The following is a 115,343-nucleotide window of genomic DNA, read 5'->3' as shown; positions in this document are numbered from 1 at the left end:
TTGATTCAGAAAAATGTGCTCGAATGGAACAACTTCTGGGATATCGCCAAAAAGTATAGTATTCCTATGAGGGATGGCAGGGAAACAAAAGACACCACCATAACAGTATATACCTACGACAAAAAGTATAACTATGTAGCACGGCAACCTATATTGTTTTACTTGCAAATGGACGAACCCGCAGATGCACTTTCTACGGAGAATGTGCTGACTGCCACCACCACTTCCGGCAGTGATAGCGAGGAGATCTCCAACATATTCACTTACGATAATGATTACTATCCAACTACCGTAATGACCACTACGAAAGAATTACATAATGGCGTTGTAGTCAGTACCAGGCAAAAAAGCCATAAGTGGACTTATGTAAGGTTATGATTTTCCAGTTGATATAACCTCTTTATTCGCTAAGCAGCTTCGGTTTCAGTATGGGATGCCGGCCGTGCCTCTCTGGAACGCTATTTGGCATAGTCAGGCGAACAGGAGGCAGGTATTATCTTTTCAGTACTTTTTCCACCTCATAAAGGCGTCTTCTTAATTCGGTGAGTTCCTCTTCCAGCAGGTCTACTTTTTCACTCAGCAGGTACTGGTGGTAATCGGGAATAATAGAAAGTTCACGCAGTTTAGGGAAGAGATCATGCTTAAAAAATGTGAGCCCGGTTTCTTCACCATGAAATTCGTGCGCGGTTTTTGTAAGATGATTGTACAGGCAGTAGCGAAGTCCGTCAGAGTTGAATGTCCAGGGACTGATATACAGCAGTTCCCAGTTGCCGATCCTGAGCAGTTCCAGTTCTCCTTTGGCATTTACAAACTGATAGATAGTAGATTCAACATAACCATTGGGCTTATAGGTATCTGTTGTCATGAGAATGTAGGAGTACTCGGGTAAAATGGATATTGATTCAAGACTGTGTAATGGGCTATGACTTCCATCTCTGAATATTGCGTAGTATCTGACCATAAAAATGCTATCTGTTTGAATATTCGTATCACATAACTGACAAGGTAGTGACAATAAGATTAGGCTGAAAATAATATAATTAATATGAAAATCACGTATTAAATATAGAAAATGGGTAATAATCTGTAAACAGGAATTGTAAGGGTGGCTGGGACACTTGTGGCAGATAGACTCAGTTTAAATAAATGCACTTATCTTTATGGATTAATAAACATGAATTTATGAAGTACTTTTCATTATTAACCGTTGCCGGGGTATTATTGTTTTCGGCTTGTAAGAATGGCAATAATGCTCCGAAAACCGCAAAGGAAATATTGGAGCAGGCAGCGCCAAACATGAACGCAGGCGCGGGTAAATTCACTATTGAGGGGCCGAAGGAATGGAAGCGGATAGATACGACGCTGAATGGCGTTAAGACGACAATAATACTGGCGCCGGAAGAGGTAAATGATTTCCGGGCGAATATAAACGTGGTGTCAGAGAACATGGGTAGTGAATCTCTGCAGACATATTTTGACAAGACGGTGAGCTCTATGGAAAAATACCTGGAGAAATTTACGGTAGCAGATAAAGGTGACAAGGATATTAACGGTATTGCTTCGAAATGGCTGAAATATACGGCTGTGCAGGGAGGTAAAGACATAGCAGCTGTATTGTATATCGTGCCGAAGAATGGGATTGCTTATGGTATTACAGGTATAACAAAAGCTGGTGAGGCAGGTAAATATTTCGGCGTATTTGAGCAGACTGCTGCTACTTTTAAGGTGATGGAATAGTTGATAGTTATTATAGCAATGTAAAGGAGGTTGTATCAATTGATATAACCTCTTTTTATTTTATAATTTATTACTCTATTAATTTAGTAGGTTTTTATAAATTTAGTGTTGTTACGTCAATCTATTTAAGTTGATCAATACATTTTATGAGTAATAAAATCTGGATGGCAATCCTGACAGGTAGCGCTATGCTGGCGGGTATAATGGCTGAAGGGCAGACCCGCAAGCCCAATATTATTTTTATTATAGCGGATGATCTGGGATATGGAAACCTTAGTTGTTATAATCCTGCGAGTCCTGTCAAAACACCTAACATTGACAATCTGGGAAAGGAGGGGATCCGGTTTACTGATTTCTATTCAGGTAATACCGTATGTGCTCCATCGCGTTGTGCCTTGCTAACAGGGAAGCATATGGGGCATGCTTATATCCGCGGTAACAGTCGTTTGCCATTGCGGACGCAGGACAGTACACTGGCTCAGCTGCTGCAACAGAATGGCTACCGTACGGGTATGTTTGGAAAGTGGGGTTTGGGAGAAGAAGGTACTACCGGATCTCCGGAGGTAAAAGGTTTTGATGAATTCTTCGGATATCTGAATCAGCAACATGCACATAACTATTACAGTAATTACCTGTTTGAAGTGAAGAATGGCAGGATGAGCAGGGTGGAGCATGACACGACCGTATACACGCAGGATGAGATCATGGCGCATGCGGTTTCTTTTATCAGGGATAATAAGGACCGGCCTTTCTTCCTCTATCTTCCTTTTACCTTACCTCATGCCGAGCTGGCGCCACCTCTTGCTGATATGCAGGCATTTCTGAACGCTGATGGCAGTAGTAAATCAGGGCCGGAAACGCCGTATGAGCGAAATGGCGGTACGTATCGCAGTCAATCGCAGCCGCATGCGGCCCTGGCGGCTATGATTGCAAAGCTGGACCGGAATGTCGGGGAGATTGCGGCCCTGGTAAAACAGCTGGGGCTTGATGACAATACCTATATCTTTTTTACCAGCGATAATGGTCCTCATAAAGAAGGAGGGGCTGATCCGGAGTATTTTAACAGTAATGGTCCGTTGAGAGGTATCAAGCGTGATCTGTATGAAGGAGGAATACGGGTGCCTATGCTCGTCAGGGCGCCGGGTAAAGTGTCTGCCGGACAGGTTAGCAATATTCAATGGGCTTTCTGGGATGTATTACCTACGCTGACCGATCTTACACATTCCACTACTTTATCCGGAATAGATGGATTATCTTACAGCAAAGCATTGAATGGAAATACGCCCGGACGACGGCATGATCACTTTTACTGGCAGTTCAATGAAGGAGGATTGCAGGAAGCAGTGCTGAAGGGCGACTGGAAACTGATCCGCTTTAAACGCCAGGGAATGCCTGCCCGCTTTGAGCTGTACCATTTGTCGGCGGATATTGGCGAAGTACACGATCTGGCAGCCAGATATCCCCGGAGGGTAAAAGAACTTTCCAGGTTGATGCTACAATCAAAGACGCAAGCCGAACATCCGGAATTTGACTGGTCGGCGGTAGAACAATAAATGACGTTATGAAAACTGTAATCCTACGAAACAGCTGGCTGCTATTAACGGGCCTTTCCTTATTGTTTGTATGGCCTGTAAATGCACAGCAGGGACCCTGGCCAGCAGTGAAGAAAGAAACAAAACCATGGACCCGCTGGTGGTGGATCGGCAGTGCTGTGAATGAAAAGAACCTGGCTTCTTCATTGGATGTATTGCAGCAGGCTGGTTTTGGTGGTGTAGAGATTGCGCCTATTTACGGGGCGATGGGTTATGAGCCGCAATATGTTAGTTTTCTTTCACCACGCTGGACGGAATTACTACGATATACAGTGGCTTCGGCAGGGGAGCGGCAGATGGGAGTTGACCTAACTACCGGTACAGGCTGGCCCTTTGGCGGTCCGCAGATCACAAAGGCTTATGCCGCTTCTAAGACTATCATACAACAATACCATCTCTCCGGCGGAAAATCACTCACACAACCGATACGTGTAAACGATGAAAAACAGAAGGGGGCAGCATTGCAGGCGCTGACGGCTTACAGCGGTAATCAGATTATTTCGCTGATGGATAAGGTAGGTAAAGATGGACGTTTACATTGGTCGCCCGCCAGCGGTGAATGGGAACTCTATGCCCTCTTTGATGGCAGGACCTTACAGCAGGTGAAGCGTGCGGCGCCGGGCGCGGAAGGATATACGCTTGACCATTTATCGGCCAAAGGGCTGCAGGTTTACCTGCATCGTTTTGATACGGCGTTTAAGTACAAGGCGCCGGGAGTGCGGTCTTTTTACAATGATAGTTATGAGGTATATAATGCAGACTGGACGCCTGCATTCCTGACTGCATTTAAGCAGAAGAGAGGGTATGATCTGTCGAAGTATCTGCGGGAGCTGGCAAGCAATGACAGTACAGACCTGGTGGCGAGGGTGAAGTCCGATTATCGCGAGACAATGTCTGAATTGCTGCTGGAGAATTTTACCCGTCCCTGGACAAAGTGGGCGCATGGTTATAAGAGCTTGTCGAAGAACCAGGCGCACGGATCACCGGCCAATCTGCTGGACCTTTATGCGGCGGTAGATATTCCCGAATGTGAAACCTATGGCTCGACCTATTTTCCGATTCCCGGTTTACGCCGGGACAGTGCGGATATCCGTAATGTGGACCCTGATCCGGTGATGCTGAAGTTCGCTTCCTCTGCGGGCCATCTGGAAGGGCGTCCTTTAATATCGTGTGAGACTTTTACCTGGCTGACGGAGCATTTCAAGACCTCGTTGTCGCAATGCAAGCCGGAGGTAGAACAGGCTTTTCTGGCAGGTGTAAACCACGTGTTCTATCATGGCAATACTTTTTCTCCGCCGGAGGTGCCCTGGCCGGGATGGTTGTTTTATGCGTCTGTGAATTTTGTACCGACAAATAGTTTCTGGCCGCATCTGCCGGGACTGAATGAATACATTACCCGTGTGCAGTCAGTGTTGCAGTCAGGCTTCCCAGACAATGAGCTGCTGGTATACTGGCCGGTATACGATACCTGGCATCGGGCGAAGGGCCATGATATGCCCCTGATGGTGCATTCCATTGATGAATGGTTGCATCCTACTGCATTCTATAAGCAGGTGAAGGCACTGCAACAGGCGGGATATTCCCTGGACTTTGCTTCGGACCGGCAATTAGCCAAGGTCGTTGCGCATATCGGGAAGGACAGTGCAGACATGAAACGATCCACGTATAAAGTAGTGGTGATCCCAAAGACCAGACTGATGCCGGTAACTACGATGCAGCACATTATGCGGCTGGCGCGCGAGGGCGCCATTGTTATGATGGAATCCCTGCCGGAAGACGTACCTGGACTTACATCGCTGGATAAACGCAGAAAAGCCCTGAAGACCATCTTGGACTCATTGCAGTTTAAGCGTTATGGATATGGGATACAGTTTATGAAGTATGGAAAAGGATCACTAATGCTTTGCGACGACGTTAAAAGCGCATTGATAGGGACAGGAGTGCTGGGTGAGACGCTGACGGGGAAGGGCCTGAAATTTATCCGCAGAAAAGATAAAAATACGACCTGGTACTATATCGTAAATCATACGCCACAAAAGATAGATGAGTATCTGCCATTGAATAAAGCTGAAGGTGCGGTGATACTGCTGGACCCGCAAACCGGCAGGACGGGTGTCGCGCAGCACAGGCAGGACGGGGGGCGGACCGTTGTTAAACTGCAATTATTACCCGGAGAAGCGATGATCGTTCATACAGACGCAGGCGTACAGGAGCAGGGGCTACCCGACTGGAAATACCTGGAAACGCCGGAGGCGCCCATCACATTATCCGGTAGCTGGCAACTGACCTTTACCAATGGGGGACCTTTTATACCGGCTGCACGTCGGCTGGATAAACTGATGCCCTGGACCGCGCTGGAAGATACGGCTGCCAATGCTTACTGCGGATCGGGGGTATATACCACCACATTTACTCTGCCCGAAAAGAAGACAGGGGAATATGTATTGGATATCGGGCAGGTGCATGAGAGTGCCCATGTATGGGTGAACGGGCAGGATGCAGGTATTCTCTGGGCAATCCCTTTCAGGGCCAGGATCGGTCAATATCTGAAGGCTGGCAGCAATGAGATCCGGATAGAAGTGGCCAACCTGATGGCGAACAGGATCAGGTATATGGATCAGCACCAGGTACAATGGCGGCGATATCATGAGATCAATTTTGTGAACATTAACTATACTCCTTTCAATGCGGCTGGCTGGCCGGTACAGGTTTCGGGGTTGACCGGGCCGGTTACCATCACCCGGTACGAGTAATTTGTTTGAATTTTGTAACTTCGCGGTATGGCAACAACACAAACACTGGAGGAGTTCTATCAGCAGAAGTTTAACTGGTTACCCGAAAATCTGCAGCAGGATATCGGGCATTTCAATGTATTCAGGCTGGAAGACAGCCTGAAGGCGGCTAATACCAACCCTAACGCATTCAGGTATAGTCGCCGTGACTTTTACAAGATTAACCTGGTCCGCGGGAAAACCCTGTACCACTACGCAGACAAAAGTATTGAACTTGACGGTACTGCCTTGATGTTCTTCAATCCACATGTGCCCTATACCTTCGAGCCATTGTCGGAAGAGCGAACAGGCTTTTTCTGCATATTTAAGGAGGGATTCTTCACTGAGCGGATGAGGGGGAACATCAACGAACTGCCGATGTTTTCGCCGGGAGGGAAGCCGTCCTATCTGCTCACCAAAGAGCAGGACGAGCATGTGAGTCAGATCTTTACGAAGATGCTGGATGAGATCGGGTCGGACTATAAATATAAGTATGACCTGCTGATGAACTATGTGACCGAAATTATCCATTACGCGCTGAAAATGGCGCCTATGGAGACCTTATATAAGCATCCGGATGCCAAATCGAGGATCACGTCTGTATTTACAGAGCTGCTGGAGCGGCAATTCCCTATAGAGTCCACTTCCCAACGCTTTACCCTGCGATCCGCCAAGGACTTCGCTGACCACCTGTCAGTGCATGTGAACCATCTGAACCGCGCTATCAAGGAAACTACGGGCAAAACGACTACCGAGCATATCGCGGAAAGGCTGGTGGGTGAAGCGAAAGCCTTGCTGAAACATACCGACTGGAATATTTCAGAGATCAGTTATTGCCTGGGGTTCGAGGAACCTGCCCATTTTAACAACTTTTTCAAGAAGCAGACCAGCGTCACTCCTTCTTCTTTTAGGACTGTTTGAATTTTGTAATCATTGCTTTGATTGGTATAAGACCTGGTGATACTACCTGTAGTAGTTTTGTATCATTAAAATCACGAACGATGAGCGACAAAAAAGTATGGTTTGTAACAGGTGCATCGAAAGGACTGGGGCTTAGTCTGGTGAAGCAATTACTGGCAACGGGTCAGCTGGTGGCTGCTACTTCCAGGAAAAAGGCAGATCTGATCAATGCTATAGGTATTGAGTCTGAACAATTTCTTCCCTTAGAGACAGATTTAACGCAAGAAGCAAGCGTTGCTGACGCTGTAGATAAAACAATTGCCACATTTGACAGGATTGACGTGGTGGTGAATAATGCTGGCTATGGCATTGGCGGAAGCATCGAAGAGCTGAGCGATGATGAGACGCGGGATAGCTTTGATGTGAATGTTTTCGGTACGCTGAATGTGATCCGTAAGGCAATGCCGTACCTTAGGGCACAGCGCTCAGGGCATATCATTAACATCTCTTCTATTGCGGGTATTGCGCCGGCTACCGGATGGGCAGTATATGGTGCGGCGAAGCACGCGGTGATTGGATTGTCTGAGGTGCTGGCGGAAGATGTGAAGGAGTTTGGTATTAAAGTGACAGTAGTAGCACCGGGGGCGTTCAGGACCAGTTTTCTTACGGAGGAATCGCTGGTGATTGCGAAAGAGCCTATTCCGGAGTATACAGCTATCCGGAATTCTCATGAGCGATATAAGAATATGGATGGTACGCAGGTCGGGAGTCCGGAGAAGGCGGCGAATGCGCTGATCGCTATTGTGAATGAGCAGAAGCCGCCGGTGTATCTTTTGTTGGGGTCTGATGCATATGCGAGGGGATTGGCGAAGCTGGAGTTATTGAAGAATGCTTTTAAGGAACAGGAGGAGTTGACGATGTCTACGGATTATTGATTATAAACAGTTGATGTTTATATGAGAGGTTGTATCAAATTGCTTTTGGTACAACCTCTTTTTATTTTATGCGAAGTAGTGTTGGCGTTTAGATTGTTCTGGCTTCGTTTTACGCTAAGTAGTTTTGGGTTTCAGTACCGCCTGCTACTTCCGCTGTCTTTATGATGAGATATGTGGGGCCGGTATTCGGGAGTTGGTTGCAGCACGATGTCCCATAGACAGACGTTCTGTGCTGAAAGCGAAGCTACTTAATGTATAAGACAATGATTATTTTATCACAGACAACGTTATTCTGATAATATCGTCAAATACTTTTTTGTCAGCGCCTGATTTGGAATGTACACTCAAGCCCCAGAGATTATTCATAATAAATCTTGCAAGCGAGCGGGGAGGATTATCTTTAGACAGCTGCCCCTTTTCCTGCCCTCTTTTAATAGCTGCCGTGAAAGCATTTTCCAACGCCTCCCTGTTCTCTTTTACGATAGCCGCTACTTCCTCGTCGTGAGGAGCAAGTTCTACTTTGGAGTTGACCATGAAGCAACCTCTCTTTTCTTCTCCTACGAAACATTGCGCCTTTGTGCGCTGAAACAGCGTTTTTAGTGCTTCGGGAATATTTTCAGCTGATGCCAGGAATTCGATGATCTCTACAGTGACACTGCTCCTGTAGCGTTTCAGGGCGCTGATAAAGAGACTTCTTTTATCGCCATAGGTGTCATAGAGACTGGAACGGCTCAGTTTCAGTTCATCCAGTATTTCCTGGGGAGAAGTGCCATTGTATCCTTTATGCCAGAAAAACAACATGGCGTTGTTCAGCATTACCTCTTCGTCGAATTGTTTTGTCCTTGCCATTATGATACTGTTATTATACAAAGATACAAAAACGGAATTATAATTCCGGAATAGAAAATATTATTAGGAACTTTTGTTCCGTTAATTATATATTTGCGGAACAAAAGTTCCGTTATATTAACAATTCAATGAGCAGATCATGAAGAAAACAGTATTTATTACAGGGACCAGCGATGGTTTAGGGAAATTAAGCGCAAAGTATTTTGCAGGACAGGGATGGAATGTAGCGGCTACTATGCGTACGCCGGAGAAGGAGACAGAACTGATGCAGTATGAGAATATCCGCATTTTTAAGTTGGATGTGACTGATGTTGATCAGGTGCAGGTAGCTGTCAGAGATGCGGTTGCTGCATTCGGAAAGATAGATGTGGTAGTGAACAATGCCGGTGTGGGAAGTTATGGTGCATTAGAGGCTGCAGATGAATCGGTGATAGACTGGCAGTTTAATACGAATGTACGTGGGCCAATTAACGTCATCCGTGGCGTATTGCCTCACTTCCGGGAAAACAAGGGAGGGATGTTCATCAATATCAGCTCCTTTATGGGTGTCACAACGGCAGTGCCAGTGGGGTCATTGTACAATATGTCCAAGTTTGCGCTGGAAGGGCTGACAGAAGGGCTTTATTATGAGCTGAAACCATTGAATATTGAGCTGCGCCTGGTAGAGCAGGGTGGATCATCCGGGAATAATTTCAGGAGCCGTATTCTATGGAATGAAAATCCGGAGATCCGTGATTATGATGACATCACCAATAAGGTGAAGTCAATGATGGCAAATGTAGATCCTTCATTGCTGGATGATCCGCAGACGATTGTTGATGTGATCTATGATCTGGCAACGGGTAAGAGTCAGCAGTTCAGGACATTGGTGGGAGCACAGGGCAGGCAGCTGATGGCCATGCGTAATTCCATGCCCATTGAGAACTACCTGGAGACGATAGCAGGGCTGTATAAGTAGTTATAGCACTGACAAATTAGTACTAGTAGTGTTGTCAGGCTGGACTGAATGCTCATGCAGATCGAAGTTCGGATAAACATAGGTTTGCTTCCGGTTGTTGTGGCAGTAGCCAACCTGCAGAAAGCCGGCGTTAATGCAGGCGACTCATTTCCCTTTTGAATACCAGGGTTTCAGATGTGATATGCTGAATGACATTTTCGGGCATTTGCTTGTCAGGTTGTTCAAGCATTTCCGGAAAATCGGCATCTTTGCCGAATTCATTGTAAGTGGTATAGCCTAGCAATAATATCAGCTGATTAAGATCACCTCCATCTACTATTTTGTAAAGATACAGGCAGGAGCTATGTAGTTGCTCTTTTAATTTTCCGGTGATCGTAATGGCATCCTTAGTGTTGGTGACAGATAAAGTTATCATGCGTAGTAAGCGTGATTGTAGTCCTGTATTGTTACCACAGCTGATTACCTTTTGCAGCTTCATGACAGCCCGGAGATCTGCAAAGGGATAGACGTGCAGCTTGTTGTCCGCACCATCTTCTGCAGGCTTCAGCGGGGTATCAAAATCCTGCCAGGTATGATCTACAGTGGCGTCCATAAACTGTCCGCTGCGAGGACCGGATATGAAGTACCAGCCGTACCAGTCCCAGGGATCGTTGTTGGTTGCATGCCATTGCAGATGTTGCTGGTAGCCGGTTTCGAAAGTTTGCGCCTGTCCTGCTTTAGGTTCCCATATTACAAATTGCGCCACATTCTTTTCCTGTGCTGATGCTATGGAAGAAAGCAGCAGCATCGTTATCAGCAATGGTTTCATGTTTTTGACACAAAACTACTGCTATGGCACAGGCGGAAATTGTAAAAAAGTGAATTGAAAGATGTTGATAAAAATGTCATTGATGCGGGTATTGCTAAGGATGTAAGCTGTCAGATGTTGACAAAAACGTCATCGATCCGGGTATTGCTATGGAAGTGAACTGTCAGGTGTTGACAAAAACGTCATCGATCCGGGTATTGTTATGGAAGTGAACTGTCAGATGTTGACAAAAACGTCATCGATCCGGGTATTGCTATGGAAGTGAACTGTCAGATGTTGACAAAAACGTTATTGATCCAGGTCTCGCTGTTGAAATATGCTTTAGGAGATTGTTGGGTATACTGCCGGAATGTGCGGATCAGGTGAGATTGATCGTAATAGCCCGTTTCATAGCCACCAGCGGTATAGTTTTCTTCCGGATGCGCCTTTTGCCAGGAAACGAAGTGATTGAAGCGAATGATATTACTGACAGCTTTAGGCGTTAATCCCACCTGCTTTTTAAACAGGGAGTCGAGATATTTTGCGGATACGCCGGTGCGGTGCAGCAATTGATCTACAGAAATATTTCCCTTGTGCAACATTATTTCGCGTACTGCGGCATGTACATAGTCGTAGGTACCGGAGGGCGGTTGTAGTCCGGCGATCATACCCGTGAGTAGTCTTTCGAAGTGGCGGAAAGTCGTCTGTGGATGATCTGTGATACAATCCATAAAATTGCCGGCGGGAAGGATATCACTCAAAGGTGTGATGCCTGAAAGTGGATCAGGAACCGGCATTTTTAGAAAGGCAGCCAGTGTATGCGGATAGAAACGAATACCATATAAACGCGCGCCGGGCATGAGTTCCAGTGTGTAGCTGGTGAGTGTTTGTCCGGCGATAAATGCAGCAGGCTCTTCGATCCATTCTGTGTCACTGAATTTTCGTTTGCCTGTATACGGGGGTAGATGGAAGATGATCTCGTGATGCCCGTCTGGCAGGATATCTTCGTAGTAGGGCTGCGACAGGTGTGCAGGGACTTCGAGGTACCAGCAGTTTTTGACCAGATGGGTCAGGTGTTGCGCGATATAGGTTTCAATCCGTATCATAAAATCACACGAAAGTTATCACTAAAATTGACAAACATGGACAGCTTATTTCTGATAAAATGCGTAATTTCATAACTCACTAAAGAAAAGGAGGTATTCATGCAATCTACAGAATATTCATGGAAACCTTCGGTTGGTATCGCCTAACCGGGTTGCTCCATAAAAAATATCTGGGACGCGGACGCGTCGAGGTCCTTCCGGTTGTACCGGGAGGACTTTTTTTTTCTCATATACAATATTTGTTTATCCCGTTCGTCCTCTTATCAAACGCATAAACCCAAGGGCCCTTATACCTGCGTATTATAAAGCGCTTAATTTTCATTTAAATTGGTCTTGTGCAGTAAATAGGTCTGCCGCCTGCCATATATTTGTTATTGATATGAAGAAGACAAACACACCTGTTGCCACGACAGGGAAAGGAAACTCAGGATTGATGTCTTTGTTGCGCCCCTACAGAGGACAACTATTCTTACTGATCCTCATGGCTTTATGTAGCAATGGACTGAGCCTGGTCCTGCCTGCGCTGACTGCCAAGGGTATCGATGCCTATTCTAAAGGAACACTTGTGATCAGGGAACTGGTTATCGAGTTCATCGCTGCTGCGGTTGCTATTTTTATTTTCACCTACCTGCAAAGTATCATTCAGACATATATGGCTGAAAAGGTGGGACGGAGTTTACGAACTTCTCTTGCTGACAGGGTCTCCCGGCAGGACTATTCGTATATACAGCGGGTAAATCCCTCGAGACTACTGACGAATCTTACCGGCGATGTAGACAGTATTAAAGTCTTCATCTCCCAGGCGATTATTTCCATTGCCTCTTCCGCCTTTATGATCATCGGTTGTTGTGTACTGCTGCTGAGCAGGGACTGGAAGCTGGGCCTGGTGATACTTTCTATCATTCCTTTTATTGCGATCGCATTCTGGACGGTACTGAAAAAAGTGCGGTCAATGTTCCGCATCAGCAGAGAGGTGGTAGACAAATTGAATAAGACGATCAATGAGAGTATTACCGGTGCTGCCCTGATCAGGGTAGTGAATGCGCAGCAACTGGAATACGACCGTTTTATTGCGCCGAACGGCGAGTCAAAGACACTAGGCATTGCGATCGTCCGCATGTTTGCAGGCCTGGTGCCCGTTATCAGTTTCCTGGCGGGAATGTCAATACTGGCAACGCTTCTGCTGGGAGGACATTTTGTGATAAAAGGGGAGATGTCGCTCGGGGATATTGCCGCTTTTAACAGCTATATAGCGCTCTTAATCTTCCCGATCATCGTGATAGGGTTTATGAGTAATCTTATTGCCCAGGCATCTACTGCTTTCCAGCGTATCAGCGAGGTATTATATGCACCGGATGTACAGGATAAAGGCACGGTGAAGACGCAGCTGAATGGTGATGTGGCGGTAGAGAATATCGTTCTGTCAATGGACGGAAAGCCAGTGCTGAAAGACGTTTCGTTCTCGGTGAAAGCCGGTACCCGCACCGCTATTATTGGTCCGACGGCAGCCGGTAAAACACAGCTGCTGAATGTGATCGTAGGATTGCTGAAACCGGAAAGCGGGCGTGTGTTCTACGACAACACCGAGCTGGAGGAATATGACAAGGCGGCCCTGTTACAACAGGTAGGGCTGGTATTCCAGGACAGTATTGTGTTTAACATGAGTGTGCGGGAAAATATTGCCTTTAATGAAACGGTAAGCGAGGCCACCATGCAGCAGGCGATTGCCACGGCAGAGCTGAAAGAATTTATAGCAGGCTTGCCGGAAGGATTGGAAACGGTGGTGTCTGAGAGAGGCGCCAGCCTTTCCGGCGGACAAAAGCAACGTATCATGCTGGCAAGGGCCCTGGCTATTAATCCGCGTATCCTGCTGCTGGACGACTTTACCGCGAGAGTAGATGCCAATACTGAGCAGCGGATCCTTGAAAACGTCCAGGAAAATTATCCGCACCTGACATTGATTTCCGTTACACAAAAGATAGCATCTGTAGAACATTTTGACCAGATCATTCTCCTGATGGATGGAGAGGTAATCGCCGCAGGCACCCATCAGGAGCTGATGCAGACATGTCCTGAATACGTACAGATCTTTAATTCCCAACGTAGTACCAGCAATTATGAATTACAACCTGAATAATATAGACAAAACGGAACAGAAAAGTACTTCGGGGAAACGTCTCCTGAAATTACTGGCATATATTAAAACAGAGCACAAAGACCTGATCAAGGCATTCTTTATCATGATGGTCAGCCAGTCGCTGACGCTGACGGCGCCCTTTGTGATTGGTTATACGATCGACAACTATGTACAGACGAAGGACTTCTTCGGCATTCTTTTGTGCTCGGGCATCCTGCTGGGTATGTACCTGGTCAACTTTGGGTTTTCCTACTGGCAGAGCAGGATGATGGGAGGAGTAGGCCAGCGTATGTTGTATAACCTCCGGAATGCAGTGTTTGTGAAGTTGCAGGAGTTGCCTATTGCATTCTTCAACCAGAACAAAACAGGCGACCTCATTTCCCGTATCAACAACGATACGGACAAGATGAACCAGTTCTTTTCACAATCCCTTGTGCAGTTTGCCAGCGGTATTATGTCCATGACGGGAGCGGGTATTTTCCTCCTGTGTATCAACGTCAAACTGGGAGTAGCTACCTTGCTGCCGGGGCTTATGTTACTGGTTTTCACCCGGCTGATCTCACCGCTGGTGAAGAGTAAGAATGCCGCCAATATGAAGAGTACCGGAGGATTGAGTGCAGAGATACAGGAAAGCCTGAGCAATTTTAAGGTGATCATCGCTTTCAATCGCCGCGACTATTTCCGCAAACGTTTTGACCAGGCCAACCAGCAGAGTTATCGCACCGCAGTATCGGCAGGTTTGTTCAACAATATTTTCACGCCGGTCTTTTCCTTCTGTTCGCAGATGGCCATGCTGGCGGTATTGGTGTATGGTATCTACCTGATCTCTGTAGGACAGTTTACAGTGGGATTGCTGATCAGTTATTTGTCTTATTCTAACCACTTTTATAACCCTATCCGTCAGCTGGCGGCACTGTGGACCAACTTCCAGATGGCCATGGCTGGATGGGACAGGATCTCGCAGATCCTGGAGCTGGAATCTGACCTGAAGGTGATACCGGCAGGACCAGCGAAGGAGAATGCTCCGCTGATCAGTTTCAACAATGTGAATTTCCGTTACCCGGGCAGCAAAGACATTCTGCGGAATGTGAGCTTCAATATGGAAAAAGGAAAGACCTATGCACTGGTAGGGCCTACCGGTGGAGGAAAAACGACCACAGCATCCCTGATAGCTCGCCTGTACGATCCTACGGCAGGAGAGATATTGCTGAATGGACGGGATATCCGTTCTTATACACCGGAAGAAAGGGCACAGCAGATCGGTTTTATCTTACAGGAGCCTTTCCTTTTCTCTGGCACCATCCAGGAGAATATCGTGTATGGGAACGCGCGATACGCTGAATACAGCACCGCTCAGCTGGAAGAAGTCATTGCGAAGGCAGGATTGGATACTTTGCTGGAACGGTTCGAGGAAGGACTGGCAACCAGGGTCGTAGCAGGCAATGACGGTATCAGCCTGGGACAGAAGCAGCTCATTGCTTTTATGCGGGCGGTACTCCGTGATCCGGATCTGCTGGTGCTGGACGAGGCCACTGCAAATATCGATACGGTGACTGAACAACAGCTGGAAGCGGTATTGCAAAAGCTGCCGGCTCATACCACCCGTGTGATCATCGCGCACAGGCTGAATACCATTGAGAATGCGGATGAGATCTTCTTTGTAAATAATGGAGAGATCGCCCGCGCAGGTTCCTTCAGTCATGCCATGAATATGTTGTTGCATCACGAGCGTAGCTCGTGATGCCATCAGCCTCCCAGTCCGCTGAAGATGCTGAATGTAATAACGCTCAAAACGATCAGTGTGATCACTACGTACAGCCTGTCTTTTTCCATGGCGAAAGCCAGTACAGAAAAAGCGATACGGGTGATAGGAGTAGCCAGTAATACCACTACGCCTAATTGTATAATAGCTCTGCCATCCCATCGTAAGACCCCCTGGAGGATGCCTGGCAGGTGTCGTACATATTCCGGTGCGCCTGTGAATTGTGTGTATGAGGGCGTGGCGGTACCATGATTGATCAGGTAGATAATACCTCCGATGAAGGCAATGATACTGGAGGTGATCACGCCCCAGCGTAACTGCTGACCAATGAACATTTCAACGTCCCTTTCCTGCCAGAATGATTTCGAAAATAGCCTTTTCATTTGCTTATAATTTGCCTGTAAAACCGTTATAGATCATTTCCAGCGCCAGTGCGCTGATCACCACACAAAAGAGGATCCTGAGCTTGCGTGTATTGAGTTTCATCAACAACTTTGATCCGCCGAATGCTCCTGCCAATACACCCAGCACCACCGGCATGGCAATACCCGGATCAATATATCCGCGTTGCAGATAGATCACTGCACTGGCCGCGGCTGTTACACCGATCATAAAGTTGCTGGTGGTAGTAGATACCTTGAAAGGAATGCGCATGACGCCATCCATTGCCAGTACCTTCAGCGCACCGGAGCCAATACCCAGCAGACCTGATACCACACCTGCCACTGTCATCAGGGCATAGCCGCCCGCTACTCCGTTTACTTTATAAGGCACCTCCTGACCATTTACCGGATAGGAACTATTGAGCCGCATGATGCTGGCTAATTTGCTGTTACTGTCGTTGCTTCCATGCTCATTTTTCTTTCTGAGGGTCATCGCAGCAGAAAATAACAGCACAAAGCCGAAGAGGATGGCCACCAGGTGGGTAGGCGTGTATACTGCCAGTATAGCGCCGACTATTGCGCCGGTGGTGGTGGCTATTTCCAGGAACATCCCTATGCGGACATTCGTAATGCCTTCCTTGATATACGCTGCTGCTGCTCCGGAGGAGTTAGCAATGGAGGCTACCAGCGAGGCGCCAACGGCATAGCGGATATCGACATGAAAGATGAGCGTGAGGAGGGGAATGATTACAACGCCTCCTCCGAGACCTGTGAGAGAGCCCAGCATGCCAGCAATGAAGGCGCCTGCCAGGAGAATTAATGTGAATACCAGAATAGACATGACAATTTATTTAGAAATTATTTTCAAGGATGGCTTTTACTGTTTCAATGGCCTTGCCAGATTGTTGCTGCACGATAGCATTGGCGAGCTGTACGTGCAGCTCATGCGTGCGCTGGAATTGTGAAACATGCGGTTTTTCCCTTTGCTGGAAGCCATCCATGATCACGTTGGTGAATGTCTGGTAGAGATCTGCCAGCACACTGTTGTGCGAGGCGGTAGCCACGGCCCTGTGAAAGCGTATATCGGCGTCTGCACAGGCATTATAGTCATCCGCAGTAATTGCCTGCCATCTTTCTTCCAGCAGCGCATTCATCGCGTCCAGGTCGGCTTGCTGCCGGTGCTGTACGGCCAGTTGTACTATTTCCACTTCCAGCAGCTGCCGTACGTGGTTTACTTCCTGCATAGCGGCTCTTCTGAGTCTTTGATCAAGCGGCTCCGTCGTTGTTTTGAGGTCGCAAACGAAGGTGCCTGCACCTTGTTGTACTTTCAGGATGCCGGCGTTGGAGAGGGTCTTAATCGCCTCCCGGATAGTGGATCTCCCTACGCCGAACTGCTCCATAAGGACCGGTTCTGGTGGGATGAGGTCTCCTGGTTTGTATTTCCCCAGGGAGATGTCCTTTTGCAGGCTATATATGACCTGATCGGCCAGTTTGATTGCTTTTGCCATGATTAAACGTCTGATGTTTCACAAAGGTATGATGTTTAGATGAAACGTCTGATGTTTAAATCAAAGATTTGTTTGTAAAAAATAGGGATAGTTTCCGGTACCAATAGGCTGGCACTATAGTACCTATTCGGTGGGAGCTATAACCTACAGGCTCTCTACTCCTACATTACCCCTATCGTTGTATAGCGAACGCTATACAACGATAGGGGTAATGTAGGAGTAGAGAGCCTGTAGGTTACAAGTGGTAGTACAGTCGCAGCGAATCCTTACGCTTAAGGTCTGGGAGGGCTCGTGAAAGGAAAAACAGGGTACAAGAAGGGGACGTTATAAAACAACTGAGGCTCAGTGTATTACACACCGAGCCTCCCTATTTAAATAAGATGAATGATTTTATCTGTTCGCATCCACCAGTTTCCTGTTAGCTGCTTTTACCTCTGCTTTAGCTTCTTCAGTAAGCAGATTACTAGTTTTCACTTTTTCAGGAACACCCCTGATATCCCATACGATGCCAAAGAAGCCCAGTGTACGGAGGATATAGTAGGTGATATCGATCTCCCACCAGAAGAAGCCCTGACGGGTAGCACTCTGGTAGTAGTGGTGGTTATTATGCCATCCCTCACCCAGGGTTACGAGCGCCAGGATCAGGCTGTTTTTGGAGAAATCGCCTGTGTTATATCTTGGTTTGCCCCATTTGTGCATCAGGGAGTTGATGGTAAAGGTACCATGATACAGGAAGATGGTGCTCAGGAAGAAACCGATCAGCAGGGTAGAGAGACCGGCGCTCCAGTCGAACCAGCCTGCACCGTTTACTTTGTTACCTACAAAGTATACCGCTACAGCCAATACCAGTCCGGGTACAAAGTGATATTTATTCAGCCAGAACAGTTCTGGTTGTTTGAAGTCTTTTACCAGGTCGTAACGGGTTGGTTTATATTCAGGTCCCATGATCCAGCCCATGTGAGCGTACCAGAAACCGTATATGTTAGCAGAGTGCGGATCCTCAGGAGTATCGCTGTGTTTGTGATGGATACGGTGATTAGCTCCCCACCATAACACACCTTTCTGTAAACTGCTCTGTGCACCTCCAGCCAGGATGAACTGGAATACACGGGAGGTCTTGAACGTGCGATGGGAAAAATAACGGTGATACCCGCCTGTTACGAAGAACATGCGAGCTACATACAATGCGGCACATAAAATCCAGTCAAATGCTGTCACGTGCGTGAATATTGCCAGAATCGGCAGCAGGTGCATCCCCAAAAAGTCAAATTGACGCAACCAGTTAGGTCCTTTCCTCTGTTGTTTTTCGAAATTCATGGTGCAAAAATATCCCTATTCCGGACAATAAACAATGATCATGATCAGGGATCGGATTTTTTACCAGCTACTGCCGGCGCCGCCACCTCCTGAACTGCCGCCACCCCAGCCACCAGACGAGCCTGAGGAACCGGATGAGCCTGAAGAAGAACCAGAAGATCCTCCGGAAGATAACTTAGCAATAACATATGTTTCGTCCCGGGTATAATTACAGTGTTTGCACAGGTAATGCTGAATACCTTCTCCCTCACGACTTGTCGTAGCCCGCCTTATCACTTTCCTGCTACCAGCTACCAGGGTAAGCGCATTGCAGGAAGGACAGGTGCTTGCACTGGTCCGGAGATTCCGGTAGCCCAGTACCTTTTTGTCATCACAATGTTTACAATACCAAACATCATAAATGACAGACCCTACCTTATCTTCTGCCGCCTGTACCGGTTCCAGCAGTTCTTTCCTTTTTCCTTTTTTAAGTAATTGCATCGGGTGATGGCATGTTTCACAATCGTAGGGATCATAGCGCAGTTTATTCATCCGCGCAATATGCCACCTTGAATAGGCCAGAAGAGGAAGGGGAAAGGTAATGGCAGACAACCAGCTGTTGGCGTGAGCCAGATTGAGTGTTTCGTATTGCACATGGCGGTCGAAGCCCTGCAGTAAAACCCCCGCTTTTTTATTGATAGCGAAAGCGCGGTAAGCCAGATAGGCCATCAGGTTAAAATACATAATAAGTGGTAGTATCAACCAGTGGTAAACGTCCGGAATACCTATCAATATGACTAACAGCACCAATGGCAATGCATACACCCAGAGCTTGTGCCATACATTTGCTTTGAATAACTGAGGGAGATCCTTATTCTTTTTGACGATACCGGGTTGCACTAAGAAGAACGTTGCGAATATTGCGTAGAGCACGTACAGGATGGCCGAACCAAGGCCAGGCCTGTCGTGGGGGGCCTGCTCCACAGTAACGTCTGACTGAGAATAAGGTTCCGCTGTATTATCTCCTACGTCTCCTATTTTCATTACAGCAGCATTACTGGTGTCAGCAGATGCGGTACTATCCGTCACCGCTGCAACACTGCTATCCGTTTGCGATTGCAAGACATTTATAACTGCTGTCATGCCTTTCAGCATGCCTTCGTCGATATTGTTTTGTTTAAAGGAAGGCAGCATTTCGGATTGTTGTATCCGGAAACAGATCACGTCCGGCAGATCGCCTTCCAGGCCATAACCGGTTTCAAATTCTATCCTGTGCTGATCGTTTACCAGCAATACCATGAGACCATTATCCTTTCCTTTCTGTCCGGGGTGCCACAGTCTGAAAAGGTCGTGTGCTACGTCTTTCGGCACTTTATCGCCAATAGTATTCAGCAGTACAATAACTACCTGGGCGCGGCCTGACTGGTCGAGCTGCCGCATCTGTTCATTGAGCGCAGTTTCAGTTTGCTGGCTGATAAGGTGGTCGGGATTACTTACATAACCACCATGCTGCATGGGATCGGGGATCTTTTCTATTGTAAAGCCTGTGTCTTTCTTTTCTCCACAGGCCAGGGCAAACAGCAACAGCAGCAAATACAGGGGGTGTTTTTTTATATGAACCATAGAATTGTACATATTCTTTTCAAAAATAATAAACAGTATCTGCAAATGCTATCATACTTGTACAGGTTGGGTAAAATATTACCCATCCAGGCAGGAAGTTATTGCTGTTTCTGCCTGAAAATCATCGTTTCCTGCCATGGCATGAAAATTCTATCTCCTTATATCAGGGATGATCATTTCCACTTCCCGTATCAATTGACCTAATGCTTACTGTTATGGCCAGCGCACTTACATCAGCTTTTAATAAATACATGGAAATGCTTGGAGACCAGGTTGTTTTCACCGGCCAGTTTGCCCGTAATATTTTCCGTGATGGATTTGAGTGGGGAGAGTTTCTCCGTCAGTGTTATATTGTTGGTTACCGCTCCATTGGCCTTGTGGCTATCAATGGCTTTATCATCGGTTTTGTACTCACGCTGCAAACGCATCCTACGCTGAAAGATTTTGGTGCAGAGAGTTATGTGCCTGGTATGGTGGCCATTTCTATTGTCCGCGAGATCGGCCCTGTTATCATTGCATTGATCTGTACAGGTAAAATAGCCTCCAGTATAGGCGCCGAACTGGGAAGTATGAAAGTGACGGAACAGATAGCGGCCATGGAAGTATCCAGTGCCAACCCGGTACAGTACCTGGTGGTAACACGTATTCTGGCCTGTACCATTATGGTGCCTTTACTAACGATCATGGCTGATGCACTGGCCCTGGTGGGTGGCTGGGTCGGTGTAAATATACAGGAGCATGTCAGTGCTGCACTGTTCTTCCGGAAGTCTTTCCATGCATTGGAATTCAGCGACCTGATACCTGCGGTGGTCAAGTCATTTTTCTTCGGATATGCGATCGGTTTTGTGGGATGCTTTAAAGGTTATCATGCGTCCCGGGGTACAGAGAGCGTGGGCCGCGCCGCTAACTCCGCCGTGGTAAGCGCTTCTATATGGATCATATTTATAGATGCTATTGCAGTGCAGATCACGAACCTGGTCTATTATTAAATGTTTAAGCCACAAGTATGAACGATACACTTGTACAGGAAAAAGCAAAACAGCCGGCTGCGGAAGATGATGTTGTCATACGTATTGAACATCTGAAAAAAGCATTCGGCGACAATGAAGTACTGAAGGATATTAACCTTGAACTTCATCGGGGAGAGAATATTGTAGTACTGGGACGTTCCGGTCAGGGTAAATCCGTCACCATTCAATGTGTGGCCGGACTACTGGAGCCAGACGACGGCAATTTACAGGTACTGGGCAAAGAAATAAAAGAGCTCCCCGAAGAAGAACTGAAGGAACTGAGAAGTAAACTCGGTTTTCTTTTTCAGAGTGGCGCCTTGTACGACTCAATGACCGTGCGTGACAATCTGTTGTTTCCCCTTACCCGTGTACTGAAAATGAAAGATGAGGCCGAGATGGAAAAACGGGTGCAGGAAGCACTGGAAAGTGTTGGCCTGGAAGAAGCGATCGATAAATATCCTGCTGATTTATCGGGTGGTATGCGTAAGAGAGTAGGACTGGCGCGTACGCTGATACTCCGGCCTGAGATCATACTGTATGACGAGCCGACAACGGGACTCGATCCTATCACCTCCCGGGAGATCAGTGAACTGATTGTGAAGCTCCAGGAGAAATATAAAACATCATCTATTATCATTACGCATGATATGGCCTGCGCCCGTATAGTGGCGGATCGTATTGTGGTGATGAATGATGGCGAATTTATTGCGACAGGTACGTACGACGAACTGACTAAATCGCCGGATGAACTCATTAATAACTTTTTTAAATAGTAAAGTATGCAGCAGAAAACACAACAAAAGATCAAGGTAGGCATCTTTGCTACGGTTATGCTGGGGTTATTATTAGTGGGTATTTTCCTGATCGGGAGAAATAAAAGCCTGTTTCAAAGGACTTTTGTGCTTTACGGGACCTTTAAGAATGTGGGAGGCCTGCAGGTAGGTAATAATGTCCGTTTCGTTGGTATTGATGTAGGCACTGTGGAAAGCATTGATATATTATCCGATACAACGGCCCGTGTTGCCCTGCGTATCAAAGAGAAGGTGAAGCCGTTTATAAAAAAAGGTTCGGTGGCTGGTATCAGCACGGATGGACTGATGGGAGATAAGCTGATCACTATCAGTTCTGGCACGGAAAATGACACTCCGGTTAAAGACAAAGATGTGATTAAAACGGTGGATCCGATGAACTACGACAGGGTGTTGGACAGGCTTTCCGGCGTAGCTGAAAATGCAGAGGTGATCACTGAACAGCTGGCAGGTATTGCCACACAGATCAACCAGGGAAAGGGAAGTATCGGCAGGTTATTGTATAGTGACAGCCTGGCTACCAGCCTGGAGGGCACTGTGACAGAAGCGAAGAAAACAGTCAAGTCCATACGGAGAGGTTCGGATGGATTTAGCGAGAATATGGAGGCTTTAAAACATAATTTCCTGTTGAGAGGTTATTTTAATAAAAAAGAGAAAGCGGCCAAAAAGGAAGCGAAGGAGCAGAAGAAGGCAGCAGAACGTAAGAAAAAGGCTGATAAAGATTCATCCAGTCTCAAAGTACCAAAGGAATAAATCATACAGATCGGTTTTTGCATATGATAGCCGTCCGGTTTTTATACCGGGCGGTTAATTTTTTATTACTATTTTAGTCCGGTACAATAAGAACACTTTATGAAGATACTCACCTGTACCACACCCGGTAAGTTTGACTATGGAGAAACGGATATGCCTGTACTCACTGCTGATCATGCTATTATCAGGATCAAAAGAATAGGTATTTGTGGTACCGATCTGCATGCTTTTGAAGGAACGCAACCTTACTTTTCCTATCCCCGGATTCTGGGTCATGAGCTGGCGGGGGAACTGGTCTCTTACGACAATGCGCCGGGGTTTAATGCCGGTGAGCCGGTGACTTTTATTCCCTATTTTAATTGTGGTACCTGTGTGGCTTGTCGTAATGGGAAGCCCAATTGCTGTACAAATATCAAAGTATGTGGCGTACATGTGGATGGGGGTATGGTGGAATATCTGTCTGTGCCATCTGCATCGCTGGTGCATGGGGAAGGCTTGAGCATGGATGCGCTGGCCCTGGTAGAGCCATTGGCTATTGGCGCTCATGGGGTGCGCCGTGCCGGTGTTACGCCGGGAGAATTTGTGCTGGTAATAGGAGCGGGCCCTATAGGACTGGGCATTATGGAATTTGCGCGGATTGCCGGTGCAAAGGTGATTGCCATGGATATTAACCAGTCCCGTCTTGATTTCTGCAAGCAAAAGCTGAAAGTAGCGCATACTGTTAATGCGAAAACGGAGGATGTTATGGCCACTTTAATGCAGATTACGGGAAATGATATGCCAACAGTGGTGATCGACGCTACAGGGAGCCAGCAGGCTATCAATAATGGCTTTGCCTATATGGCGCATGGAGCCCGTTATGTATTGGTAGGACTTCAGAAAGGGGAGATTGCTGTCAGTCATCCGGAATTCCATAAAAGAGAAGCTACCCTGATGAGCAGCCGGAATGCCACCCGGGAAGATTTTGAGCATGTGATCCGCTGTATGAAAAGCGGTGAGGTAGATCCTACTACTTACATTACCCACCGGGTTAATTTCGGAGAGGTAAAAGATGAATTTGAAAGCTGGCTGAATCCGGCCAACGGAGTTATTAAAGCAATCGTAAATATGGATTGATCTTTTTATAAGATGCGCTTTTTCAATAACTTGTATTATATTGTCAGGTAAATTTCACATTGAATGGAAGAATTAACTGCCGGTAAGGGATCAAGGGTACAGCACGCACGTTATGGCCCCGGAGTGATCATCGGTGTAAAGTATGCCCAGTATGTTGTCACGTTTATGGATCAGGGCATTATCGAGGTAGATAAAACAGATCCTCTTTTTGAAATATTACATGTGGAAAATCAGAGCATTGAACTGGAAACAGTATCATCTGTTGAGACATCCCTGTTGAAAATATTACGTCTCTGGGGAGGTCTGACAGAGGTTGTTCCGCTGGGTGAAAGATGGGAGGGAGGTGTGATGACACTGCAACCTAAAGATCCTTCATTGAAGCCCAAGGAGATACCCATTGAAGCGTTTTTTCATAAAATAGTAATGGTCCGCGACCGCCTTCGTGTGTTGGAGCAACAGATCAATAGTCACAAGCAATTAAGCGATGAGGATAAAATAAATATGCAGCAGTATATTACCAGAATATACGGGTCACTTACTACCTTTAATGTACTGTTTAAGCAGAAAGAGCACTGGTTTACAGGAGAAAAGGGGGCAAAAGAAGACTAAGGGACAATGAAATCTTTTTGCAACCACATGGCCTTAATTTTGTTATATTTAGATTACATACAACTGTTCTTCCTAAACAAAATGCCGTATGAAAGATTTTACATTAGATTTTGATTTGAAAGGAGACAACTATGTAGTTGTTGTACAACCTCACGAATCAAGAGGGATAGAGCACTATAAAGCTGTACTCGACGAGGATCACTCTATCGATTATCTGTTACAGGGCAATGGTGACCTGCAGCCGAATGCAGACTATGCAGCGGATCCCCAGTTAGTGAATGCAATTGCCACACGTATACTCCAGGTGGTACATGTGGAAGATCGTGGAAATGGCGCCACATCATACCCCTGAGCATGTTTAAGGCATTTTGATACTGTAGCTAATTGAGTATCTTTATGTCTATGTGGAAAAATGCCAGTATCAGATCTGTATTTGTCGCACTAATTGTACTTCTTGCGCCCGCTTTATTGAGCGGACAGTCGAAACGACCAAATATCATCTTCATTCTTTCAGATGATCACACTTCCCAGGCTATCAGCGCCTACGGTAACAGATATGTGCAAACGCCGAATATAGACCGGATTGCCCGCGAAGGGATTTTGTTCAATCATGCGATGGTCACAAACTCCATTTGTGGTCCCAGCAGAGCTACCCTACTGACAGGTAAATACAGTCATAAGAATGGCTACCCGTTGAATGAAAAGCAGTTTGACAACACCCAACGGACCTTCCCCGGTATTTTGCAGCAAAACGGTTACCAGACGGCCTGGATAGGCAAAATGCATCTTGGGACATTGCCCAGAGGTTTTGACTATTTCAATATCCTGCCGGGACAAGGCAAATACTATAATCCGGATTTCATTGCTACACCGAATGATACGGTGCAGATGAACGGATATGTCACTAACATTATTACGGACCTGTCAGTATCCTGGCTGGATCGCCGGGATACTACCCGTCCTTTTATGCTGATTGTAGGTGAAAAAGCCACCCACCGGGAATGGCTGCCCGATATCCCCGATCTGGGCGCTTATGACAGTATTAATTTCCCCCTGCCCGCAACTTTCAGCGATAAATACCAGAACAGACAGGCTGCTGAACAACAGGACATGACCGTTGCTAAAACAATGCGTCTGAAAGAAGATCTCAAAGTCCATCTCAACTATGGTAAAAGCGGTTATGGTGAATACAGCCGTTTCACGCCCGAACAGTATACAGCCTTCCATCACTATTATGAGAATAAAGTAAGCCGTGAGTTTGACTCCCTGCACCTCAGTGGAGAGGCTTTGGTCAATTGGAAATACCAGCGTTATATCAGGGACTACCTGGCTACCGCCCGGTCCCTCGACAGGAATATAGGCCGTTTGTTACGATACCTGGACAGCACCGGACTTGCAGAAAATACTGTCGTGATCTATGGCTCTGACCAGGGATTCTATATGGGAGAACATGGCTGGTTTGACAAACGTTTCATATACGAAGAATCTCTCCATACACCTTTCGTGATGCGTTATCCGGGTGTTATTACTCCGGGCTCCGTTACCAATGGCTTTATGCTGAATATTGACTGGGCGCCTACCTTACTGGATATTGCCGGCATCAGGGCGCCTGCGGATATGCAGGGAACATCTTTTATGCCCCTGGTGAATGGTAAAGGGGATACGCTGAACTGGCGAAAGGACATGTATTACCACTACTACGAATATCCGGATCCTCACCATGTGTCGCCGCATTTCGGAATCCGCACACAACGCTACAAACTCGTAAGATTTTATGGCCCGGCAGATTACTGGGAGTTATATGATCTGCAGAAAGATCCACAGGAACTAAATAATATCTATGGAGAGAAGTCCCAGGCACGGAACATAGCCGAGCTGAAAAAGCGCTTAAAGGCACTCATTTTACAATATGAGGATAAGGAGGCCTTACAGCTTTTTGGGGAGGGGGAATAAGCGTTATAACGTTAATGCCGCTATAGCAGTGTAAAGGGAAGGTCTATATTAAAAACGGTACCCTGGTTTTCCCGGGAGCTAACGTAAATATTGCCGCCATGTTCCTGTACCAGTTGTCTGCAGATATGCAACCCCAGACCATTGGAAGGTTCATTGTTTAATCCCGGCCGGCTGGAAGTAGTGAACTGGTCGAACAGAGTAGGGAGCAATTCCTCGGGAATACCAATTCCTGTATCCTTAATGGATATACGTACGCCTCCTCTGAGCTGCTGCATACCTAAAGTAATATCACCCTCTGCGGGCGTAAATTTCGCGGCATTGTGCAGCAGATTATCCACCACCCTTTGCATCTTACCCGTATGGATACGCGCTTTCAGTTCCTGTGAGGGTAATTCCAGTCCGATATCCCTGTTAAAGTTCGATTTCTGTAACCAGTTGTCACGTACATGTTTCAGCCACTCATTAAGCGATACATAATCTGTTTGCAGCAGGTCTGTTTCGCGTTGTTTTGCCGCCATCAGTAATTCTTCAATAATCTGGTCGGCCGTTTTACAGGCATCCGTAATCCAGTACAGGTATTTTTCCTCCTGCTCTTTCGTATAGGGGTACTCCTGCATCAGGTGTGTAACAGATCGTATCCCCGAAATAGGATTTCGTAGATCGTGCGCCACAATCGCCAGTATTTTGTTCTTCAACTGGTTGGCTTTCTCAATTTCCCTGTTCTTGTCCTCAATAGTTTTAATCTTGATAAAGTAGTTGGCATGATATGAATATATGAGGCGGGAAATAAGCAGAAAGCAGATGATAATCAGCCAGAACACCACATAATTAAGGGAACGTGTATCTGCAGACACCTGGAACATATGGAAGAATAACATAAATATAACAATGGTAGAACCAGCAATCAGCAAGAGATTGCGGATGGAGAAAACCAGCAGCACACCTATACTGATCATACCTAAAAGCAACATTGTCATTGTGTTTTTCGGATTATGCTGCGCCACAAAAGTGAGGGCCATGCAGGTACCGAGAAATGCAAGCGAATAGAGGATGCTGATAAAATGGTATCGATTTTGCTGTTTTGGACCGGACTTCTTCCAGATGAAAAAAAGCAGGCCAGCAAAAAAGAGGGAAGTGCTGACGGTATAGTTGTTAATGATCCGGTATTCGTTAAACTGCTTTGATGAAACCATTGCCTGGTAAGGGACAAACCAGGATATGACACGTACCGTTGTTGACACAATGGCAACAGTGAGTGCAATAAATGCCGCAACTTTTATGTTTTGCAGCATCGTATGGTGATTGAATTCCTCCCGGTATTTTTTTTCAATGGGAGAGAATAGGTATAGTTTCATTAGCGTTTACATAATGGAAGGTGTTCACCCAAAGATACCTGTTTAGAACTGAAATTGTATCGTTGAGCCCGAGGTCCTTTTCCCCCAACTCCCTGTGAATCGGTTGTTAACATTATATATTTTTTTATTGAAAGAACCTTTTTAGGAGTTAAACCTAAGCCATCATCATGCAAGAATACACAACTCTGGAGAATCCGACGGAAGTAGTCCGTCACTTAACCAATGCCCTGGGACGAAATAGAATCAGAGAAATCAGATTTGGTTACAGGCTTGATAATGAAGAACCTGCTATTAAATTCAAGATCTGGTTACGTTTCCCCTACAATTTGTTTGGCCGCAAGAAAGTAACAGAAAAGGTGGAACATGAAATGTCTCACATCCGTTTGTCGGCTGATTCCTCCAAATTAATATTCCAGGTGGAGTAAACATTTGACAGTTTTGGGTAATTTAATGCACTAAATCTATCCCATGGCAGTTAAATTATCCACCATCAGACAGGCCTTTCACTTGCTAAAGAGCATTGATTTTGAACAATTAGGACGTTTATCAGAGAAGATAGATCTGCCTAAGGTAATGGCAACAGTTGGTAAGATGAATGACCAGCAGTTGTCGGGTTTAATGAGGATGCTGCAAAGCAGTGGCGGGGGACAAAAAAAGGAGTTGCCACCCGTAAACGGAGATTTCTATGACCTCAGTAGTATGTTATCCCCTGAGGATAAGGCACTCCAGTTACGGGTAAGGGAATTTATGGAACAGGAAATCCAGCCGGTAGTCAATGAATACTGGATGAAGGCAGAATTTCCTTTTGAGCTGCTACCCAAAATGGCAGCCCTGAATATCTGCGGTTCCACCTATGAAGGATACGGGGGACCTAACAAGTCGTTCCTGATGGAAGGTATTGTTACCATGGAAATAGCCCGCGTTGACTGCTCTATGGCCACTTTCTTCGGCGTGCAGAGTGGATTGGCAATGGGTTCCATTTACCTGCTGGGGTCAGAGGCCCAGAAAAAGGAATGGCTGCCGGATATGCAGCAGATGAAGAAGATCGGAGCCTTTGGTCTGACTGAACCGGAAGTAGGTTCCGGGGCAGCCGGAGGACTCACCACCACCGTAAAACGGGTAGGGGATGCCTGGGTATTGAATGGTCAGAAAAAATGGATCGGGAACGCCACCTTCGCGGACGTACTGGTGATCTGGGCGAGGGATGTGGACGATAACCAGGTAAAAGGTTTCCTGTTACGGAAAGGCACGCCTGGTTTTACTGTGGAGAAGATGCATGGTAAAATGGCGCTCCGTATTGTGCAAAATGGACTGATTACCTTGAAAGACTGTGTAGTGGAAGAGAAAGACCGTCTGGAACATGCGAATTCCTTTAAAGATACTGCAAAGGTATTACGTATGACCCGCGCAGGTGTGGCCTGGCTGGCAGTAGGATGCGCCCGTGGTGCATATGAAAATGCGCTGGCATATACGCTGAAAAGGAAGCAGTTTGGTAAGCTGATCGCTTCTTTCCAGCTTATACAGAACCACCTGGTGGAAATGTTGTCCAACCTGACGGCTATGCAGACCATGGTATACCGCTTATCTGAACTGCAGGACCAGGGACTGCTGGCCGATGAACATGCGTCTATTGCGAAGGTATTCTGTTCTCTCAGAACACGCGATGTAGTAAGAGGAGCGAGGGAAGTAATGGGTGGTAATGGAATATTGCTGGAGTATAACGTCGCCCGTTTTGTAGCGGATGCAGAAGCGATCTATTCTTACGAGGGTACAAAGGAGATCAATACCCTGATTGTTGGTCGTGCTATTACCGGATTCAGCTCATTTGTATAACAACAGCTATTCACAGGTATAAAAAAAACGCTCCGTCAGGGGCGTTTTCTTTATAACGTATCTGTGAACAGCTTAGATTGATTTGCCGAAGAATGGTTTCAGTGCAAACCATCCGAGCGCCGGGAAGAAGTGCATAGGCACTGTCAGTCCGGGGAATAATTCAGGCGATTCCTGTTCCAGCGGTAATTTGAAACCTATTGGTCCCAGGATACTTGCAAAGGAAAGGATCACAAACAGTATGTTAAACACCATATCTGTTTTGCCTTTCAGAACGAGGCTGAGGAGGAAGTAACCAATGGCGGCTACCAATGTACCTACTATACAGCCCAGCATGATATTCTTTACGCTGGCGATATCAATAAACCCTTCACCCACAGTTTCAATGTACACTTTCTGGTAAACAACACCAGCTATGCCTGACAGAACACCTACCAGTACTGCAAGCAGTACGAGCAGCGATATTTTTTTACCCATAAATGCTATTTGATAATTAGGCTTTAACAACAGGAACAGCTACTGTAACATCGATCACATCGGGAACATCGCCGCCTGGTTTACCAATATGGAAATCGTTGCGGTTTACTTTGAATGTGCCATTGAAAGTAGCGCTGTTGCCAGCTTTCTTAAAGGTGAAAGGAATGGTGAATTCCTTCTTAACGCCGTGGATCTCCAGATCACCGGTTACCTGGTAACCAGCACCTGCTTTCACGATCTTTTTGGAAGTGTATTTGATCTCCGGGTATTTGGCAGCATCAAACCATTCGTCGCTTTTAGCGTGTTTGTTCTGCAGGGCGTTACCAGTATTGATAGAGGCAACATCTACAGTAACGTTGAAATTGGAAGCTGCCAGATTCTGTTCGTCGAACGCAATGGTACCTTTGAAGGTTTTGAAAATACCGCCTGCAGCGCTGCTGGAGAAGCTGATATTGTATTTACCACTGATGTTCCAAGCCTGCGCTACAACTGCGTAGGCAAACACTGCTGCTGTGAGCAGCAGTGTTGATGAAAATATAATTAATCTTTTCATTGCCTTCTTTATTGTTTACCAAATTCACCACTAGCTCTCAGGTTGATAGTCTCACCCAGCATAGCTGCAGGCATTGCACTTGCAAAACCGAAGTCAGCGCGTTTGATAGCACCGGTTATAGTGAAACCAGCAACTGGTTTTTTGCTCATTGGGTTCTCAACTGTACCGTTGTAAACAGCAGTTAAAGTAACTGGTTTAGTTACGCCGTGCAGGGTCAGGTCGCCAGTCAGTTTGTACTGTTTACCGCTTACTTTCTTGAAAGAAGTACTCTTGAAAGTGATGGTAGGGAATTTCTCAGCATCGAAGAAGTCTGCGCTCTTCAGGTGCTTGTCACGCATTTCGTTTTCAGTAGAGATGGTGTTTACATCGATAGATACTTCGAAAGAAGCGTCAGAGAAATCATCTTTAGTAGTGGTGATCTTCACATCGTAACCTTTAAAGTTACCTTCCTGCTCGGAGATGGTCATGTGAGAAACGCTGTAACCAAGTCTTGAGTGAGCTTTGTCTACAGTCCAGGTAGTCTGTGCAAATGTAGTTGCTGAAAGGGCCAATAAAGAGGCGATGATTGTGATTTTTTTCATGTTTGCTCTTGTTTAGAATTCAAAAGTATATCTTTTTTTAGATAATAGATGTTTCAACATATATCGTGACAGAAATCTTAAACTAGGTTAATGTTTCTCATTGTTCACGTTTTCTCATTATCTTAAATATTTGTGATAATTTTACTCCCAATAGAGAGTTACTTTCTTTTAGAAAGCCAAAGGTATGGGGAGTGTTATTGTAAAACAAGAACCTTTCGCCGTAGCAACTTACTAACCTTTTAGTAACAATCGTAGAAATCAATGAGTTATGAGTAGAAAAAGTGGCGAAAAGATCTGGAAGGGAGATTGTTGTCCTATCCGGCAGGTGTTGGACAGGTTTGGCGATAAATGGTCTATTTTGATCATAGAGCTCCTGTCCCACGAGGGAAAGCTCCGTTTTAGCGAGATAGCACATACCATCGGAGATATCTCCCAGAAGATGCTGACAGTTACATTGCGTTCCCTTGAATCGGACGGACTGATTATAAGGCAGTTCTATCCCGAGATACCTCCCCGGGTGGAATATGAGCTCTCTGAGCTGGGTAAGAGCCTTGTACCACATATTCAGCAACTGGCTGCCTGGGGCCATACCCATATGATGACCATCCTGGAGAACAGGAAGCGGTTTGAAGAGAAACAGCAGAAGCAAAGTAAGACGGCGTATTGATGTAAAGAAAAATGACGGACCAGGAGATCCGCCATTATCAGAATAATATCGTTTCGGGTTATTTAAGAATAACACCTGCCAGACGCTGATAGAGTAAGGTAGGACTATTCTCATGCTTCGGCTCATATTTACCGGCAATGATCGGCACGTAGATAACTCTTCTGCGGCTTTCTTCGCCAATAACAGAGGACTTCGCAACACGGTGCCATAATCTTCCGTCATGTACCGTCAGGTCTCCCGCTTTAGGCGTAATAGCCAGTTCATTTTTATCAGGTTTATGACCGATGAAATATCTCTTGCGGAACAACATGCTGAAGATACCCTGTTTATGCGTGCCCGGTATAATACGGAGGCCGCCATTTTCAGGACGTAAGGTGCTGAGGTGTATGCCCACATTCAGCATCGGATTCAGTTTACCTCCCAGGAAAACATCGCGTAAGCCGTCTGTATGCCATCCCATTTTAGTGAAGGTGCTTTCAGGACCATTCACATAGTGGTTCAATACCATACCATCTTTTTCATTCTCCCCGATACGGGCGCCCGGCCCTATCAATTGCAGCAAGGCATTCATCCGCTGATCTTTCAGAAGATCAGAAAGTACTTTTGTTTGTTGGTTTAAAAATGCGAAACGCTGTACGATAGTCCGGCCATCAAGGTCTTTCCCATATTTCACCGGAACCCCATTTACTTTTTCTACGTTGTTGGTAATCCATTTCTCCTGTACTTCTTCGGAAGCGTTAACGATCTCCTGTACTTCATCCGGCGATAAAAATCCGGAGAAGTGTATATATCCATGTTCTTCGAAAAATGCTTTTTGTTCATCTGTAAGCGTATTACCGAGCGTAAACGTGTGATAAGCTGCTGACATAGTGTACTAAGTTTAAAATAATTGTAGGCTGTTAATTGAATATAAGTAAGCGACAGTGTATAGAATTCTCTATATAGAGAACCAATAGATCAGCAACAACAATAAGGACATTCCTTGCTGACAGGGAAGAAGGAAGTGGAGAAATGAAGTGTAAATGATGTAGTGCTCATTATTAGTCTACTAGTTTTGTAGGATAAAGATAAATAAATTATTCACACAAAAAAAATATTACTCTTTATCTCTCGGTTTTATACAGATCAGCAGCAATCTTTTCTACTAATGACTTGGGAACCAGTCGGGTAAGGAAGGCAGAAACAATATTTAAGGCCCCGGGGATGATCTCAGATTTCTTTCTGAACATTCCCTTAATAGCAATGGCAGCTACTGCATCGGGCATCATACCATATTTATCGGCTGTAGCCTGTATGGCCTGCATGCCTGCGCGGTTGATAAAATTGGTCTTTACAGGCCCGGGACACAGACAGGTTACTGAGACATTGGAAGATTTCAATTCGTGCCGTAATGCGCGGGAAAACAGCAATAGAAATGATTTGCTGGCAGCATACAGGGACATTGTGGGAACTGCCTGGTAAGCAGCGGTACTGGACACATTAAGGATATAAGACTGTGGCTGTTGCTGCAGGATGGGCAGCATATAATGACACAGCGCTACGGGGGTGTCTGCATTCACCCGCACCATCTGCTGATGTTCCTCCAGCCTGCGCGAGGCAAAATTGCCCCATACGGCATAACCGGCATTGTTGATCAGCACTGACACTGCATAATTACCTGCCTTACACCAGTCATATACTTTCGCTGCTGCATCAGGAAGGGAAAGATCAAGCGCCAGGTATTCGGCCTTTACCTGCCATCGGGAAGATAATTCGCCGGCAACCTTTGCCAGTTCTTCTTTGGATCTGGCCACGAGCAACAGATTATACTTCCGGGAAGCGAGAGCGTGTGCCATAGAGAGACCAATTCCTTTACTGGCTCCTGTTATAAGTGCATATGTCATCCTGAATTATGATATAGGATGGTAAATATAAACAATATAAAATGGAAGGGCGATATGTAGTGAGTATAAACAGGAAGGGCGGTAAGAATACCGCCCTTAATTTTTTAACCATATCCTATGAAAAACCTGTACCAAAGATAATAGAGACAATCGACCTTGCTTTCTCATTTTGGTAAAGGGTATATTTTTTCTGGTTAACGTATGAAATAGCCACCCGTTAACCAAAAATTAACATCCGTGTAATCGTTTGATCCTTCTTGTTGCCTGCCAGCATTGCAATGCGTCGTTTTTACACCTGTTCATACAAGTAGTTTCAATATGGAAGTTACTATTGCATAAAGTAGTTAGCGAAGAAGAAATATGCAATCCTAATGCGGTAGTTTATCTCTTAACAAGCCATACACCCACGTACCAAGAATCGCACTTACCAGCGTTGCCAGTGTAACGGTAAACCCTGCGCCTATCTGTGCAAATAAGGGTCCCGGACAAGCACCCGTAAGTGCCCAGCCAAAACCGAACAGCAATCCTCCGAAGATCTGTCCTTTGTTGAAAGCCCTCGATTGAAAAGTGATAGGCTCTCCATAAAAAGTTTTTGCGCCTGTCTTTTTAATGATCATCACTGAGATAATTCCCGTGAACACCGCAGACCCGATCACACCGTACATATGGAAGGACTGCAGGCGGAACATCTCCTGAATCCTGAACCAGGAAACCACTTCAGACTTGATCAGGATGATGCCGAAAATGATGCCTGCAGCCAGGTATTGCAACTGACGCCACCATGGTGCTTTTTTTGCAGTAGTATTAGTGACTTCGGATATATCAGGGCTATCTACCTCAAAATCAGTATTGGAAGGTAATGACATGAGAAATTGGATTTAAAGATGAAGAATAAGCGGCAATACCAGGTTAGCCATAACAAAGCCTCCTGCCATAAAGCAGCAGGTAGCCACCAGGGAAGGCCACTGTAAGGTGGAAAGGCCCATAATGGCGTGTCCTGAGGTACAGCCGCCCGCATAGCGGGTGCCAAAGCCTACGAGGAATCCGCCCGCAATCATCAGCAGGAAGCCTTTCAGCGTAAAAAGGGCCGGCCAGTTAAATAATTCAGCAGGGAGGGGAGCATGCGCATATGTAACGCCATATCCCGCCATTTCTGCCGCTAATTGAGGATGTATAGATGATGAGGGTTCTTTGTCGGCCAGTAAAGCACTGGCTATCAGACCGCCAATGACAATGCCGCCGGCAAAAAAGAGGTTCCACGATTCCTTCTTCCAGTTGTACGAGAAGAAAGGAATTTTCCCCGGCAGGCAGGCTGCACAGATATGCCGGAGATTGGAAGAGATCCCAAAGTGACGGTTGCCCAGCAGCAATAACAGCGGGACCATCAGGCCAATCAGCAGACCAGCAATATACCAGGGCCAGGGGCTGGTTAAAATACTTATAAACATATTTCGCAGGTTATTTAATAAAGGTCAGGGGTTGAGGCAAGACAGATAAGATGCTTTACAAATATAACAATAGCATATATTTTAAATATCCACAGGCTGTTAAAAGAATACATTAACGCAAATATGTTGCAACACGCATATTTATTTATCTTTGATGTATGAGAATCGAACAAGCTATTAATCAGCGCAAGTTCAAGGACGACTATCACAAGATCGTAGTGAACCTGTTATACACGGGTAACTGGTTGCGTGACGCCCTTGGAGCGAACCTGAAAGAACATGGATTGTTACCGCAACATTACAATGCGTTGCGGATCATAAAGGGAAGGCATCCGGAGCCGGTATCTGCCGGCGACATCAAAGATGTCATGCTGGACAAGGCGAGCGACGTAACCCGGCTGCTGGACAAGTTAGAGAAGCTGGAATATGTACAACGCCGGCTCTGTCCGCATAACAGGCGGAAAATGGATATCAGTATCACCCCACAGGGACTGAAACTCCTTTCAGACGTGGATATACTGATGGACAGCTTTTATGAAGATCTGGCAGAAAGGATTACAGAGGAAGAAGCCGCTACGCTGAGCGATCTGCTCGACAAAATCCGGGGATAAAGAAATATCTTTGCCCCCTATGCGGAGTCTTTTTAATCTGTGCCTGCTGATCATGTTGTTTTGCTGCGGACGAAATGTCAATGCAGCAGTAACAGGATGCAACAAAGCCAGCACAGCGTCTTCCGCCAACCGGCCATTCCTGCAATTACTGTCATGTGACAGGGAGCTGAGGCGTCATGGATGGCCTCCCTCCCCGGAAACCATCATCTCTACTCCACAGCGATTAACCATCGCATCCGTTAAAACAGATTCACGCGACGGAGCAGACGCTGCCAGGGCACATTTCCTGGCAGGAATTAATTTATTTTCCTGTAAGGTACAGGCAGTGCGCCTATTGCCCGATCTGCAGGCAATTATCCGATCGCTTATTTTTCCCCAGCACATTTTTTGGTGAGTGACAGAGCACAAGCTTGCGTTGTTCCGGGCGCTACGATTTAACATCCGTAGACGCTTGTCTGTTATTATTACTATTCACTCATTCAAACTGGAAATACCAGATGATACATTTACCACCTTTGATTGCCGACCTGGCTTTGATATTAATTGCGGCAGCTATTACAACATTGATCTTCAAGAAATTGAAGCAGCCACTGGTGCTGGGATATATTGTGGCCGGCCTCCTGGTGGGACAACATGTGTCCCTGTTCCCGACAGTTTCCGATGAAGCCAATATCAGGGTATGGTCTGAAATAGGCGTCATCTTCCTTTTATTCAGCCTCGGACTGGAATTCAGCTTTAAAAAGCTGATTAAAGTCGGAGGCTCTTCTTCCATTACAGCTATCGTGGAAGTCGTATTCATGCTGTCGTTAGGTTATCTCATCGGACAACTCATGGGATGGTCTTCTATGGACAGCATCTTCCTGGGCGGCATTTTATCTATTTCTTCCACCACTATCATTATCCGTGCATTCGAGGAACTGGGCATCAAAGGACAGCAGTTTGCCGGATTGGTGTTTGGTATCCTTGTAGTGGAAGACCTGGTAGCCATTGTACTGCTCGTACTCTTGTCTACACTGGCTGTCAGCCAGCAGTTTGCTGGTGGTGAGATGCTGGGCTCCGTTATCAAACTTGTCTTCTTTCTCATTGCCTGGTTTGTAACAGGTATCTTCTTTATTCCCACACTATTGCGGAAAACAAAGAAACTGATGAATGAAGAAACCTTACTGGTAACTGCAATAGGCCTTTGTCTGCTGATGGTCGTACTGGCTACCCAGGCGGGATTCTCGCCGGCATTGGGTGCTTTCATTATGGGATCTATACTGGCAGAAACCACACAGGCAGAGAAGATAGAACACCTCGTAAAGCCCGTAAAAGAGCTGTTTGGCGCCGTATTCTTCATCTCTGTAGGCATGTTGATCGATCCTGCCATGCTGGTAAAATATGCCGGCCCTGTGGCGATTATTACATTAGTTACACTGGCAGGTAAAACGATCAGTACCTGTACCGGTGCATTACTCTCCGGCCAGCCACTGAAGACTTCCGTGCAGGCAGGGATGAGCCTTGCCCAGATAGGGGAGTTCTCTTTCATTATCGCACAGCTGGGGCTTTCACTAAAAGTGACAAGTGATTTTCTCTATCCTGTTGCTGTTGCAGTATCAGCTGTCACCACCTTTACAACGCCTTATATGATCCGCCTGTCTGCGCCTTTTTATGAGAAGATTGCAGCTGTATTACCTCATCGCTGGAAAACAGCATTAAACAGGTATAGCGCTGCGGCACAGACAATTTCGGTAGTAAGCGACTGGAAGCAGTTACTAAGATCATACGTCGTAAACATGACCATCTATTCAGTGGTGATACTCGCGATCACACTGTTGTCTTATTACTATCTGCTGCCACTGATCACTGTCCGGATCAATGGTTATAACTGGGGGCGTGTAGCCAGTGCGGTGATCACACTGGTACTGCTGATGCCTTTCCTCTGGGCCCTCGCCTTCAGAAATATCAGCAGCCAGGCATCTTCCAATATATGGGAACAGAAGAAGTATCGGGGTCCCTTGTTATTAGTACGTTTGTCCAGAATAGTGCTGGCGGTATTCCTGATCGGCTTCTTCATAGACAGGTTCTTTTCTCCATCTGTCGCATTGATAGTTACATTGGCCATCGTCCTGCTGATCTTTGCATTGCGGCATAGGATACGGACCTTCTATACTACCATAGAGGAAAGGTTCTTCTCTAATTTCAATGCCCGTGATGCAAAAGTAGGAGGGCTTAATAAGTCTGTACTTGCCCCCTGGGATGCACATCTGGCTGTTGCGGAGATACGTCCCTTGTCGCCCGTGTCAGGTAAAACTTTGTTGGAATTAGCACTACGCGAAAACTTCGGGATTAATATTGCGTTAATCAACAGAAGCGGACAGAAGATCTATGCACCTGATAAAAATGAACGACTGTTTCCTGGTGATGTTATCACGGGAATTGGGACCGATGAACAACTGGAAAAGTTCAACCGTTTCCTCGAACCAATGGCTGCAGATACTGACCCACAGCCGCCGGATACAGATCCGATTGCTTTAAAACAATTCCTTATTGGCAGGCATTCACACCTGTCTAACAAGACTATACGGGAGCTGGGCATACGGGAACGCACCCGCGGAATCGTGCTGGGCGTGGAAAGGAAGGGAAGAAGGATCTTAAATCCTGAGTCAAATATGCAGCTGGAAGAAGGCGATATTGTATGGGTAGCCGGTAGCGGCAAAAAAATAAATGCATTTATTAAAGCGCAGCAGGGTGCTAATTAACAGCTGCTGATGCCGCAACATATTTGCAGCAGGACAAGTCTCAAAAGCTTGTCCTGTCTTGTTTTAAGAGGGGTGGCTATAGTAACAATTACGTTTAGCAGTGATAGTAATAATTTGTTTTTGCATTATTTTTTTATTGTAAATTCATCTACACTTGTCAGAGCTCTTTTTTTTACCCTCAAAATAAAAACCCGTTTGTATGAAAACCAAGTCAATCTATGTGCGTCAAATTCATTTCCTTTTCCTTGGCCTGTCAATGTTTCTGTTTGCCTGTAGCAAAGACAATGTAACTGCAGATGTCAAATCGGAAGACAACACTGAAAAACTGGTAAATTACCTGGAAACACAGGGCTTTAAAAAGGACAAGATCGTCCTGAAAGGAGATAACTTCATCCTGGATGGTGACGTGATCATTTCAAAAGAAGAAGTTGAAAAACGTGTTGCCAACGATGCTAATCCAGATCGTATCCCATCAGGAGAACATTGGAGAGGCGCTTACCTGGTGAGCAACACCTACAACAACAATGTAAGACTTTACATTGATCCTGCAGTACCTACTGCCTGGAGAACGGCTATTCAGGGTGCAGTAAACAACTGGAATGCGGTTAACGGTACAAGACTGGGTATGTCTATCACTACCTCTGCAACAGGTGTATACACCAGGGTATTTATGGGCTTTGAATCTGCCAACTGGATCGCCCGCGCTTATCTGCCTACTTCCAACGGCAGACCAGGTGTAAGCGTTGAGATCAACAGTAATTTCAACAGCCTTCCTGCCAGTCAGAAACTCTTCGCTATTACCCACGAACTGGGCCATACGATCGGTTTCTATCACACTAACCAGACACAGGGTATATTCATCACCGGTACACCAACTGTAGATGCTAACTCTGTGATGAATTCATTCGTACTGAACTGGGCCGGCTTTACTGCTGGTGACGTACTCGCTACACAGATCCTCTATCCACAATAAGGAAAAAGGAGAACAGTAAACGCTGAAAAAAGAATACGTGACTCCCGCGGTCAGTTATATGATCATATTGATGGCAAGCAATATCAATCTATCACATAACTGGCTCCGCAGGAGTCACGTATTTCCAGCACAATATGTTCAATATAATGACCGGTTTTGTTAATCCCACTCCAGATCTGTCACCACCATTTCATCATTCACAGCATACCGGGTAATGATCCGTGAAGGATATCTCTCCGCATTGTAGGCGTATGTATAATGTTTTACGATGCTGTTATTAGTCACAGCGCTCGTGATGGTTTCAGTTACTATATTATTTGCAGACATGTTCTCTGCAGTAATGTCTGTCAGATAGCACAAAGAAGGTATACCCTGCTGTGCATTAGGATGATCGTCGTACGTATAAGTAGCTGTAGAACTTAACGTGAACGGCAGTTTCCTGTTCACACGTCCCATATTCTCTATCCTGACTATATTGCCCTTATTGTCCCATCTGAATAACTGACAACTGTTGTTCTCGAAAGCTATTCCATCCTGTGTATCGTTAAAGAAATAACGTGCAACGATCAGACCATTATTGTTATAAGCCAGGGAGTCATACCCGTGTACTGCTCCATCCAGGTAATAGATGATCCTCCTGATCTTTCCCTTCGCAGAATACTCAAAAGAAGAGAACAGTACCGGCGCCTGTGAAGACTCCTCATCTGTCACAAATATTTTGATAAGCCTGCCATCTTTATAAACAGGGATACGGGTGGTACTATAACCGCCTTCTGCTGTCTGGTAAATGGTAAGCAGTTCCGCAATAGTTTTGTCCGCATGATAGGTAATCACTGTTTTATTGGTAGCAGAACTGATACCCCGCAAACGCATTTTGCCTTTGTCGTTATTGACCGGGTGAAAAGCGCTGGTAACTACCACTGCCAGCAGCAGAGCCGTGCAAATCCGGCTTTTAGTACTAAAGAGTGGCATAAACTGGCATTGGCTAGGTACGGAATAAATGCTTAAAAAAATGCTTACGAATCTTCTGACAAGGTTTACGTTAAAGATAGGAACAATGGTGAAAATGTACGTACTATTTACGTTGGATTTTAACTGCTGAGCTGCTATTGGCACTACGTTTGACGTTATGCCGCAATATTAGGGCAGATTGATATGTGATATTGAAATGCCGGAAAACTTTGCGAACTTACATCTGCAAAACAGCACGAACACGCAATGAAGGATCACCTGCGCCATTTGAAGGATGAGGACGTCTTACTATTGTTAAATGACTTACTGGAGCAATATGGATATGATTTTACGGACTATTCATTCGCATCTGTGAAGCGCAGGTTGCAGCGTGTGTATATAGCGGACCGTTTTCCCAGTTTTGCAGAGTTCAGGTATCGGGTTAAAACAGACCCCGGCTACCTGGTTCATCTGATGGAACAGATTACGGTAAATGTGACGGAAATGTTCCGGGACCCCGGCTTCTTCCAGGAATTGCGCAGGCAAGTCCTGCCGATACTGGCCACTTATCCGCTGATCCGTATATGGCACGCCGGCTGTTCGAGTGGTGAGGAAGCCTATTCTGTGGCTATCCTGCTGCATGAACTGAACCTCCTGCATAAATCCATCATCTACGCCACGGATATTAATGAAAGTGTGCTGGAAACCGCCCGTAAAGGGATCTTTCCCCTGCAGTATATGCAGCAGTATTCACAGAATTACCTGTTATCGGGCGGAAAGGAGGAGTTTTCCAGGTATTATGCGGCTAATTATGAGCACGCCAAGTTTTCAGATACATTAAGAGAGAAGATCATCTTTGCTGTACATAACCTGGTTACTGATCGTTCGTTCAATGAATTCCAGCTGATCATTTGCCGGAATGTACTAATTTACTTCAACAAGGATCTGCAGGACAAGGTCCTGCATCTGTTCAGCGACAGCCTGGAACAATTGGGCTTCCTGGCCCTGGGCGCGAAAGAAACACTGCGATTTACGACTGTAGCACCTTTATTCAAACCTGTCGCTCAAAAAGAGAAGATCTGGAGAAAAATGACACAATGAAATCTCTCCCTACACTGCTGGTCATCGGCGGCTCTGCGGGCAGCCTGGAGGTACTGATGCAACTGTTACCTGAACTGAAGATGGATTGGCCGCTGGCCATGATCATAGTACTGCACCGCAAGGCAGACAGTGAAACGCTGTTGTCCGATCTTTTGTCTACCAAAACATGCCTTTGTGTAAAGGAGGCTGAAGAGAAAGATATATTGTTAGCGGGTTGTATCTATGTAGCGCCGGCAGATTATCACCTGTTAATAGAGCCGGATGGCTCACTCACCCTGGATGCTTCCGAGAAGGTGCATTACAGCCGCCCCAGTATTGATGTGACTTTTATATCTGCCGCCGAAGCGTGCGGCGACCGCCTATATTGTCTGTTGCTGTCAGGAGCGAATATGGATGGGGCAGAGGGCCTGCAGATTGTCCATGAACTAGGCGGTTTTACTGCTGTGCAGGATCCTGAAACCGCAGAAGCTTCTTTTATGCCCAAATGCGCTATTAGTACGGCAAAGGTGGATAAAGTACTTAATATCCGGGAGATGATTGATTTTGTAAGAGATCTGAAAGAATGATTGTTAGTTTCCTGCAGGCTTCGGCTGTTCAATAGGCAGTACCATGATAAAAGTAGCGCCCTCATTCTCCCTGCTGGTGGCTCCGATAATTCCCTGATGCCGCTCTACTACTTTCTTGGCGATGGCCAGTCCGATACCCGTTCCGTCATATACCTCTGTACTATGCAGTCGTTGAAACAAGGTAAAGATCTTCGGTAGGTACGCTTCATTAAACCCAATCCCATTATCATTGATAGTGATCCGGCAATAAGGCCCTTCTTCGGCTGTCGGACTATGGAATTCCTTTTCAAGCACCCGCTCCGCATGAATATTGATGCAGGGCGTCACGCCCGGACGCGTGAACTTCAACGCATTACTGATGATATTCTGCAATGCCTGCCTGATCTGGCCGGGAATAGCTTCCACGATAGGGAACGCGCTTGTGGTAATCTCTGCACAGGCATCCCGGACAGAGAGCTCAAGGTCGGCCAGTATCTCCCGGATGATAGCATTGATGTCCACTTCCTCAAAAGGAACATCTGCGGATAATCTGGAGTACTGCAGCAGGTCATTGATCAGGCGGGTCATACGTTCCGATGAGCTGACAATGCGCTGCATATATTGCAGTGCTTCCGTATTGGAGCCGAGATGGCGATCCCGCAGAATAGTACCGAACAACTGGATCTTGCGCAGCGGCTCCTTCAGATCATGCGATGCCACAGAGGCGAACTGTTGCAACTCGTGGTTACTGGCTTCCAGTGCCTGGTTCATTTCCTGCAGTTCGCGTGTACGTTCCACCACTCTTTGTTCCAGTATTTCATTGGCCTGTTTCTGATGAGCAATATCTGTAAAGGTGCCTACCCATTTTACAATACGTCCGCCTTCCTCCAGGGGAATAGCCCTTAGCAGGTGGCAACGGTAATGATTATGCTGGCGGTGATGAAGATAGACTTCCTTTTCCAGCGGTAATCCTGCCTTCATAGCTTTTTCCCACACCGGCGTTTGTTGATGTTCGTGATCGTAAGTAACAGGAAACTGCGCAAGCGAAGGGGAGTAGTGGAACCAGTGACGGTTTGCATATTCAATAGCGCCGTCTCCACTGGCGGTAAAGGCTACCTGCGGCAGTGATTCAAGTATGGAATGCTGTTCCTGCACTTTGACATTCAATGCCGCCTGCGCATTTTTACGTACTTCCACCTCTTTCTGCAGGGAGGCATGCATCTCCTGCAGCTGTCTGTTTTGTTCATAAAGCCTGATAAAGGTCTTCACCTTCATCAGCAGGATATCCGGATCAACGGGTTTGGTGATGTAGTCCAGCCCCCCGGAAGCATATCCTTTTGCAATGAATTTTTTATCTGTATTAACAGCCGACAAAAAAAGGATGGGTACATCTTTCGCTTTGCTGTAGCCTGAAATTGTCTCTGCTACCTCAAAACCGTCCATACTGGGCATTTGTACATCCAGGATGATCAGCGCATAGTTGTTCCGTAGTATCTTCTTCAGGGCTTCCTCGCCGGAAGATGCGGTATCAACTTCTAAATCGTGCAGCTCTAAAATCTTCCTGAGGGATAAAATGTTCTCCGGTTTATCATCTACGATTAAAATCATTCTTGTCTAATGTAATTGGCCATAGCATACCTCAAAAATCATTCCGCCCGGACTTTTTTTGCATAAAAATACGGATGCGGGGATGTACGAATACTTGTGCCGTTATTCGTATATCCCTGCATCCGTACGACAGTAACTGTACGATGAGCAGAAGTTATCGCTGCCCCCCACCCAGTGCACGATATAAGGTAATAGTGCCCAGGAAAAGGTCCTTTTTGTTGCCTGCCAGCGCCAGCTCAGCCTCCAGTACACTTTTCTGGGCGGTGATCACTTCCAGGTAATTGGCATATCCGGTAGCGTAAAGATCATTGGCAGTAGACACACCGTCCTTCAGCATCTGTACCTCTGCCGATTTTAAATCATAGGCCTCCTGACCGTTCTTCAGTTGTCCCAGGGCTGTAATCACTTCCTGGTATCCGTTGATGATCATCTGACGGTATTGATAGAAAGCAGACATGCCGGCGGCTGTTGTGACATTGTACTGCGACTGCAGCTGTTTTTTATTGAGCAGGGGAGCAGTGATCCCTCCTAATACACCATAAGCGACAGAGGCAGGTGTATTGAACAGCAGACCGGCATTAAAGGAATTAAATCCCACATACGGCGTAATATTCAACGAGGGGAGGAACGCCGCACGTGCCGCCTTTACATCTGCTTTGGCAGCCGCCAGTTCCAGGGCCGCCTGCTGAACGTCAGGCCTGCGGGATAACATGGCGGCCGGCACACCCGTTTGCGCAAAAGGAGGCAGTGCTGCATCCAGCAGTGAGGTATCCCGCCTGATAGGCTGAGGGAAACGCCCCAGCAGTGCGTTCAGCTGATTCTCCAGTTCCAGCGATTGCTGTTTAAGTCCCAACGCCATACTTCGTGTATTCAGCAACTGGGCGGAGAACTGCTGAACGGCCAGCAGTGTAGCCCTGCCGGCTTCCTGTTGTATCTGCACAGTAGCCAGCGCCGTTTCCTGCAGTCCGATGTTACGTTGTATCACCTCCTGCTCATAATCCAGCACCATCAGCTGGTAGTACATGCCCGCCACCTGCGATACCAGTTGTGTGGTAACCAGCCGGCGTCCCTGTTCACTCGACAGGAAACGCATATAGGCAGCCTGTTTGCGGCTGCGCAGTTTTCCCCAGAGATCAATTTCCCAGGAACTGCGCAGCCCCGCGAAGTAATCAGGTGTAGGTCCAGGTATGCGTTGTTTATCACTGATATTGGGAGATAGATTCGTATCGTAATTACCCACGCCGTTCAATGTATAGTCGCCCCAGCGATCCACGCCTGCGCTGACAGCAACATTCACCTCCGGCAGCCATGCACGGCTGGCCGCCATCAGTTGTGCACGGGCGGTCTCCATCCGCTGGGTAGCCAGCAGCATGTCCGTATTATGCATCAGGGCAGTGTCCAGCAATTGCAGGAGCAGGGTGTCTGTAAAGAACTGTTTGTAAGACAATACCCCGATACCACTACTGTCTGATCCATTTTTACTGATAGTATTACTGTCGGTAGCATTGCCTCCGCTTATTCGTGATGTATCGCCAAATGTAGCAGGTGTTTCCGGCACCTCAGGCAAGGTGAGTTTTGCAGGCGAATAACAACCCTGTAGCCCCATTGTCAATAATCCTATGGCCACCAGCACCGTCAGCGCACTTACCGCCTGGTGTTTAGGAGGCTTCGCCTTTACTTTCTTCTTACCCACTGACGCAAACAGCACATACAGTCCCGGGATGATCAGCACTCCAAACAGGGTACCTATCAGCATCCCGCCTGCAGCAGCCGTACCGATAGAGCGGTTACCCATGGCGCCTGCGCCACTGGCTACGCAAAGCGGTATAAGGCCTGCAATGAAGGCAAAAGACGTCATCAGGATAGGCCGCAAACGTGACACCGCACCTTCTTTGGCTGCTTCCAGTACAGACAGTCCCTGTTTATTTCGTTGTATCGCAAACTCTACGATCAGGATGGCGTTCTTACCCAGCAATCCTATCAACATCACCAAAGCCACCTGCGCATAGATATTGTTTTCCAGTCCGGCCAGTTTCAGGGTCAGGAATGCACCAAATATCCCTGCAGGTAAGGAGAGGATCACCGGCAGCGGCAGCAGGAAACTTTCATACTGTGCAGCCAGCAGCAGGTACACAAACAGGAGACAGAGACCGAAAATATAAATGGCCTGATTGCCTGACAGAATTTGTTCCCGGGTCATCCCACTCCACTCAAAACTATACCCACGGGGTAAAGACGTTTTCGCCACTTCATTGATGGCATTGATAGCGTCCCCACTACTGAAGCCAGATGCCGCATCCCCATTGATCATAGCTGCGGTGTACATGTTGTAACGCGTCAGCTGTTCGGGCCCGTATACACGTTCCATCCTAATGAAGTTGGAAAAGGGCACCATTTCCCCCGCATCATTCTTCACATATAAATGCATCACATCTTCCGGTTTCGTGCGATAACGGGGAGATGCCTGCACCATCACTTTATACATCTGTCCAAAACGAATGAAATTAGACGCATAGAAGCTGCCGAGCAGCGTCTGAAGGGTCGACATTGCATTGTCGATACTAACGCCTTTCTGGGCAGCCATAGCCTGATCTACGTGGATCATATACTGAGGGAACTCAGGATCGAAACTGGTAAAGGCGCTTCCTATCTCCGGACGTTGTTTCAGGGCGTTGATAAATTTATTCGTTACATCTGCAGTCTGCTGCAGGTCGCCAGCGCCGGTTTTATCCAGCACACGCAATTCAAACCCGCTGGAGTTACCAAAGCCAGGCACCGTAGGAGGAGGGAAGAATTCAATACTGGCATCAGCAATGATCTTACAGTCCTTCTCCAGCGCAGCAATGATCTCCTTTACAGAACGTTTTCTTTCCTCCCATGGTTTCAGGTTGATCATCCCCATACCGTAAGACGCCCCCGCCACATCATTCACAAGACTAAAGCCCGCCAGTGTAGATACTGACTCAGCCTCATCCAGTTGTGCCGCTATCTTCTGCACTTCATCCAGCACTGCTTCTGTACGTGCAACCGTGGCGCCCGCAGGCGTAGTCACATTTACATAGATCATCCCCTGATCCTCAGAAGGAATGAAACCTCCCGGCAACACGGCACTGGCGCCCCAGGTGGCGATAAAGAAAATGATAAGCATAAGGATCGTAACCATCCGTCTGCCGGCTATATACCCGATCAGGCGCTGATAACCGCGCTCTGTCTTATTATACCTGTAGTTGAATTTATCAAAGAAACGCTGCAACATATTCCGGGGCTTGCCGGCATCATGCGTATGGCGCAGCATAATGGCACAAAGTGCAGGAGTGAGTGTCACCGCATTGATACCCGATATCACAATCGCTATGGCCAGCGTCAGGGAGAACTGCCGGTAAAATACGCCCACCGGACCAGAAAGGAATGCCACCGGTACAAACACCGCCGACATCACCAGGGTGATAGCCACAATTGCCCCACTGATCTCTTTCATAGCCGCCAGTGTAGCTTGTAGTGGTGGTAGATGCGTCTCCTGCATTTTTACATGGACAGCCTCCACCACCACAATCGCATTATCGACGACTATACCAATGGCCAGCACCAGGGCGAATAGTGTCAGCAGGTTTATAGAGAAGCCCAGCAGTTGCATAAAACACAAGGTTCCTATCAGGGCCACAGGCACTGCCAGCGCAGGTATCAGTGTTGATCTGAAATCCTGCAGGAAGAGGAACACCACGATAAACACCAGTATAAAAGCTTCCACGAGCGTTCTCAATACCTCATGAATAGAGGCATCCAGGAAGCGTGACACGTCATAGTTGAAGTTATAACTCATCCCCGGTGGAAAAGAGGAAGCTTTTAACTCTGCCATCCGCTTTTTCACGTTCGTAATTACCTCCTGGGCATTGGAACCAGGTCGCTGCTTCAGCATGATGGATGCGGAAGGTTTTCCATCCGTCTTGGATACCATGCCATAACTCAGCGAGCCGAAAGTCACATCCGCCACATCTTTCAATCTCAGCACAGAGCCATCCGGATTAGCCCTGAGGATGATATTTTCATATTGTGATGGTTCAAAGAACTTACCCGTGTACCGCAATACATATTGCAATACCTGCGGATCATTATCCGCGCTTTCTCCTGTCTTACCGGGAGCCGCCTCAATATTCTGTTTGCGGATACCGTTGATCACTTCATCGGCCGACAGCTGATACGCCAGCATACGATCGGGCTTCAGCCATACACGCATAGCGTATTCCTTGGCGCCCATGATCTCAGCAAAGCCCACGCCATCAATCCTTTTCAGCTCCTGTAATACGTTGATGTCGGCAAAGTTGTAGATGAACTGTTCATTCAGTGTGCTGTCTTCACTCATGATGTTGAGGTATAACAACATACTGTTCACCTCTTTTTCAGTGGTCACACCAGCTTTGATCACCTCTTCGGGTAATTCGTCGATGATAGTCGCCACACGGTTCTGTACGTTCACTGCCGCCTGATCGGGATCTGTACCCACCTGGAAGAACACCTGTATCAGTGTCATACCGTTATTACTGGATACAGACGACATATACGTCATGCCGGGTACACCGTTGATAGCGCGTTCCAGCGGAGTAGCCACTGCTTTAGCGCACACTTCTGCGTTGGCGCCGGTATATTTGGCCGTCACCGTTACAGAAGGAGGAACGATGTCGGGAAATTGTGTAACAGGTAAGGTAAATAAAGCCAGCAATCCAAGCAGCACAATGATCAATGAGATGACCAGCGACAACACCGGTCGCTTTATAAAAGTATCGAACATAAAAATGTAATAAATGATGAAAAAAGGGGTCAGCAAGCCTGTAAAAACACAGGCCGCATTCCCGGGCACTATAAACCGGCAGACCTCCGGCCCCCTCCTGTAATCAATCCCTACAGCCCTTTAATGCTATCGAGCGTAACAGGAGCCGGAATAATCTTCATACCATCGCGCAGGTTGCGTACACCTTCGTATACCACCCTGTCGCCGGCATTCAGACCTGACTCTACCACATAACAGTTGGCCAGGCGTGCACCGGGCTTGAAGTTTCTCATCTTTACCTGGTTAGATGCATCCAGGATAAATACATAATTCTTATCCTGCATTTCGAAAACAGCTTTCTGCGGGAGCAGCATGGCATCCTGCAGATCATTGCTCAGCTGTACTTTTCCGCTGGCCCCATGTTTCAGTAAGCCTTTCGGATTTGGGAACCTTGCTCTGAAAGCGATAGAGCCGGTTGTTTCCTCAAATTCACTTTCAATGGTTTCTACCTTTCCGGGGTAGGGATAATCTGTACCATCTGCCAGTACCAGGTGTACCTCCGGATGTTCTTTGGTGGCATTTGCTTTTTTATGCTGGAGATATTCGGTTTCAGAAACATTAAAATAGGCATACACCTCCTTGATATCTGACACAGAGGTCAGGAGGGCGCCTTCTCCGATGAGGCTTCCGGCCTTTGAAGGGATCCTGTCGATATAACCATCGAAGGGAGCGCGGATCACAGTATAAGACAACCTGGTAGCCGCATTGCTCTCATTTGACCTTGCCTCGTCGATCCTGGCTTCTGCAGCAGCCAGTCTGGCTTTGGCCACTTCCAGCTCACTTTTTGCGATCACCTTTTTCTCTACCAGCAGCTGTACGCGGGCGAGTTCCAGTTGAGCACCTTTTGCCTCAGCAATAGCGCTGCTCAGCGTGGCTTTCGCCTTTGCCAGTTCGGAGCGGTATTCTTCATCATTGAGCGTAAAAAGCAATTGCCCCTGCTGTACGTGTTGTCCTTCGTCCACATAGATCTTATTCAGGAATCCGTTCACACGGGCACGGATCTCTACGTTGCGTACGGCTTCTATATCCGCTACATAATTCCTGTGCAGCACGGTATCGCAAAGGGAGAGCTGCACAACAGGAAATGTTTGTAATTCGTTCTGATCGCTGATTTTTTCTCCCCGGGTAATACATCCGCTCAGGGCAAGGCTTAGTGCCGATGTAATTGCCAGTATAATTGCCTGTATATTAGTCTTTGAAAACGTTCGCATGATAGGAGTGAATAGTTTAACAGGGCCGTTTATATAGGTTTATATACGGTCCTTTTTGTTAAATACATGCAACAGCGGCCGACAGACAATAAAAAAGCCGTCAGCGTTGCTGCTACATGTGTATAGTAAAAAAACGGGTGTCTGTACAAGGCTTAAATAGCCGATACTCAACTATTCAGAAGGGCGTATACCTCGACAGGAAACTATAGTAGGCCGGCAGAAACGCATGTTGCTGCGTATACACGCCGGTCTTGTTTTCTCTGACAGGTATATAAAACTCGTGGTTATATTGAAACTGTAGAAAGCGGGTAGTGTAACTGGAAGATTGATAGGTACTATTGATATAATACCGTTTTTTACGCGGTACTTTCTTGGTAGCCAGAACAAGCTGCAGCTCATTCTCTTCTTCTACCGAACCACCATTGTCAATATACGGTATATGAATCTTTTCATGATCGAAGAGGCGTTCAACACAAACGGTTTTACCCGCCTTCAACGGCGATCTGGCTAGTAGAATAGATGATTGGCCCGTCATCAGGCCGGCTATCAGCATGATGTACAGTAAAAACCTGCGGAATATTTGCTTCTCTGTTTTTACCATAATAAGGCGCACTCTCCAAGTTGGAATCGCAAAGATAAAAAACGATACTTGCTAAATCAAACATCGATTGGACGAACGGTAAAAATTTATCATCTGTTTAACATCAGACACTATCATACCGCTGTAGATACCTCCATATGCCTCGTACATCCCAGTGCCACCCCCATATACTCCATACGCCTCGTACATCTCCGTGCCACTCCCATATATCTTCATACGCCTCGTACATCTCCGTGCCACTCCCATATATCTTCATACGCCTCGTACATCTCCGTGCCACCCCATATACCTTCATACGCCTGGTACATCTCCGTGCCACCCCATATACCTCCATACGTCTCGTACATCTTTGTGCTACCCCATATACCTCCATACGCCTCGTACTTCTCCATACATCCCCATACACCAACATATACATTCATACCTCATCTTTTTGTTCGGCATGTTCCTTGTTCCGCATTAACAGGCAAACGTTATGAGATATCTAAGATTCATTCTGAGAAAATTTAAAAAGAGAAAGTATGAGACCCATCATTTGTTTCCTGCTGTTTTTTGGCATCGCGTGCAATTCGCCCTTAAAAAGTAAAAAGGACCTGGCAGACTCTTCCCGTAGCACACAGGAAGATGCATCACAGAGTGCAGCGGCCAATCCCAGCCAGAACGCCGCTGGAGGTACTGCCAATGCTGGCTCCGCGCCTGCACCTGGTGAAGAGGAGTCGAATGTAAGGAAGGGAGGAAATGAGCCGGTCTCCAACATGATCCGGTTTAAGAATTACAAATATGCCATTGTCTCCAAAGGCGATGGATCACTCCGCACCATCACAATAGCGGCTACTAATCTTAAAGGAGATTCTTCAAAAGCGGATAGTACTGTGATCAGGGATGTGAAAGGAATGCTACAGAAAGCCACAGTAGAAGATCTCAATAACGACAGGAATCCTGAAGTTTACCTTTTCACCTCTGCGAGTGGCACCGATGCTACAGGCAGCGTCTATGGCATCACTTATATCAACAACAAGCCCGTCAGGATCTTTTCCGGCGATTTCGACAACCCTGACAAGGAAGGCTACCGTGGCAGGGACTCCTTCTATATTCAGCAACATCAGATCGTGCGTGTTTACCCCCTCTATAAGGACGGCGACCTTGATAGCAAGCCCTCCGGCGGAAAGCGTACCATCAAATATGCCTTACAGAAGCAAGCGAACGGCTTCATCCTACGGGAAGCAAAGTAATTGCAAGTAGTTACAAAGTAATTGCAATGTATTGTAAAGCATTATAAAGTAACCGTATCGAAGTAAGACAGTGAGAGGATGAAGGGAACGAAGGGAATGAAGGTACGATGGGGTACAATGGGAGTGAAGGGTACGAAGGGTGCTGCTATACTTGCACCTACATACTTCTTGTATAGAAGTAAAACAGTAAGGCTGAAAAAACGGATCTCGCTCCTTACACTTTATACTCCTAAGTAGCGGAAGGTTTCAGAAGGAGACGAAGGGCCTTAGCCCTTTGAGAGTCCTATACGATTGACAGGGGTTTAATATTGTTCTTATGTCCATACGCTTGATAAAGCTCAATATCAAGTCTCGAAAAGGGGTACAGCCCGTAGTCCCTTACTGAAACCGAATCGCACTCTCCTCCGCAACCACCAATTCGCTACGATCATCCGCAAAAAGCCATTCGCACAAAAAAAGGCGAACAGCTCACGCCATTCGCCCTTCAAAAAGATCAAAGTATCATTCAACCGGCCGGAGATACTGCGAATGCGCATACCCCTCTTCGCCATCCTTAGTCCGTATCAACCACCACTGATCACTATGCTTACTGATCAGCGTAACCATCTCCGCATGCGCCGCCTTACCAACAACCGGCTGATCAATCCCCGGTCCCTTCCGCACATTGAGATTCGACGATTGAGTCACTACTTCCAGTTTTGCCCCTTCAACAGCCGTCGCCACTTTAATATCCATGACAACATCGCCACTGAGGAAATTAGGATCAATCTTTCCGTAGATATTCCACAGATTGTCCTTCACCGCACCACTAGGCGCTTCGCCACTAATGTGTAACACGCCTTCCTGTTCATTCACCTGGAGATTACTTGTACCGGCAGATTTAGCGGTATCTATCAGTTCCTTGTATTTGTCCTGTAATGACATAAACAGTGATTTAGAAGGTTATTTTACAGTGAGACCAGAAGCATCTACTTTCTTCGGATGCAGGGCATCCAAAGCCTGTTTCAGCGTCTTCCATTTAGCAGCAGAGAGTTCACCCGTAACCGTAATAACACCTGCGTCGACTTTAATATCCGCACCGGGGAAATCTTTGGAGATGTTCGTAACACCGGTACGAAGCGTATCATCAGCAGTATTAGTCGCGGTGGTAGCAGGCGGCTCAGGTGGCGCGGCAGGCGTCACCATAATGTTGTTAACGACACTCTTTACACCTTCGGTGGATTTTACCGTCGCTTCAGCAGAAGCTTTGGTAGCATCATCGGCGACGTTACCCGCAAGTGTTACCACACCGTCTTTGACGTCAGCCGTCACTTCCGGCATTGTGCTGAGTTGTTCCGAAACTTTTGCCTGGATCTGCGTATCAGTGGGTTTCGCCTTACAGGCTACCATGGCCGCAAATGCCATGCAGAGGATAGCAGTGCTCAATTGTTTGTTACTCATAATTATTGGTTGGAATGGTGAGAAAATTCCATCTGATAATTACCTGAACATTTTTGTAATATCGTTCAGATCAACATCACCGTCTCCGTCTTTGTCCAGTCCCAGTTTACCACCAATACTATTGATAGAACTCTGGATATTACCGCTGCCAAAACCACTGTTACCACCCAGGGAAGATAAAATGTCCTGGATGTTGAGACCACCGGTAGCACCGGATGTACCGCCACCACCTTTGATAGCATTCAGAACAGTAGGGATTAAGGTTGCAGCAATGCTTGTAGCAGTAGCACTATTGATGCCAAACTTTTCCATGATGTTGCCGGCAAAGTTCTGTTGGATATTCTGCGTAACCGGATGATCCGCAGATGCAAGCGCTTCATTTACCTGTTGTGTTTCACCATTGGCATTCAGCTGACCAAAAGTGGAGAGGATAGAGTTTTGTGCTTCGGCGATCACAGCGTCATTGTGCTCGTTAGGTACTTCGGGATTGTTGATGACAGATTGCAGACCGCTCTGCTGAATGAGTTGTGTTAATTGTTCAAACATAACTGAGTTTTAAAAAGGTAATAAGATGACAAAGGTAAAGGTAGCGAAACCTTATAACAACCTGACCAGTTCGAATGTTTAGCAGAAAGGTGAAAATAGGAGCTGGCTGAATGGAAATAAGCTGTTGGATGAGGGGAGAGAACCGCGAACAGTCAAGAGAAACAAACAGTTACAGGGGAAAGGAGGACTTGTATGAAGAAATAGTTACGGGCGAAAGTTACCGAACAACAATGATAGCTGATAGCAGAATAACAAAAGCCGGTGCTGTATTAACAACACCGGCTTTTAAGAATTTTCCTGTACTGATTACATGAAGCCCAGTTCCAGCTTGGCTTCCTCGCTCATCATATCTTTATTCCATGGCGGATCGAAAGTCAGGGTCACATCCACATCAGATACACCCTCAATATCCCTCACTTTCTCATCTACTTCACGTATGATATCGCCTGCTACCGGACAACCTGGTGCTGTCAGCGTCATCGTGATGGCAACGCGGTTATTATCGCCTATCCTGATTTCATATACAAGGCCCAGCTCAAAGATATTCACCGGTATCTCCGGATCAAATACCGTGCGCAGTACCTCTTCAATCCTGTCGCGTAGTGTCGTTGTATTTTCGCTCATAGCTCTTTGCCGTTTTTTTGTGATTGAGATTTTGCCTCATAGGCAACTGCATATAATTTGATCTGCTTGAGCATACTCAGTAACCCATTGGAACGGGTAGGAGAGAGATGACTGCTCAAACCGATCGCGTCGATAAAGTATATTTCAGATTCTGCGATCTCTTTGGGCGTATGTCCTGAGAATACGGTGATCATCAGACTTACCAGCCCTTTGGTGATCACAGCGTCACTGTCGGCGGTGAAGATCAGTTTACCGTCCTGCATGTCGGTATGCAGCCATACCTGCGACTGGCACCCTTTAATGAGATGATCAGGCGTTTTATATTTTTCGTCTATCAGCGGCAGTTCCTTACCCAGTTGAATAATGTGCTCGTATTTATCCATCCAGTTCTCCATGAAAGAGAAATCTGATATCAGCTCGTCCTGTTTTTCTTTGATAGTCATAATCCTGTTATCTTAACATAGCAGCGGCTTTTTTAATGCCCGCTACTAATCTGTCTATATCTTCGAAAGTTGTATATACTGCAAACGATGCACGTACGGTACCAGGGATGCAGAAGAAGCCCATTACAGGTTCGGCACAGTGGTGGCCGGTACGGATAGCAATACCCTGCTTATCCAGCAGTTCACCGAGGTCATAAGGATGAATGTCGTCTACCAGGAAGGAGATAGCGCCGGAGCGATGTTTTGCATTACCAATGAAACGCAGACCTTCGATCTGCTGTAACTGTTGTACAGCATAATCTACCAGCTGTTCTTCCCATGCCTGGATATTTTCAACACCTATCTGTTGTACGTATTTAATAGCAGCTTCCAGCGCAATGGCGCCGCTGATATCGGGAGTACCCGCTTCAAACTTGTACGGCAGTACGTTGTAGATGGTTTTGGCGAAGGTCACCGTCTTGATCATATCACCACCACCCTGGTAAGGAGGCAGTCTGTCCAGCCATTCTTCCTTGCCATATAGTACACCGGTACCGGTAGGACCGTATATCTTATGACCGGAGAATACGAGGAAGTCTACGTCCAGTTCCTGTACATCCACAGGCATATGCTGTACCGCCTGTGCCGCATCGAGCAATACAGGAATATTGCGGGCATGTGCCTGGGCTATAATATCGCGTACGGGATTAACAGTACCAAGGGAATTGGATACGTATGTTACCGCAATGATCTTCACTTTATCGGTCAGCAGGGCAGAGAACTCTGACATGATCAGTTCTCCGTTTTCATCCATCGGGATGACTTTCATTTCAGCGCCCCTGTCTTCGCACATCATCTGCCAGGGAACGATGTTGGAGTGGTGTTCCATAGCGGATACCAGTACCACATCGCCGGGCTTGATCTCACCGCGACCGAAGGAATAGGCTATCAGGTTGATACTGTCGGTAGTACCCTTGGTAAAGATGATCTCTTCCGGTTTACGTGCATTGAGGAAGGAGGCAACGGTCTTACGGGAGTTCTCGTAAGCAGCAGTTGCTTCCTGGCTGAGATGGTGTACACCGCGGTGTACGTTGCTGTTGAGATGGATATAGTAGTGCATTAACGTATCCAGCACGATCTGCGGCTTCTGGGTAGTAGCAGCATTATCGAGATATACGAGTGGTAATCCATATACTTTTTCCTGTAACAGCGGGAAATCCTTTCTGATCTTTTCTATATCTATTGCCGGAACAGTGATGTCTGGTACGTTTTGCATAATACTCTAAATGTTTATCATTCTTCTCTGAAGCATCAGAGGTCATCCGGGATGAACCTGGATGACCTCGTGCAAAGATCGGAATTTCTGATCGAATTAATTATTGATAGCGCCGGCTACATACTGGCGAATCTTTTCTGCGAGGAAATCCTGTAAAGCCGGGATATGTACCTGGTCGGTAATATCAAATGCAAAAGCATTTACCAGCAGTGATTTAGCGGCTTCCGCACCAATACCACGGGAGCGCAGGTAGAACAGTGCTTCATCGCTGAAGCGGCCTACCGTAAATCCATGGCTGCACTTCACATCATCTGCAAATATTTCCAGCTGAGGTTGTGAATTGATGTTCGCCTTTTCGCTCATCAGCAGGTTGTTGTTCTGCTGGAAAGCATTTGTTTTCTGCGCATCTACATTTACATGGATCCTGCCGGTGAATACGCCATTGGCGTCGTCCAGCAATACTCCTTTGTACAGCTCATTACTGTTACAGTTCGGCACGAGGTGATCCACAAAAGTGTGGTTGTCTACGTGCTGGGTACCTGTAGCCAGGTAGAGGCCGTGCAGATTGGTTTCCGTATTGCTGCCTGTCAGCGCTACGCTGAGGTTATTACGGGTCAGTTCTGCAGATGGCAGGGTAAAGTTAAAATGATGATAGCGGCTGTCAGCTTTCTGGGTAGCAGAAGTATTATGGATATGACGGCTGTTTTTAACGGTGTTCTGGATATTATAATGCCAGAGTTCAGCGTTTTCTTCCAGTACAACTTCTGTTACGGCATTTACGAAAGTGATGGCATTATCATTGATGCCTACAGCGCTTTCAATAACTTCCAGTGTAGCGCTTTTATGCAGTACCACCAGGTGGCGGGGCTGAATGAACGCGTTGGTGGAAGCAGTATACACGTGAATGATGTGCAGTGGTTTGTCCAGGGTAGCGTTTGTACCTGCTTCGATGAACAGGCCATCGGCAAACAGGGCAGCGTTGAGCGCTGCGAAAGGCTGCGACTGCAGGTGAGGGTGTTTATCAAACCATGCCTGCAGCTGTGGATTGCCGGCAGCGTCGCTCAGTTTGGAGACGGTGATCTTACCTCCGGAAGGCAGTACGGAGAGGTCGGCCTGCAGGCGTCCGTTCACGAGTACAGCACGGTAGCTGTCCAGGTGAGGGATGCTGGCAGCTTTCAGTTGCTCTGCCGTTACAGTACCTTGTTCTTCCTGTGCCAGGGTAAAGGCGTCTTTGAGATAACGCTGGATGTTAGTATAGCGCCACTCTTCGGTTTTGATCGTAGGCAGACCCAGTTCCTTGAAGCGGCTAAATGCCAGCTTGCGGGCAGGAAGAATAGCGTTGTCGGCATCTACTTTCTGCTCGGGACCAGGTACCCCGTTGGATATAAATTCGTAAAATGATTTATCGCTCGTCATGGTTCTTTTTGCGTTATACAGATTCTTTCTGGTGTACCTCTTCTTTCAGCCAGTCGTAGCCTTTTTCTTCCAGCTCAAGTGCCAGTTCTTTGGTGCCGGTCTTAACGATCTGACCATTGTACAGCACGTGCACGAAATCAGGCACGATGTATTCCAGCAAACGCTGGTAGTGGGTAATAACCATAAAAGCCTTATCTGCACTGCGCAGTTTATTCACGCCGGCAGCTACAATGCGGAGGGCGTCAATATCGAGGCCGGAATCAGTTTCATCCAGGATGGCTAATTTCGGATCGAGCATTGCCAGCTGAAACACTTCATTCCTCTTTTTCTCACCGCCGGAGAAACCTTCGTTCAGAGAACGGTTCATCAGGTTAGCATTAAAATCTACCAGCTGCTGTTTTTCTTTGGTCAGCTTCAGGAATTCTTTGGATTCCATCGCAGGCAGACCATGGTAAGTCCTGATCTCATTTAATGCGGTCTTGAGGAAATGCAGGTTGGATACACCCGGAATTTCAACGGGATACTGGAACGCCATGAAGAGGCCTTCGCGTGCACGGTCTTCGGGAGACATGTCCAGCAGGTTCTTCCCTTCGAAGATCACTTCACCTTGTGTTACAGTATAATTTTCACGACCCGCCAGCACAGAAGACAGTGAGCTTTTTCCGGAGCCGTTAGGACCCATGATAGCATGCATTTCTCCTTTCCTGATTTCCAGGTTGATTCCCTTCAGGATTTGTTTACCGTCTACTTCTGCGTGCAGATTTTTAATCGTCAGCATGATTGTATGTTTCTCTGTTGTTTTTGCTTTTGTAAATTGTTTTATTATCCTACGCTTCCTTCCAGTGTGATAGAAAGCAGCTTACGGGCTTCCACCGCAAACTCCATCGGGAGTTGGTTCAGCACTTCCTGTGCATAACCATTTACGATCAGTGCTACTGCTTTTTCTGTATCGATACCACGCTGGTTCAGATAGAAGATCTGGTCCTCACCGATCTTGGAAGTAGTTGCTTCGTGTTCTACGGTAGCAGTACTATTCCTGGATTCGATGTAAGGGAAGGTGTGTGCACCACAGCGGTCGCCTATCAGGAGGGAGTCACACTGGGTGAAGTTACGTGCGTTGGCCGCACGCGGACCTACCTGTACAAGACCACGATAAGTATTATCGCTATGACCTGCAGAGATACCTTTTGAAATGATACGGCTGCGGGTATTACGACCCAGGTGATAGATCTTGGTACCGGTGTCAGCGATCTGCTTGTTGCGGGTTACCGCTACTGAGTAGAATTCGCCTTCAGCATCGTCGCCCTGCAGTATCACGCTAGGATATTTCCAGGTGATAGCAGAACCGGTTTCTACCTGTGTCCAGGATATCTTGCTGCTGTTTCCTTTGCAGATACCGCGTTTGGTCACGAAGTTGTAGATACCGCCGTTACCGTCCTTGTCACCAGGATACCAGTTCTGTACAGTGGAGTATTTGATCTCCGAATGGTCCATTGCGATCAGTTCCACTACTGCAGCATGCAGTTGGTTCTCATCACGTTTGGGAGCTGTACAGCCTTCCAGGTAACTTACGTAGGAATTGTCGTCGGCAATGATCAGGGTACGCTCGAACTGGCCGGTATTTTCCGCATTGATACGGAAGTAGGTACTCAGTTCCATTGGGCAGCGTACGCCTTTCGGAATGTATACGAAAGAGCCGTCGGAGAATACCGCAGCATTCAGGGCGGCAAATATATTATCGGAGTGAGGTACTACAGTACCCAGGTATTTCTTAACCAGGTCAGGATGTGTCCTTACTGCTTCACCGAATGAGCAGAAGATGATGCCCAGTTCGTTTAATTTTTCCTTGAAAGTAGTGGCAACGGAAACGCTGTCAAAAACAACGTCTACAGCAACGCCGGCCAGTGCTTTCTGTTCGTTGATGGGAATACCCAGCTTTTCGAAAGTAGCCAGCAGCTCAGGATCTACTTCGTCCAGGCTGTTGAGTTGTTTCTTTTTCTTAGGTGCTGCGTAGTAAGAAAGTTTCTGAAGGTCCAGTTCAGGCATTTCAAAATGCTGCCATTTAGGGAACTGCATCTTTTTAAAGGCCTGGTAGCCTTTCAGGCGCCATTCCAGCATCCATTCTGGTTCTTCCTTTTTAGCAGAGATAAAGCGGATGGTGTCTTCGTTAAGACCCACCGGCGCCATCTCCATCTCGATGTCGGTAGTAAAGCCAAACTCGTATTCCCGGTTGGCTATATCATCTATTATTTCGTTGCTGTTTCTCATTTTCCGAGTTAATTAAGTAATGCAGAAGTCCGGGGATAAAGGATTATACCGCGAAGCTTTCCCCACAGCTACAGGTACGTGTAGCGTTAGGGTTGTTAAAGTAGAGTCCTTTACCATTGAGACCATCTGAATAGTCCAGCTCTGTGCCGTACAGGTACAGGAGGCTCTTCATCTGCACCACGATCTTTACACCTTTATCTTCGAAGGTCTGGTCACCTTCCTGATGGTCGGTTGCTTCAAATTTCAACACATATTCCAGTCCTGAGCAACCGCCGCCTTTTACGCCAACGCGTACGAAAGTACCGGGAGCATGATTCTCCTTGACCATGAGCGCCTTTATATATTCGCCTGCTTTTTCTGATACTGTTATCATAATTGCTTCCTTTTATACGAAATCACCTTAGTATTATTATTCTGACCGGATAGCTGAGGTGTCTTGTCACCGGTTTCTTCCAATCCTGTCTGCGGATCCGGGAGTTCCGGTTGTATATTCCCTCATTATTCCGATCCTGGAGAATGTTAGTGGTGTCTGTCACCCGCCTTATCTCCATTTCTCTTATGATCAGAGATTGCCGGTAGTATCTTTCACCTGCTTTTATCCCCGATCCTGGAGCATGTTGGTGGTGCTTGTCACCGACCTTGTCTCCAATTTTCTCTTAAGATCAGAGATTGCCGGTAGTATCTTTCACCTGCTTTTTATCTCCGATCCTGGAGTCTCCCAGAAGGGAGATCATCCTATCGAATTTATTTTTATAAGATGCTGTAAATGTTTTAGTTTCAGCATCATACAAGTGTTCTTTCATGATTGGCACTGAAAAAGGTAGTACCCATGCCCGAAGGGCTTTCGCTACCGAATCCATTGCGTTGATGCCCTGCATGGCGTGGGAACCATCTCCCCAGCATACCAAAGCTACAACCTTTCCCGTTAAATAAGGATTACTGAGCTTGCTGGTCATCTCCAGCCAGTCCAGTGTATTCTTCATGACACCAGTCATACTCCCGTGATAAAGGGGGGTAAGCCATACGTGGACATCCGCTTTCAGGAATACATCACACATATGTTTAACGGAATCGGGCATGTCGCCCTTAGGATATGCAAAGAACGGAATATGGCCGTCAACAGGGCTGAACACTTCCGTAGAAAATCCCTTGTGCCGGAACTGTTCTGCGAAATAGCCCGTTAACTGGTTTGCAGTGGTATAGGGGCTACTGTCCATTGTGCCGTTGAAGATCAATACGTTCATTTAGTGTTTCTCTGTTTTAAGCTGTTGTTCTGGCAACAAATTTTTTTAACTCCTACAAAATTACGACATTTGAGAATAAAACAAGTAAGAACTTGGAAAATTATAGACCCATCACAAAAGCAACTGCCGACAAATTTTTGCAGTTACTGAAGACGAAGGGGCCTCAATCGGCCGCTATGCTGGCAGCCGCATTACGTATGACAGGAGAGGGCGCCCGCCTGCAGCTGCTGAAGCTGGCAGAGGAGGGGCTTGTGGTGTCGGCTACAACATCCAGAGGAGTAGGCCGGCCTGTTCAAATCTGGGACCTTACACCGCTGGGCCATGCTCACTTTCCGGATACGCATGTGGAGCTGACGCTGCAAATAATAGAAACCATCCGCAAGGAACTGGGAGAAGAGGCACTCGTAAAAGTTGTGGCTGCCCGTGAATTCCAGCAGCAGGAAAAATATATGAAGGCATTGTCAGGTATTACCGGCCTGGCAGAGCGACTGGCGCAGTTTGCTACCATCCGTAGTTCCGAAGGTTATCTGGCGGAATGGCGCGAGGAAGAGGACGGGTTCATCTTTATAGAGAACCATTGTCCTATTTGTTGTGCGGCTACGCAATGTGCTAACATCTGTACTTCAGAGTTGAATACCTTCCAGGCGATTATGGGGGATGGTGCAGAAGTGAAGCGGGTTGATCATATTATTGCCGGGGATAGGCGGTGTGTGTATGAGATTAAGAAGGTGAAGGAATTGGTTATCAGTAGGTAAAGGGTAGTAAGTGAATATATTTTAAGAGGTGCGTCTTGAGGGATGCACCTCTTTTTTTGTGGTATTTGGAGTTTGGGTTATAAAGTTTTGCGCTGGACGGTATTTCTAGACTAACGGTACAACAATCACATCGTTCCAATGCTTTAGGTCCACATATAAGGCATGTATACAGCATAGATAAGCCATGTCAAAAGCATCAAAGGCAGGGAGAAAATGTACTTAACTCCTCCGGGGCCGCGGCAAGTACGCTCCTGTATATAGACGCCTTACTAAAACTTTGAGGCCGTAAACAGGCGAGCGGGCAGGTGGGAATCACTGGCCTTAGTTATTTGAAGTGCTCACGTGTTGCACCAGGGGTTTAATAATTATCCCAGGGCCAACCCGCCTTCCCGAAGCCTGATAGGAAGGAACTTCAAAGAACTACAGCCAGTGATCCCAGCCTGCGCCGTGAGCAGTAAGGCCAACGCAACAATCATTGTCGCCCAGGGCTTAATAATTATCCCCCTCCTTCCCGAAGCCTGATAGTAAGGAACTTCAAAGAACTACAGCCAGTGATCCCAGCCTGCACCGTGAGCAGTAAGGCCAGCGCAACAATCATTGTCGCCCAGGGCTTAATAATTATCCCCCGCCTTCCCGAAGCCTGATAGTAAGGAACTTCAAAGAACTATAGCCAGTGATCCCAGCCTGCGCTGAGCAGTAAGGCCAACGCAACAATACGACCGTCCGCTGAATCAGTGACCGTAACAACATGTAATAAAAAAGAAAAATTCGAAAATTACACCTTCATTTGGCTGATAATCAATAATATATTATGCCCGATTATCTAATTAAAATCTATCTCATTTACCAAATCTAACTGCCTTTCCAGACAATCTGATCTGCAAAGAACAGCTTAATGGAAGCCTCCTATAAAATGATCCCACTCCTGTACCACTTTATTTCCTCCCTGAAATAACTCCCCAAATCCCCCTTTTTCCCCTTCCGAACTCGCTCTGGTATTAATCAGAGTTCGTTACTTCCATATCACTTTACCGTCATTTCCATATCATTTCACCGGCATCTCTATATCGAAAGGATATACATATGCCGGTAAAGTGATATCCAGATGACGGTATAGCGATATGGAGATATAGAAATCAGAACGAAGAATGAGCGAAAACAAAAGGGAAAGGTGATGGCAAGAGTGTGATAATTGAACAGACCAGGTTCTTAGCACGACTCGACAACAGGCGTAGAAACAGAAGGGATTAAGCGGAAGAGATACAGAGAGGCTAAATCTTCCCCGAAGGGAAAAAAATCCGCAGCGAGTAAGGACTACGCACTACGGATTGTTATAAAGAGTTAAATTTTTGATTACGTCAACTATTTGCAATATACTTTTACTCAATATCTTGTGTATATGGATGGGATTGCCATATTTGTACCCAACTTTGAGTCATTGACAAGGTCAAATGTTACAAAATCAATACCAGTGTGCCTGAAATGATCAGTATTGCACCGATCGCTGTCTTGATAGTCAGCGCTTCACCAAGGAACACGACGGATAAGATAATAGTGAGTGCAACGCTTAGCTTGTCAACCGGGGCGACCTGTGATACCTTACCCATCTGTAATGCCTTGAAGTAAAAGATCCAGGACAGACCAGTCGCCATACCCGATAATATCAGGAAGATCAGGCTGAACTTTGAGAGGTGCTGAAGGCCTTTATTTTCGCCCCGGAAAAATACGATGCCCCAGGCCATGATCAGTATGATGATCGTCCGGATAGCGGTTGCCAGGTCGGAGTTCACGTTTGATACCCCGATCTTGGCAAAGATAGCCGTCAGGGAAGCGAATACAGCAGAGAGTAGAGCGTATAACCACCACATATAATGCGAATTAGTAAATCCGTTTGCCGAGAATATTCAGGCTCCTTTCCACACCGTCCAGTACGGCAATGTTTGGCAGGTGGGCCCATTCCTTAAATCCCAGTTGTTCAAATAAACGCAGGCTGGGAAGATTGTGTGCGAAGATGAACCCCAGCAGGGTGTGTACCCCGATAGACGGACATTGTTCCATGGCATAACGCAGGATGGCTTTGCCATATCCCTTGCCACGTTGATCCTCATGCAGGTAAATACTGATCTCACATGTTCCGTCATATGCCGGCCGGCCATAGAAGGATTGAAAACTGGCCCATCCTACAGTGCCCCCATTGTCTTCTACCATCCATAAAGGACGTTTTTCAGGAGAGTGTACATTGAACCAGTGAATACGGCTTTCAACGGTAACGGGTTCAGTATCAGCGGTTACCATACGGCCCGCAATAGTAGTGTTGTAAATAGCGACGATTTCTGGCAGGTCTTCCAGTGTTGCGTTCCGGTAAGTCATTGTATGGAGAATAATTATAAGGTTACAAACGTAGTGAAAACCGATAATAAAGAAGTTATAAAATAAACAGGAGGCCGGCTTTGGAGATGAGCGGCCTCCTGTCTGTTATGTTGTGCGGCTATGGCTGCAACCAGATGACTTTTGTGTTCTTTCCTCTTATTCCATTTTCGACTTGCATAGTAACATAGATATTATTGGCCTGGTCGTAATCCGAAATGGTGAAAGCGGCGAGTTTAAAGGTCCTTTTATCTTTTTCGTTTCCAAACACATATTGACGGTCGGGAAGTGTATTTCTGCCATCTATAGGGTAATAGAACGCATCGCAGGCGCCAACTGCCATAATAGTGATCATGCTACCTGATTTCAACTCGTCAATGTTACGTTCCGTATCATTCAGCAGTATATAATTCTTATTGCCAGTGTTGAGATATGCAAATGATTTGAATTGCTGACCGTGGAGCAACGGATTTCCGGTATTGTCTCTCCTTGAGTGATAAAAAGGCTCCAGCCAGGATGGATACATTCGTTGTTCCTTAGGAACCAGTGCCGACGTTTGCATAATACCCTCTCTGTTAAAAGTTGACACTGCGATATCGCCAAGATGCACAGTATGCAGAAAGATATTGCTGCCAACTGGTATATAGGTGACGAGGTGTTCATATACTATCGAAAATCCTCCGTCGGCATTGAGGAACAGGTTTTGTGGCATACCGGAAAATGCTTTTTTGTCTTTGAACAGCTTTTTCCTTCGTTCGCTGGCCGCTGCCGGAAAGACGTCGAATACTTTTTCAATGCTCATTGTAGCCGGGTTCGCAAATGCGGCAAAGGCAATGTATTTCTTTTCTGTATTACCTTCTGTTATGATTTCCGGTCTCGGTGTGACTTTCTTTTTTGTTTCTTTTTCTGTGTCATCGTCCATTAAGGCGCAACCCAGGAGGATCAGCTTGCCGGTCACAGGATTATACCTGATGATGCCTCCATCGATCTGGGAGCCTTTCATGAGATCGGGCATTGACAGCTTTAATGTATGCTCATTTTTTTCAAGTTTTAACAATACAAGATTTCCCTCCCTGCGTTTCAATACATCATTATAACTATATGCGTAACCTAGCAGACCGACAGTTTCTCCGTTATATACTACAAGGTCGTGTAGTTGTAACAACCCGTACTTATTATCAGAAAGGGCATAATCAGCTCTGCTGATCTCCTCATGGCGGCCATTGTAAAGCATTACTTCAACCTGTTCATCAGTGGGAGCTTCTTCTCTGTCATGTGAAATAGCCACCGCATAATAATCACTTAACGGATCTTTCCGGACCAGGAAAGGATTAAATAGTGGGTTCTCCTCGTCGATCAGATGTTTTCCTGTCTCAGCGATCTTTTTCATTGTTTTCAGATCGCCTGTAGCAGCATTAAGGACGATGCGAAATAAAGTAGGCTTCTTTTCGATGATGGCCGTTATAAGTATGGCTACATCTCCGTTGATCTCAAAAATACCATTAACGGATTCTGTAGCATAATCTCCACCGGGGCGTGCTTTGATATGCTTTTTTAGCGTTTCAACGTGTTCCTTATTATAGATCCGCATTTCAATGCCATCTTTTTGTTCACGGTGGATCTGTATCAGCACCGTATTACCGTTCTTTAATAATAGCAGCCTGCCAAATCCTTCCTCCGGTTCTTCGAACGCAGGACTTTCAGCCAATATTTTAAATTGTGCGGATGCTAACTGTTGAAATGAAAACAGCAATATTATAAGTGGTATAATTCTCTTCATTAAAGGGATCAATTTTCAGGTGCCAGGGATTTAAGCACTGTGCTGTCGGTGTTCCCGGCTCTATTTACCGTACTGTCGGCTTTGATCGGTTTATAATATTGTTTGTTATAGATCTCCAGGGATTGCTCCAGATGTTTCTTGGCTTTTGCGGTGTGGTATCGGTTAAGTGCAAAGCCAGCGTAAGCAACAGCCAGACCGGGCAGCACTTTGGCGATAGTTTGTAGCAGGGACGCTGAATACTTGGAATCTTCATCATCGCTTTTAGTGACCGCGGAATACAATCCAACTGCTGTAGCGACTGTGCCAATGCCTACCAATGTCCAGCCTTGAACCGCTCCACGTCTTCGCTGTTGGTTCATTAATGTTAGCTGTTCGTTTGCCAAAGGGGCCTTTGTATAATATGGTCTGAGCATGTTCGCACGTTTATCCAACCGTCTGAGTTCACCCCCATTAACACGGATATAAGGTGCATTAACATTAGAGTAGGTTGGCGATTGGTATCCCGGTAGACCGGGATTTGCCCCTGCAAGACGGAAACCCGCGCCGCTATAGCTTGCTCCGGTAGTCTTCACAGTTTCTTTTTGATATACCAGCTCCAGCTTGGTAAAATTGATCGGCTTCTTTGGTTTGGAGAAGATAGTCTTAGTGGTTGATGAATCTGTTTGTCCCTGAACAGATAAACTGAGTGACATGCATAGCATTGCCATCAGAATGTTACGAATCTGCATAAATTAATAGGTTAGGTATAAGGATCGCCGAAGATAATACTCAGTTTAGATATTTTAAAGGATTATATTATATGAGGTTGGTTTATATAGTATTTTATCTCGTTTTTATCATGATAAGTAGATCACTCAAAATTGCATATCATACCTGTAATCCTTCTGCAACAGACTATAAAAAAACGCATCCACAAACTTTCCCTTCTGAAAAAACGCCTGCCTCACTTTCCCTTCCTGCTCAAATCCCAGTCTCCGCAGCAGCTTACGTGAATGGGCATTGGCAGGATCAACGAACGCTTCAATCCTGTTCATCTGCAGCTCCTCAAATCCATATTGCATGAGACGGTATATGCTGTTGGTCATAATACCTTTGCCCCAATAGGAAGGCAACAGGTCATAACCCAGTTCCATTTTATAATGTGTCCTGTTAATATGATGAAAGCCACAGGTGCCAATCAGCTCATTATGCCCGTTGATGGTGACTGCCCAACGCATGCCTTCTCCACTGGCCAGCTTGTCGCGGAAGAAAGCGATCAGTTGTACAGCCTCCGAGACATTGACAAAACGTTCAATATCCATAAAGCGCACCACTTTCTCATGCGAGAACAGGCTGAATAGTGCGGCAATATCCCTCTCATCTATGGCCCGGAGACTAATGTTACCGGTCGTAAGCGTGGGTATTTCCATCCATTACGTTTTATTCACTGACAGTATCCGGCCCCTTGCGGATCACCGGCTTAGCTTTCCTTTTCATGGTTACATCACCCAGCAAAATAGCCCAGGGCTGCATATATTCTATATGTTCAAAAATGATCTTCAGAATGGCGATAAAAGGAATAGCGAGGAACATGCCGGGAACACCCCAAATGAGATTACCTGCCACTACGCCAAGAATGGTGACCAGTGCATTGATCTTTACTTTAGAACCCATAATACGGGGCAGGAGGATGTTACTATCCAGGAAATGTACGATCAGGAGACCCGCGCCCACCTGAATAGTGGTAGCCAGTGTACTGTTGGTCAGCGTCAGTACCATACAGATCACAGTAGCAATATAGATACCCAGGTAGGGAATGAGATTGAACAGCGCAGCCATAATACCCAGCAGCGTAGCGTATTTAATGCCCAGTATCCAGAACATGGTGCAGTTCACAATAGCTACAACGATCGTTTCAATCATTAACCCTGTTACATATCCTTTGATGATATACCGGGTCTGCATGATTACATTGAGCAATTTATCACGGTGTTTTCCCCTGAACACCTTTATCAGGAAAGTAACGATCAGGGAGCGGTAAAGCAGCAGGAAAAAGGAATATAACAGTACAAAGATGATGAAAATCAGCAGAGAAGATAAAGACAGCAAGGTGCTGCTAACGAAAGAGGTAGCAGAACCCAGTGTGCCAATGGCCATTTGTTCCAGGTAATCCATCTGCTGAGTGGAATCAATATGAAATTGAACGTTTATCCATGTCTGTAATGAATTGAGCTGGAATAACAACTGCTTCTGCAATTGCGGGAAATCCGACACAAAAGCGCCCATCTGAGTGCCCAGTAACATGAATACACCTACCAGCACGAACACAAAAAGCAGCACTACGGTAAAGGCGGCTGTTCCGCGTGAAAAACGCCATTGTTCCAGCTGACTGGCAATAGGCAGCAGCATGATAGCAACGAGTGTGGCAAAGGCAAGAGGAATGATCAGCGTATGGCCCAGGCGGGCAATATATATGATCAGTATGATACATAGTAGGGTATATGCCAGTCTGGCATTGAATGGCAATTTCACTTCATTCATGGACAGTCGTATTTCCCTCAAATATATATTTTAAAGAGGGAAATGGAGATGGGAATTACAACAACTGCCTGAGATGAGGAATATAGATCACGCATGAATTAGGCGCCACCAGTGATATAAAGAAGTGGGTACCGCTCATTTTAAACACACCTTCTTTCACGTACCTGTCAATAAATTCATACATCGGTATACCAGCGGTCGCAAAATCTGTCGGCACAGGCAGTGTAATATAATGTCCTCCCGGAACGCGTTTGGTCATGAGTTTCTCTGCAATCGCCATTTGCAGGAAGAGTGTGGTAATATCCTTATTAGGGATCAGGATACCAACATACATGCTCATTCGTTCATAGTCTGTTACGGGCACAGAATCCAGTGTACTGGTAATGACCTTCGCATTGGGCAGGTTCAGGGCCGAAAGAATATTCCGCAAACGCTGTTCTTCCCTGGTCATTTTCATGATCATCTGGGCAATAGGATCCTGTCCGCGGGATAAGAGGATATAGAACAGTGTGCTGTCCGATAACTGATCCGTCTCAGTCATATCAAAGCTGAACAAAGGGGTGATAGCCTCTCCCTTTTTGTCGAAGGCCTGTACAATAAGATCTGCCATTTCGAGCGTCCGTTTTTCATTAGGCAGGATGTCGATCTTCCTGAAACTACGGGGACTCCTGTTGAAATATTGGGTGAACGCCTTAGTGTAGGCAGCAACGGTAGCATAACCGGTACGGTCGCCGATCTCACTGATGTTATAGCCGCTATGTCTGAGCAGGCCTGCTGATAATTCCAGGCGGTGACGTTTCACATACTGCCAGTAGGGTTCTCCCGTTACTGTAGTAAAGCTGTGGTAGAAATAAGAGTAGGAGATCCCAAGCCACTCTGAAACATCCTTCATTTCGAACGATTCAGATATATGGTCGTCTGCGAAACCGAGCGCTTTAATCGCCATGAGCTCCATTTCGTGGGCTGCAGGGTTATGGTTCATAAGTGATTTCAGTTTGAGGTGTTAAGAGGTTTACGAGGTTTTCCTGACGTTTCTGTAAGCTGTATTACTTTATTAATAATTCACATATTAAATAATTAATTAAGTGATAGTTATCGAATTTAAGATTTTGGTGGTAGATAATGAAAAAACCTTTTGAGGTCTAACGCTTTATTGAGTACATTTTGTGTAGAAGACAGGAAAAGTATTAGTTTTGCGACCGCCCGTTTTAGAGAATATTTAACAATTTTTATCTACTTCCGGCGTTAGAGTTATAATTAGTATAATTATTGCGATTATTTCCCCTGTTTACCCCTTATGCCTGCCGAAATACTCCGGAATATGTTCCGGTGAATAAACATTGATCTTTAATCAATCCCCTTAATTGATGCCAAATCTAAAATTATTGAAAAATTGCCTGCCTTGTGCTGTATGGAAGAGAGTAGTTGTTGTTTTATTGATCTGTGCCCCTTTTAAAGGCTTTAGCCAATACTGGCAGGCCGGAGGTTTTCTTGGTATCTCCAACTATAGCGGCGACCTTGTACAGCAGCGGGTTGACCTGAAGTATACCCGGTATTCCATCGGCGCTCATGTAAAGCGGGATGTAAACCGTTACCTCACTTTCCGGGCGGGATTAACCTATGGAAGGATTGCCGGTGCTGACAGCACCAATACTGATACCATGCTGCTAAGACGTAACCTCAGTTTCCGTTCACCCATCCTGGAGGCGCAGTTAGGTGCAGAGTTCAACTTCCTGGATCTAGATGAGAAACGTATCACACCATATGTCTTCGCTAGTGTAGCGCTTTTCAGTTTTTATCCGACTACCAAAGATGCACAGGGCAATACAGTTAAACTCCGTGCGCTTAGTACAGAAGGGCAGGGGCTGGCGCAATATCCCACCCGTAAACAATACAATCTCCGGCAGATCTCCATCCCATTTGGCGCTGGTGTCAAAGTATTGCTTACCGATAACTGGATCGCAGGTTTTGAGATTGGTTTCCGTAAAACATTTACCGACTACCTGGATGATGTGAGTCTTACTTATGTAGACAGGAATACCTTGTTAAGATCACGCGGCTCTAAGGCTGTAAATTATGCTTATCGGGGTGATGAAGTTACCGGCGGACATGTTACACCAGGTACATATCCCGCTGACGGTACCCAGCGTGGATCAGCTAAGTATAACGACTGGTATGTGTTTACCGGCTTTACACTCAGCTACCGTTTTGGTGGCGGAGGCGGTGGATATGGACCTAATCGCTGGAGGAAGCAGAAGGTTTCTAATTGTCCAAGGTTCTGATTTATGTATAATATAATAATAGAAAAGGTGTATCAAAGTACGATACACCCTTTTCTATTCGGATATCTGATAGCGTCAGGTAGTCATTTAAGAGATTTTCAGGACATTCATCTATCTGGTCAATCCTTTTTTTGCTGTCTTTCTCAGATTGATCTGAAAAAATACTCAGCCAACTACTTAATACACACCCCTCTAAAACATAAAACCATTTTTTGGCATACTTCTTGAATTTTATTCACCAGACAGAACAAAACAACTGTCAGAACCGAATCCAGATACTATACATTAAAAAATACCGTTAATAAAAGAAAGCGAACCGAACACCATCATCTTTATTCATCAAATTATTATTTCTTAACAGAGAGAACTATTCCAATCTTTATTTTTTCCAACAATTAAACGACAACAGTATGAAACAGATAGTATTATTATTACTGCTGATAGGGGGAGGTATACTCAGTGCGCAGGCTCAGGGAAAAAGAGGTCATGGTCATTACCGTGATTACGACGACTGTCGCGGAAGAAACTACAGAGTACATCATGGCCGTTGGGATGATTGCAGCCGGGATTACAGGGGCGCTTACTACAGCTGCCGTCCTGCACCAGCACCGGTAGTTTATGTGGAACCAGCACCTGTGGTATATGTACCAGCTCCGCCTCCACCACCACGTCCAAGAGTAGTATATCAACGCTCTCCGAGAGTGGTAATCGCTACTGGTCCTATTGTAGTCGGTCTATAAACATTCCAGACGCCGGAACCCGTGATCAGGTGTATTTTTACCAGCGCCGGTTTCCTGCAGGAAAGCAGCTAACTGCCGTAGTAAACAAAACAGTGGCCCGGGAAAGCCAGTTTCCCGGCACCGGATAAATCCTCCGGTCAGCACCGGCCAGCGGAATTACGAATGACGAATTATGATTGTGTGTATCTTTGCACCGATTGTAATTCGTCATTCGCATTTATCGCAATTAGAAATATGGCATATAAGCACCTGAAACACTTTATAGATACATTAGAAAAGGCAGGAGAGCTGATAAGGATCAAAACTTATGTAGATCCCAGGCTGGAAATAGCAGAGATCACCGACAGGGTGAGCAAATCGCCCAACGGAGGGAAAGCGCTGCTGTTTGAAAATACAGGATACGATTTTCCCGTACTGATCAATTCCATGGGTAGCTACAAACGCATGTGCATGGCGCTGGGTGTACAGGAGCTGGATGACGTGGCGAATGAGATCGAGGCACTGGTGAAATTATTGTCAAAACCCAAAGAAGGCCTGCTGGATAAGCTGGCCATGCTGCCCAAACTGGGACAGTTCGCTTCCTGGATGCCGAAAGTAGTGAGCGGCAAAGGCGCCTGCCAGGAAGTGATCATGGCAGACCCCGACCTGACCAAACTCCCCGTAATGCAATGCTGGCCCAAAGATGGCGGCCCGTTCATTACACTTCCCGTAATTCATACGAAAGACCCGAATACAGGTACCCGTAATGTGGGTATGTACCGTATGCAGGTATTCGATAAAACCATGACAGGCATGCACTGGCACAAACATAAGGTGTCTGCCAGGCACTTCATGGAATATAAAAAGCTGAAGAAACGCATGCCGGTAGCGGTGATCCTGGGAGGTGACCCGGCATATACCTATTCCGCTACAGCACCACTACCGGAAAATGTAGACGAATACATGCTGGCCGGCTTCCTGCGGAAGCAGAAAGTGGAACTGGTAAAATGTATCACACAGCCGGAGATAGAAGTCCCTGCTGATGCCGACTTTGTAATCGAAGGTTATGTAGATCCGGAGGAAGAACTGATCTGGGAAGGACCTTTCGGCGATCATACCGGTTACTATTCACTGGCCGACTGGTACCCACGCTTCCACGTGACAGCCATCACTCACCGTAAAGATGCAGTTTATCCTTCCACGATAGTTGGTATTCCGCCACAGGAAGACGCCTGGATCGGAAAGGCGACGGAGAGGATCTTCCTGGCGCCTATCAAAATGACCATGGTGCCCGAGATCATTGATATGGAAATGCCGGTGGAAGGTGTATTCCATAACCTGGTGATCGCACAGATCAAAAAAGATTACTCCGGACAGGCACAGAAAGTAATGAATGCCATGTGGGGCGCCGGACAAATGATGTTTAACAAGATCCTGGCAGTAGCCGACGAAGGAACGAACATTCAGGACTATAAAGCGCTGGCCCGGTATATGTTCAAACACCTTAACCCCGCAACTGATATTTATTTCAGCCAGGGCCCTATGGATGTGCTGGATCACTCCTGCTCCAAAATGGGCTTCGGCGGTAAGATGTGTATCGACGGTACCCGTAAATATGAAGAGGAGATAGCAGGTAACGGTGAACAGCAGCCTGTCGGCAACCATCCGTTCGACAAGCACGAAATCCTGAAACGTTTCCCTGAAGTAAAAGGCATCAATGACTCCCTGCTGAAGGAAGACATCCCCTGTATCCTGGTGGCTGTACAGAAATCCCGCCCGCTGCATATCAAAGAACTGAATGAACAGATATATTGCCTGCCGGAAATGACCGCTGTGAAGATGGTATTGTACGTTGAACACACCGTCGACGTCAATGATCTGCCTTCCGCATTATGGCGTTTCTGTAATAACCTGGATCCGCGTCGTGACAGCTTCGTTGTTCGTCCGCCATTACCAGGTCATCCCGACAAAATGGGCGCCGGCATCGGTATGGATGGCACATTAAAAACACGCTTGCTGGATAATTTTGAACGTGACTGGCCTAATATCATCGTTGCAGACGATGCTACCATCAAAAAAATAGATGAGAAATGGGAATCCCTGAACGTTGGCCCATTCATAGCTTCTCCATCCCATAAGTATAAATCACAGATGTATGGAGAAGAAGCCGTGGTTCCGCAATAGCCTCTTACTGATATGTTGCCTGTGCGCCTGCCATATCGCAGGCGCGCAGGTACAGCTGACCGATTTTCATTACCTCGACCGCATGGAAGGTTACTGGACAATGAAGACCCGGTTGGGTGTCTATGCTGAGAAATGGAAACGTGTCGATGATAACACCTGGAAGGGGAGAACGATGCGTATTCAAGGAAGTGACAGCACGAAACTGGATGATATGTTCCTGTTCCGCGATGGCGATGCCATTTATTTTACCATCGCAGCAGTGAAGGATAAACAAACAGGCGAACCCGTTAGGTTTAGACTACGTGTACTGAAAGCCATCGGATTTGTAGCTGAGAACCTCCAGAGCCCTTACCCTCAGAAGATCATATACCGCTGGAAAGATGAAGAGCATATGGATGCCCATTTTGAAGGCAAGGAGGAGAAAACTACCCGGGAGATAATCTTGCAATACACTAAACGATAGTCGATCATGCTGTGTCATTAACAAAGCATAATGGGACTCCGGTAGGAGTCTCAGTGTTTGTAGCGCGGGGTGACAACCCCGGGAACGTATTCATCGTGCCGGGGTTTTCAACCCCGGGAACGTGTTCATTGCGCGGGTTTTTAACCCCGGGGAACGTGTTCGTTATACCAGGTAACAACCCGGGAATGTGTTCATTGCGACGGTTAACAACCCCGGGGAACGTATTCGTCGCGCCGGATAACAACCCCGGAGATTAGACGTCGCGGTACAACCCGCGGAACAACGCGTGATTGTAAACCCCAACCAACGGCTGTGGATGCAAACGCCCCCGGAACCAACACATCATGGCACGCAACGATAACAAAACCGAAATCAATTTGATTCCCAATTGCGTAAATCAATTTCCCGATTGTATAAATGAATAACGCAAAGCTAACCTAGCTTTGCGTTATTGTTTTACATACATAAGGACAGTCTGCAATTGTACTTCGATTTGAGTTGGTCGTACAATTCTAAAATACGCCACCCCTGATCCCAGGATGTGGCTTTTTTATTTATGAATTTCTGATGTAAAGTGAAACTGGATATCCGGATTATTGGTACGTTCTGTATTCAGGTACCATTCTGACTGTGCCAGATACACAAGATGTCCGTCTTTATCTTCCACAATATTTGCTTGCTTGAAACGGATAAACTCTTCTACTTTCTGTTTTTCTCCTGTGATCCAGCAGGCTTTATAGAAAGGCAGGGTATTAAACTGGCAGGAGGCGCCATATTCCTGTAACAGACGGTATTGTATCACTTCAAACTGGAGGTCACCCACGCAGCCAATGATCTTGCGGTTACCGCCGTGTTGTGTGAACAGCTGGGCAACACCCTCATCTGTCAGCTGACGTAATCCTTTTTCCAGCTGTTTTGTTTTCATCGGATCCTTATTCACCACTTCCTTAAACAGTTCCGGAGAAAAGCTTGGGATACCAGTGAAATAGAATTTCTCGCCTTCAGTAAGGGTATCGCCGATCTTGAAGTTGCCGGTATCGAACAGACCTACCACGTCGCCGGGATAGGCATCGTCCACAATATTCTTTTCACGCGCCAGGAAGCTGTATGGGTTGCTGAAACGCATGTCCTTATCCAGGCGTACGTGTTTATAGAATTTATTACGTTCAAAACGGCCGGAACATACACGGAGGAAGGCAATACGGTCACGGTGACGAGGATCCAGGTTAGCATGTATCTTGAAGATGAAACCACTGAATTTATCGTCGCTTACCTTTATCTCACGGGTGCTGGACTCACGATCGCGGGGAACAGGAGCGATTTCAACGAAGGTATCCAACAGGTCTTTTACACCGAAGTTGTTTACCGCACTACCGAAAAACACAGGAGCCATTTTACCTTGCAGGTAATCTGTATTGTCAAAAGGATCATATACCCCCTCAATCAGTTCCACATCATTACGCAGCTGGGCTGCGTCCTGGGGACTGAAATGTTCATCGATATAGCTGCTGCTCAGGTCACTCAGTTCCACGATGTCATCGTCAGTAGCCTTTTTATTGGGAGCGAATGATACAAAGCTTTTATTGTAGAGGTTATATACCCCTTTGAAGTCTGAACCCATGTTGATGGGCCAGCTCAACGGGCGTACGCGTATATTGAGTTTTTCTTCCAGTTCATCAAGCAGGTCAAAGGGATTTTTACCATCACGGTCCAGCTTGTTCACAAAGATGATCACCGGGGTATCGCGCATGCGGCATACATCCATCAGTTTACCAGTTTGTTCTTCCACCCCTTTTACGCAGTCAATCACGAGTACTACGCTGTCCACCGCCGTTAGAGTACGGTAGGTGTCTTCAGCAAAGTCCTTGTGACCAGGAGTATCCAGGAGGTTGATCAACATATCACGGTACTCAAAAGTCATTACGGAAGTCGCAACGGAGATACCACGCTGCCGCTCTATCTCCATAAAGTCGGAGGTAGTATGTTTTTTGATCTTGTTGGACTTTACCGCTCCAGCTGTCTGGATAGCGCCACCAAACAGGAGGAACTTTTCCGTCAGGGTTGTTTTACCGGCATCCGGGTGGGCGATAATGGCAAATGTCTTCCTTTTATTGATCTCGCTTGCGTACTTCATATTACTTTATAACCAAAAATGTGTGCAAAGGTACGGAATTGTCACGTTTAATCTTTAATTTACATGTATCTATGATTGCCACGATCAAAATTTTGTGGAATAGCCTCAGAATGGCTATCCTCGAGCTGCGGGTCAATAAACTCCGCACCTTCTTATCCCTCCTGGGTATAACCATTGGTATATTCTGTATTATCGCTGTGTTGACCGCTACCAACAGCCTGGAAAAGAACGTCCGCAGCGAGGTGGAATCCCTGGGAAGCGACGTGATCTACATCCAGAAATGGCCCTGGGATGGTGGTCCTGATTTCCCCTGGTGGAAGTTTGTGAACCGTCCGCTGCCCAAATTTCAGGAACTGGAGCCGATTAAGGAAAAGGTCCATAGCGCCGGATTGTCTGCCTTCGCTTTTTCTTCCGGCGGTAAGCGGGTGGAATATAAGGACGATTACATGGAAGGTACTGAATTGTTTGCCGTAAGCGGCGACTATGAAAAAATTCAGGCCATGAAGTTTGTCAGCGGTCGTTTCTTCGCCGGCAAGGAAAATGAAAATGGTTCCAATGTGGCTATTCTGGGAGCCAATATCTGGGAAGGACTGTTCGGCACTTCGGAAAAGGCCCTGGGAAAAACGGTTAGTATCTCCGGCCGTCCATGCCGTGTTATCGGCACCCTGAAAAAGAAGGGAGCCAGCCTGGTGGACGGCATCAACTACGATAATAGTGTTGTCGTTCCTTATTTCTACGGTCGTACCATTGTGGACGAGCGTCGCTTTGCAGATCCATTCCTGATTATAAAAGCTGCTCCGGGAGCTACATTGCTGCAACTGAAAGATGAACTGAGAGGGGTAATGAGAAGTGTGCACCGCCTGAGACCCAAGGAAGAAGATGATTTCTCCCTGAATGAGATCACCGCTGTAAGCGGAGACCTCAACAAGATGTTCGGTATGGTGAACCTGGGAGGAGGTTTTATCGCCTTTTTCGCCCTGGTGGTAGGTGGCTTCGGAATTGCCAATATCATGTTCGTGACTGTAAAGGAGCGTACGAATATCATCGGACTGAAAAAAGCGATCGGCGCCCGTAAGAAAGTGATCCTCATGGAGTTTCTGCTGGAATCCATCATCCTTTGCCTGATGGGTGGATTACTGGGGCTCTTCTTCGTATACATCATCACGGTCATTGTCAACAGCCTTGACTTCTTCGAATTTACACTCACCTTAAACAATGTCATTTTAGGGCTTTCCATCTCATCGATCGTCGGTGTCATCGCAGGATTTATCCCTGCTTACCTGGCATCTAAGCTGGATCCGGTTGTAGCTATCAGGAGCAACTGATAAAGGCTATAATTTCCTACCTTTGCGGGCATGTCTGTAAAAATACTGGCCATAGAGTCTTCGTGCGATGAAACGAGCGCTTCCGTGCTGGCCGACGGGGAGATCCTGTCTAATTTTATTGCCAATCAAACTATTCATGAGCAATACGGTGGGGTAGTGCCGGAGCTGGCATCCCGCGCTCACCAGGAAAATATCGTTCCCGTGGTGGACCAGGCCCTCAAAGTGGCCGGCGTTTGTAAGGAGGAACTGAATGCCATTGCCTTCACACAGGCTCCCGGCCTGATAGGTTCTCTGCTGGTAGGTAGTTGTTTTGCCAAATCCATGGCGCTGGCACTGGATATCCCACTGATTGCGGTACATCATATGCAGGCGCACGTACTGGCCAACTTCATTGGTAAAGAGAAACCTTCTTTCCCTTTCCTTTGTCTGACTGTTTCCGGTGGTCATACCCAGATTGTACGCTGTGAGGGGCCGCTCAGCATGAAGGTCATCGGTGAGACACTGGACGACGCTGCAGGGGAGGCCTTTGACAAAAGTGCCAAATTACTGGGCTTGCCTTATCCCGGAGGCCCTCTTATCGACAAATACGCCCGGCAGGGTGATCCTAACAGGTTCAAATTTCCCGAGCCCCAGATCCCGGGGCTGGACTTTAGCTTTAGTGGCTTAAAAACATCCATCCTTTACTTCCTGCAGGAACAACAGCAGAAAGATCCTCAGTTCGCAGAGAACAATATGGCGGATATCTGTGCGTCCATCCAGCATCGTATTGTCAGCATCCTGATGAACAAACTGGCGAAAGCCTCCAAAGAAACCGGCATTAAACAGATCGGTATCGCCGGTGGGGTAAGTGCTAATTCCGGTCTCCGGACAGCCCTGCAACAGTATGGTGAAAAGTATGGCTGGCAGACCTACATTCCCAAATTCGAATATTGTACAGATAATGCCGCCATGATTGCAATGACAGCATGGTATAAATATCAGGCAGGAGAATTTGTCGGATTGGATGCAGTACCCGGAGCAAGAGCAGGTTTTGATCATTAGTAAAGACGATGGCGAATCACTATTTCCGTTTTAAACAGTTCACCGTATACCAGGACGCCTGCGCCATGAAGGTATGTACAGATGCCTGTCTGCAGGGTGCCAGTACAGCCGCTTACCTGCAGGTAAATAAACCCGGTATACGGCGGATACTCGATATCGGTACCGGTACCGGCTTGTTGTCCCTCATGCTGGCGCAGCAACTACCTTCAACTTCCATTACTGCTATAGAACTGGATACTGCCGCTGCTGGTCAGGCGAGGGCTAATTTCACAGCTTCTCCCTGGAACGAACGATTGCAGGTCATAGAAACGGATGCCCGGGAAATGGCAGCCGACATACAATATGATTTCATCATCACCAATCCTCCTTTTTACGAGTCAGACCTGAAAAGCAATAATCATCTGCGTAATCAGGCGATGCATGCCACTACATTGGATTATAATGATCTGTTGAAAGTAATTGACAGGCAATTAAATCCAGTAGGAGGGTTCTCCATTTTATTGCCTTATCGTCCCTTTGGCGATTTTGTGTCGATGGCCGGCGCAGCTGGATTTTATCTGAAAGAAGTAGTACATGTGAAACAGAGTGAACGACATGAGTACTTTCGCAGTATAGGAATCTTTCGCAGGGAACCAAGCGAACCCAAAGTGGTATCAATGGCGATCAGGGAAGAAGACCAGCAGGTTTATACTCCGGCATTTATTTCATTGCTGCAGCCCTATTATCTATACCTGTAGTTGACTTCGAGCGTCTATAATCCTTCAAAGACTAGTATTCCGTTAGCGCCGCTCATTCTTCTGCATAATCCCTAAAACAGCCTCCTCTCTTCAACATGCTCCATTAGCGCTCTGCTCATTCTTCTACATAATCCTTCAAAGACTAGTATTCCGTTAGCGCCGCTCATTCTTCTGCATAATCCCTAAAACAGCCTTCACTCCTCAACATGTTCTATTAGCGCGTTGCTCTATTCCTCTACATAATCCCTCAGATACTCAAATCTCTCTGTCAACGCACCATTATGTGCAATAGTAGCATTGTAAACAACCGTACTATCAGGCCGCTGCAGTTCATCAAACACATACTTCATCAGTTGGTCACCAAAATACTGCGACGCATCACGGGGAAGTTCATTGGGAAGATTGCTGACACACATCATATCCAGTGTATCGGGCAGATAAGGAGATGTCCGCTGTCTTGTATGCCTGTCTACGCCATACACCGGATCATCAATGCTGGAATCTCCCAGATTGGAAGGGATTGAGCCGTTTGTGTCATCTGTAATATCCGCAATGACCTTAATACGGAAGTTGTCCTTTGCCAGGTCATTCCAGGTGAACAGTGGCGGAATACGTTGATCCCAGTAAATACCGTTCATGAGAATATCCGTAGCCGTCACAAATGGCAGGAAGCGGCAATCATACTGCTCGGGATGGAGATGAAAATCCTCCCTGCTATACGTTTTATCTGTTTTCCGCAGGTACAACTCTCCCGCCTTAAGCTGGGTATATACCGGGTAAGCATACGTATTAATCAGGAATTCCTCCGGCGGAATATATTTTATACCCAATAATCCCATTACTTCAAGCGTGCCTGCCGCCACGCGGCCTGAGCCTGTAATGACAATCTTTAACGAAGGTAGCTTCGCCCCGAAATAATGATTGATCAGCTCCTTGAAATCATGGCATCTGTGTACCGGTACCAGGTTATACAGGCCGGTCTTTTTCCCATAGGTCAGCAGACCGTTATGTGCGCCCACCACACCGGCAAAGAACCCGAATCCGAGTATCCGCTGACCGTCTTCATGCACCAGGCATTCATAATCGATCAGCGTAATATTCCGTTGCAGAATGGTCTGCAGCATATGCTTGTTATGCGGTTGCTTTTTACGTGTATGGGAAAAGAACAGGTATTTCTTACCGGCTAACAATTTTTCCGCAGGTACTTCCTTTATTCCTAACAATACCTCACAATGGGAGAGGTCTTCAGAAAGAGGAATACCGGCAGCTGTATATTCATCATCGGTAAAACATCGCCAGGCAGATGGCTGAACAGTAATACTTACCTGCGGGTTGTGTTTGATGATCCACTGGCATTGCTGTGGCGTAAATGCTACCCTGTTATCGTGTGGCTGTTTCTCCTCTCTTATAAGACCGATGTGTAACATATCCGGGTTTTGGTGTTACCAAATATAATACTTATTCGTTTTCGATCTTACTGACTGCTGCGAAGCAGCATTGAAAGAAATCTGCCACGCAGGCCTACGCAGGTCCTGCCGTTGCTACAGCAGGTTGTTCTTTTTTTGTTCTCCCCACCACATAACCACTGCCGCCACTCAAAAGCGCAGTAACCACTATTTCCATCACCCGCATTACTATTTCTTTATTACCACTATAAAGGCAATAGACAAAGAAAGAGACCATAATAAGTAAGACAGCGATGATCAGAAAAAAGATCAGCAACCGGTTTCTGAATACATATTTTGGCGTATTCCTCATGTGTTCAATATGTATATCAATGTTTCTCATGGAAAGCTCGTGTGCCATACTGATTTCTTTGAGCCGGATTGACAATTCCTGTTGTCTGCATTTGATCTCTTCTTTATGACTGGCAGCCATCTCCCGTAATAATCCGGCATCGGGTGGATTACGGCGATCATTTGGATTATTATCATGGATAGGGATATTAGAATCAGACATTTTGAACTGGTTTAAATGGTAGTATATCGGTACCCCGGTTTAAACTTAACCCGTACATGCCCAAGGATCTGGTTGCTGCCCAATGGAGGCGGCACAAACTTAGCAGTTAAAATAGCGTCCATATTGGTTTTTACGAGTTTATCAAACTGGTAAGGACTCAGTATTCTCTCTTCGTCGAATTTGGGTATAAATTCGACAGGTTTAAATTTGGGTACTACAGGTTCGAATAAGAACATATTTTTGTGTTGTTTACAAGTTTGTCAATAATTTTAATTTTACAATAATTAAATAATGCAGGAGCATCATAAATGCCAGCATTAATGGGTCTGTAAAATGGTGTGAACGTAAAACAACAACAATAACTCGTGTAGAAAGGATAACTCTTCAACACTCCAAATATACATCATCCCTCCCGGGATTTCGTTAACTCCAAGTTAAAAAAATCAATTTTCCCCCTCCTAACTATAACGAATATATAAAACGGAGGTAGCCCCTGACTGCATTCCACATGCTGTCAGAGGCTACCCTTTCCCTTTGAACCGTCGCTTATTTCAGATAAATCTTCAATTCATTTCCTGCCTGCAACATAGCTGAACGTGTAGTCGGAGTGTTTGCGATAGGATTCAGCAGACCATAATCATGGATGGCGCCATTGTATCTTACCATAGTAACCTTCACACCTGCAGCATCCATTTTGCGGGCATATGCTTCGCCTTCATCACGCAATACATCATTCTCTGCAGTCTGCACCAGTGCCGGAGGTAAGCCTTTCAGCTGTTCCAGTGTTGCCTGTAACGGTGAAGCATAAATCTCTTTTCTTGCTGCCTGATCTGTCGTATAATTATCCCAGAACCATTTCATCATATTTTTTGTCAGGAAGCGCTGTTCTGCAAACTGGTTATAAGAACCGGTCTCAAAGTTAGCGTCTGTAACAGGCCATAAAAGTATCTGCAATTTAATGGCCGGACCATTTTTGTCTTTCGCCATCAACGCTACCACAGCTGCCATATTACCACCCACACTGTTACCAACTACTGCCAGACGTTTTCCATCTACATTAATTTCTTTGCCGTTAGCCGCTACCCATTTGGTGGCTGCATAAGCCTGATTGATAGCCACCGGATAATGTGCTTCAGGAGAAGGTGTATAGTCAACAAATACTGCGGCAGCTCCGGATGTTACTACCAGGTCGCGTACCAGGCGCTGGTGAGTAGGGAAATCACCTAATACCCATCCACCACCATGGAAGAACATAAATACCGGCAATACACCTTTAGCACCTTCCGGGCGAACGATATGCAGCTTTACAGTCTGTCCGTCCTGTGTAATCGTCTTTTCACTTACTGTAATACCGGAAATATCCACTTTCACGCTCGATTGTGCGCCAACTAATACCGCACGGGCATCTTTAGGAGATAATGTTTCCAGAGGAGCGCCACCGCTGTTGTTTAAAGCATGCAGGAACGCTTTGGTATGACTGTCAATGTTGGGATCATTGTCTGGATTTACATTCTGTGCTATTGCGCCTATACTTAATAAGGTTGAAGCTACGAGTGAAAGTACTTGCTTTTTCATTTTGTGTGTTGTTGATGTGATTGTTTTAATTTGATAACACAAAACTACTACAGCTGGCAAAGGGGAACAATGCACGAATGACGACAGTTATTGTACTTTTTCCCCCTCTGTGTATTTTTTTCGGAAAAGGAGGGGAGAGGTATCCACCTGATTGGTAAAAAGACGTACAAAATAAGAAGGATCTTCATATCCCAGCTTGTAACCGATCTCTTTTACACTGAGATCTGTATGTATCAGCAGCCTTTTCGCTTCCAGGATAATACGTTCCTTGATAATATCATTAGGGCTTTTCGGACTATGCCTCGAAATCCTTTTACTCAGCGCTTTCGGGGTGATATTTAGCAGGTTGGCATAGTCGGCTACGTTATGATGAGTTGTATAATGAGCTTCCACCAACTGACTGAATTTCCTTATGAACTCCACTTCCTGCGCTACACTGCTGTCTGCCAGGTCATGTGCTTTCTTCCACATGCGGGTGGAACGTATAATGAGTTGCTTCAGGAAAATACGGATCATTTCTTCCATATTGCTCTCCTCATTGAGCGCTTCATGTTTTATTTCCAGTATCAGCTGCCTGGCCTGCCGGGAAGCTTCCGCATCCAGGAATACCACGGGTATTTCATACACATTATTATATAGGAGTCCATCACAGGCTACTTCCTTATCATGGATCTGTACACAGTAGAAATCACGGTTATAATATAATAAGGTTCCCTTACCGGAGAATTTATACCACTGACCATCCTTTATAAAGAACAGTGCGTCCTGTTCCAGTGTATATTCCCGGAAATCCACCATTACCTCGGCGCCCGCTTCAATGAAGAGTATCTTAATAAAGGAATTATAATCTTCATACCTGATATCGTTGGCCGTGCTGGTGTCGAAATCCAGGCATCCTATCGTCTTCGAAAAGAAATGTTTCAGCAGATGTTCCATGCTGCAAATTTATGGCCTTTTTATATCTCAGCTAAATTGCCATAATAGTCTTTAAGGATCAATTTAAACAAATTAATATTTTTAAAATTGCATACATATGCTAACTTCAGTAGGAAGGACCTGCCATAACAAAGTTCAGTCTGACGGTATGATCTTTCATAACCCTTATCTTCGCTGCGGAAGCAAATACGCAATTGAACCAAGACAATTATTATGAAGATAGCTACTTATAATGTCAATGGCGTCAACGGACGCTTACCTGTCTTACTCCGCTGGCTGGAAGAAAAACAGCCGGATGTTGTCTGTCTGCAGGAGCTGAAAGCTCCGCAGGAGAAATTTCCAGAAGCGGCTATAAAAGATGCTGGTTACAATGCCATCTGGCACGGACAGAAAAGCTGGAATGGGGTGGCGATTTTAAGCCGCAATGCACAGGTGGAAGAGGTGAGACGTGCACTGCCCGGCGATGAGGAGGATACCCATAGCCGGTATATAGAAGCTGTCATCAACGGCGACTTCCTGCTGGGATGTCTGTATCTGCCGAATGGTAATCCTGCACCAGGTCTCAAATTTGATTATAAGCTGAATTGGTTCAACCGCCTGATCGCCCACTCAAAAGAATTGCTGTCGAAAGATTTCCCGGTAATACTCACAGGCGATTATAACGTCATTCCCACAGAACAGGACGTTTATAAACCAGAACGCTGGGTCGACGATGCCCTCTTCAGGCCGGAAACGCGGGCAGCTTTCCAGGAGTTGATGTCACAGGGCTGGACAGATGCTATCCGCAAACTATACCCTGATCAAAAGATCTATACTTTCTGGGATTATTTCAGGAACGCCTACGGCCGTGATGCCGGTTTGCGTATTGACCACTTCCTGCTGAGTCCTCATTTCGATAAGCGCCTCAAAGCGGCAGGAGTTGACCGTGATGTGCGCGGCTGGGAAAAATCAAGCGATCATGCGCCTGTATGGATCGAAGTAACGGGAAAGTAACTATTTTTTAACTGGCAGCATATGTATCTCCAGCAGGACGCCTTCAGGGTCCTTATAGCCAACTACGAACTGCGCCTCGTTCAGTTTTATCACCTGGAACTGGGTCTGTTCCCTGGTCTGGTTATCAGTGATCGTTAACAGCTTTTTGCTGGGATCATATTGCCAGTTGCCAGTCTCTTTTTTCCCGTTTTCAATAGATAATACACGGTTGTCTTTGTAAAAGATCATTCTGTCTTCCTGCTGTTTGGAAGAAGGTGCCTGTTTTTTACCGCTCTCTCCATAAAACTGTAGCTTCCATTCCTTTGAGATCATATCAGCAAAAGTTGCAGGATCGTCATACTGGGCATAACTCTGTGTCATAATACCAGACAGCGAAACTAGCAACAGGGCAAAATACTTCTTCATTGATGGCGTTTTAACAAAAGATACCATTATATCTGCATATATCCTGCCAATTCGTAAAACGCTGCCAGACTACCTGAAATTCCTTGCGCCCGGAATCCTGATCTCCTGCGTATCTCCCTGAGTTTCTGCTGGTTTATCTTCAGTAAAGAGTAGGCCGTTCTCCATTTCCGCTGCTGACAAGGCCTCTGACATATTTTCTTCTTTTACCGCCGTCAGCTGATGCAATAACTTCGTTAAGTTATAGCAACGCTTTACAATAACATGAATCACTTCTCCTTCACGTTGCACTTTCCCTTCTACCATCAGCAGTTTGGATTGCAGGATCTCTTTCCTGAATTGCTGGTAGAGTTTCTGAAACACTACCAGGTTAGCGCAGCCTGTCTCATCCTCAATAGTAATAAAGCAAATACCACTGGCTGTTCCCGGGCGTTGCCGCACCAGTATAAGACCTGCTACCCTAACCGGCATGCCGTCAGTCATACTCTCCAGCTCACTGACGGACCTGATATGCAGCATGCTGAGTTTCTCCCTGACAAAGCTTACAGGATGTGCCTTTAAAGACAAGGACAATGCACTATAATCATGTACCACATGTTCTGAATCTGTCATCTTCGGAAGATTTACCGGCTTTTCAACCGCACTTTCTGATGGGCTGCCGGTAAACATACCGATAGGACGGTCACCAAGGGCAGATATTTCCCATAAAGCTTGCCGCCGGTCTAATCCTAAAGACCTGAAAGCATCAGCATCAGCCAGTTTTTCAAGGGCAGTCTGCGACACACCAGCCTCCCGGATAGACAGTATATTGGTAAAGGGGGCTTTCCTGGCGGATATGAGCATTTTAACTTCATCTTCCTGTAAGCTTCTTACCTGGCGGAATCCCAGCCGTAAAGCGCAACATTTTATACTCTTTTTCTTATCTGTTGATTGCTCTAATATCTTTGATGATTCTATTTCCTCTAAAGTATTATCCCAGTTAGAGAGATTAACATCCACCGGCCTGACTTCCACATTATGTTTACGGGCATCACTTACAATCTGCGCTGGTTGATAAAATCCCATAGGCATGCTATTCAGTAGTGCACAGGCAAATACATCAGGATAGAAACACTTAAGATAAGAGGATACATACACCAACAACGCAAAACTCGCGGCATGACTCTCCGGGAATCCATAACTACCAAAACCCTCCAGCTGTTTGAAAATACGACGCGCAAATTCTTCATCGTATCCCTTCTTTTTCATGCCCTCTATCAGCTTCTTTTCGAATTTGCTGACAATTCCCTTTGCCTTGAATGTAGCCATACTACGACGCAATTCATCAGCTTCAGCCGCCGAAAAATCTGCTGCTACCATAGCGATCTGCATGGCCTGTTCCTGGAAGAGAGGAACACCCATTGTTTTGCTCAGTATCCCTTTCAATTCTTCTGAAGGATAATCCGGATCTTCTTCTCCATTGCGCCTGCGCAGATAAGGATGCACCATGCCTCCTTGTATAGGCCCTGGCCGCACTATCGCTACTTCAATGACCAGATCATAGAATCTTTCAGGTCTTAACCGTGGCAACATAGACTGCTGCGCACGACTTTCAATCTGAAACACACCAATAGTATCCGCACGACTGATCATTTTATATACTTCAGGATCTTCCTGCGGTATGTTAGCCAATGTGAAATCTTCATTATGATGCGCTTTCGCAAGATCAAATGCTTTCCTGATACAGGTCAGCATTCCCAGCGCAAGCACATCTATCTTAAGAAATCCAAGTGCATCAATATCATCCTTATTCCACTCAATACAGGTCCTGTTCTCCATACGCGCATTCAGAATAGGACATAGGTCGGAAAGCTTATCGGCCGTAATAACAAAGCCTCCGGTATGTTGCCCCAGCTGCCGGGGAAAGCCTACCATCTGTTCTGTCAGTTCCATGACCTTCTTAAGATGCGGATCATTCGTATCTAATCCCTGTTCTGCAACACGCTGTGCACTAAATTCTTCATCCGAATGATGCCAGATAGAGGAAGATAAGCGGTTGATCGTATCTACGGATAATCCCATCGCTTTTCCCACGTCCCTGATAGCTCCTTTGTGATGTTGTTGAGTGACGGTAGCAACGATAGCCGCCCGGTCACGACCGTACTTGTTATAGATATATTGCATGACTTCCTCCCTGCGTTCATGCTCAAAGTCAACATCAATATCAGGCGGTTCATTACGCGCGGAAGAAATGAACCGTTCAAACAAGAGATCTATTTGTGTTGGATCTACTGAAGTGATACCAAGACAATAACAAACAGTGGAATTAGCCGCAGAACCGCGTCCCTGACAAAGAATATCTTGCTTCCGTGCAAAACGCACAATATCATGCACCGTCAGGAAATAAGAAGCATAATTCATCTCGGCTATAAACGTCAGTTCATGATGAATAGCAGCTGAGATCTTCTCGGGTATCTCATCACCATAACGCTCCCTGGCGCCTTTCCACGCAAGATGTGTAAGCTCTTCCTGTGGCGTACGTCCTTCTTCCGTAAGTTCCTGTGGATAGACGTATTGCAGACTGTCAAGCGAGAACTGACAGGCCTGCGCAATTTCCTGGGTATTTTTGACTGCATCAGGATACTGACGGAACAGGCGGTGCATTTCAGGAATGGGTTTCACATATCTTTCCGCATTGGGGTGCAGCCGGAACCCTGCATTGGAGATCGTACATTTTTCACGCACACAGGTCAGTATATCCTGCAACTGTCGACGTTCAGCATGATGATAATGTACATCATTGGTGGCCACCAGCGGAATATGAAAGCTTGAAGATAACTGCGAAAGCTGGTATAGTTTCTTCTGATCATCTCCCAGATAGGAACGCGTCGTTGCCAGATAAACCTGATTACCTAAATGCTTACTGTATTCTTTCAATGCTTCTTTAAAGGGAGGAGCAAAATCGAAAGAGGTTGTTAGTTGTTCCGGCGGAACAATAATGAATTTCATCCCTTCCGCATGCTCATACACGTCTTTCTTGTACAGATGACAATCACCCTTTTCTGCACGCAGGTTTCCTGTTGTCAATAGTCTGCAAAGCCTGCTATATGCAGCTTTATCAGTAGGATAGGCCAGCAGGCTGGGACCATCCATCAGATCGAGCCGGCATCCGACAATGATACGCATGTTCTTCTTTTTAGCAGCAACATGCGCACGCACAATACCGGCCAGCGTATTCCTGTCAGTAATAGCAATCTCCTTATACCCGTAATCCGCTGCCTGCTCTACCAGCTCCTCCGGATGAGAGGCGCCCCGTAGGAAGCTGAAATTACTTGTTACCTGCAGATCAATATAGCCCATATACCATCACTTTAGCTATGCAAAAAAGCCATGAATAAACCATTGGGATTGATTCCCCGAATAATGTCCCGATCTGAACAACCAGTACCGTTGTCCTTCCGTATCTTCCACCGTATAATAATCTCTGTGTTCTCCTCCATCCATATCCAGCCACCATTCCCGTTCTATCCGCTCCGGCCCGTCTGCTTTCCTGATCTCGTGCAGTTTGCCTTTATAGCGGAATAGCATCGGGGGATAATCTGGTATCGGCGCCGTCACTTCAATTGCCTCAGGTTTAGACAACAATTGCACCGGTCTTGGCTTATCTGTACGCCATACCGTAGCCGGTTTTTCTTCAAGAGAAGTGGCTTGCTTTATAGACCGTTCAGGCCAGTAATGCTCAGCCGGCAGATAACGGCGGATACTGTCTTCCCCGATCTTACCCGCCAGTCTGTCCAACAGTTCTGAAACCGCCGGCGCTTTTAAACCAGGATTACCGATCCACAATGCCTCCTGTAGCGATGCTACGTCTTCCACCTTTGACGCTTCCAGTGTAAACAGCTCAATACCTAGCGCCGGTTCTATCGTTGGTATTTTCAGCTCAAATAGCCGGAAAAGATGCTCCGGTTGATGTGACGCGCGACTGGTACCGATCTCTGTCTGTACCATCCTGTTATCTACACGATACCCTTTAAGGATAGCCGTACGCAGCCCTTTTCCTTCTTTCTGTAAACGGAGACAGAGTTGCTCTAACAGTACCTTTAGCGCTATTTCAATACCCGTAGCTGTGCGGATCGGTTCAAGACAAGGCAACCGTTCTTCATAGGGCGGTATCGGATGTAGCGGCTCAATAGCCTCTGTTTCATATCCCAGTGCCTGGCCAAGCCGTATTAACAATTGCTGCCCAAAACGCCTGCGTAACACAGACCCCGGCATATTCATGAAACTACCAATCTGGTACAATCCCAGTTTCTGCAAACGGGCAAGTACATCTTCTTCAAGCCGTAAAGCCGCTGGGGGCAACCGCATTATTGCGTCCGCCTGTTCTCCGTTGTTTATAATAGGGGTAATTTTCCCGTAACGGGACACCGCCCAGGCTGTTCCAATGGTATCAGCCATAGCGCCGCGCACATCATAACCAATGGCACGGAGTTTTGTAATGAGTTCTTTCAGATAGGGCCGTTCTCCTCCCCAGAGATGTGTACAGCCGCTTACATCCAGTATCAGGCCATCCGGCAGGTCTATTCCTACCACAGGCGTATAACGGATACACCATTCGCCCAATGCTTTCAATAACTGAGTCCCTCGTTCCGGTTCATCATCAAATGCCTGCAGGGAAGAAACAATGGCTTTGGCATCTGCCAGTGACATGGAAGTCCTGATTCCTTGCGCCTCTGCCGCCGGACTGGCCGACGTGATGATCATTCTGCCATGAACAGGAGTGGTCAGCACAAAGGGCATATCCTGCAACCCCGGTTGCCTGCGCACATGCCAGTCAGTCAGCAGATGACGGAACCATATCGACATAAAACGCTTAGACATATCACCCCACCTTTAATTGCTGCTCCTGTATGATAGCAGTAGTAGCATTGCCTGGAATAACTACACATTTCCCTTCTGCCCATTCCATCTTCCAGGCGCCGGGACGCCCATTGCGTACCTTTAACAGTTCCACATGCCAGCGGGGATAACCCACTCCCGGCATCCCATCTTCCAGTTCGCTGGGTAATGAAGTGATCTTCCACCGCGTTACACATGCCGTAGTACTGGCCGCTCTGGCAGACGTGCGGAGAATAAAACCAGTCACCTTGCTTTGTTCCACCACCAGCTGCAAACGCCGTGATTGTGTAAAGCTGATCTCCGGTATTTCAGCAATCACAGCTGCAATACCCGGGCATTTAAGCGCTTCCTCCAATGCCCAGAGCGCATCTTTTATCCGTTGCAGATCTATGAAAATAACCCTGTCGGGCTCTATACCAAATGTCTTAAGAGAAGGAGGGAAGAGCGTCCTGGCTACGCTTATCCAGATGCAGGCGCCTCCGCGTTGCATCAGATTGCCAGCCAGGACGCTCACAAAACCAGTAGTGGCAGCAGCATGCTCCCTGAAGGCACAGAGAAATTCATGCACAGCGCCTGTTGGGAAAATAGCATTCGGAAAAGCAGTGTTCACAGGCCCCAGGTCTATATCCGGTATCGTATCGGTAAGCTTTGACCTGAACCCTTGTATGCGAAGGATATCTTGCTGCAATTGTGAAATAATATCTGCTTTTACTGCTGGCATACCTGACTGCTGATTGAATACGAACAACTAATTTGTTTAGCAATATTACTAATAATATTAGTATTTCGGCAAGTGTTTTTTTACACTTTCAGCAGTACAGTGACTTAAACCCTGCTGGGCGCCACTCCATACATTTTCTTGAATGCGAAGGAGAAGTGGGAGAGATCTTCGAATCCTACATCAATATACACATCAGACGGGGCCTCGCCTTTTTCTTTGATCCGATAGTGCGCTTCCTGTAACCTCTTCTGCTGCAGCCATTTACCAGGAGTTGCATTGAATGTTTTTTCGAAATCCCGCTTGAAAGTCGATAAACTCCTCCCTGTTAAATAAGCAAACCTGTCGAGTGGCACATTAAAATGAAAATTCCTGTTCATAAAGGCTTCCAGGTCAATCTTCCCGGGTTCTGTCAGATCAAACAGTATGTCTTTTAACGCCGGATTAGTTTGCAGCAGCACAGCCACCGCTTCTTTCACCTTCAATGACAACAGCACTTCATTGTTACCATGCATCAGGGCGTCATAAGGCTGCAGGGAATCCATATAACTCTTCAAAAGAGGATGGGGGTGTAACAATATGACCGGCTGTGTTTGCAGATGTTTCTCAGAAGTATACCCATACTCAATACCAAAGTTCCTGAGCGTCTGCTGATCAAGGAAAACAGAGATGTTTTTATATTCACCATTTGCCGGCGGCTGTTTGGTGAATTTTATAAGGCTGTTTCTTCTGGTTAATCTGAAAGCACCTTCCTGGAAGGGATACTGTTTTTCCCCATCCGACATAGTAAGTGTACCAGCTATCTGGTAACTGAACACATGCTCGGGAACAAATTGCTCACCTTCTCTCGTCTGGTTATAATAGCAGGAATAAGTGATCTGTTTCAATGATTTTTGCTCATTCATATATCATAAACATGATAGTATAGCTGCCGGGAAAGCAGCTATACATGATAATCAAAACTAGGAATTATTTAGCATTGTCCTCATCAGTTGATTCACTTACTGAAAGCCATTTTTCCAGCTCTTCCCGTCTTACCGCATCTGCCTGTTTCAACAGCGAAGTAGCATCACTGCCTAATACAAGATGTACAGGTGGTTCCGGATGATCTGCCAGCTCTACCAGCACTTTCGCAGCTTTAGCTGGGTTGCCTTTAGGGATGAATTGATTGTTCTTAAAGATCTCGCTTCTGCTGTCAACAGTCGATTCATAACCCTCTACCTGCGGAGCATAACTCATGGAATCACCTCCCCAGTCCGTACGGAATCCGCCTGGTTCAACAGAAGTGACCTTTATACCCAACGGCGCCACTTCTTTCGCCAGTGCCTCACTAAATCCGGATAACCCCCACTTGGCACTCTGGTAGATGCTTAATCCCATACTGGTGATACGTCCACCTATAGAACTCACCTGCAATATCCTGCCAGAACGCTGTTTCCTCATGTATGGCAATACGGCCCTTGTAATTTCCACAGGCGCATACAGATTGGTCTCAAACTGACTGCGCACCTGCTCATCTGTGAAGGCTTCTGCAGCCCCCATAATGCCAAAGCCAGCATTATTCACCAGTACATCAATCCTGCCAAAATGCGCAATCGTATCTTCTATCGCCTTATATACCTGCTTATAATCTGTTACATCCAGCTGAACAGGCAAAATATTGTCGCCATATTGTGCTACCAGGTCATTCAGCTGCGCAGGATTTCTTGCAGTAGCTGCTACCAGGTCTCCTTTTGCCAGTACGGCAGCGGTCAGACTTCTTCCCAATCCCCTTGAACTGCCTGTAATAAACCAAACTCTAGTCATAATTTTAAGTTTTAACGTTACTCAAAATTACAGACTCCTGTTCTGCACAGGTTTGTTACAAAGTTCAATTTAGTTTGTTATAAAGTTCAATTACTTTTTGATAAGATAGGTTTTCTTATCAGGCCCAACGCCTGTTATCGTCAGACTTTTCCAGCCCTCAGGCAAAACGGATTTCACCTGCTTTATCCCCTGAGATGTAATATCAAGTCCGCCAAAGCCCATCATTACACATTGCAGTATACCACCTGCCCCTGTGGCGAAATATGGATTGGTACCGCCCTTGGTTTCTGCAATCACCCTGAAAGGCGGATTCAGATTTGGCTCATAAGAATCTTTGAAGAAGTGAGTGGCTTTGCCTGCATCCCCTAATCTCGCATACAACAATGCAAAAATGGCCTGTGTCATGGCAGGTGTACCTTCATTGGGGACACGCGTGGCGTAATAATCAAGATCCTTTTTTATCTGGGAGGCATCTGTAATTTCTTTTAAAGGATAGGCCAGCAGGTTCACATCCGCCTGTTTTATACCTTCTCCCTTATACGTTGCATGCTCTTGAGTGACACCATTATCAAGCTTTAAAATGGGTATATTATCGGCAACGTTTTTCCAGTCAGCATCAGGTGTAATACCTAACAGTTTCGCCGCCTCAATAGCAGCATACAGATTCGCTTTTGCAGCAGCATTGGTGAAAGCGTTATTGTCAACATTCTCTGCCCATTCATCTGCAGCCACTACGTTTTTGATATCATATTTTCCAGGGCCATTACGCTCAACACGACTCGCCCAGAAATCTGCCGTTGCTGACAGTATCGGCCAGCCTTTTTCTTTCAGCCATTCTTTGTCCTGCGTTACGTTGTAATAATGATATGCAGCCATCGCTACATCAGCAGTGATATGATGTTCAAACGGACCACTTAGCGCCCATACAGGTGTTTCTTCCACACCGCTTTCCGCACTTTCCCATGGGAACATAGCGCCTTTAAAGCCATGCGAAAATGCATTACGCTTAGCAGCATCAAGCCTTTTATAACGATACTCCACCATATTCTTTGCCAGCTCCGGATGAAGCATTAGCAAGGCCGGGTACATCCACAGATCGGCATCCCAGAAAACGTGACCATTGTAACCGAGGCCAGACAATCCCATGGGCGATAAAGAATATCCCGTACCCTCTCTGCTGAATGCATACAAATGATATAGCATGCTATGTACATCCTGTTGCACCTGCGCATCACCATCAATAACAATATCGCTCTTCCATAAATCATCCCAGGCCTTGTTGTGAAAGCTGATCAACCTTTCCCGACCTTCCAGCTTGGCATAGAGTGTCATGCGTTCAGCTTCATTCAGGGGATCATCATGCTGCGCAGATGTAATGGAAGAACCGGCAATGGAATAACGATACGTTTCACCCGCCTTAATGGTGCGTGTAAATTTCATCAGATGCATGTTGTTGTCCCACATCTCATGAATGACCTTAGGTTCCTTACCATGCGGCTCCGCAAATAAAAAAGTATTGGAAGCACACATGAGCAATTTACCGGTAGGACTTTTTGCTGAAGAAGTAAGCAGGGATATCGTTACATGTGGTCTGTCTATTTCATTGTAGTAATTTTGAACGTCACGAAGCGCGTCCGGTGCTTCCATCACACTCGCGCCGGTAATAGTGATATCTTTTTTAGCCCTTATCTCCACATCCATCAGCACGGTAAAAGGCAGATGGCGTAAGGCGTAGTAGGTTGTTGTGACAGCAGCTTTATCTGTATAATCAAATGATGTGCTGAAGCCTCCGTGCTGCATATCGAGCGACTGCCGAAAGTTGCTTGCCGATGTCGCATCCACTCTTTTGCCATCCACTTCAAGATACATATTCAGCAGGTTGAAGCTCTTCAGGAAGTTACTGACCCTGCCACGGCCATAAAGGTCATAAGCGCCTGCAAGTACCACATCCTTCACCTTGAAAGGTTCAGGTGAAGATACAATGCCAATCATCCCATTGGCAGCAGTGATGCCATAATAATTGGACGCATCAATCTTTTCAGCATTGATCTTCCATTTATCCTGTCCGGAAGAAACTTTATATAGCAAAAGAAGGCAAATAGCAAGCACGTAGCGGTAATACATCATTGATATTTATTGATGAAATAAATAGTATGTCCGGATAGTTTTGCTACAGATGAATAACATAATATACGCTCGTCGGTAGCGTACCTAATATACGGTTTTCTATTCTTTGATTATAAAGTCATTTATTGCTCCCGCCCCGGTATAAATGAAGAAGTGGCGCCCCGTTAAAGAGCACCACTTCATTTACTATCTTTTTAGCGTCATGTCCGGTTCCCGATCAATGTGGAAGAGGGCGGATAATGCCTAAAGATTATTCTCAACAAATTGTCTGGAGTACGCTTTAATCTGTTCACGGACGTTACGGAATGATTCCATGATCTGATCCGGAGTTCCTGTTGCCTTCGCCGGGTCCGGAAAGTTCTCATGAAACTTTACTGCGGATGATGGGAAAACAGGGCAGCGTTCTTTCGCATTATCACACACGGTAATTACATAGTCGAAATCGATATCTCTATACTCGTTAACATTGTTGGAAGTATGACCGGAAATATCAATGCCGTCTTCCGCCATAATAGCCACTGCTTTAGGATTTACGCCATGTGTTTCAACACCTGCACTGTAAACTATGGCTTTGTCTCCCGCAAAGTGTTTTAAATATCCTTCTGCCAGTTGGCTGCGGCAGCTATTGCCGGTACAGAGCACGAGTATTTTTTTCATGAAGATTGTATTTGAATGATTAAACAACTATGTTTTGAACTTCCGCGCTATACCATTTTTTGCGCAGCCAGAATGCAAGATTTACAAGGGCGATAAGAGCAGGTACTTCTACCAGTGGTCCTATTACGCCTGCAAATGCCTGCCCGGAATTGATACCAAATACGCCGATCGCCACCGCAATAGCCAGTTCGAAATTGTTGCCGGTAGCAGTAAAGGCAATAGCAGTATTTCTCGAATAATCTGCTCCCAATGTCTTGCCAATAAAAAAGCTCAGCAGGAACATAATGGAAAAATAGATGATCAGTGGAATAGCAATACGCACTACATCCAGCGGAATGCGTACAATCAGGTCACCCTTGAGACTGAACATAACAACAATGGTAAACAATAATGCGATGAGCGTAACAGGAGAGATGAGAGGAATGAATTTCTGCGTATACCACTCTTTCCCTTTGATCTTTATCAGGCTATATCTGCTGATAATACCGGCTGCAAATGGTACTCCCAGATAGATCATTACACTGCGGGCAATATCGCCGATACTGATATCAATATTCAGTCCTTTCAATCCGAATAAAGGCGGTAATACGGTGATAAACACATACGCATATACACTGTAAAGCGCTACCTGGAAGATGCTGTTAAGCGCTACCAGGCCTGCAGCATATTCACGGCTGCCTTCCGCAAGTTCATTCCATACAATAACCATCGCAATACAACGGGCAAGGCCGATCAGGATCAATCCCGTCATATATTCGGGATACCCGTTCAGAAAAAGAATAGCCAATAAGAACATTAGTATTGGGCCGATTATCCAGTTCAGCAGGAGGGAGGCTCCCAGGATTTTTGTATGCCGGAATACCTGTCCCATTTGCTCATAGTGCACTTTAGCAAGCGGAGGGTACATCATCAGTATCAGTCCTGTGGCAAGCGGAATATTGGTGGTTCCACTGGACATCTGATTAATGTAGGAAGGAAAAGCAGGCAGGAAATATCCTGTGGCTACTCCAATAGCCATTGCTATGAAGATCCATAGCGTTAGGTACCTGTCCAGGAAACTTAATTGTTTTCTGTTGTGTGCAGGTGTACAGTTATTAGCGGACATATTTATTTGTTTATTCAAACTCCTACAACATTACTTCTTCTTTCCATCAGCACCGTATTCCGCCAGATGCCGTTCATCTGACCTATCTTCTCACGATAGCCTACCTGCCTGAATCCATGCTGCTCATGCAGCCTGATACTCGCCGTATTCTCAGGAAAAATTCCTGCCTGTAAGGTCCAGAACCCATTACCTTCACTTTCACTGATCAATGCCTGCATCAGTTTACTGCCTGTTCCTTTCCCTCTTGCGGCTTCGGCTACATATACACTTACTTCAGCGACGCCGGCATATACACAGCGGCCGGATACAGGTGTAAGGGCAGCCCATCCAAGAACAGTATCATTTTCAACAGCCACCAGCCGGCAGTGTTGTATATGCGCCTTGTCCCATTCTTCCCAGGAAGGGGCGCTTGTCTGGAAGGTAGCATTACCAGTGGCAATGCCGCTTTCATAGATAGTTTTTACCTGCTCCCAGTGAGCAGCTTGCATGGAAATGATCTGCATACGCGATGTTATTTTGTACAGCAATCAGGCCCGCAACAGCTGTTAGCCGTTGGTTTCTCCGCATATACAGTTACGCTGTATATACCAGTCTGACTGTTTTTAAAGTCTTTTATTTCATCTGCGGATAGATATTGTGACAGGATATCCTCCGGTATAATAATAGCTTTCTCTTTCTGTACAGTAACAGCAGTAAAACCATTGTCATGTATCAGGTCCAGGTACACCTGTTTCTGTATAGCGCCCGATACACAGCCTGCATACATCTCCGCCGCCTCCTGTATTGCCGGCGGCAAGTCCCCTTCCAGTACAATATCGGAAATACTGAAGTGACCACCTGGTTTTAATACCCGGTAAATCTCTTTTATCACGGCATCCTTATTAGGCACAAGATTCAACACACAGTTACTTACCACTACGTCGGCCACATTTGCCGTAACAGGCATGCTTTCAATATCTCCCTGTCTGAACTCGACATTATTAAACCCGCGTACTTCTGCATTAGCACGCGCCCTTTCTATCATTGCCGGTGTAAAATCTATTCCGATTACCTTTCCTGTTTCACCTGTTTCATGTCTGGCTATAAAACAGTCATTTCCTGCACCGCTGCCAAGGTCTATTACAGTATCGCCCTTTTTGATCTGCGCAAACTGGGTTGGCAGACCGCATCCCAGACCAAGGTCCGCATCTGCATTATAACCTTCCAGTGTACTGTAATCATCACTCATGATGTTATATACTTCTGTGGAGCAACAACTGGAACCGCAGCAGGACGCCTGGTTGTCGGCTTTATCCTGTAAAGCGATCTCACTGTACTTCTGCTTCACCATGTCTTTGATTTGCTGATCGTTTGACATAAGCGTGTAGTTTAAAGTATTATTGTAATATTACGATGAATAGAGGCAAAAAAAATCAACAACACTTATTCTCCAGGCTCACCTCTCCGAAAAAGCTGTTGAACAGTTGCTTGTACTGTTTCCAAACCGCCGGATTAATGCAATAGCATACACTAGCGCCTTCAATAGTTCCCTGGATGATCCCTGCGTTCTTTAATTCTTTCAGATGCTGGGAAGTGGTCGCCTGGGCAAGTCCTAATTCTTCCACGAGGTCCCCGCATACGCAGGCATTTGTTTTCACCAGGTATTGCAGAATGGCAATACGTGCAGGATGCGCAAGCGCTTTCGCCATACTGGCGAGTTCATTCTGCTGTTGAGTGAAAAGGTCTGTTTTACTGGCTCCCATATCGCAATATTACGATGATGGTTTTAAATGCCAAAAAAATATTTAGAAGTTAGATAGTTCTCAGAATGAGTGTAAGATGAAAATCGTCTTTAGGACTGTTGCGAGAGGTTTATCCGCTAAGTCAAAATTTTTTCAGACTCTTTGTCCTTCTTGCAACTAATGTTTTGTAATGTAGCAATGAGGGGTAGATAATGCAACACCAATAAACATATTCATCATTTTATTTAATTTAATAAATAACTTAATGCATACCACCCTCAACACCAAAAAAAATCTCAAAACAATCATCTCCGAATCACCTAAACACTTAAATTCGCATCGTTATCAACCACGAATACACTAAACATCAAAACTTAAAAACCATGAAAAATCTATCGCTACTTCTAGCACTACGACTACCGGTCCTACGACTACGACTACGTCTACAATCCTCCAGCAGACAAGTAACTAATCGTTCACCAAAACCGGTAAATACAAATGAAAAACTCAGTCAATTTTATCCGCCATCAGAATGATTTTTATCTCGCGATAGATGCAGACTCGCGATTGCACGCGAACCACATCAGTCTCTACCTTGCATTATTCAGGATCTGGAACGAACGACGATTTGAAAATCCTATCCAGGTCAAAAAAGAAGAAGTCTTGCGATGGTGCAGGATCGGCTCTAAATCTACCTACGTCAAGTGCCTCAGAGAATTACACGATTTTAATTACATTATCTACAAGCCTTCCAAAGCCCCCTTTATCCCAAGCGCCATTACCATGTTACCCCTGGCCAGAAATGGGACACACTCAGACCAAAATTGTTCCTCTACCTATACCGAAATCAGTCCACATATAGATGGCAATTCTGCCCCCCATAGCGACCCAAGTTTGGGCCGGTATATAAATAAACAATTAAATAATAATAATAAAACAGGGAGTCAAACAGGAGAGGCATACCCGAAAATGACTGTTCCAAAAATAGAAGAAGTAATAGCATTCTTTCTTGCCATCGGACAACTCCGCACCGAGGCAATCAAGTTCTTCTACCACAATCAGGCCACAGGCTGGTTGCTGGGCGGTAATCCAATTCTCGATTGGAAAGCAGCCGCTAACAAATGGATCGAAAATACTCCCTCTATAAAACCCGTTATAAATGCGAAATCAGCAAACACCAGAACTGAACAATCCTCAGTCTCAACAATCAAAGATTACGGTCAGCCATTATGACTATTACGATATGATCAAACGTGTTGCCGCAAAAGGAAAGGAATATTATGGCAGCAAGTTTGAGATTGACGATATCGACAGACCGGTCATCACTAAACTATTGACATATTTCCTGCGTGATGAAGATGTCGCTGCAGCAGAAAGAATAGATCTGAACAAAGGACTTTTACTCACAGGCCCTATTGGCTGCGGTAAAACGTCCCTGATCAGAATTTTGAGGTTGCTCGCTTTACCTGCTTACAAACCGATCATCAGGTCTTGCCGTGACATCTGCTTTGAATATGGTAATTTCGGATTTGACATTCTACAGAAATATAGCAGTAGGTCCTTCGAACCTCGTACTTCGACTCCACGTGCTTATTGCTTTGATGATCTTGGGATGGAATCAACGGTTAATTACTGGGGAAATAATTTCAATGTCATGAGAGAAATATTACTGTCCCGGTACGATTTGATGATTAATTACAGAATGGTCACGTTTGCCACTACAAACAAGAACGCCGAAGAACTCGAAGAAACATACGGTCCGCAGGTAAGAAGCCGCATGCGTGCAATGTTTAATCTAATTGCATTTCATCCGGAATCACGGGATAAGAGATAGTGATTTTAAGTTTATCTTTTAGTTTAAAAACTAAGAAGACCTGGTATTTTGCCGGGTCTTTTTTATTTCATAAAAATGTCCCCTGAAGATGTTGGAGCTTTCATAACACGAATTCCAACGGCCGGCAGCAAATGCCTATTTATCGGGCAAAAACCATAGAGGACACAAAAATAGCATGGCAAAAGCATGGTTACGCGGGCCAAAAATGGTCCACGTAATCATCTCACAAGACCAAAAATGACCCATGTAATATGAACAACTCTTCTTTTTCTGTGGATATTACGACGCGTTTTTTTATCTCTCTTATCAACGCCTTATCTAATTTTGAAACTGTAAATACAACTGAATTCGCCGGCGTAAAGAAGTAAATGTTGATCACAAAAAAGTTAAATAAAATGTCTAAAATAAAAGCAGCAAAATCATTTTGGGAGTGGTTTATGTCTAACGAGGAGGTCTACCTGAATTTACACAAAGCAAAAGAAAGTGAAAAGGAAAGATTGTTAGACGAGTTAATCACCGAGTTACAAAAATACTCTGAAGAACTGGGGTTTTCATTAAACTTTACACGGGGCCGCCGCCCTCAATTGACAATAACGGCAAAAGGAAATGCAGATTTGCTGGAGGATGTGATGCTACTTACGCACCATGCGCCTTTAACAGATAACTGGAACTTTATCAATTTTATATCTCAGACGCAGGTGCCCGAGGGATTTTCCTACCAGGGTGTGTTATTACATCCCGACAATATTTACTTTACGGCACGGCGGAATAATAAACGTTGCGGCTTATTGGATCTCTGTTTGTATATAAAGGCATCCAAGAAAACAATGCAGTCAGAGGAGCTCTATAATACAGCAAACCTATTGCTGTTACACCTCCTGGGAGAGACAAACTTCGCTGCGTGTATAGCTTCTTTTTCTGTCCGTGATATGCCGGTCGGCCCCGTAATTAATCGTCTCCATAAGTTGCGGGAGCTGCCGGAATTTATATCTGCACCTAATGTTATAAAGAAATTGACTCCAGCAATGGAAAGTCAGAGAATCGTAGTTTGAGGGTAACCAAACTATGCCAACATAATTTGGGGTATTGGTTTAATTATTCATGACAGAAACAGCGCCCCGGTATCCACCAGGGCGCCTTTTTTATACTAACAACTACAACTACAATAGTTCCATTAATGCTTCTTTCGAAAATCCTTTCAGTTCCTCTGTTCTTCCTTCCTTAATCTTCTTCACCCAGTTCGGATCCGCAAGAATAGGCCTTCCAACGGCCACCAGGTCAAAATCCCCTCTGTCAAATCTGCGTATCAGTTCATCCAATGAACTTGGCGATGAACTCTCACCTTTAAACGCCGCAAGGAACTCTCCGCTCAACCCAACAGAACCAACAGTAATAGTTGCTTTACCGGTAAGCTTCTTCGCCCATCCGGCAAAATTCAGATCAGAACCTTCAAACTCCGGCTCCCAGAAACGGCGCTGTGAACAATGGAAAATATCCACACCCGCATCAGCCATAGGCTGCAGCCAGGATTCCAATTCTGCCTGAGTAGCAGCCATTTTGCTGTCGTAAGCATAAGGCTTCCACTGCGATAAACGGATGATGATAGCAAAATCATCCCCCACACGCCTCCGCACTTCTTTAATTACCTCTACAGCAAATTTCGTCCGCGCCGCCAATGTCTGACCACCATAACTGTCTGTACGCAGATTTGTATTTGCAGAGAAGAACTGATCGATCAGGTAGTTATGCGCACCATGTATCTCAACACAGTCATATCCCAGGCTTTTAGCATCTGCAGCAGCATCACCGAAAGCTTTAATGGTATCAGCAATATTCTTTTCCGACATCGCAATACCATTTGTATTATCCGGTCTGTTAATACCCGAAGGACCCTCAAAAGGTGTAAGCGGCAGCCAGCCGGAATGGTGATTGTCCATTACTCCCTGATGCCATATCTGTGGTCCCATGCTACCGCCAGCAGCATGTACCCCATTGATGACCTGTTGCCAGCCATGCAGGGCACTCTCCCCATGAAAACGGGGTATATTAGGATCATTAGAAGATGCAGGACGATTGATCACCGTACCCTCAGACAGGATCAATCCAACCTCACCCTCCGCACGACGGCGGTAATAGGCGGCTACGTTGTCTCCGGGAACGCCGTTTGGTGAAAATGACCTCGTCATGGGAGCCATTACAATCCTGTTCTTTATATTCAGCGACTTAAGGCTGAAAGGCTTAAATAAGCTCAGATTACTCATTCTGTTTACGTTTATATGTATGTTGACCCAATAGGGATAAGAGAATTTCAAGGCAAATATATCGGAGATTTCCGAAATGCCAATTATGTTTTACGCATAAATGACACTTAATCCCAATTTGACTGATTTGATTTCTGAAGAAAATGTCGTAGTTTGCTATAGAGAGGATACTGAAGAATGCCCCAAATAGTCTAACATAGTGAACAGTATATTTTTGAAAAAGCAGCATCCTTTCAACGGAAATTAAGTACCCCAAAAAACACTTCTATGAAGATTTCTCCCTCCACACCTTTGAAGGAGCGTTGTGATGACGCGAAGGAATAATTTCTGAAAAGAGAACAATTCCTGAAAACAGACTGCTATGTGCAACGCTGCCTGGTACCCTCAAATAGAAGATAACCTGATTCTTCTGGGAGAGTCAGGTGTTTTCCAGGACCTTACTATCAGTACGCGTTCATAATTCCGGCTCGTATGATCCGGTTTATCACCGGCCAGGAAGCATATAGTCCCGGGTTTATTAATCCGGTTTGTATCCCGGAGCGGCACGTTCATAATCCGGTATTTATAACCAGGTATGTACACGCGGAGCTTCATAATTCAGGAATTTAACATCAGTTTCACAGACTTTCATCACACACACTTGCAACACAATCACCGAATACCGATCTTTAGACAAAATCATTAGACAAAATCAATAAAGTATGAAATCGAGAGAACAACTGCAACGGGAAAACGAAATGATTCAGGACATGCTGAAAAGCGGGGTAGAAGACCTATTGCTCAAAATTCCCGGTGTACATCACGTCAGCATTGGCTTAAAAGAAGTAAACGGACATATCACAGATACACTTTGTATCCGGATATACGTCGTAGAGAAAAAGGACAACAGTCAGCTGCCTGCACACGAAGTGTTACCCTCAGAGATCAATGGCATCCCTACAGATGTAAATATCATTCCCGACTTTAAAGCCAGCATGGATGAAAAAACTTACCGCCCCCTCCGCGGCGGTATTCAGATAACAAATCGCATTGTAGTACAGGATCCGGAAAACTTCGGCAACGAAATAGCCCACGGTACACTGGGATGCCTGGCAACAGATAACGAAACAGGCAAACCAGTGATATTAAGCAACTGGCATGTAATGATGGCCAACAACGCAAAAGTGGGCGACAGAATATACCAGCCGGCTCCCGCAGTACCCGATATAAATCTCTCAGCATTACCATACCACCCAAAAGACGACGTCAATGCTGTCGGTACCATCATCAAAGCCACCATCAACAACAAAGTGGATGCAGCGATCGCAGTAATTGACTACCCCCGCATTAACGGAGACGCGCAATACCTCAACGAAATCAACGGACTTTGTCTGAACGGCAGACCCGAACAAAACGTCATCCTCGGTCAGGCCACCGCCATCGCCGGACAAACAGTCTTTAAAGTAGGAGAGGTGTCCGGACGTACAGAAGGCAGAATAGTCGACATCAATTACCCCGTCACCACCTTCCCCATAGAAGGTGCCAACCGCACCTTCACCGGCCAGATCGCCATTCAGCCGATAAACCGTGATGAGCATTTCTCTGACAAAGGAGACTCCGGCTCCGTCATCATCGACATCCACAACAACATCATCGGCCTCCTCTTCGCCAGCAACGGTAATGCAAGACCCCAGATCACCCTTGCCAACCACATAGCCGACGTTGTTGAAGCCATGAACATCAGCATCAATTTCTCGCCCTCCAATGTTGTATCACCAACTCCACAAAAGCAGGAACAATAGAAAGGAAGGAATCATTCACTATAATCAGTTCCAGGTACAGGAACAATAGACAGGACGGAACTATTCGCTACAATCAGCTCCGTATAGGTACCCTTGTGTCTATAGAGGAGTGCAACCTCTGCTTTGATGGCAGGAACCGCGGAACGCCAACCACCCACAACCACTCGCAAGTACAAGCCGGTTTGAGGTGGAGACGGAGGGCCTTAGCCTTTGAGAGCGTCCACACGCTTGACAGGGGTTTAATACATATTCCCAAGCCCCTACGCTTGATAAAGCCCAATAGTAAGGGCTCGAAAAGGGTACAGCCCGCAGTCCCACACTCAAACCGCGCGCTATTCCCCAACCCAGTCAATCAAAAATCCGCACCAATCTGCAAAACTCAATCTGCAAAAACCAATTCGCAAAACTCAATCAAAACTTCAACAACATCAAATCCGGCTGCGCATACTTATACACCTTAAAATATATAGTAGTATTCGTCTGATACACCCCCTCAAACGTCGACAATTTATCAACAAACGCCAGCAGATGATCATTATCCCTGCACATCACATTCACCTCCAGATCATACGCCCCCGACGTCATCGCCAGAAAACTCACCTCCGGCAACACCGAAATCCGCTTCGCCACAGCTTCCTTCAACGTCGCCGGCCTCACATACACCGCAATATGCGCATACGACCGGAACCCTACTTTCTCAGGATCAACCCTGCCGATAATACTGATCGTCCCTTCCTCAATAAGACGGTTAAACCTAGTCCGCACCGTCCCAATAGAAACATTCAGCTTTTCAGCGATGATAGTGAAAGAAACCCTGCCATCCTGTTGAAGGTATGTCAAGATAGAAAAATCAAGGTCATCCAGGGGAAGCTTATCAGTGGATTTAGTCTTTGCCATTTCCAGTTCGAATATAGGAGTTAAGTGAAATGTGCAGAAATGTCAGAAAGTACATACTAAATGTACATTTTTTTCAGTAAATTAAGGGTATCGTATAAAAAATGCATTCATAACCCAAACTCCCCAAGGCAATGAAATACGAACGGGTCAGGAATTTCATCAATGGAAGCTTTAAAGATGTTGTATCACAACGTACACTCCACATCATATCTCCATCAGATGGCAGTATGTTAGCAGAAATGCCCTGCTCCACAGCAGCAGATCTGGACGAAGCAGTACAGGCCGCAAAAACAGCATTTCCCAAATGGAGTAAAACGCCCATTAAAGAAAGAGTACAGGTCTTCTTCAAATATAAATATCTGCTCGAACAGCACCTGCAGGAACTCGCAGAACTGGTCAGTGAAGAGAATGGCAAGACAATGAGCGAAGCCATTGCCGAAGTGGAAAAATGTATTGAACTGACAGAATTCGCCACTTCATTGCCGCAACTGATCACCGGAGAAGTACTGGAAGTAAGCGCCGGCGTAGAATGCCGCACCGCCCATGTACCACTGGGAGTGGTCGCCTCTATCGTACCCTTCAATTTCCCTGCAATGGTACCCAACTGGACCATCCCCAACGCCATTGCCCTGGGCAATTGTATGATCATAAAACCGTCGGAAAAGGTGCCGCTTAGCTTAGGAATACTCGCGCGACTCCTCAAAGAAGCCGGACTCCCTGACGGAGTGCTGAACATCGTCAACGGCGACAGCGAAGTAGTCAACGCCATCTGCGATCATCCCGACATAGAAGCCGTATCATTTGTAGGATCTACCAAAGTGGCGAAGATAGTCTACCAGCGTGCTACCCAGACACTGAAACGCTGCCTGGCACTGGGAGGTGCAAAGAACCACCTCGTAGTATTACCCGACGCTAAGCCAGGTATGACCGCGCAGAACGTAGCCGCGTCTATGAGCGGTTGCGCCGGACAACGTTGTATGGCGGCATCGGCCATGATAGGCGTCGGACAGGTAGATCATATCATAGATCTTGTTTGCGAAGAAGTAAAAAAGATCGTCCCCGGACAAAACCTCGGCGCTGTCATCAGTAAAGAATCGAAAGAAAGAATAGAAAAATATATCACCGAAGCCGAAGCCCAGGGCGCTAAAATTCTTGTAGATGGCCGTGGCGCAAAAGTAAGCGGTAAAGAAAATGGCACCTACGTAGGTCCTACCGTCATCGACCACGTAACCGCTGATATGGCAGTGGCGAAAGAAGAGATCTTCGGACCCGTCATCAGTATCATGCGCACAAATACCGTGGATGAAGCACTGGTCATTGAAAACGCTAATCCTTATGGCAACGCAGCATCCGTATTCACACAGAACGGCGGTATGGCGCGTTACATCGCCGAAAGGGCAAGCGCAGGAATGATCGGCGTCAATGTAGGAGTGCCCGTGCCCCGTGAACCCTTCTCTTTCGGAGGGTGGAATGAAAGCAAATTCGGAGTAGGCGATATCACTGGCAAAAGCTCCATAGAGTTCTGGACAAAGCTAAAAAAGAGTACCACCAAATGGAATCCCGAAGAGGGAGTAAACTGGATGAGTTAGCAGTATTGTTCACCCAAATTGACTTGTATGTCAGAAAAAGGGACTATATCCCATGCACAGGAAATTATCCAGGAAAACCTGGACTATACCTTATTCTCATGGAGTAAACAGAAGGGTATTGCACCTATTGCCGTAAAATACGCAGCAGGCGTATATCTCTATGACTATGACGACAAACGTTACCTTGACTTTTCCTCAGGACTGATCAATGTAAACATCGGCCATGGCCATCCACGCGTCACTGCCGCCGTTATGAAACAGATGCAGGAAGTCAGTTACGTCACCCCCGGATGTGTAACAGAAGCCCGTGGTAAACTGGGACATAAACTCGCAGAGATCACACCCGGCAATCTCAAAAAGACCTTGTTCACCGTTTGCGGTGCCAGCGCTATAGAGAACGCCATCAAACTGGCCAGGCTCTATACCGGCCGGCATAAGATCATCGCCCGCTACCGTGCCTTCCACGGCGCTTCCTACGCGGCTATGACTGCCGGTGGCGATCCCCGTAAACTGCCCCACGACATGCAACAGGCGCCGAACTTCGTACACGTGGAAGATCCCTACTGCTACCGCTGCCCCTGGGGAAAAGAGATCACTACCTGTCACCGCGAATGCGTCAGCCACATAGAAAGAGTCATCGAGTTTGAAGGCCCTGAGAACGTCGCTGCCATCCTGATGGAAGGTGAAAGCGGATCCTCCGGCTGTATCAAATATCCGCCGGATTACCTGCAGAAGGTCAGGGCCCTCTGCGATAAATACGGCATTCTCCTGATCGCAGATGAGGTCATGAGTGGTTTCGGAAGAACAGGAAAATGGTTCGCCTGCGACCTCCACGGCGTAGTACCCGATATGATCGCTACCGCGAAAGGAATTACTGCCGGGTACATCCCCCTGGGAGCTTTAATCGTTAGTGATAAAATAGCGGCTCATTTCGACGATAAAACGCTCTGGCTGGGATTGACCTATTCCGCGCATCCTGTGGCCTGCGCAGCGGCCGTAGAAGTGCTGAATATTTACGAAGACGAACACCTCATTGAGAACGCCGCGAAAATGGGCGCTTACATAGAACAGGAAGTAGAAAACATGAAACAGCATCATCCCTGCATCGGAGATTTCCGCAACACCGGCCTCCTGGGATGTATAGAACTCGTAAAGAACCGCAATACAAAAGAGCCAATGGTGCCCTTCAACGCGAAGCCGGAAGAAATGGCGGTGATGACCAGGGTAGCTGCCCGTCTCAAACAATTGGGAATGTATGCTTTTGTCCGCTGGAACTATGTATTTATTGCACCACCTTTAAGTATTACTAAGGACCAGGTTGACGAAGGACTTGCAATGATCAGCGACGCCCTCTCAATTGCCGATGAATATGTTCTCTGAACCGGAAATAGTCACAACACCTGGGAACAAAATACCAATCGGCTCCGTCAGGTGCCGTATTGTTTGTAGCGCGGGGTGACACCCCCGGGTACGGGTGATAACCCGGGAACGATGATGATTCGTGATGATGATAATCCGTGACCGTGACAACCCCGGGGAACAAAACGCAAACGGAACAAAACGCAAACGGAACAAAACGCCAATCGGCTCCGTAGGTGCCGTGGTGTTTGTAGCGCGGGGTGATAACCCCGGGAACGGGTGATAACCCCGGGAACGGGAATCCACCGGGACGGCGATAATCCGGGGAGCAAAACGCAAACGGAACAAAACGCCAATCGGCTCCGTAGGTGCCGTGGTGTTTGTAGCGCGGGGTGATAACCCCGGGGACGGGTGATAACCCCGGGAACGAGAATCCCACGGGGACGGCGAACAAAACAACATTCGACAAACATCAATCATAATGGACACCCACAACCAGAACATCAACCAAAACATCCCCCACACCACGCTCTACAGCGAGGACCTCGCCCCTGTACCACCATCCCGGCGTACCTGGAACACCTGGAACTACGCCAGCCTGTGGATCAGCATGAGCCTCTGTATCCCAACCTACATGCTGGCCAGCTCCCTGATAGAAGGAGGAATGAACTGGTGGCAGGCTATTCTGACAATCTTTGCCGGCAACACCGTCGTCCTGATCCCCATGATCCTGAACGGCCATGCCGGCGCCAAATACGGTATTCCCTTCCCGGTATTCGCCCGCGCCAGCTTTGGTACCAAAGGCGCCAATATCCCCGCCATGCTGCGTGCCATTGTAGCCTGCGGATGGTTCGGTATCCAGACCTGGATCGGTGGATTTGCCCTCTACCAGATGCTGCAATTATGGATCCCCGGTCTTGCCACCTTACCACAGATATTCCCTGCCTCTTTCGGTCTCGCCACTGGCCCCGCTATCTGCTTCCTGTTATTCTGGCTGCTGAACATGTACATTGTTTATCTCGGCATAGAAAGCATCCGGAAGCTACTTGTCTTCAAAGCCATCTTCCTGCCAGTCGCTGTACTGGCGTTGCTGTTTTGGGCAATAACGGCCGTCGAAGGCGGTCTTGGCCCCATCCTGGAACAACCTTCAAAGTTTACTTCAAATGCCGCCTTCTGGGCCTTCTTCATTCCCGGCCTCACAGGTATGGTAGGCTTCTGGGCTACACTATCACTCAATATCCCTGACTTTACCCGCTATGCGGTCAGCCAGAAAGCGCAGATCAAAGGACAGGCATTAGGACTACCACCCTCCATGACCCTATTCTCTTTCATCGGTGTAGTAGTCACCTCTGCCACCACTATCGTATACGGCACTACTATCTGGGATCCAGTAGTACTGGCCGGTAAATTCGATAACAGGATCCTCGTCAGCATTGCCATGATCGCTGTAGCAATTTCTACACTGGCTACTAACATCGCGGCAAATATTATCAGTCCTGCGAATGATTTCGCCAACCTGTCGCCTAAGAAGATCAGCTTCCGTACCGGCGGTTATATCACCGGAATCATCGGAATACTCATTTTCCCCTGGAAATTGGTCGCCGATCCTACCGGGTATATCTTCACCTGGCTGGTCGGTTATTCGAGCTTATTGGGCCCCGTAGGTGGCATTATGATCGCCGACTACTACCTGATACGGAAGCAGCAGCTGATAGTAGATGAATTATATGATCCGCAAGGAGCCTACAGTTTTACCAATGGCTTCAACCGGTATGCGATGGTAGCCCTGTTACTGGGGATCATCCCTAACGTCCCCGGGTTCCTGACAACGATCAGACTCATATCCCCGGATGCTGTCCCCGGCTGGATTAATCAATTATACAGTTACGCATGGTTCGTAGGTTTCTTTGTCTCCGGCATCAGTTACTACCTCATCATGCGTTCTTATAGTATCATTACCACTACCGGAAAAAACAAAGAAGTCAATTATGTCACTGCTGATTAAAAACGGAAGGATCATTACTGCTACGGATGATTACCTGGCGGATATATTGGTGGAAGGGGAGCAGGTCGCAGCTATCGGTAAAGACCTGATCGCTGATGCCGAACAGACCATCGATGCTACCGGTATGCTGGTCATGCCCGGCGGGATCGATCCCCATGTACATCTCGACATGCCCTTTATGGGCACATTCTCCAGCGATACACACGAAACAGGCACCCGTGCCGCCCTCTTTGGTGGCACAACCATGGTGATTGATTTTGTGTTGCAGAAACAAGGCCACTCGCTGCGCGAAGCACTGGACGAATGGAATAGCAGGGCTCGTGGTACCACTGTAGGCGACTACAGCTTCCACATGGCCGTGACAGACTTTAACCCCGGCACCAAAGCCGAAATAAAGACTATGGTAGAGCAGGAGGGTATCACTTCCTTTAAGACATTCATGGCCTATAAAGGCGCGCTGATGATCGACGACCGACAAATGACAGCTTTGATGCAGGAAGTAAAACAGCAGGGTGGTATGGTGACGGTACACGCCACGAACGGCGATGTTATCGACTACCTCGTTGCAAAACATCTCGCCGAAGGAAAAACATCTCCGCTGTATCATTACCTTTCCCAACCGGAAGTAACGGAAGCGGAAGCCTCTGCCCGTTTTACCGATCTGGCAAATTATACCGGTTGCCCTGCTTACATTGTACACCTTACCTGCGAAGGCGCGCTCAATGCAGTACGTAACGCTACCCGCCGGAATCAGAAGGTATATGTCGAAACCTGTATCCAGTACCTCACACTCGATGCGTCCAAATACGACAAAGGCTTCGAAAGTGCGAAATGGGTCATGAGCCCGCCCCTCCGTGAATTGAAAGACCAGGAAACATTATGGGCCGGTATCAACCAGGGACTTGTCAACATCGTCGCTACCGATCATTGCCCCTTTATGTGGAAACAAAAGATGATGGGAGAAGACAACTTCGCAAAGATCCCCAACGGCCATCCCGCCATTGAGAACCGCATGGAACTGCTGTTCAGTGAAGGAGTAAAAAAGAACAGGATCACCCTCAACAAATATGTTGAAGTAGCCTGTACCAATCCCGCAAAGATCTTCGGCATGTTCCCCCGCAAAGGTACTATCGCCATCGGCAGTGATGCAGATATCATCATCCTTGATCCGGAACAGAAACATACCATCAGCGCAGCTAGCCATCACATGAATGTAGACTATTCCGCCTATGAGGGATGGGAACTGACGGGTAAAGTAAAGACGGTACTGTTAAGAGGAAAAGTAGCAATTGATAACAATGAATGCCTGGTACCTAAAGGCTACGGACAATTCATCAAACGTAATAAGGTCAGCGGAAAGATCTGAAGAATTCATTACCCTAAAATAGATCCTCATGTCGCGTATTATCAAATCAGGACTTATTCAAATGAGCTTGCCCAAAACAGAAGGAGAGGGAACGATCGATGAGATCAAGGAGGCCATGTTCCGGAAACACATCCCATTGATCGAAGAAGCAGGAGAGAAGGGCGTACAAATCCTCTGTTTGCAGGAGATCTTCAATACCCCTTATTTCTGTCCTGGTCAGGATACCAGATGGTACGCCTCTGCCGAGACGGTGCCCGGACCTACTACCGACAGGATCGCCGCCTATGCAAAAAAGTATAACATGGTCATCATCGTACCTGTTTATGAAAAAGAACAGGCAGGAATATTATACAACACGGCAGCTGTCATAGATGCTGATGGTACTTACCTCGGGAAATACCGGAAGAATCATATCCCGCATACCTCCGGCTTCTGGGAGAAATTCTTCTTCAAACCCGGCAACCTGGGTTATCCTGTCTTCCAGACAAGGTATGCAAAGATTGGTATTTACATCTGCTACGATCGCCACTTTCCCGATGGCGCCAGGATACTGGGTCTGAACGGAGCAGAGATCGTTTATAATCCATCTGCAACAGTAGCCGGTCTGTCCCAGTATCTCTGGAAACTGGAACAACCAGCACATGCCGCTGCGAATGGATATTTCATGGGTTGCATCAACAGGGTAGGAGAAGAGAAACCCTGGAACCTCGGTAAGTTCTACGGATCATCCTATTTCGTTGATCCCCGCGGACAAATCTTCGCCAGCGCCTCCGAAGATAAAGACGAACTACTCATCGCCACCTTCGATCTTGACATGATCGAAGAAGTGAGAAGCGTATGGCAGTTCTTCCGCGACCGACGACCAGAAACATACGGTAAACTAACAGAGCTGTAAACAATAACATTTAGCTGAATGCCGACGGTCTTAACTCGCTGCTGCAATCCCCGGGTGAGTAACAGAAGATCTTTAGCTCGCTGCATTCTGACTCCGTTAGGAGTCACAGTGTTTGTAGCCCCGGGTGATAACCCGGGGGAAACGCGAAAACCCGGAAATCCGGGGAACCGGCATCCGCGGGAAAATCCGGCAACCGTGAAACGGAAAAACGTGGCCCTGGCAACCCGGAAACGCTGCAACCGGAAAAAAAAACGGCTCCGGATGATAACAATAAAATCAATATTATGGCAGTACGTAATAACCGATTATCTGCTGAAGAATACCAGCAGCACTTCAGTGACATTCATCCGCCTTTCGAAACGCGCGATGCAGCACTGGTAGAAGCAAACCGCTGCCTCTTCTGTTACGACGCGCCCTGTACCAAGAGCTGCCCCACCAGTATCAACGTCCCTAAATTCATTAAGCAGATCACTACAGACAATCTCAAAGGATCTGCGTATACTATTTTCTCTTCCAACATCATGGGTGGGGGCTGCGCAAAAGTCTGCCCTGTAGAAAAACTCTGTGAAGGCGCTTGCGTATACAACCTCATGGAGGAAGAACCAATCTCTATCGCGCGCTTGCAGCGTTATGCCACAGAACGCGCGATCCGGGAGAAGTGGCCTTTGTTCGAAAGAAAACCATCTATCGGTAAAAAGGTAGCCGTAATCGGTGCTGGCCCCGCCGGCCTTAGTTGTGCGCATGCCCTGTCAAGAGAAGGCATTGACGTAACCATCTATGAAAAGGAGAGCAAAGGTGGAGGCCTCATGACCTATGGTATCGCTGCATATAAAGTCACCCCACAATTCTGCCAGGAAGAAGTGGACTACATCACTTCTATCGGCGGAATTGATATCCGTTACAACACGGCATTCGGTAAAGACATCTCCCTCGATGAGCTGCAGCAGCAATACGATGCTGTGTATCTCGCTTTTGGTGTAGGCCTTGCCCGTCAGTTATACATTCCCGGCGAACAACTCGACGGCGTAGTTGATGCGATCAGCTTTATTTATGATATCCGCAACAGTGGTTTTCCTACCGTACCCGTAGGAGATCATGTAGCAGTGATCGGTATGGGTATGACAGCCATCGACGCCGCTACACAGGCGAAGCGACTAGGTGCAAAGGAAGTGACGCTTGTTTATAGAAGAACCCAACAGGAAATGCCCTGCACAGAAGCAGAGATGAACATCGCATTACTGGATGGTTGTAAGATTATCTGGCTGGCAGCACCTACTGAGATATTAGGCGAAGATGGTAAAGTCGCACAACTCGTCTGCAACATCGTCAAACTCGAAGACGCTACCGGTGGCCGTCGTCAGCCAGTAATCACTGATGAACAGATCATCTTACCGGTAGATATGGTCATTAAGGCCGCCGGACAAATGCCCTTTGAACAGCTGGTGCACAGCCACCAACTCAACAACGATCATGGAAAGATCTCCACTACCAGCAACGGCGTTACCAGTATAGCCGGCATCTTTGCTGGCGGCGATTGTGTAAATGGCGGCAAAGAAGTAGTAGATGCAGTGCAGGCAGGAAAGAACGGTGCTAAAGCAATATTGGAATATCTGCAGAACGGAAACAATGAAGAAAAACGATAGCTGATAAGGATGAAGGGCTACCCGATGAATAAGGTCGATTACTTATAAATACACTCATAAGTCACGGCTATAGATAATTGATATCTGATGAATAAGATTTGGTTACATAAGGTCCCGGATTAGTAAATAATCAACAACAACATTTCACGCTGCTTACAGCCTTTAAATACTTTAATCATGGCAGACATCTCAGCAAATTTCCTCGGCATTAAATCGCCCAATCCTTTCTGGCTGGCGAGCGCTCCTCCTACAGATAAGAAACTGAACGTGCTGCGCGCTTTCGAAGCCGGCTGGGGTGGAGTTGTATGGAAAACCCTGGGCAGCCAGATAAAGAACGTTTCCTCCCGTTATTCCTCTGTAGACTATAACGGCAGTCGCGTGATGGGCTTCAACAATATTGAACTGATCAGCGATCGTCCGCTGGATATCAACCTGAAAGAAATAGCAGAATGCGTCCGGCTCTTTCCTGACCGTGCCATGATCGTTTCTCTCATGGCAGACAACAACCGTAACAGCTGGCATGAACTGATCAAAAAAGTGGAAGACACCGGTGCTCACGGACTTGAACTAAACTTCGGCTGTCCGCACGGCATGACGGAACGTGGTATGGGAGCTGCCGTCGGACAAGATCCCGAAATCGCCGCCCGTGTCGTAGAATGGGTAATGGAGGCTGCTACTACGCCCGTTATCACTAAGCTGACACCCAATGTACACTCTGTCGTTCCTACCGGTCGCGCGGCCGTCAATGCCGGTACTAATGCCCTGTCGCTTATCAATACCATCCAGTCAGTCACCGGTGTAGACCTCGATACTTTCGTGCCCAATCCCAATGTCGGCGGACAATCCACTTTCGGCGGCTATTGCGGCCCTGCCGTAAAGCCTATCGCCCTGAAGATGCTGACCACCATCAGCCAGGATCCTGTCACCGCTAAGGTCCCGATATCCGGTATCGGAGGTATCAGCACCTGGAAAGATGCTGCCGAGTTCATGCTCCTGGGCGCCACTACTGTACAGGTATGTACGGCCGCCATGCGCTATGGCTTCCGCATCGTCGAAGATCTTTGTGATGGCCTGAATAACTGGATGGACGAGAAGGGCTTTAAAACCATTGACGACTTTATCGGTCGCTCTATTACAACACTCACCAACTGGGAAGAGCTGGATATCAACTATCATATCATCGCTAAAATCAACCAGGACAAATGCATTCACTGCGGATTATGTTATATCAGTTGTGAAGACGGGTCACATCAGGCAATAAATCTTTCATACGGTAACCCTTACAACACCTATACTGTTAAAGATGAAGAATGCGTAGGCTGTAACTTATGCAAACTGGTATGCCCTGTAGATAACTGCATCACCATGGAGGAACATCGCAAAGGGGACGAATACCTCAACTGGAAAGAATTTCAGCGTAGAGGCCTCCCATTAAATGATCATTGAGAGCTCTTGAATGAAAACAAAACGTCGTAAACAAAACATCAATAGACTCCGTCAGGAGTC

At 46.4% G+C, this 115,343-nt stretch carries 107 protein-coding genes (1 of these 107 running past the window's edge); 46 read left to right on the top strand and 61 right to left on the bottom strand.

Annotated elements, in window-relative coordinates; all coding sequences use genetic code 11:
- A protein-coding gene (locus tag BLR32_RS25025; protein WP_089835750.1) for a hypothetical protein crosses the window boundary here: on the top strand, window positions 1–378 show its 3' portion. 444 nt of this gene lie to the left of the window's left edge; only the last 378 of its 822 coding nucleotides appear in the window; its start codon lies off the left edge, out of view; the stop codon is at window positions 376–378.
- A gap of 115 nt (window positions 379–493) precedes the next feature.
- On the opposite strand, the gene BLR32_RS25020 is transcribed toward BLR32_RS25025, so the two are convergent.
- Window positions 494–961 (bottom strand): hypothetical protein, encoded by a 468-nt coding sequence (locus BLR32_RS25020; protein ID WP_143011577.1) that lies wholly within the window; start codon window positions 959–961, stop codon window positions 494–496.
- A gap of 221 nt (window positions 962–1,182) precedes the next feature.
- Between BLR32_RS25020 and BLR32_RS25015 the strand changes: the two genes are divergently transcribed.
- The 5 genes from BLR32_RS25015 to BLR32_RS24995 all read left to right on the top strand — a co-directional run bounded on the left by BLR32_RS25015 (window position 1,183) and on the right by BLR32_RS24995 (window position 7,935).
- Window positions 1,183–1,737, top strand: coding sequence for a hypothetical protein (locus BLR32_RS25015; RefSeq protein ID WP_089835746.1), 555 nt, complete (start codon window positions 1,183–1,185; stop codon window positions 1,735–1,737).
- Window positions 1,738–1,883: 146 nt separating this feature from the next.
- A complete protein-coding gene (locus tag BLR32_RS25010; RefSeq protein ID WP_245705517.1) occupies window positions 1,884–3,290 on the top strand; it encodes an arylsulfatase in 1,407 nt (468 codons plus the stop codon).
- 8 nt (window positions 3,291–3,298) lie between these two features.
- Window positions 3,299–6,082, top strand: a complete 2,784-nt coding sequence (locus tag BLR32_RS25005; RefSeq protein WP_089835744.1) for a glycosyl hydrolase — start codon at window positions 3,299–3,301, stop codon at window positions 6,080–6,082.
- A gap of 27 nt (window positions 6,083–6,109) precedes the next feature.
- Window positions 6,110–7,021, top strand: coding sequence for a helix-turn-helix domain-containing protein (locus tag BLR32_RS25000; protein WP_089835743.1), 912 nt, complete (start codon window positions 6,110–6,112; stop codon window positions 7,019–7,021).
- Between the two features lie 80 nt (window positions 7,022–7,101).
- Window positions 7,102–7,935: an SDR family NAD(P)-dependent oxidoreductase gene (locus tag BLR32_RS24995; RefSeq protein ID WP_089835741.1), complete on the top strand. Its 834-nt coding sequence runs from the start codon at window positions 7,102–7,104 to the stop codon at window positions 7,933–7,935.
- Window positions 7,936–8,202: 267 nt separating this feature from the next.
- Here BLR32_RS24995 and BLR32_RS24990 read toward each other — a convergent pair whose 3' ends face one another.
- Window positions 8,203–8,784, bottom strand: a complete 582-nt coding sequence (locus BLR32_RS24990; RefSeq protein ID WP_089835739.1) for a TetR/AcrR family transcriptional regulator — start codon at window positions 8,782–8,784, stop codon at window positions 8,203–8,205.
- 139 nt (window positions 8,785–8,923) lie between these two features.
- Between BLR32_RS24990 and BLR32_RS24985 the strand changes: the two genes are divergently transcribed.
- Window positions 8,924–9,742: an SDR family oxidoreductase gene (locus tag BLR32_RS24985; RefSeq protein ID WP_089835737.1), complete on the top strand. Its 819-nt coding sequence runs from the start codon at window positions 8,924–8,926 to the stop codon at window positions 9,740–9,742.
- Window positions 9,743–9,872: 130 nt separating this feature from the next.
- Here the strand turns inward: BLR32_RS24985 and BLR32_RS24980 are convergent, their stop codons facing one another.
- The gene (locus tag BLR32_RS24980; protein WP_089835735.1) at window positions 9,873–10,550 is read right to left on the bottom strand and encodes a hypothetical protein; all 678 of its coding nucleotides are present in this window, start codon (window positions 10,548–10,550) and stop codon (window positions 9,873–9,875) included.
- Between the two features lie 269 nt (window positions 10,551–10,819).
- Window positions 10,820–11,635 (bottom strand): DUF6597 domain-containing transcriptional factor, encoded by an 816-nt coding sequence (locus BLR32_RS24975; RefSeq protein ID WP_089835733.1) that lies wholly within the window; start codon window positions 11,633–11,635, stop codon window positions 10,820–10,822.
- A 379-nt stretch (window positions 11,636–12,014) separates the two neighbouring features.
- Here BLR32_RS24975 and BLR32_RS24970 point away from each other — a divergent pair, with 379 nt between their 5' ends.
- Window positions 12,015–13,772, top strand: a complete 1,758-nt coding sequence (locus tag BLR32_RS24970; protein ID WP_089835731.1) for an ABC transporter ATP-binding protein — start codon at window positions 12,015–12,017, stop codon at window positions 13,770–13,772.
- The gene (locus tag BLR32_RS24965) at window positions 13,753–15,513 is read left to right on the top strand and encodes an ABC transporter ATP-binding protein (protein ID WP_089835729.1); all 1,761 of its coding nucleotides are present in this window, start codon (window positions 13,753–13,755) and stop codon (window positions 15,511–15,513) included. The genes BLR32_RS24970 and BLR32_RS24965 overlap by 20 nt, the downstream gene beginning before the upstream one ends.
- Window positions 15,514–15,518: 5 nt before the next feature.
- Here BLR32_RS24965 and BLR32_RS24960 read toward each other — a convergent pair whose 3' ends face one another.
- From BLR32_RS24960 to BLR32_RS24940, 5 genes are all read right to left on the bottom strand, one after another.
- Window positions 15,519–15,917 (bottom strand): DUF1634 domain-containing protein, encoded by a 399-nt coding sequence (locus BLR32_RS24960; protein WP_089835727.1) that lies wholly within the window; start codon window positions 15,915–15,917, stop codon window positions 15,519–15,521.
- 4 nt (window positions 15,918–15,921) lie between these two features.
- Window positions 15,922–16,758 (bottom strand): sulfite exporter TauE/SafE family protein, encoded by an 837-nt coding sequence (locus tag BLR32_RS24955; RefSeq protein WP_089835725.1) that lies wholly within the window; start codon window positions 16,756–16,758, stop codon window positions 15,922–15,924.
- 10 nt (window positions 16,759–16,768) lie between these two features.
- A complete protein-coding gene (locus tag BLR32_RS24950; RefSeq protein ID WP_089835723.1) occupies window positions 16,769–17,425 on the bottom strand; it encodes a FadR/GntR family transcriptional regulator in 657 nt (218 codons plus the stop codon).
- A 390-nt stretch (window positions 17,426–17,815) separates the two neighbouring features.
- Window positions 17,816–18,742: an acyl-CoA desaturase gene (locus BLR32_RS24945; protein WP_089835721.1), complete on the bottom strand. Its 927-nt coding sequence runs from the start codon at window positions 18,740–18,742 to the stop codon at window positions 17,816–17,818.
- A 60-nt stretch (window positions 18,743–18,802) separates the two neighbouring features.
- Window positions 18,803–20,344 (bottom strand): TPM domain-containing protein, encoded by a 1,542-nt coding sequence (locus BLR32_RS24940; protein ID WP_176842425.1) that lies wholly within the window; start codon window positions 20,342–20,344, stop codon window positions 18,803–18,805.
- Window positions 20,345–20,559: 215 nt separating this feature from the next.
- Between BLR32_RS24940 and BLR32_RS24935 the strand changes: the two genes are divergently transcribed.
- From BLR32_RS24935 to BLR32_RS24905, 7 genes are all read left to right on the top strand, one after another.
- Window positions 20,560–21,333 carry an MlaE family ABC transporter permease gene (locus tag BLR32_RS24935; protein ID WP_245705516.1) on the top strand — a complete coding sequence of 258 codons (774 nt, stop codon included), beginning with the start codon at window positions 20,560–20,562 and terminating at the stop codon, window positions 21,331–21,333.
- Window positions 21,334–21,350: 17 nt separating this feature from the next.
- A complete protein-coding gene (locus tag BLR32_RS24930; RefSeq protein ID WP_089835716.1) occupies window positions 21,351–22,127 on the top strand; it encodes an ABC transporter ATP-binding protein in 777 nt (258 codons plus the stop codon).
- 6 nt (window positions 22,128–22,133) lie between these two features.
- Window positions 22,134–22,916: an MlaD family protein gene (locus BLR32_RS24925; RefSeq protein ID WP_089835714.1), complete on the top strand. Its 783-nt coding sequence runs from the start codon at window positions 22,134–22,136 to the stop codon at window positions 22,914–22,916.
- 99 nt (window positions 22,917–23,015) lie between these two features.
- Window positions 23,016–24,032, top strand: a complete 1,017-nt coding sequence (locus BLR32_RS24920) for a zinc-binding alcohol dehydrogenase family protein (protein WP_089835713.1) — start codon at window positions 23,016–23,018, stop codon at window positions 24,030–24,032.
- 63 nt (window positions 24,033–24,095) lie between these two features.
- Window positions 24,096–24,641: a hypothetical protein gene (locus tag BLR32_RS24915; RefSeq protein WP_089835711.1), complete on the top strand. Its 546-nt coding sequence runs from the start codon at window positions 24,096–24,098 to the stop codon at window positions 24,639–24,641.
- 88 nt (window positions 24,642–24,729) lie between these two features.
- Entirely contained in the window at window positions 24,730–24,993 is a 264-nt protein-coding gene (locus tag BLR32_RS24910) for a hypothetical protein (RefSeq protein ID WP_089835709.1), read from the top strand.
- Between the two features lie 44 nt (window positions 24,994–25,037).
- Entirely contained in the window at window positions 25,038–26,594 is a 1,557-nt protein-coding gene (locus tag BLR32_RS24905; RefSeq protein ID WP_089835707.1) for a sulfatase family protein, read from the top strand.
- A 20-nt stretch (window positions 26,595–26,614) separates the two neighbouring features.
- On the opposite strand, the gene BLR32_RS24900 is transcribed toward BLR32_RS24905, so the two are convergent.
- Entirely contained in the window at window positions 26,615–27,949 is a 1,335-nt protein-coding gene (locus tag BLR32_RS24900) for a sensor histidine kinase (RefSeq protein ID WP_089835706.1), read from the bottom strand.
- A 167-nt stretch (window positions 27,950–28,116) separates the two neighbouring features.
- Here BLR32_RS24900 and BLR32_RS24895 point away from each other — a divergent pair, with 167 nt between their 5' ends.
- Window positions 28,117–28,374, top strand: a complete 258-nt coding sequence (locus BLR32_RS24895; protein WP_089835704.1) for a hypothetical protein — start codon at window positions 28,117–28,119, stop codon at window positions 28,372–28,374.
- Window positions 28,375–28,417: 43 nt separating this feature from the next.
- Window positions 28,418–29,782 (top strand): acyl-CoA dehydrogenase family protein, encoded by a 1,365-nt coding sequence (locus BLR32_RS24890; protein WP_089835701.1) that lies wholly within the window; start codon window positions 28,418–28,420, stop codon window positions 29,780–29,782.
- A 72-nt stretch (window positions 29,783–29,854) separates the two neighbouring features.
- On the opposite strand, the gene BLR32_RS24885 is transcribed toward BLR32_RS24890, so the two are convergent.
- Genes BLR32_RS24885 through BLR32_RS24875 form a run of 3 tightly spaced genes read right to left on the bottom strand, consistent with a single transcriptional unit; the run spans window position 29,855 to window position 31,390 of the window.
- Entirely contained in the window at window positions 29,855–30,256 is a 402-nt protein-coding gene (locus tag BLR32_RS24885) for a hypothetical protein (RefSeq protein ID WP_089835700.1), read from the bottom strand.
- 16 nt (window positions 30,257–30,272) lie between these two features.
- Complete coding sequence (locus BLR32_RS24880) at window positions 30,273–30,809, bottom strand: YceI family protein (RefSeq protein WP_089835699.1); 537 nt, start codon at window positions 30,807–30,809, stop codon at window positions 30,273–30,275.
- Window positions 30,810–30,817: 8 nt separating this feature from the next.
- Window positions 30,818–31,390 (bottom strand): YceI family protein, encoded by a 573-nt coding sequence (locus BLR32_RS24875; protein ID WP_089835698.1) that lies wholly within the window; start codon window positions 31,388–31,390, stop codon window positions 30,818–30,820.
- Window positions 31,391–31,658: 268 nt separating this feature from the next.
- On the opposite strand from BLR32_RS24875, the gene BLR32_RS24870 reads away from it, so the two are divergent.
- Window positions 31,659–32,057, top strand: coding sequence for a winged helix-turn-helix transcriptional regulator (locus tag BLR32_RS24870; protein ID WP_089835697.1), 399 nt, complete (start codon window positions 31,659–31,661; stop codon window positions 32,055–32,057).
- 58 nt (window positions 32,058–32,115) lie between these two features.
- Here the strand turns inward: BLR32_RS24870 and BLR32_RS24865 are convergent, their stop codons facing one another.
- The 4 genes from BLR32_RS24865 to BLR32_RS24850 form a co-directional block, all read right to left on the bottom strand.
- Window positions 32,116–32,925 (bottom strand): phytanoyl-CoA dioxygenase family protein, encoded by an 810-nt coding sequence (locus tag BLR32_RS24865; RefSeq protein ID WP_089835695.1) that lies wholly within the window; start codon window positions 32,923–32,925, stop codon window positions 32,116–32,118.
- Between the two features lie 235 nt (window positions 32,926–33,160).
- Window positions 33,161–33,940, bottom strand: a complete 780-nt coding sequence (locus tag BLR32_RS24860) for an SDR family NAD(P)-dependent oxidoreductase (protein WP_089835694.1) — start codon at window positions 33,938–33,940, stop codon at window positions 33,161–33,163.
- A 368-nt stretch (window positions 33,941–34,308) separates the two neighbouring features.
- A complete protein-coding gene (locus BLR32_RS24855) occupies window positions 34,309–34,806 on the bottom strand; it encodes a YeeE/YedE family protein (RefSeq protein WP_089835683.1) in 498 nt (165 codons plus the stop codon).
- A gap of 12 nt (window positions 34,807–34,818) precedes the next feature.
- Window positions 34,819–35,388, bottom strand: coding sequence for a YeeE/YedE family protein (locus tag BLR32_RS24850; RefSeq protein WP_089835682.1), 570 nt, complete (start codon window positions 35,386–35,388; stop codon window positions 34,819–34,821).
- Window positions 35,389–35,546: 158 nt separating this feature from the next.
- Between BLR32_RS24850 and BLR32_RS24845 the strand changes: the two genes are divergently transcribed.
- The 4 genes from BLR32_RS24845 (at window position 35,547) to BLR32_RS24830 (ending at window position 39,713) form a co-directional block, all read left to right on the top strand.
- Window positions 35,547–35,999, top strand: coding sequence for a MarR family winged helix-turn-helix transcriptional regulator (locus tag BLR32_RS24845; protein ID WP_089835680.1), 453 nt, complete (start codon window positions 35,547–35,549; stop codon window positions 35,997–35,999).
- A gap of 19 nt (window positions 36,000–36,018) precedes the next feature.
- Entirely contained in the window at window positions 36,019–36,393 is a 375-nt protein-coding gene (locus BLR32_RS24840) for a hypothetical protein (RefSeq protein ID WP_089835678.1), read from the top strand.
- Between the two features lie 103 nt (window positions 36,394–36,496).
- A complete protein-coding gene (locus BLR32_RS24835; protein ID WP_089835677.1) occupies window positions 36,497–38,740 on the top strand; it encodes a monovalent cation:proton antiporter family protein in 2,244 nt (747 codons plus the stop codon).
- Window positions 38,741–38,939: 199 nt separating this feature from the next.
- Window positions 38,940–39,713: a M57 family metalloprotease gene (locus tag BLR32_RS24830; protein ID WP_089835674.1), complete on the top strand. Its 774-nt coding sequence runs from the start codon at window positions 38,940–38,942 to the stop codon at window positions 39,711–39,713.
- 159 nt (window positions 39,714–39,872) lie between these two features.
- Here BLR32_RS24830 and BLR32_RS24825 read toward each other — a convergent pair whose 3' ends face one another.
- Window positions 39,873–40,685 carry a hypothetical protein gene (locus tag BLR32_RS24825; protein WP_089835671.1) on the bottom strand — a complete coding sequence of 271 codons (813 nt, stop codon included), beginning with the start codon at window positions 40,683–40,685 and terminating at the stop codon, window positions 39,873–39,875.
- Window positions 40,686–40,931: 246 nt separating this feature from the next.
- On the opposite strand from BLR32_RS24825, the gene BLR32_RS24820 reads away from it, so the two are divergent.
- Entirely contained in the window at window positions 40,932–41,765 is an 834-nt protein-coding gene (locus BLR32_RS24820; protein WP_089835669.1) for a CheR family methyltransferase, read from the top strand.
- Window positions 41,762–42,331: a chemotaxis protein CheB gene (locus BLR32_RS24815; protein WP_089835667.1), complete on the top strand. Its 570-nt coding sequence runs from the start codon at window positions 41,762–41,764 to the stop codon at window positions 42,329–42,331. The genes BLR32_RS24820 and BLR32_RS24815 overlap by 4 nt, the downstream gene beginning before the upstream one ends.
- 3 nt (window positions 42,332–42,334) lie before the next feature.
- Here BLR32_RS24815 and BLR32_RS24810 read toward each other — a convergent pair whose 3' ends face one another.
- The 5 genes from BLR32_RS24810 to BLR32_RS24790 form a co-directional block, all read right to left on the bottom strand.
- Entirely contained in the window at window positions 42,335–43,918 is a 1,584-nt protein-coding gene (locus BLR32_RS24810) for a response regulator (protein WP_089835666.1), read from the bottom strand.
- A gap of 154 nt (window positions 43,919–44,072) precedes the next feature.
- Window positions 44,073–48,704 (bottom strand): efflux RND transporter permease subunit, encoded by a 4,632-nt coding sequence (locus BLR32_RS24805; protein WP_089835664.1) that lies wholly within the window; start codon window positions 48,702–48,704, stop codon window positions 44,073–44,075.
- Window positions 48,705–48,814: 110 nt separating this feature from the next.
- A complete protein-coding gene (locus tag BLR32_RS24800; RefSeq protein WP_089835662.1) occupies window positions 48,815–49,954 on the bottom strand; it encodes an efflux RND transporter periplasmic adaptor subunit in 1,140 nt (379 codons plus the stop codon).
- Window positions 49,955–50,129: 175 nt separating this feature from the next.
- On the bottom strand, window positions 50,130–50,507 hold the full coding sequence (locus BLR32_RS24795; protein ID WP_143011575.1) for a hypothetical protein: 378 nt from the start codon (window positions 50,505–50,507) through the stop codon (window positions 50,130–50,132).
- A 260-nt stretch (window positions 50,508–50,767) separates the two neighbouring features.
- Entirely contained in the window at window positions 50,768–50,977 is a 210-nt protein-coding gene (locus tag BLR32_RS24790; protein WP_143011574.1) for a hypothetical protein, read from the bottom strand.
- A 99-nt stretch (window positions 50,978–51,076) separates the two neighbouring features.
- Here BLR32_RS24790 and BLR32_RS24785 point away from each other — a divergent pair, with 99 nt between their 5' ends.
- Window positions 51,077–51,787 carry a hypothetical protein gene (locus BLR32_RS24785; protein ID WP_089835655.1) on the top strand — a complete coding sequence of 237 codons (711 nt, stop codon included), beginning with the start codon at window positions 51,077–51,079 and terminating at the stop codon, window positions 51,785–51,787.
- A 501-nt stretch (window positions 51,788–52,288) separates the two neighbouring features.
- On the opposite strand, the gene BLR32_RS24780 is transcribed toward BLR32_RS24785, so the two are convergent.
- The 11 genes from BLR32_RS24780 to BLR32_RS24730 form a co-directional block, all read right to left on the bottom strand.
- A complete protein-coding gene (locus BLR32_RS24780) occupies window positions 52,289–52,711 on the bottom strand; it encodes an SH3 domain-containing protein (RefSeq protein WP_089835653.1) in 423 nt (140 codons plus the stop codon).
- A gap of 18 nt (window positions 52,712–52,729) precedes the next feature.
- A complete protein-coding gene (locus tag BLR32_RS24775; protein WP_089835651.1) occupies window positions 52,730–53,227 on the bottom strand; it encodes a BON domain-containing protein in 498 nt (165 codons plus the stop codon).
- Between the two features lie 39 nt (window positions 53,228–53,266).
- Window positions 53,267–53,773, bottom strand: a complete 507-nt coding sequence (locus BLR32_RS24770) for a hypothetical protein (RefSeq protein ID WP_089835649.1) — start codon at window positions 53,771–53,773, stop codon at window positions 53,267–53,269.
- Window positions 53,774–54,079: 306 nt separating this feature from the next.
- Window positions 54,080–54,397 carry a DUF59 domain-containing protein gene (locus BLR32_RS24765; protein WP_089835647.1) on the bottom strand — a complete coding sequence of 106 codons (318 nt, stop codon included), beginning with the start codon at window positions 54,395–54,397 and terminating at the stop codon, window positions 54,080–54,082.
- A complete protein-coding gene (locus BLR32_RS24760) occupies window positions 54,394–54,840 on the bottom strand; it encodes a SufE family protein (RefSeq protein ID WP_089835646.1) in 447 nt (148 codons plus the stop codon). The genes BLR32_RS24765 and BLR32_RS24760 overlap by 4 nt, the downstream gene beginning before the upstream one ends.
- 7 nt (window positions 54,841–54,847) lie before the next feature.
- Window positions 54,848–56,095 (bottom strand): aminotransferase class V-fold PLP-dependent enzyme, encoded by a 1,248-nt coding sequence (locus BLR32_RS24755; RefSeq protein WP_089835644.1) that lies wholly within the window; start codon window positions 56,093–56,095, stop codon window positions 54,848–54,850.
- Window positions 56,096–56,191: 96 nt separating this feature from the next.
- Window positions 56,192–57,511 (bottom strand): Fe-S cluster assembly protein SufD, encoded by a 1,320-nt coding sequence (gene sufD / locus BLR32_RS24750; protein WP_089835642.1) that lies wholly within the window; start codon window positions 57,509–57,511, stop codon window positions 56,192–56,194.
- Window positions 57,512–57,524: 13 nt separating this feature from the next.
- Entirely contained in the window at window positions 57,525–58,289 is a 765-nt protein-coding gene (gene sufC, locus BLR32_RS24745; RefSeq protein WP_089835641.1) for a Fe-S cluster assembly ATPase SufC, read from the bottom strand.
- A gap of 44 nt (window positions 58,290–58,333) precedes the next feature.
- Complete coding sequence (sufB, locus tag BLR32_RS24740; protein ID WP_089835639.1) at window positions 58,334–59,779, bottom strand: Fe-S cluster assembly protein SufB; 1,446 nt, start codon at window positions 59,777–59,779, stop codon at window positions 58,334–58,336.
- A gap of 43 nt (window positions 59,780–59,822) precedes the next feature.
- Complete coding sequence (locus BLR32_RS24735; protein WP_089835637.1) at window positions 59,823–60,152, bottom strand: HesB/IscA family protein; 330 nt, start codon at window positions 60,150–60,152, stop codon at window positions 59,823–59,825.
- A gap of 289 nt (window positions 60,153–60,441) precedes the next feature.
- Window positions 60,442–61,023 (bottom strand): NADPH-dependent FMN reductase, encoded by a 582-nt coding sequence (locus BLR32_RS24730; protein ID WP_089835635.1) that lies wholly within the window; start codon window positions 61,021–61,023, stop codon window positions 60,442–60,444.
- Between the two features lie 92 nt (window positions 61,024–61,115).
- Here BLR32_RS24730 and BLR32_RS24725 point away from each other — a divergent pair, with 92 nt between their 5' ends.
- Entirely contained in the window at window positions 61,116–61,778 is a 663-nt protein-coding gene (locus BLR32_RS24725; protein WP_089835633.1) for a helix-turn-helix transcriptional regulator, read from the top strand.
- 1,454 nt (window positions 61,779–63,232) lie between these two features.
- Here the strand turns inward: BLR32_RS24725 and BLR32_RS24720 are convergent.
- The 7 genes from BLR32_RS24720 to BLR32_RS24690 form a co-directional block, all read right to left on the bottom strand.
- A complete protein-coding gene (locus BLR32_RS24720; RefSeq protein WP_089835631.1) occupies window positions 63,233–63,646 on the bottom strand; it encodes an EamA family transporter in 414 nt (137 codons plus the stop codon).
- A 10-nt stretch (window positions 63,647–63,656) separates the two neighbouring features.
- Window positions 63,657–64,148: a GNAT family N-acetyltransferase gene (locus BLR32_RS24715; RefSeq protein WP_089835629.1), complete on the bottom strand. Its 492-nt coding sequence runs from the start codon at window positions 64,146–64,148 to the stop codon at window positions 63,657–63,659.
- A 118-nt stretch (window positions 64,149–64,266) separates the two neighbouring features.
- On the bottom strand, window positions 64,267–65,925 hold the full coding sequence (locus tag BLR32_RS24710) for a hypothetical protein (protein ID WP_143011573.1): 1,659 nt from the start codon (window positions 65,923–65,925) through the stop codon (window positions 64,267–64,269).
- Window positions 65,926–65,933: 8 nt separating this feature from the next.
- A complete protein-coding gene (locus BLR32_RS24705) occupies window positions 65,934–66,653 on the bottom strand; it encodes a hypothetical protein (protein WP_143011572.1) in 720 nt (239 codons plus the stop codon).
- A gap of 126 nt (window positions 66,654–66,779) precedes the next feature.
- Window positions 66,780–67,334 carry a GNAT family N-acetyltransferase gene (locus tag BLR32_RS24700; RefSeq protein WP_089835623.1) on the bottom strand — a complete coding sequence of 185 codons (555 nt, stop codon included), beginning with the start codon at window positions 67,332–67,334 and terminating at the stop codon, window positions 66,780–66,782.
- Window positions 67,335–67,344: 10 nt separating this feature from the next.
- Window positions 67,345–68,445 carry an AI-2E family transporter gene (locus BLR32_RS24695; RefSeq protein WP_089835621.1) on the bottom strand — a complete coding sequence of 367 codons (1,101 nt, stop codon included), beginning with the start codon at window positions 68,443–68,445 and terminating at the stop codon, window positions 67,345–67,347.
- Between the two features lie 55 nt (window positions 68,446–68,500).
- Window positions 68,501–69,427 carry a helix-turn-helix transcriptional regulator gene (locus tag BLR32_RS24690; RefSeq protein WP_089835619.1) on the bottom strand — a complete coding sequence of 309 codons (927 nt, stop codon included), beginning with the start codon at window positions 69,425–69,427 and terminating at the stop codon, window positions 68,501–68,503.
- 385 nt (window positions 69,428–69,812) lie between these two features.
- Here BLR32_RS24690 and porG point away from each other — a divergent pair, with 385 nt between their 5' ends.
- From porG to BLR32_RS24670, 4 genes are all read left to right on the top strand, one after another.
- A complete protein-coding gene (gene porG / locus BLR32_RS24685) occupies window positions 69,813–70,727 on the top strand; it encodes a type IX secretion system protein PorG (protein WP_143011571.1) in 915 nt (304 codons plus the stop codon).
- Between the two features lie 410 nt (window positions 70,728–71,137).
- Window positions 71,138–71,467 (top strand): hypothetical protein, encoded by a 330-nt coding sequence (locus BLR32_RS24680; RefSeq protein ID WP_089835615.1) that lies wholly within the window; start codon window positions 71,138–71,140, stop codon window positions 71,465–71,467.
- 234 nt (window positions 71,468–71,701) lie between these two features.
- Complete coding sequence (locus BLR32_RS24675) at window positions 71,702–73,630, top strand: menaquinone biosynthesis decarboxylase (protein ID WP_089835613.1); 1,929 nt, start codon at window positions 71,702–71,704, stop codon at window positions 73,628–73,630.
- Entirely contained in the window at window positions 73,602–74,093 is a 492-nt protein-coding gene (locus BLR32_RS24670; protein ID WP_143011570.1) for a hypothetical protein, read from the top strand. The genes BLR32_RS24675 and BLR32_RS24670 overlap by 29 nt, the downstream gene beginning before the upstream one ends.
- A 550-nt stretch (window positions 74,094–74,643) precedes the next feature.
- On the opposite strand, the gene BLR32_RS24665 is transcribed toward BLR32_RS24670, so the two are convergent.
- Entirely contained in the window at window positions 74,644–76,227 is a 1,584-nt protein-coding gene (locus BLR32_RS24665) for a peptide chain release factor 3 (protein ID WP_089835608.1), read from the bottom strand.
- Between the two features lie 71 nt (window positions 76,228–76,298).
- Between BLR32_RS24665 and BLR32_RS24660 the strand changes: the two genes are divergently transcribed.
- From BLR32_RS24660 to BLR32_RS24650, 3 genes are read left to right on the top strand one after another with little or no spacing between them, the layout of a single operon-like run.
- Window positions 76,299–77,552, top strand: a complete 1,254-nt coding sequence (locus tag BLR32_RS24660; protein ID WP_089835606.1) for an ABC transporter permease — start codon at window positions 76,299–76,301, stop codon at window positions 77,550–77,552.
- Between the two features lie 30 nt (window positions 77,553–77,582).
- Window positions 77,583–78,593: a tRNA (adenosine(37)-N6)-threonylcarbamoyltransferase complex transferase subunit TsaD gene (gene tsaD, locus BLR32_RS24655; RefSeq protein WP_089835604.1), complete on the top strand. Its 1,011-nt coding sequence runs from the start codon at window positions 77,583–77,585 to the stop codon at window positions 78,591–78,593.
- Between the two features lie 8 nt (window positions 78,594–78,601).
- Window positions 78,602–79,330 carry a tRNA1(Val) (adenine(37)-N6)-methyltransferase gene (locus BLR32_RS24650; RefSeq protein ID WP_089835602.1) on the top strand — a complete coding sequence of 243 codons (729 nt, stop codon included), beginning with the start codon at window positions 78,602–78,604 and terminating at the stop codon, window positions 79,328–79,330.
- A gap of 227 nt (window positions 79,331–79,557) precedes the next feature.
- Here the strand turns inward: BLR32_RS24650 and BLR32_RS24645 are convergent, their stop codons facing one another.
- The 5 genes from BLR32_RS24645 to BLR32_RS24625 all read right to left on the bottom strand — a co-directional run bounded on the left by BLR32_RS24645 (window position 79,558) and on the right by BLR32_RS24625 (window position 83,800).
- On the bottom strand, window positions 79,558–80,757 hold the full coding sequence (locus tag BLR32_RS24645) for an NAD(P)-dependent oxidoreductase (RefSeq protein ID WP_089835600.1): 1,200 nt from the start codon (window positions 80,755–80,757) through the stop codon (window positions 79,558–79,560).
- 94 nt (window positions 80,758–80,851) lie between these two features.
- Window positions 80,852–81,289: a YrzE family protein gene (locus tag BLR32_RS24640; RefSeq protein ID WP_089835597.1), complete on the bottom strand. Its 438-nt coding sequence runs from the start codon at window positions 81,287–81,289 to the stop codon at window positions 80,852–80,854.
- A gap of 11 nt (window positions 81,290–81,300) precedes the next feature.
- Window positions 81,301–81,525 (bottom strand): hypothetical protein, encoded by a 225-nt coding sequence (locus BLR32_RS24635; RefSeq protein ID WP_089835595.1) that lies wholly within the window; start codon window positions 81,523–81,525, stop codon window positions 81,301–81,303.
- A 310-nt stretch (window positions 81,526–81,835) separates the two neighbouring features.
- On the bottom strand, window positions 81,836–82,864 hold the full coding sequence (locus BLR32_RS24630) for an alpha/beta hydrolase (protein ID WP_089835593.1): 1,029 nt from the start codon (window positions 82,862–82,864) through the stop codon (window positions 81,836–81,838).
- 87 nt (window positions 82,865–82,951) lie between these two features.
- Window positions 82,952–83,800 (bottom strand): AraC family transcriptional regulator, encoded by an 849-nt coding sequence (locus BLR32_RS24625; protein ID WP_089835591.1) that lies wholly within the window; start codon window positions 83,798–83,800, stop codon window positions 82,952–82,954.
- 213 nt (window positions 83,801–84,013) lie between these two features.
- Between BLR32_RS24625 and xth the strand changes: the two genes are divergently transcribed.
- Window positions 84,014–84,793 carry an exodeoxyribonuclease III gene (xth, locus tag BLR32_RS24620; protein WP_089835589.1) on the top strand — a complete coding sequence of 260 codons (780 nt, stop codon included), beginning with the start codon at window positions 84,014–84,016 and terminating at the stop codon, window positions 84,791–84,793.
- Here xth and BLR32_RS24615 read toward each other — a convergent pair whose 3' ends face one another.
- The 12 genes from BLR32_RS24615 to BLR32_RS24560 form a co-directional block, all read right to left on the bottom strand.
- Complete coding sequence (locus BLR32_RS24615) at window positions 84,794–85,198, bottom strand: lipocalin family protein (RefSeq protein ID WP_089835587.1); 405 nt, start codon at window positions 85,196–85,198, stop codon at window positions 84,794–84,796.
- Between the two features lie 69 nt (window positions 85,199–85,267).
- On the bottom strand, window positions 85,268–88,534 hold the full coding sequence (locus BLR32_RS24610) for an error-prone DNA polymerase (RefSeq protein WP_089835585.1): 3,267 nt from the start codon (window positions 88,532–88,534) through the stop codon (window positions 85,268–85,270).
- A gap of 15 nt (window positions 88,535–88,549) precedes the next feature.
- Window positions 88,550–90,055 (bottom strand): Y-family DNA polymerase, encoded by a 1,506-nt coding sequence (locus tag BLR32_RS24605; protein ID WP_089835583.1) that lies wholly within the window; start codon window positions 90,053–90,055, stop codon window positions 88,550–88,552.
- Window position 90,056: 1 nt separating this feature from the next.
- Window positions 90,057–90,794, bottom strand: a complete 738-nt coding sequence (locus BLR32_RS24600; RefSeq protein ID WP_089836093.1) for an ImuA family protein — start codon at window positions 90,792–90,794, stop codon at window positions 90,057–90,059.
- Between the two features lie 104 nt (window positions 90,795–90,898).
- Window positions 90,899–91,696, bottom strand: coding sequence for a helix-turn-helix domain-containing protein (locus BLR32_RS24595; protein WP_089835582.1), 798 nt, complete (start codon window positions 91,694–91,696; stop codon window positions 90,899–90,901).
- A 64-nt stretch (window positions 91,697–91,760) separates the two neighbouring features.
- Entirely contained in the window at window positions 91,761–92,597 is an 837-nt protein-coding gene (locus BLR32_RS24590; RefSeq protein WP_089835580.1) for an oxidoreductase, read from the bottom strand.
- A gap of 90 nt (window positions 92,598–92,687) precedes the next feature.
- A complete protein-coding gene (locus BLR32_RS24585; RefSeq protein ID WP_245705515.1) occupies window positions 92,688–94,685 on the bottom strand; it encodes a kojibiose hydrolase in 1,998 nt (665 codons plus the stop codon).
- Between the two features lie 282 nt (window positions 94,686–94,967).
- A complete protein-coding gene (locus BLR32_RS24580) occupies window positions 94,968–95,381 on the bottom strand; it encodes an arsenate reductase ArsC (RefSeq protein ID WP_089835576.1) in 414 nt (137 codons plus the stop codon).
- Window positions 95,382–95,400: 19 nt separating this feature from the next.
- Window positions 95,401–96,486, bottom strand: coding sequence for an ACR3 family arsenite efflux transporter (gene arsB / locus BLR32_RS24575; protein WP_089835574.1), 1,086 nt, complete (start codon window positions 96,484–96,486; stop codon window positions 95,401–95,403).
- Window positions 96,487–96,500: 14 nt separating this feature from the next.
- Complete coding sequence (locus BLR32_RS24570) at window positions 96,501–96,989, bottom strand: GNAT family N-acetyltransferase (protein WP_089835572.1); 489 nt, start codon at window positions 96,987–96,989, stop codon at window positions 96,501–96,503.
- Window positions 96,990–96,997: 8 nt separating this feature from the next.
- Window positions 96,998–97,843: an arsenite methyltransferase gene (locus BLR32_RS24565; RefSeq protein WP_089835570.1), complete on the bottom strand. Its 846-nt coding sequence runs from the start codon at window positions 97,841–97,843 to the stop codon at window positions 96,998–97,000.
- A gap of 55 nt (window positions 97,844–97,898) precedes the next feature.
- Complete coding sequence (locus BLR32_RS24560; RefSeq protein ID WP_089835568.1) at window positions 97,899–98,228, bottom strand: ArsR/SmtB family transcription factor; 330 nt, start codon at window positions 98,226–98,228, stop codon at window positions 97,899–97,901.
- Between the two features lie 477 nt (window positions 98,229–98,705).
- Between BLR32_RS24560 and BLR32_RS24555 the strand changes: the two genes are divergently transcribed.
- From BLR32_RS24555 to BLR32_RS24545, 3 genes are all read left to right on the top strand, one after another.
- Complete coding sequence (locus tag BLR32_RS24555) at window positions 98,706–99,440, top strand: hypothetical protein (RefSeq protein ID WP_143011569.1); 735 nt, start codon at window positions 98,706–98,708, stop codon at window positions 99,438–99,440.
- The gene (locus BLR32_RS24550) at window positions 99,367–100,041 is read left to right on the top strand and encodes a hypothetical protein (protein WP_218124248.1); all 675 of its coding nucleotides are present in this window, start codon (window positions 99,367–99,369) and stop codon (window positions 100,039–100,041) included. Before BLR32_RS24555 ends, BLR32_RS24550 begins: the two co-directional genes overlap by 74 nt.
- A gap of 395 nt (window positions 100,042–100,436) precedes the next feature.
- Window positions 100,437–101,093 carry a hypothetical protein gene (locus BLR32_RS24545; RefSeq protein ID WP_143011568.1) on the top strand — a complete coding sequence of 219 codons (657 nt, stop codon included), beginning with the start codon at window positions 100,437–100,439 and terminating at the stop codon, window positions 101,091–101,093.
- Between the two features lie 108 nt (window positions 101,094–101,201).
- Here BLR32_RS24545 and BLR32_RS24540 read toward each other — a convergent pair whose 3' ends face one another.
- Entirely contained in the window at window positions 101,202–102,302 is a 1,101-nt protein-coding gene (locus BLR32_RS24540) for an NADH:flavin oxidoreductase (protein WP_089835560.1), read from the bottom strand.
- A gap of 701 nt (window positions 102,303–103,003) precedes the next feature.
- On the opposite strand from BLR32_RS24540, the gene BLR32_RS24525 reads away from it, so the two are divergent.
- Window positions 103,004–104,083, top strand: coding sequence for a chymotrypsin family serine protease (locus BLR32_RS24525; RefSeq protein ID WP_089835555.1), 1,080 nt, complete (start codon window positions 103,004–103,006; stop codon window positions 104,081–104,083).
- Window positions 104,084–104,494: 411 nt separating this feature from the next.
- On the opposite strand, the gene BLR32_RS24520 is transcribed toward BLR32_RS24525, so the two are convergent.
- Window positions 104,495–104,980, bottom strand: a complete 486-nt coding sequence (locus BLR32_RS24520) for an Lrp/AsnC family transcriptional regulator (protein ID WP_089835554.1) — start codon at window positions 104,978–104,980, stop codon at window positions 104,495–104,497.
- A 131-nt stretch (window positions 104,981–105,111) separates the two neighbouring features.
- On the opposite strand from BLR32_RS24520, the gene BLR32_RS24515 reads away from it, so the two are divergent.
- The 7 genes from BLR32_RS24515 (at window position 105,112) to preA (ending at window position 115,283) form a co-directional block, all read left to right on the top strand.
- Complete coding sequence (locus BLR32_RS24515; RefSeq protein ID WP_089835552.1) at window positions 105,112–106,569, top strand: CoA-acylating methylmalonate-semialdehyde dehydrogenase; 1,458 nt, start codon at window positions 105,112–105,114, stop codon at window positions 106,567–106,569.
- Window positions 106,570–106,596: 27 nt separating this feature from the next.
- Window positions 106,597–107,949: an aminotransferase class III-fold pyridoxal phosphate-dependent enzyme gene (locus tag BLR32_RS24510; protein WP_089835550.1), complete on the top strand. Its 1,353-nt coding sequence runs from the start codon at window positions 106,597–106,599 to the stop codon at window positions 107,947–107,949.
- Window positions 107,950–108,409: 460 nt separating this feature from the next.
- Window positions 108,410–109,933: an NCS1 family nucleobase:cation symporter-1 gene (locus BLR32_RS24505; protein WP_089835548.1), complete on the top strand. Its 1,524-nt coding sequence runs from the start codon at window positions 108,410–108,412 to the stop codon at window positions 109,931–109,933.
- Entirely contained in the window at window positions 109,917–111,299 is a 1,383-nt protein-coding gene (gene hydA, locus BLR32_RS24500) for a dihydropyrimidinase (protein ID WP_089835547.1), read from the top strand. The genes BLR32_RS24505 and hydA overlap by 17 nt, the downstream gene beginning before the upstream one ends.
- A gap of 28 nt (window positions 111,300–111,327) precedes the next feature.
- Window positions 111,328–112,194 (top strand): nitrilase-related carbon-nitrogen hydrolase, encoded by an 867-nt coding sequence (locus BLR32_RS24495; RefSeq protein ID WP_176842424.1) that lies wholly within the window; start codon window positions 111,328–111,330, stop codon window positions 112,192–112,194.
- A 284-nt stretch (window positions 112,195–112,478) separates the two neighbouring features.
- A complete protein-coding gene (locus tag BLR32_RS24490) occupies window positions 112,479–113,837 on the top strand; it encodes an NAD(P)-dependent oxidoreductase (protein WP_089835543.1) in 1,359 nt (452 codons plus the stop codon).
- A gap of 177 nt (window positions 113,838–114,014) precedes the next feature.
- Window positions 114,015–115,283, top strand: a complete 1,269-nt coding sequence (gene preA / locus BLR32_RS24485) for an NAD-dependent dihydropyrimidine dehydrogenase subunit PreA (protein WP_089835542.1) — start codon at window positions 114,015–114,017, stop codon at window positions 115,281–115,283.
- Window positions 115,284–115,343 lie beyond the last annotated feature (60 nt).

Source organism: Chitinophaga filiformis (assembly GCF_900102545.1).
Taxonomy (GTDB): domain Bacteria; phylum Bacteroidota; class Bacteroidia; order Chitinophagales; family Chitinophagaceae; genus Chitinophaga; species Chitinophaga filiformis.
Note: the sequence above shows the minus strand (reverse complement) of the source record. Positions and strands in the feature narration are given on the sequence as shown.

Bases quoted from the DNA above. Each gene is read 5' to 3' on its own strand.
- BLR32_RS25020 (WP_143011577.1), bottom strand. From the start codon at position 961: ATGGTCAGATACTACGCAATATTCAGAGATGGAAGTCATAGCCCATTA.
- BLR32_RS25015 (WP_089835746.1), top strand. From the start codon at position 1,183: ATGAAGTACTTTTCATTATTAACCGTTGCCGGGGTATTATTGTTTTCG.
- BLR32_RS25010 (WP_245705517.1), top strand. From the start codon at position 1,884: ATGAGTAATAAAATCTGGATGGCAATCCTGACAGGTAGCGCTATGCTG.
- BLR32_RS25005 (WP_089835744.1), top strand. From the start codon at position 3,299: ATGAAAACTGTAATCCTACGAAACAGCTGGCTGCTATTAACGGGCCTT.
- BLR32_RS25000 (WP_089835743.1), top strand. From the start codon at position 6,110: ATGGCAACAACACAAACACTGGAGGAGTTCTATCAGCAGAAGTTTAAC.
- BLR32_RS24995 (WP_089835741.1), top strand. From the start codon at position 7,102: ATGAGCGACAAAAAAGTATGGTTTGTAACAGGTGCATCGAAAGGACTG.
- BLR32_RS24990 (WP_089835739.1), bottom strand. From the start codon at position 8,784: ATGGCAAGGACAAAACAATTCGACGAAGAGGTAATGCTGAACAACGCC.
- BLR32_RS24985 (WP_089835737.1), top strand. From the start codon at position 8,924: ATGAAGAAAACAGTATTTATTACAGGGACCAGCGATGGTTTAGGGAAA.
- BLR32_RS24980 (WP_089835735.1), bottom strand. From the start codon at position 10,550: ATGAAACCATTGCTGATAACGATGCTGCTGCTTTCTTCCATAGCATCA.
- BLR32_RS24975 (WP_089835733.1), bottom strand. From the start codon at position 11,635: ATGATACGGATTGAAACCTATATCGCGCAACACCTGACCCATCTGGTC.
- BLR32_RS24970 (WP_089835731.1), top strand. From the start codon at position 12,015: ATGAAGAAGACAAACACACCTGTTGCCACGACAGGGAAAGGAAACTCA.
- BLR32_RS24965 (WP_089835729.1), top strand. From the start codon at position 13,753: ATGAATTACAACCTGAATAATATAGACAAAACGGAACAGAAAAGTACT.
- BLR32_RS24960 (WP_089835727.1), bottom strand. From the start codon at position 15,917: ATGAAAAGGCTATTTTCGAAATCATTCTGGCAGGAAAGGGACGTTGAA.
- BLR32_RS24955 (WP_089835725.1), bottom strand. From the start codon at position 16,758: ATGTCTATTCTGGTATTCACATTAATTCTCCTGGCAGGCGCCTTCATT.
- BLR32_RS24950 (WP_089835723.1), bottom strand. From the start codon at position 17,425: ATGGCAAAAGCAATCAAACTGGCCGATCAGGTCATATATAGCCTGCAA.
- BLR32_RS24945 (WP_089835721.1), bottom strand. From the start codon at position 18,742: ATGAATTTCGAAAAACAACAGAGGAAAGGACCTAACTGGTTGCGTCAA.
- BLR32_RS24940 (WP_176842425.1), bottom strand. From the start codon at position 20,344: ATGGTTCATATAAAAAAACACCCCCTGTATTTGCTGCTGTTGCTGTTT.
- BLR32_RS24935 (WP_245705516.1), top strand. From the start codon at position 20,560: ATGGCCAGCGCACTTACATCAGCTTTTAATAAATACATGGAAATGCTT.
- BLR32_RS24930 (WP_089835716.1), top strand. From the start codon at position 21,351: ATGAACGATACACTTGTACAGGAAAAAGCAAAACAGCCGGCTGCGGAA.
- BLR32_RS24925 (WP_089835714.1), top strand. From the start codon at position 22,134: ATGCAGCAGAAAACACAACAAAAGATCAAGGTAGGCATCTTTGCTACG.
- BLR32_RS24920 (WP_089835713.1), top strand. From the start codon at position 23,016: ATGAAGATACTCACCTGTACCACACCCGGTAAGTTTGACTATGGAGAA.
- BLR32_RS24915 (WP_089835711.1), top strand. From the start codon at position 24,096: ATGGAAGAATTAACTGCCGGTAAGGGATCAAGGGTACAGCACGCACGT.
- BLR32_RS24910 (WP_089835709.1), top strand. From the start codon at position 24,730: ATGAAAGATTTTACATTAGATTTTGATTTGAAAGGAGACAACTATGTA.
- BLR32_RS24905 (WP_089835707.1), top strand. From the start codon at position 25,038: ATGTCTATGTGGAAAAATGCCAGTATCAGATCTGTATTTGTCGCACTA.
- BLR32_RS24900 (WP_089835706.1), bottom strand. From the start codon at position 27,949: ATGAAACTATACCTATTCTCTCCCATTGAAAAAAAATACCGGGAGGAA.
- BLR32_RS24895 (WP_089835704.1), top strand. From the start codon at position 28,117: ATGCAAGAATACACAACTCTGGAGAATCCGACGGAAGTAGTCCGTCAC.
- BLR32_RS24890 (WP_089835701.1), top strand. From the start codon at position 28,418: ATGGCAGTTAAATTATCCACCATCAGACAGGCCTTTCACTTGCTAAAG.
- BLR32_RS24885 (WP_089835700.1), bottom strand. From the start codon at position 30,256: ATGGGTAAAAAAATATCGCTGCTCGTACTGCTTGCAGTACTGGTAGGT.
- BLR32_RS24880 (WP_089835699.1), bottom strand. From the start codon at position 30,809: ATGAAAAGATTAATTATATTTTCATCAACACTGCTGCTCACAGCAGCA.
- BLR32_RS24875 (WP_089835698.1), bottom strand. From the start codon at position 31,390: ATGAAAAAAATCACAATCATCGCCTCTTTATTGGCCCTTTCAGCAACT.
- BLR32_RS24870 (WP_089835697.1), top strand. From the start codon at position 31,659: ATGAGTAGAAAAAGTGGCGAAAAGATCTGGAAGGGAGATTGTTGTCCT.
- BLR32_RS24865 (WP_089835695.1), bottom strand. From the start codon at position 32,925: ATGTCAGCAGCTTATCACACGTTTACGCTCGGTAATACGCTTACAGAT.
- BLR32_RS24860 (WP_089835694.1), bottom strand. From the start codon at position 33,940: ATGACATATGCACTTATAACAGGAGCCAGTAAAGGAATTGGTCTCTCT.
- BLR32_RS24855 (WP_089835683.1), bottom strand. From the start codon at position 34,806: ATGTCATTACCTTCCAATACTGATTTTGAGGTAGATAGCCCTGATATA.
- BLR32_RS24850 (WP_089835682.1), bottom strand. From the start codon at position 35,388: ATGTTTATAAGTATTTTAACCAGCCCCTGGCCCTGGTATATTGCTGGT.
- BLR32_RS24845 (WP_089835680.1), top strand. From the start codon at position 35,547: ATGAGAATCGAACAAGCTATTAATCAGCGCAAGTTCAAGGACGACTAT.
- BLR32_RS24840 (WP_089835678.1), top strand. From the start codon at position 36,019: ATGCGGAGTCTTTTTAATCTGTGCCTGCTGATCATGTTGTTTTGCTGC.
- BLR32_RS24835 (WP_089835677.1), top strand. From the start codon at position 36,497: ATGATACATTTACCACCTTTGATTGCCGACCTGGCTTTGATATTAATT.
- BLR32_RS24830 (WP_089835674.1), top strand. From the start codon at position 38,940: ATGAAAACCAAGTCAATCTATGTGCGTCAAATTCATTTCCTTTTCCTT.
- BLR32_RS24825 (WP_089835671.1), bottom strand. From the start codon at position 40,685: ATGCCACTCTTTAGTACTAAAAGCCGGATTTGCACGGCTCTGCTGCTG.
- BLR32_RS24820 (WP_089835669.1), top strand. From the start codon at position 40,932: ATGAAGGATCACCTGCGCCATTTGAAGGATGAGGACGTCTTACTATTG.
- BLR32_RS24815 (WP_089835667.1), top strand. From the start codon at position 41,762: ATGAAATCTCTCCCTACACTGCTGGTCATCGGCGGCTCTGCGGGCAGC.
- BLR32_RS24810 (WP_089835666.1), bottom strand. From the start codon at position 43,918: ATGATTTTAATCGTAGATGATAAACCGGAGAACATTTTATCCCTCAGG.
- BLR32_RS24805 (WP_089835664.1), bottom strand. From the start codon at position 48,704: ATGTTCGATACTTTTATAAAGCGACCGGTGTTGTCGCTGGTCATCTCA.
- BLR32_RS24800 (WP_089835662.1), bottom strand. From the start codon at position 49,954: ATGCGAACGTTTTCAAAGACTAATATACAGGCAATTATACTGGCAATT.
- BLR32_RS24795 (WP_143011575.1), bottom strand. From the start codon at position 50,507: ATGCTGATAGCCGGCCTGATGACGGGCCAATCATCTATTCTACTAGCC.
- BLR32_RS24790 (WP_143011574.1), bottom strand. From the start codon at position 50,977: ATGAATGTATATGTTGGTGTATGGGGATGTATGGAGAAGTACGAGGCG.
- BLR32_RS24785 (WP_089835655.1), top strand. From the start codon at position 51,077: ATGAGACCCATCATTTGTTTCCTGCTGTTTTTTGGCATCGCGTGCAAT.
- BLR32_RS24780 (WP_089835653.1), bottom strand. From the start codon at position 52,711: ATGTCATTACAGGACAAATACAAGGAACTGATAGATACCGCTAAATCT.
- BLR32_RS24775 (WP_089835651.1), bottom strand. From the start codon at position 53,227: ATGAGTAACAAACAATTGAGCACTGCTATCCTCTGCATGGCATTTGCG.
- BLR32_RS24770 (WP_089835649.1), bottom strand. From the start codon at position 53,773: ATGTTTGAACAATTAACACAACTCATTCAGCAGAGCGGTCTGCAATCT.
- BLR32_RS24765 (WP_089835647.1), bottom strand. From the start codon at position 54,397: ATGAGCGAAAATACAACGACACTACGCGACAGGATTGAAGAGGTACTG.
- BLR32_RS24760 (WP_089835646.1), bottom strand. From the start codon at position 54,840: ATGACTATCAAAGAAAAACAGGACGAGCTGATATCAGATTTCTCTTTC.
- BLR32_RS24755 (WP_089835644.1), bottom strand. From the start codon at position 56,095: ATGCAAAACGTACCAGACATCACTGTTCCGGCAATAGATATAGAAAAG.
- sufD (WP_089835642.1), bottom strand. From the start codon at position 57,511: ATGACGAGCGATAAATCATTTTACGAATTTATATCCAACGGGGTACCT.
- sufC (WP_089835641.1), bottom strand. From the start codon at position 58,289: ATGCTGACGATTAAAAATCTGCACGCAGAAGTAGACGGTAAACAAATC.
- sufB (WP_089835639.1), bottom strand. From the start codon at position 59,779: ATGAGAAACAGCAACGAAATAATAGATGATATAGCCAACCGGGAATAC.
- BLR32_RS24735 (WP_089835637.1), bottom strand. From the start codon at position 60,152: ATGATAACAGTATCAGAAAAAGCAGGCGAATATATAAAGGCGCTCATG.
- BLR32_RS24730 (WP_089835635.1), bottom strand. From the start codon at position 61,023: ATGAACGTATTGATCTTCAACGGCACAATGGACAGTAGCCCCTATACC.
- BLR32_RS24720 (WP_089835631.1), bottom strand. From the start codon at position 63,646: ATGTGGTGGTTATACGCTCTACTCTCTGCTGTATTCGCTTCCCTGACG.
- BLR32_RS24715 (WP_089835629.1), bottom strand. From the start codon at position 64,148: ATGACTTACCGGAACGCAACACTGGAAGACCTGCCAGAAATCGTCGCT.
- BLR32_RS24710 (WP_143011573.1), bottom strand. From the start codon at position 65,925: ATGAAGAGAATTATACCACTTATAATATTGCTGTTTTCATTTCAACAG.
- BLR32_RS24705 (WP_143011572.1), bottom strand. From the start codon at position 66,653: ATGCAGATTCGTAACATTCTGATGGCAATGCTATGCATGTCACTCAGT.
- BLR32_RS24700 (WP_089835623.1), bottom strand. From the start codon at position 67,334: ATGGAAATACCCACGCTTACGACCGGTAACATTAGTCTCCGGGCCATA.
- BLR32_RS24695 (WP_089835621.1), bottom strand. From the start codon at position 68,445: ATGAATGAAGTGAAATTGCCATTCAATGCCAGACTGGCATATACCCTA.
- BLR32_RS24690 (WP_089835619.1), bottom strand. From the start codon at position 69,427: ATGAACCATAACCCTGCAGCCCACGAAATGGAGCTCATGGCGATTAAA.
- porG (WP_143011571.1), top strand. From the start codon at position 69,813: ATGCCAAATCTAAAATTATTGAAAAATTGCCTGCCTTGTGCTGTATGG.
- BLR32_RS24680 (WP_089835615.1), top strand. From the start codon at position 71,138: ATGAAACAGATAGTATTATTATTACTGCTGATAGGGGGAGGTATACTC.
- BLR32_RS24675 (WP_089835613.1), top strand. From the start codon at position 71,702: ATGGCATATAAGCACCTGAAACACTTTATAGATACATTAGAAAAGGCA.
- BLR32_RS24670 (WP_143011570.1), top strand. From the start codon at position 73,602: ATGGAGAAGAAGCCGTGGTTCCGCAATAGCCTCTTACTGATATGTTGC.
- BLR32_RS24665 (WP_089835608.1), bottom strand. From the start codon at position 76,227: ATGAAGTACGCAAGCGAGATCAATAAAAGGAAGACATTTGCCATTATC.
- BLR32_RS24660 (WP_089835606.1), top strand. From the start codon at position 76,299: ATGATTGCCACGATCAAAATTTTGTGGAATAGCCTCAGAATGGCTATC.
- tsaD (WP_089835604.1), top strand. From the start codon at position 77,583: ATGTCTGTAAAAATACTGGCCATAGAGTCTTCGTGCGATGAAACGAGC.
- BLR32_RS24650 (WP_089835602.1), top strand. From the start codon at position 78,602: ATGGCGAATCACTATTTCCGTTTTAAACAGTTCACCGTATACCAGGAC.
- BLR32_RS24645 (WP_089835600.1), bottom strand. From the start codon at position 80,757: ATGTTACACATCGGTCTTATAAGAGAGGAGAAACAGCCACACGATAAC.
- BLR32_RS24640 (WP_089835597.1), bottom strand. From the start codon at position 81,289: ATGTCTGATTCTAATATCCCTATCCATGATAATAATCCAAATGATCGC.
- BLR32_RS24635 (WP_089835595.1), bottom strand. From the start codon at position 81,525: ATGTTCTTATTCGAACCTGTAGTACCCAAATTTAAACCTGTCGAATTT.
- BLR32_RS24630 (WP_089835593.1), bottom strand. From the start codon at position 82,864: ATGAAAAAGCAAGTACTTTCACTCGTAGCTTCAACCTTATTAAGTATA.
- BLR32_RS24625 (WP_089835591.1), bottom strand. From the start codon at position 83,800: ATGGAACATCTGCTGAAACATTTCTTTTCGAAGACGATAGGATGCCTG.
- xth (WP_089835589.1), top strand. From the start codon at position 84,014: ATGAAGATAGCTACTTATAATGTCAATGGCGTCAACGGACGCTTACCT.
- BLR32_RS24615 (WP_089835587.1), bottom strand. From the start codon at position 85,198: ATGAAGAAGTATTTTGCCCTGTTGCTAGTTTCGCTGTCTGGTATTATG.
- BLR32_RS24610 (WP_089835585.1), bottom strand. From the start codon at position 88,534: ATGGGCTATATTGATCTGCAGGTAACAAGTAATTTCAGCTTCCTACGG.
- BLR32_RS24605 (WP_089835583.1), bottom strand. From the start codon at position 90,055: ATGTCTAAGCGTTTTATGTCGATATGGTTCCGTCATCTGCTGACTGAC.
- BLR32_RS24600 (WP_089836093.1), bottom strand. From the start codon at position 90,794: ATGCCAGCAGTAAAAGCAGATATTATTTCACAATTGCAGCAAGATATC.
- BLR32_RS24595 (WP_089835582.1), bottom strand. From the start codon at position 91,696: ATGAATGAGCAAAAATCATTGAAACAGATCACTTATTCCTGCTATTAT.
- BLR32_RS24590 (WP_089835580.1), bottom strand. From the start codon at position 92,597: ATGACTAGAGTTTGGTTTATTACAGGCAGTTCAAGGGGATTGGGAAGA.
- BLR32_RS24580 (WP_089835576.1), bottom strand. From the start codon at position 95,381: ATGAAAAAAATACTCGTGCTCTGTACCGGCAATAGCTGCCGCAGCCAA.
- arsB (WP_089835574.1), bottom strand. From the start codon at position 96,486: ATGTCCGCTAATAACTGTACACCTGCACACAACAGAAAACAATTAAGT.
- BLR32_RS24570 (WP_089835572.1), bottom strand. From the start codon at position 96,989: ATGCAGATCATTTCCATGCAAGCTGCTCACTGGGAGCAGGTAAAAACT.
- BLR32_RS24565 (WP_089835570.1), bottom strand. From the start codon at position 97,843: ATGTCAAACGATCAGCAAATCAAAGACATGGTGAAGCAGAAGTACAGT.
- BLR32_RS24560 (WP_089835568.1), bottom strand. From the start codon at position 98,228: ATGGGAGCCAGTAAAACAGACCTTTTCACTCAACAGCAGAATGAACTC.
- BLR32_RS24555 (WP_143011569.1), top strand. From the start codon at position 98,706: ATGAAAAACTCAGTCAATTTTATCCGCCATCAGAATGATTTTTATCTC.
- BLR32_RS24550 (WP_218124248.1), top strand. From the start codon at position 99,367: ATGCGAAATCAGCAAACACCAGAACTGAACAATCCTCAGTCTCAACAA.
- BLR32_RS24545 (WP_143011568.1), top strand. From the start codon at position 100,437: ATGTCTAAAATAAAAGCAGCAAAATCATTTTGGGAGTGGTTTATGTCT.
- BLR32_RS24540 (WP_089835560.1), bottom strand. From the start codon at position 102,302: ATGAGTAATCTGAGCTTATTTAAGCCTTTCAGCCTTAAGTCGCTGAAT.
- BLR32_RS24525 (WP_089835555.1), top strand. From the start codon at position 103,004: ATGAAATCGAGAGAACAACTGCAACGGGAAAACGAAATGATTCAGGAC.
- BLR32_RS24520 (WP_089835554.1), bottom strand. From the start codon at position 104,980: ATGGCAAAGACTAAATCCACTGATAAGCTTCCCCTGGATGACCTTGAT.
- BLR32_RS24515 (WP_089835552.1), top strand. From the start codon at position 105,112: ATGAAATACGAACGGGTCAGGAATTTCATCAATGGAAGCTTTAAAGAT.
- BLR32_RS24510 (WP_089835550.1), top strand. From the start codon at position 106,597: ATGTCAGAAAAAGGGACTATATCCCATGCACAGGAAATTATCCAGGAA.
- BLR32_RS24505 (WP_089835548.1), top strand. From the start codon at position 108,410: ATGGACACCCACAACCAGAACATCAACCAAAACATCCCCCACACCACG.
- hydA (WP_089835547.1), top strand. From the start codon at position 109,917: ATGTCACTGCTGATTAAAAACGGAAGGATCATTACTGCTACGGATGAT.
- BLR32_RS24495 (WP_176842424.1), top strand. From the start codon at position 111,328: ATGTCGCGTATTATCAAATCAGGACTTATTCAAATGAGCTTGCCCAAA.
- BLR32_RS24490 (WP_089835543.1), top strand. From the start codon at position 112,479: ATGGCAGTACGTAATAACCGATTATCTGCTGAAGAATACCAGCAGCAC.
- preA (WP_089835542.1), top strand. From the start codon at position 114,015: ATGGCAGACATCTCAGCAAATTTCCTCGGCATTAAATCGCCCAATCCT.